Source organism: Paraburkholderia lycopersici (assembly GCF_900096975.1).
In the GTDB taxonomy this organism is placed as follows: Bacteria; Pseudomonadota; Gammaproteobacteria; order Burkholderiales; family Burkholderiaceae; genus Paraburkholderia; species Paraburkholderia lycopersici.
In genome coordinates this window covers 400171-514271 of record NZ_FMYQ01000001.1, presented here as the reverse complement: position 1 = coordinate 514271, position 114101 = coordinate 400171, and the positions used below count along the sequence as shown (strand labels likewise).

At 64.1% G+C, this 114101-nt stretch carries 108 protein-coding genes and 4 pseudogenes (1 of these 112 running past the window's edge); 54 read left to right on the top strand and 58 right to left on the bottom strand.

Annotated elements, in window-relative coordinates; genetic code table 11:
* Together BLU17_RS02255 and BLU17_RS02250 are read right to left on the bottom strand one after the other, a co-directional pair.
* Positions 1-844, bottom strand: partial view of an AGE family epimerase/isomerase gene (locus tag BLU17_RS02255; RefSeq protein WP_091993817.1) — the 5' portion only. Its footprint begins 521 nt before the window's first position; 844 of the gene's 1365 nt are visible here — the first part of the coding sequence; its start codon is at positions 842-844; the stop codon falls past the left edge of the window.
* A gap of 178 nt (positions 845-1022) precedes the next feature.
* Positions 1023-2015: pseudogene (locus BLU17_RS02250) on the bottom strand (LacI family DNA-binding transcriptional regulator); the annotation flags it as partial.
* Positions 2016-2259: 244 nt separating this feature from the next.
* Between BLU17_RS02250 and BLU17_RS02245 the strand changes: the two are divergent.
* On the top strand, positions 2260-2415 hold the full coding sequence (locus BLU17_RS02245; RefSeq protein WP_042265605.1) for a DUF3309 family protein: 156 nt from the start codon (positions 2260-2262) through the stop codon (positions 2413-2415).
* 101 nt (positions 2416-2516) lie between these two features.
* Here the strand turns inward: BLU17_RS02245 and BLU17_RS02240 are convergent, their stop codons facing one another.
* Both BLU17_RS02240 and BLU17_RS02235 read right to left on the bottom strand, forming a co-directional pair.
* Positions 2517-4364, bottom strand: coding sequence for an EAL domain-containing protein (locus BLU17_RS02240; protein WP_091993815.1), 1848 nt, complete (start codon positions 4362-4364; stop codon positions 2517-2519).
* 262 nt (positions 4365-4626) lie between these two features.
* A complete protein-coding gene (locus BLU17_RS02235) occupies positions 4627-5673 on the bottom strand; it encodes a bile acid:sodium symporter family protein (RefSeq protein WP_091993812.1) in 1047 nt (348 codons plus the stop codon).
* A gap of 53 nt (positions 5674-5726) precedes the next feature.
* Here BLU17_RS02235 and BLU17_RS32995 point away from each other — a divergent pair, with 53 nt between their 5' ends.
* The 4 genes from BLU17_RS32995 (at position 5727) to BLU17_RS02220 (ending at position 9570) form a co-directional block, all read left to right on the top strand.
* On the top strand, positions 5727-5927 hold the full coding sequence (locus BLU17_RS32995; RefSeq protein WP_176928888.1) for a hypothetical protein: 201 nt from the start codon (positions 5727-5729) through the stop codon (positions 5925-5927).
* A 324-nt stretch (positions 5928-6251) separates the two neighbouring features.
* On the top strand, positions 6252-6782 hold the full coding sequence (locus tag BLU17_RS02230) for a hypothetical protein (protein ID WP_091993809.1): 531 nt from the start codon (positions 6252-6254) through the stop codon (positions 6780-6782).
* 515 nt (positions 6783-7297) lie between these two features.
* Positions 7298-8392: a porin gene (locus BLU17_RS02225; RefSeq protein ID WP_091993807.1), complete on the top strand. Its 1095-nt coding sequence runs from the start codon at positions 7298-7300 to the stop codon at positions 8390-8392.
* A 185-nt stretch (positions 8393-8577) separates the two neighbouring features.
* The gene (locus tag BLU17_RS02220) at positions 8578-9570 is read left to right on the top strand and encodes a LysR family transcriptional regulator (protein WP_091993805.1); all 993 of its coding nucleotides are present in this window, start codon (positions 8578-8580) and stop codon (positions 9568-9570) included.
* Positions 9571-9586: 16 nt separating this feature from the next.
* Here BLU17_RS02220 and BLU17_RS02215 read toward each other — a convergent pair whose 3' ends face one another.
* Positions 9587-10552: an NAD(P)H-dependent flavin oxidoreductase gene (locus BLU17_RS02215; RefSeq protein WP_091993802.1), complete on the bottom strand. Its 966-nt coding sequence runs from the start codon at positions 10550-10552 to the stop codon at positions 9587-9589.
* A 251-nt stretch (positions 10553-10803) separates the two neighbouring features.
* On the opposite strand from BLU17_RS02215, the gene BLU17_RS02210 reads away from it, so the two are divergent.
* Positions 10804-11697: an alpha/beta fold hydrolase gene (locus BLU17_RS02210; RefSeq protein WP_091993799.1), complete on the top strand. Its 894-nt coding sequence runs from the start codon at positions 10804-10806 to the stop codon at positions 11695-11697.
* A 22-nt stretch (positions 11698-11719) separates the two neighbouring features.
* Here the strand turns inward: BLU17_RS02210 and BLU17_RS02205 are convergent, their stop codons facing one another.
* Positions 11720-12205 carry an Lrp/AsnC family transcriptional regulator gene (locus BLU17_RS02205; protein WP_091993796.1) on the bottom strand — a complete coding sequence of 162 codons (486 nt, stop codon included), beginning with the start codon at positions 12203-12205 and terminating at the stop codon, positions 11720-11722.
* 159 nt (positions 12206-12364) lie between these two features.
* Here BLU17_RS02205 and BLU17_RS02200 point away from each other — a divergent pair, with 159 nt between their 5' ends.
* The gene (locus BLU17_RS02200; protein ID WP_091994197.1) at positions 12365-13270 is read left to right on the top strand and encodes a DMT family transporter; all 906 of its coding nucleotides are present in this window, start codon (positions 12365-12367) and stop codon (positions 13268-13270) included.
* A 98-nt stretch (positions 13271-13368) separates the two neighbouring features.
* Positions 13369-14670 carry a DUF445 domain-containing protein gene (locus BLU17_RS02195; RefSeq protein ID WP_091993793.1) on the top strand — a complete coding sequence of 434 codons (1302 nt, stop codon included), beginning with the start codon at positions 13369-13371 and terminating at the stop codon, positions 14668-14670.
* 215 nt (positions 14671-14885) lie between these two features.
* Here BLU17_RS02195 and BLU17_RS02190 read toward each other — a convergent pair whose 3' ends face one another.
* From BLU17_RS02190 to BLU17_RS02165, 6 genes are read right to left on the bottom strand one after another with little or no spacing between them, the layout of a single operon-like run.
* A complete protein-coding gene (locus BLU17_RS02190; protein WP_091993790.1) occupies positions 14886-15818 on the bottom strand; it encodes an MBL fold metallo-hydrolase in 933 nt (310 codons plus the stop codon).
* A complete protein-coding gene (locus BLU17_RS02185) occupies positions 15815-16264 on the bottom strand; it encodes a MaoC family dehydratase (RefSeq protein WP_091993787.1) in 450 nt (149 codons plus the stop codon). Before BLU17_RS02185 ends, BLU17_RS02190 begins: the two co-directional genes overlap by 4 nt.
* The gene (locus tag BLU17_RS02180; RefSeq protein WP_091994194.1) at positions 16261-16506 is read right to left on the bottom strand and encodes a DUF1289 domain-containing protein; all 246 of its coding nucleotides are present in this window, start codon (positions 16504-16506) and stop codon (positions 16261-16263) included. The genes BLU17_RS02185 and BLU17_RS02180 overlap by 4 nt, the downstream gene beginning before the upstream one ends.
* Positions 16507-16532: 26 nt before the next feature.
* On the bottom strand, positions 16533-17051 hold the full coding sequence (locus BLU17_RS02175; RefSeq protein ID WP_091993784.1) for a YbaK/EbsC family protein: 519 nt from the start codon (positions 17049-17051) through the stop codon (positions 16533-16535).
* Between the two features lie 40 nt (positions 17052-17091).
* Entirely contained in the window at positions 17092-18015 is a 924-nt protein-coding gene (locus BLU17_RS02170; RefSeq protein WP_091993781.1) for a hydroxymethylglutaryl-CoA lyase, read from the bottom strand.
* Positions 18016-18053: 38 nt separating this feature from the next.
* Positions 18054-19001 (bottom strand): 2-hydroxyacid dehydrogenase, encoded by a 948-nt coding sequence (locus tag BLU17_RS02165; RefSeq protein ID WP_091993779.1) that lies wholly within the window; start codon positions 18999-19001, stop codon positions 18054-18056.
* Positions 19002-19360: 359 nt separating this feature from the next.
* Here BLU17_RS02165 and BLU17_RS02160 point away from each other — a divergent pair, with 359 nt between their 5' ends.
* On the top strand, positions 19361-19963 hold the full coding sequence (locus BLU17_RS02160; RefSeq protein WP_091993776.1) for an RBBP9/YdeN family alpha/beta hydrolase: 603 nt from the start codon (positions 19361-19363) through the stop codon (positions 19961-19963).
* 131 nt (positions 19964-20094) lie between these two features.
* On the opposite strand, the gene BLU17_RS02155 is transcribed toward BLU17_RS02160, so the two are convergent.
* Positions 20095-21360, bottom strand: a complete 1266-nt coding sequence (locus BLU17_RS02155) for an acetate/propionate family kinase (RefSeq protein WP_091993773.1) — start codon at positions 21358-21360, stop codon at positions 20095-20097.
* On the bottom strand, positions 21357-22298 hold the full coding sequence (locus tag BLU17_RS02150) for a bifunctional enoyl-CoA hydratase/phosphate acetyltransferase (RefSeq protein WP_245746685.1): 942 nt from the start codon (positions 22296-22298) through the stop codon (positions 21357-21359). The genes BLU17_RS02155 and BLU17_RS02150 overlap by 4 nt, the downstream gene beginning before the upstream one ends.
* Positions 22299-22848: 550 nt before the next feature.
* On the opposite strand from BLU17_RS02150, the gene BLU17_RS02145 reads away from it, so the two are divergent.
* The 3 genes from BLU17_RS02145 (at position 22849) to BLU17_RS02135 (ending at position 27712) form a co-directional block, all read left to right on the top strand.
* On the top strand, positions 22849-25620 hold the full coding sequence (locus tag BLU17_RS02145) for a DUF3141 domain-containing protein (protein WP_342713794.1): 2772 nt from the start codon (positions 22849-22851) through the stop codon (positions 25618-25620).
* Between the two features lie 156 nt (positions 25621-25776).
* Positions 25777-26556, top strand: coding sequence for an enoyl-ACP reductase FabI (gene fabI / locus BLU17_RS02140; RefSeq protein ID WP_091993765.1), 780 nt, complete (start codon positions 25777-25779; stop codon positions 26554-26556).
* Between the two features lie 145 nt (positions 26557-26701).
* The gene (locus BLU17_RS02135) at positions 26702-27712 is read left to right on the top strand and encodes a sulfate ABC transporter substrate-binding protein (RefSeq protein ID WP_091993762.1); all 1011 of its coding nucleotides are present in this window, start codon (positions 26702-26704) and stop codon (positions 27710-27712) included.
* A gap of 97 nt (positions 27713-27809) precedes the next feature.
* Here the strand turns inward: BLU17_RS02135 and BLU17_RS02130 are convergent, their stop codons facing one another.
* From BLU17_RS02130 to argS, 6 genes are all read right to left on the bottom strand, one after another.
* Complete coding sequence (locus BLU17_RS02130) at positions 27810-28094, bottom strand: PXPV repeat protein (protein WP_091993759.1); 285 nt, start codon at positions 28092-28094, stop codon at positions 27810-27812.
* A gap of 241 nt (positions 28095-28335) precedes the next feature.
* The gene (locus BLU17_RS02125; protein ID WP_091993757.1) at positions 28336-29952 is read right to left on the bottom strand and encodes an ABC transporter substrate-binding protein; all 1617 of its coding nucleotides are present in this window, start codon (positions 29950-29952) and stop codon (positions 28336-28338) included.
* 201 nt (positions 29953-30153) lie between these two features.
* Positions 30154-30930, bottom strand: coding sequence for an SDR family oxidoreductase (locus BLU17_RS02120; protein WP_091994192.1), 777 nt, complete (start codon positions 30928-30930; stop codon positions 30154-30156).
* 23 nt (positions 30931-30953) lie between these two features.
* Complete coding sequence (locus tag BLU17_RS02115; RefSeq protein WP_091993754.1) at positions 30954-31607, bottom strand: thiol:disulfide interchange protein DsbA/DsbL; 654 nt, start codon at positions 31605-31607, stop codon at positions 30954-30956.
* Between the two features lie 233 nt (positions 31608-31840).
* The gene (locus BLU17_RS02110) at positions 31841-32689 is read right to left on the bottom strand and encodes an SPOR domain-containing protein (protein ID WP_091993751.1); all 849 of its coding nucleotides are present in this window, start codon (positions 32687-32689) and stop codon (positions 31841-31843) included.
* Between the two features lie 87 nt (positions 32690-32776).
* Positions 32777-34561 (bottom strand): arginine--tRNA ligase, encoded by a 1785-nt coding sequence (gene argS, locus BLU17_RS02105; protein ID WP_091993748.1) that lies wholly within the window; start codon positions 34559-34561, stop codon positions 32777-32779.
* 325 nt (positions 34562-34886) lie between these two features.
* On the opposite strand from argS, the gene BLU17_RS02100 reads away from it, so the two are divergent.
* Positions 34887-35213 (top strand): DUF1840 domain-containing protein, encoded by a 327-nt coding sequence (locus tag BLU17_RS02100; RefSeq protein ID WP_091993746.1) that lies wholly within the window; start codon positions 34887-34889, stop codon positions 35211-35213.
* 164 nt (positions 35214-35377) lie between these two features.
* Here BLU17_RS02100 and BLU17_RS02095 read toward each other — a convergent pair whose 3' ends face one another.
* The 8 genes from BLU17_RS02095 to BLU17_RS02065 form a co-directional block, all read right to left on the bottom strand.
* Positions 35378-35581: an acid-shock protein gene (locus BLU17_RS02095; RefSeq protein ID WP_091993744.1), complete on the bottom strand. Its 204-nt coding sequence runs from the start codon at positions 35579-35581 to the stop codon at positions 35378-35380.
* The gene (locus tag BLU17_RS32160) at positions 35578-35832 is read right to left on the bottom strand and encodes a hypothetical protein (protein ID WP_143189158.1); all 255 of its coding nucleotides are present in this window, start codon (positions 35830-35832) and stop codon (positions 35578-35580) included. Before BLU17_RS32160 ends, BLU17_RS02095 begins: the two co-directional genes overlap by 4 nt.
* 2 nt (positions 35833-35834) lie before the next feature.
* Positions 35835-38567, bottom strand: a complete 2733-nt coding sequence (metH, locus tag BLU17_RS02090) for a methionine synthase (protein WP_281247787.1) — start codon at positions 38565-38567, stop codon at positions 35835-35837.
* 56 nt (positions 38568-38623) lie between these two features.
* Positions 38624-39715, bottom strand: a complete 1092-nt coding sequence (locus BLU17_RS02085) for a homocysteine S-methyltransferase family protein (protein ID WP_091993741.1) — start codon at positions 39713-39715, stop codon at positions 38624-38626.
* A 176-nt stretch (positions 39716-39891) separates the two neighbouring features.
* Positions 39892-40149: a BTH_I0359 family protein gene (locus tag BLU17_RS02080; RefSeq protein WP_091993738.1), complete on the bottom strand. Its 258-nt coding sequence runs from the start codon at positions 40147-40149 to the stop codon at positions 39892-39894.
* Positions 40150-40333: 184 nt separating this feature from the next.
* Positions 40334-41122 (bottom strand): 3-oxoadipate enol-lactonase, encoded by a 789-nt coding sequence (gene pcaD, locus BLU17_RS02075; RefSeq protein ID WP_091993735.1) that lies wholly within the window; start codon positions 41120-41122, stop codon positions 40334-40336.
* Between the two features lie 403 nt (positions 41123-41525).
* On the bottom strand, positions 41526-42968 hold the full coding sequence (locus BLU17_RS02070) for a DUF3108 domain-containing protein (RefSeq protein ID WP_091993732.1): 1443 nt from the start codon (positions 42966-42968) through the stop codon (positions 41526-41528).
* A gap of 162 nt (positions 42969-43130) precedes the next feature.
* Complete coding sequence (locus BLU17_RS02065; protein WP_091993730.1) at positions 43131-44045, bottom strand: IclR family transcriptional regulator; 915 nt, start codon at positions 44043-44045, stop codon at positions 43131-43133.
* A gap of 106 nt (positions 44046-44151) precedes the next feature.
* Here BLU17_RS02065 and BLU17_RS02060 point away from each other — a divergent pair, with 106 nt between their 5' ends.
* The 7 genes from BLU17_RS02060 to rfaE2 all read left to right on the top strand — a co-directional run bounded on the left by BLU17_RS02060 (position 44152) and on the right by rfaE2 (position 51724).
* The gene (locus tag BLU17_RS02060; RefSeq protein WP_091993728.1) at positions 44152-45144 is read left to right on the top strand and encodes a fumarylacetoacetate hydrolase family protein; all 993 of its coding nucleotides are present in this window, start codon (positions 44152-44154) and stop codon (positions 45142-45144) included.
* 224 nt (positions 45145-45368) lie between these two features.
* Entirely contained in the window at positions 45369-46541 is a 1173-nt protein-coding gene (locus BLU17_RS02055) for an ABC transporter substrate-binding protein (protein ID WP_091993726.1), read from the top strand.
* A 59-nt stretch (positions 46542-46600) separates the two neighbouring features.
* Positions 46601-47425, top strand: coding sequence for an enoyl-CoA hydratase/isomerase family protein (locus BLU17_RS02050; protein WP_091993723.1), 825 nt, complete (start codon positions 46601-46603; stop codon positions 47423-47425).
* Positions 47426-47631: 206 nt separating this feature from the next.
* Positions 47632-48414 carry a PhaM family polyhydroxyalkanoate granule multifunctional regulatory protein gene (locus BLU17_RS02045; RefSeq protein ID WP_091993720.1) on the top strand — a complete coding sequence of 261 codons (783 nt, stop codon included), beginning with the start codon at positions 47632-47634 and terminating at the stop codon, positions 48412-48414.
* Between the two features lie 58 nt (positions 48415-48472).
* Positions 48473-49678 carry a patatin-like phospholipase family protein gene (locus tag BLU17_RS02040; RefSeq protein WP_091993717.1) on the top strand — a complete coding sequence of 402 codons (1206 nt, stop codon included), beginning with the start codon at positions 48473-48475 and terminating at the stop codon, positions 49676-49678.
* A gap of 537 nt (positions 49679-50215) precedes the next feature.
* Complete coding sequence (locus BLU17_RS02035; RefSeq protein ID WP_091993714.1) at positions 50216-51085, top strand: ferritin family protein; 870 nt, start codon at positions 50216-50218, stop codon at positions 51083-51085.
* Between the two features lie 147 nt (positions 51086-51232).
* Positions 51233-51724, top strand: a complete 492-nt coding sequence (gene rfaE2 / locus BLU17_RS02030) for a D-glycero-beta-D-manno-heptose 1-phosphate adenylyltransferase (protein ID WP_091993711.1) — start codon at positions 51233-51235, stop codon at positions 51722-51724.
* Between the two features lie 117 nt (positions 51725-51841).
* On the opposite strand, the gene BLU17_RS02025 is transcribed toward rfaE2, so the two are convergent.
* Genes BLU17_RS02025 through BLU17_RS02015 form a run of 3 tightly spaced genes read right to left on the bottom strand, consistent with a single transcriptional unit; the run spans position 51842 to position 53829 of the window.
* Entirely contained in the window at positions 51842-52081 is a 240-nt protein-coding gene (locus tag BLU17_RS02025; protein WP_091993708.1) for a hypothetical protein, read from the bottom strand.
* 51 nt (positions 52082-52132) lie between these two features.
* Positions 52133-52921, bottom strand: coding sequence for a type III pantothenate kinase (locus BLU17_RS02020; RefSeq protein WP_091993706.1), 789 nt, complete (start codon positions 52919-52921; stop codon positions 52133-52135).
* A complete protein-coding gene (locus BLU17_RS02015; RefSeq protein WP_091993703.1) occupies positions 52918-53829 on the bottom strand; it encodes a biotin--[acetyl-CoA-carboxylase] ligase in 912 nt (303 codons plus the stop codon). Before BLU17_RS02015 ends, BLU17_RS02020 begins: the two co-directional genes overlap by 4 nt.
* 355 nt (positions 53830-54184) lie before the next feature.
* On the opposite strand from BLU17_RS02015, the gene BLU17_RS02010 reads away from it, so the two are divergent.
* The 10 genes from BLU17_RS02010 (at position 54185) to BLU17_RS01965 (ending at position 63460) form a co-directional block, all read left to right on the top strand.
* Positions 54185-55318, top strand: a complete 1134-nt coding sequence (locus tag BLU17_RS02010; RefSeq protein WP_091993700.1) for an MlaE family ABC transporter permease — start codon at positions 54185-54187, stop codon at positions 55316-55318.
* A gap of 41 nt (positions 55319-55359) precedes the next feature.
* Positions 55360-56241 carry an ABC transporter ATP-binding protein gene (locus BLU17_RS02005; RefSeq protein ID WP_176928898.1) on the top strand — a complete coding sequence of 294 codons (882 nt, stop codon included), beginning with the start codon at positions 55360-55362 and terminating at the stop codon, positions 56239-56241.
* Positions 56242-56267: 26 nt separating this feature from the next.
* A complete protein-coding gene (locus tag BLU17_RS02000) occupies positions 56268-57233 on the top strand; it encodes an MlaD family protein (protein ID WP_091993695.1) in 966 nt (321 codons plus the stop codon).
* Between the two features lie 121 nt (positions 57234-57354).
* Positions 57355-58008 (top strand): ABC-type transport auxiliary lipoprotein family protein, encoded by a 654-nt coding sequence (locus tag BLU17_RS01995; protein WP_091993692.1) that lies wholly within the window; start codon positions 57355-57357, stop codon positions 58006-58008.
* A gap of 99 nt (positions 58009-58107) precedes the next feature.
* Positions 58108-59409 (top strand): VanZ family protein, encoded by a 1302-nt coding sequence (locus BLU17_RS01990; protein ID WP_091993689.1) that lies wholly within the window; start codon positions 58108-58110, stop codon positions 59407-59409.
* A gap of 234 nt (positions 59410-59643) precedes the next feature.
* Positions 59644-59970 (top strand): (2Fe-2S) ferredoxin domain-containing protein, encoded by a 327-nt coding sequence (locus tag BLU17_RS01985; RefSeq protein WP_091993687.1) that lies wholly within the window; start codon positions 59644-59646, stop codon positions 59968-59970.
* A gap of 46 nt (positions 59971-60016) precedes the next feature.
* Complete coding sequence (locus BLU17_RS01980; RefSeq protein ID WP_091993684.1) at positions 60017-60649, top strand: alpha/beta hydrolase; 633 nt, start codon at positions 60017-60019, stop codon at positions 60647-60649.
* 290 nt (positions 60650-60939) lie between these two features.
* Positions 60940-62154, top strand: coding sequence for a D-alanyl-D-alanine carboxypeptidase family protein (locus BLU17_RS01975; RefSeq protein ID WP_091993682.1), 1215 nt, complete (start codon positions 60940-60942; stop codon positions 62152-62154).
* Complete coding sequence (locus BLU17_RS01970; RefSeq protein ID WP_091993680.1) at positions 62154-63164, top strand: D-amino acid aminotransferase; 1011 nt, start codon at positions 62154-62156, stop codon at positions 63162-63164. Before BLU17_RS01975 ends, BLU17_RS01970 begins: the two co-directional genes overlap by 1 nt.
* Entirely contained in the window at positions 63161-63460 is a 300-nt protein-coding gene (locus BLU17_RS01965; RefSeq protein ID WP_091993677.1) for a DUF493 family protein, read from the top strand. The genes BLU17_RS01970 and BLU17_RS01965 overlap by 4 nt, the downstream gene beginning before the upstream one ends.
* A gap of 81 nt (positions 63461-63541) precedes the next feature.
* On the opposite strand, the gene BLU17_RS01960 is transcribed toward BLU17_RS01965, so the two are convergent.
* Entirely contained in the window at positions 63542-64519 is a 978-nt protein-coding gene (locus tag BLU17_RS01960) for a transcriptional regulator GcvA (protein WP_091993674.1), read from the bottom strand.
* A gap of 101 nt (positions 64520-64620) precedes the next feature.
* Between BLU17_RS01960 and BLU17_RS01955 the strand changes: the two genes are divergently transcribed.
* The 9 genes and pseudogenes from BLU17_RS01955 to BLU17_RS01915 all read left to right on the top strand — a co-directional run bounded on the left by BLU17_RS01955 (position 64621) and on the right by BLU17_RS01915 (position 75044).
* Positions 64621-64947, top strand: coding sequence for a DUF2917 domain-containing protein (locus BLU17_RS01955; RefSeq protein ID WP_091993671.1), 327 nt, complete (start codon positions 64621-64623; stop codon positions 64945-64947).
* Between the two features lie 114 nt (positions 64948-65061).
* Positions 65062-65820, top strand: a pseudogene (gene lipB, locus BLU17_RS01950) (lipoyl(octanoyl) transferase LipB); the annotation flags it as partial.
* 112 nt (positions 65821-65932) lie between these two features.
* Entirely contained in the window at positions 65933-66934 is a 1002-nt protein-coding gene (lipA, locus tag BLU17_RS01945) for a lipoyl synthase (protein ID WP_091993665.1), read from the top strand.
* Between the two features lie 236 nt (positions 66935-67170).
* A complete protein-coding gene (tauA, locus tag BLU17_RS01940; RefSeq protein ID WP_091993662.1) occupies positions 67171-68223 on the top strand; it encodes a taurine ABC transporter substrate-binding protein in 1053 nt (350 codons plus the stop codon).
* 26 nt (positions 68224-68249) lie between these two features.
* Positions 68250-69068 carry a taurine ABC transporter ATP-binding protein gene (locus tag BLU17_RS01935; protein WP_091993659.1) on the top strand — a complete coding sequence of 273 codons (819 nt, stop codon included), beginning with the start codon at positions 68250-68252 and terminating at the stop codon, positions 69066-69068.
* A complete protein-coding gene (locus BLU17_RS01930) occupies positions 69065-69940 on the top strand; it encodes an ABC transporter permease subunit (protein WP_091993656.1) in 876 nt (291 codons plus the stop codon). The genes BLU17_RS01935 and BLU17_RS01930 overlap by 4 nt, the downstream gene beginning before the upstream one ends.
* Positions 69941-70243: 303 nt before the next feature.
* Positions 70244-71530 (top strand): dicarboxylate/amino acid:cation symporter, encoded by a 1287-nt coding sequence (locus BLU17_RS01925; RefSeq protein WP_176928896.1) that lies wholly within the window; start codon positions 70244-70246, stop codon positions 71528-71530.
* 142 nt (positions 71531-71672) lie between these two features.
* Entirely contained in the window at positions 71673-73667 is a 1995-nt protein-coding gene (locus BLU17_RS01920; protein WP_091994187.1) for a sensor histidine kinase, read from the top strand.
* A gap of 6 nt (positions 73668-73673) precedes the next feature.
* A complete protein-coding gene (locus BLU17_RS01915; protein ID WP_176928886.1) occupies positions 73674-75044 on the top strand; it encodes a sigma-54-dependent transcriptional regulator in 1371 nt (456 codons plus the stop codon).
* A gap of 95 nt (positions 75045-75139) precedes the next feature.
* On the opposite strand, the gene BLU17_RS01910 is transcribed toward BLU17_RS01915, so the two are convergent.
* Positions 75140-75586: a TlpA disulfide reductase family protein gene (locus BLU17_RS01910; RefSeq protein ID WP_425434055.1), complete on the bottom strand. Its 447-nt coding sequence runs from the start codon at positions 75584-75586 to the stop codon at positions 75140-75142.
* A gap of 281 nt (positions 75587-75867) precedes the next feature.
* Between BLU17_RS01910 and BLU17_RS01905 the strand changes: the two genes are divergently transcribed.
* Positions 75868-76428: a hypothetical protein gene (locus BLU17_RS01905; protein ID WP_245746682.1), complete on the top strand. Its 561-nt coding sequence runs from the start codon at positions 75868-75870 to the stop codon at positions 76426-76428.
* Positions 76429-76834: 406 nt separating this feature from the next.
* Here BLU17_RS01905 and BLU17_RS01900 read toward each other — a convergent pair.
* Positions 76835-77707 (bottom strand): annotated as a pseudogene (locus BLU17_RS01900) (YifB family Mg chelatase-like AAA ATPase); the annotation flags it as partial.
* A gap of 103 nt (positions 77708-77810) precedes the next feature.
* On the opposite strand from BLU17_RS01900, the gene BLU17_RS01895 reads away from it, so the two are divergent.
* From BLU17_RS01895 to BLU17_RS01885, 3 genes are all read left to right on the top strand, one after another.
* Positions 77811-79646, top strand: a complete 1836-nt coding sequence (locus tag BLU17_RS01895; protein WP_091993647.1) for a recombinase family protein — start codon at positions 77811-77813, stop codon at positions 79644-79646.
* A gap of 128 nt (positions 79647-79774) precedes the next feature.
* The gene (locus BLU17_RS01890; protein ID WP_007583990.1) at positions 79775-80575 is read left to right on the top strand and encodes an IS5 family transposase; all 801 of its coding nucleotides are present in this window, start codon (positions 79775-79777) and stop codon (positions 80573-80575) included.
* Positions 80500-81471, top strand: coding sequence for a DUF4365 domain-containing protein (locus BLU17_RS01885; RefSeq protein WP_218136989.1), 972 nt, complete (start codon positions 80500-80502; stop codon positions 81469-81471). The genes BLU17_RS01890 and BLU17_RS01885 overlap by 76 nt, the downstream gene beginning before the upstream one ends.
* Before the next feature lie 91 nt (positions 81472-81562).
* Here BLU17_RS01885 and BLU17_RS01880 read toward each other — a convergent pair whose 3' ends face one another.
* From BLU17_RS01880 to BLU17_RS01855, 6 genes are all read right to left on the bottom strand, one after another.
* Positions 81563-81784: a hypothetical protein gene (locus tag BLU17_RS01880; RefSeq protein WP_091993641.1), complete on the bottom strand. Its 222-nt coding sequence runs from the start codon at positions 81782-81784 to the stop codon at positions 81563-81565.
* 138 nt (positions 81785-81922) lie between these two features.
* On the bottom strand, positions 81923-84832 hold the full coding sequence (locus tag BLU17_RS01875; RefSeq protein WP_091993639.1) for a plasmid replication protein, CyRepA1 family: 2910 nt from the start codon (positions 84830-84832) through the stop codon (positions 81923-81925).
* Positions 84833-85079: 247 nt separating this feature from the next.
* Positions 85080-86336, bottom strand: a complete 1257-nt coding sequence (locus BLU17_RS01870) for a DUF1444 domain-containing protein (protein WP_091993636.1) — start codon at positions 86334-86336, stop codon at positions 85080-85082.
* 193 nt (positions 86337-86529) lie between these two features.
* Positions 86530-87126, bottom strand: a complete 597-nt coding sequence (locus tag BLU17_RS01865; protein ID WP_143189157.1) for a phage replication initiation protein, NGO0469 family — start codon at positions 87124-87126, stop codon at positions 86530-86532.
* A 125-nt stretch (positions 87127-87251) separates the two neighbouring features.
* Positions 87252-87848: an H-NS histone family protein gene (locus tag BLU17_RS01860; RefSeq protein WP_091993630.1), complete on the bottom strand. Its 597-nt coding sequence runs from the start codon at positions 87846-87848 to the stop codon at positions 87252-87254.
* A gap of 192 nt (positions 87849-88040) precedes the next feature.
* Positions 88041-88856 carry a hypothetical protein gene (locus BLU17_RS01855; protein ID WP_143189156.1) on the bottom strand — a complete coding sequence of 272 codons (816 nt, stop codon included), beginning with the start codon at positions 88854-88856 and terminating at the stop codon, positions 88041-88043.
* Between the two features lie 447 nt (positions 88857-89303).
* On the opposite strand from BLU17_RS01855, the gene BLU17_RS01850 reads away from it, so the two are divergent.
* Entirely contained in the window at positions 89304-89876 is a 573-nt protein-coding gene (locus BLU17_RS01850; RefSeq protein WP_218136988.1) for a tyrosine-type recombinase/integrase, read from the top strand.
* Positions 89877-89974: 98 nt separating this feature from the next.
* A complete protein-coding gene (locus tag BLU17_RS01845) occupies positions 89975-90601 on the top strand; it encodes a hypothetical protein (RefSeq protein ID WP_143189155.1) in 627 nt (208 codons plus the stop codon).
* Between the two features lie 386 nt (positions 90602-90987).
* On the opposite strand, the gene speD is transcribed toward BLU17_RS01845, so the two are convergent.
* The 12 genes from speD to BLU17_RS01790 form a co-directional block, all read right to left on the bottom strand.
* Complete coding sequence (gene speD / locus BLU17_RS01840; protein WP_091993618.1) at positions 90988-91467, bottom strand: adenosylmethionine decarboxylase; 480 nt, start codon at positions 91465-91467, stop codon at positions 90988-90990.
* Entirely contained in the window at positions 91451-92440 is a 990-nt protein-coding gene (locus BLU17_RS32155) for an SAM-dependent methyltransferase (RefSeq protein ID WP_143189154.1), read from the bottom strand. The genes speD and BLU17_RS32155 overlap by 17 nt, the downstream gene beginning before the upstream one ends.
* Positions 92437-92805, bottom strand: a complete 369-nt coding sequence (locus tag BLU17_RS01835; protein ID WP_091994182.1) for a nuclear transport factor 2 family protein — start codon at positions 92803-92805, stop codon at positions 92437-92439. The genes BLU17_RS32155 and BLU17_RS01835 overlap by 4 nt, the downstream gene beginning before the upstream one ends.
* Positions 92792-93901, bottom strand: a complete 1110-nt coding sequence (locus tag BLU17_RS01830; protein WP_176928884.1) for a cytochrome P450 — start codon at positions 93899-93901, stop codon at positions 92792-92794. The genes BLU17_RS01835 and BLU17_RS01830 overlap by 14 nt, the downstream gene beginning before the upstream one ends.
* A 26-nt stretch (positions 93902-93927) precedes the next feature.
* On the bottom strand, positions 93928-95367 hold the full coding sequence (locus BLU17_RS01825) for a coproporphyrinogen-III oxidase family protein (protein ID WP_091993612.1): 1440 nt from the start codon (positions 95365-95367) through the stop codon (positions 93928-93930).
* Positions 95368-95461: 94 nt separating this feature from the next.
* Positions 95462-95806 carry a tetratricopeptide repeat protein gene (locus BLU17_RS01820; RefSeq protein ID WP_091993610.1) on the bottom strand — a complete coding sequence of 115 codons (345 nt, stop codon included), beginning with the start codon at positions 95804-95806 and terminating at the stop codon, positions 95462-95464.
* A gap of 228 nt (positions 95807-96034) precedes the next feature.
* Positions 96035-96853, bottom strand: coding sequence for an SIR2 family NAD-dependent protein deacylase (locus tag BLU17_RS01815; RefSeq protein WP_091993607.1), 819 nt, complete (start codon positions 96851-96853; stop codon positions 96035-96037).
* 11 nt (positions 96854-96864) lie between these two features.
* Positions 96865-97191, bottom strand: a complete 327-nt coding sequence (locus BLU17_RS01810; protein ID WP_091994180.1) for a hypothetical protein — start codon at positions 97189-97191, stop codon at positions 96865-96867.
* 138 nt (positions 97192-97329) lie between these two features.
* Entirely contained in the window at positions 97330-97683 is a 354-nt protein-coding gene (locus BLU17_RS01805; protein ID WP_091993603.1) for a lysozyme inhibitor LprI family protein, read from the bottom strand.
* 314 nt (positions 97684-97997) lie between these two features.
* The gene (locus BLU17_RS01800) at positions 97998-98363 is read right to left on the bottom strand and encodes a hypothetical protein (protein ID WP_091993600.1); all 366 of its coding nucleotides are present in this window, start codon (positions 98361-98363) and stop codon (positions 97998-98000) included.
* Between the two features lie 53 nt (positions 98364-98416).
* Positions 98417-99664, bottom strand: a complete 1248-nt coding sequence (locus tag BLU17_RS01795; protein WP_143189153.1) for an FG-GAP repeat domain-containing protein — start codon at positions 99662-99664, stop codon at positions 98417-98419.
* A 164-nt stretch (positions 99665-99828) separates the two neighbouring features.
* A complete protein-coding gene (locus tag BLU17_RS01790; RefSeq protein WP_091993594.1) occupies positions 99829-100203 on the bottom strand; it encodes a hypothetical protein in 375 nt (124 codons plus the stop codon).
* Between the two features lie 250 nt (positions 100204-100453).
* On the opposite strand from BLU17_RS01790, the gene BLU17_RS01785 reads away from it, so the two are divergent.
* Entirely contained in the window at positions 100454-100801 is a 348-nt protein-coding gene (locus tag BLU17_RS01785) for a helix-turn-helix domain-containing protein (protein ID WP_091993591.1), read from the top strand.
* 242 nt (positions 100802-101043) lie between these two features.
* A complete protein-coding gene (locus tag BLU17_RS32150) occupies positions 101044-101730 on the top strand; it encodes a hypothetical protein (protein WP_143189152.1) in 687 nt (228 codons plus the stop codon).
* Between the two features lie 61 nt (positions 101731-101791).
* Here BLU17_RS32150 and BLU17_RS01780 read toward each other — a convergent pair whose 3' ends face one another.
* Together BLU17_RS01780 and BLU17_RS01775 are read right to left on the bottom strand one after the other, a co-directional pair.
* Positions 101792-102193 carry a very short patch repair endonuclease gene (locus tag BLU17_RS01780; RefSeq protein ID WP_281247779.1) on the bottom strand — a complete coding sequence of 134 codons (402 nt, stop codon included), beginning with the start codon at positions 102191-102193 and terminating at the stop codon, positions 101792-101794.
* An 11-nt stretch (positions 102194-102204) separates the two neighbouring features.
* Complete coding sequence (locus BLU17_RS01775; protein ID WP_091993587.1) at positions 102205-103170, bottom strand: DNA cytosine methyltransferase; 966 nt, start codon at positions 103168-103170, stop codon at positions 102205-102207.
* 312 nt (positions 103171-103482) lie between these two features.
* Between BLU17_RS01775 and BLU17_RS01765 the strand changes: the two genes are divergently transcribed.
* Positions 103483-104292, top strand: a complete 810-nt coding sequence (locus BLU17_RS01765) for a NaeI family type II restriction endonuclease (RefSeq protein ID WP_176928883.1) — start codon at positions 103483-103485, stop codon at positions 104290-104292.
* Positions 104293-104344: 52 nt separating this feature from the next.
* Here BLU17_RS01765 and BLU17_RS01760 read toward each other — a convergent pair whose 3' ends face one another.
* From BLU17_RS01760 to BLU17_RS01745, 4 genes and pseudogenes are all read right to left on the bottom strand, one after another.
* Positions 104345-104971 carry a GTP pyrophosphokinase gene (locus BLU17_RS01760; protein WP_091993579.1) on the bottom strand — a complete coding sequence of 209 codons (627 nt, stop codon included), beginning with the start codon at positions 104969-104971 and terminating at the stop codon, positions 104345-104347.
* The gene (locus tag BLU17_RS01755) at positions 104968-105984 is read right to left on the bottom strand and encodes a hypothetical protein (RefSeq protein WP_143189151.1); all 1017 of its coding nucleotides are present in this window, start codon (positions 105982-105984) and stop codon (positions 104968-104970) included. The genes BLU17_RS01760 and BLU17_RS01755 overlap by 4 nt, the downstream gene beginning before the upstream one ends.
* Positions 105985-106127: 143 nt before the next feature.
* Positions 106128-106934 (bottom strand): annotated as a pseudogene (locus BLU17_RS01750) (magnesium chelatase domain-containing protein); the annotation flags it as partial.
* Positions 106935-107119: 185 nt separating this feature from the next.
* The gene (locus tag BLU17_RS01745) at positions 107120-107377 is read right to left on the bottom strand and encodes an accessory factor UbiK family protein (RefSeq protein ID WP_091993574.1); all 258 of its coding nucleotides are present in this window, start codon (positions 107375-107377) and stop codon (positions 107120-107122) included.
* 524 nt (positions 107378-107901) lie between these two features.
* Here BLU17_RS01745 and BLU17_RS01735 point away from each other — a divergent pair.
* The 6 genes from BLU17_RS01735 to BLU17_RS01710 all read left to right on the top strand — a co-directional run bounded on the left by BLU17_RS01735 (position 107902) and on the right by BLU17_RS01710 (position 113980).
* A complete protein-coding gene (locus tag BLU17_RS01735) occupies positions 107902-108240 on the top strand; it encodes a P-II family nitrogen regulator (protein WP_028209287.1) in 339 nt (112 codons plus the stop codon).
* Positions 108241-108333: 93 nt separating this feature from the next.
* Positions 108334-109812, top strand: coding sequence for an ammonium transporter (locus tag BLU17_RS01730; protein ID WP_091993570.1), 1479 nt, complete (start codon positions 108334-108336; stop codon positions 109810-109812).
* Positions 109813-110311: 499 nt separating this feature from the next.
* Positions 110312-111601 carry a glutamate--cysteine ligase gene (gene gshA, locus BLU17_RS01725; protein WP_091993567.1) on the top strand — a complete coding sequence of 430 codons (1290 nt, stop codon included), beginning with the start codon at positions 110312-110314 and terminating at the stop codon, positions 111599-111601.
* Positions 111602-111687: 86 nt separating this feature from the next.
* On the top strand, positions 111688-112641 hold the full coding sequence (gene gshB / locus BLU17_RS01720) for a glutathione synthase (protein WP_091993564.1): 954 nt from the start codon (positions 111688-111690) through the stop codon (positions 112639-112641).
* 401 nt (positions 112642-113042) lie between these two features.
* Positions 113043-113624 (top strand): PTS sugar transporter subunit IIA, encoded by a 582-nt coding sequence (locus tag BLU17_RS01715; protein ID WP_245746696.1) that lies wholly within the window; start codon positions 113043-113045, stop codon positions 113622-113624.
* A gap of 86 nt (positions 113625-113710) precedes the next feature.
* Positions 113711-113980: an HPr family phosphocarrier protein gene (locus BLU17_RS01710; RefSeq protein ID WP_091993562.1), complete on the top strand. Its 270-nt coding sequence runs from the start codon at positions 113711-113713 to the stop codon at positions 113978-113980.
* The last annotated feature ends 121 nt before the right edge of the window (positions 113981-114101 follow it).

Here is a 114101-nt window from a genome sequence, read left to right as displayed (position 1 = left end):
GCTCAAGGAGCAGGAGCAGCTTCGCCCACTCCGTTTGATGGCCGGGCTGGAAGCCCCACGGACGGAAGATGTTCGAACTGTCTTCCTCGTTGTAATGCCAGTCCACCGACCAGTCCGCGTGAAAGTGCTCCCACACCAGACCTTGCGAAAGCTTCGCCTGGCGCAGCGTGATGTTCGAAGCGACGCGTTCCGCGCGGTCGAGATAGACGAGATGGCCGGTCGCCTCGTAGGCCGCGAGCAGCGCCTCGGTCGTATGCATGTTCGCGTTCTGGCCGCGATAGCCGGAGACGATCCAGTCGGCGCTCGCCTCGTCGGCGTAGAGACCCGCCGCGCCGTCCCAGAAGCGGTGCTCCATCAGCTCGAAGGTCGCGCCGATCATCGGCCGCGCTTCCTCGATGCCGGCCATCGCCGCGTGCGCGTAGGCAAGCAGCACGAAGGCGAGCCCGTAGCAGTGGCGCGTGCCGTCGAGCGTGCGCTTCTTGCCCTCGCGCCAGTCGATCTCCCAGTCGTAACCCTGCAGTTGCGGGTCCCAGTGGCCGTCGCGCAGGAACTGCAGGCCGTGGCGCGCGTATTCGAGGTGTCGCGCGTCGTCGAACTCGCGATACGCCATCGCATAGTTGAAGACGAAACGGCAACTGCTCACGAGATGCCGCGAGTGCGCGTTGTAGACGGAGCCGTCGTCGCGGAAGTAGTGGAAAAAGCCGCCCGTCGGATCGAGCACGTTCGGCGCATAGAAGCGCAGCGTGTCCTGCACATGGCCGAGCAGGAAGCCGCGGTCGCGAAAGCTCGCGACGCTCGGCGCGGCGACGGGGTGTGCGGGTGCGGGGGAGGCGGTCGTCGTCATGGCTTTCTCTTCTGGCTTGGACGTGGCTTCAGCGTGCTTTCAACGTGTCTTCGGCGAGTGCTTTCGACCGGGCGCTTTCGACGCCTTGCGGCGTCGCGATGCATGACCCGGTTGCAGTCGCGGCGAGCGGCGTACTCGCGGTGCGGCGGCCGTCGGGCGCGCCGGTGCCGTTCGCGGGCGCCGCGCCCAGCGTGCTCGCGCGAGCGACCAGTTGCACCGGCAAGCGGAGTTCGGTGTCGGCGGGCGCATCTTCGAGCAGCAGCTCGACGCCGCGCCGCCCGAGCGCTTCCTTGTCGACGGCGATGGTCGAGAGCGGCGGCGTGGCGTGCGTCGCGCCCGCGATGTCGTCGAAGCCGACGATGGCGACGTCCTCGGGCACGCGCAGGCCGTTGGCGAGGCATACGCGCATGGCCGCGAGCGCGGCGGCGTCGTTATAGGCGAAGAGGGCGTCGGGCGTCGGGCGCGACGCGGCGCGCGCGGCGTCGATCAAGCGCTGCATGGCGAGCGACGCGCCCGTGTCGGGATCGAGTCCGCCGTCTATTGTCGTTTCGAGCGACGGGTCGAACAGCAACCCCGCTTCGAAGAACGCGCGCCGGTAGCCGAGCGCGCGCTGCGCGATGCTGTAATGCGCGAGCGACCCGCCGATGAACGCGATGCGCCGCCGCCCGAGCGCGAACAGATGCTGCATGGCGAGCGCGGCGCCCGCGGCGTTGTCGACGTTCACCGAGCGCAGGCCCGGCGCCCACAGGTCGATCAACACGAGCGGCCGTTGCAGCGCGACGAGCGCGGCGAGCATTTCCGGCTCGACGAAGCCCGCCACGGCAATGGCGTCGGGCGCGTGCAGGCGCAACTGCTGGGCGGTGTCGTCGGCGGGGCCGGCCGTGAGCAGCGCGGGCACGATGCCGTGCTCGCGGCAGGCGTCTTCCACGCCGTGCAGCACGTGCGAGAAGAAGGGGCTCGCGGCGAAGTTGTTGTGCTGACGGTGCAGCAGGAAAGTGAGACGGCGAATGCGCGGGCGCAGTTGCGCGCAGTCGTAGCCGAGCGCGCGCGCAACTTCGACGATGCGCCCGCGCGTGGCCTCGGAGAGGCCCGGCTGGTTTTTCAGCGCGCGCGACACCGTGCCGATCGACACGTTGGCCGCCTGCGCGACGTCACGAATGGTTGTCCCCATGGTTTCTGGCTTGCGTTCCTGGCTTGCGGTGATGCGGTGCGCGTTCCGCGAGTGGTCAGGTGTGCGGCGATTGTATAGTAAAAATCTTCAAAAAACCCCCAATACAGCGCTGAAACACCCCGGTAGATACCCGTAAACAAGAGAGATAAACGTAAAATTACATGTTTAGTAAAATTAACTAAACAAGCGCTCGGGCATGAGCGTTGCTGAAAGCCGGGTACAACATTCGACTTACGGAGGCATCATGCTCGGCACCCTGCTTCTGGTCATTCTGATCCTGCTGCTCGTCGGCGCGTTCCCGGCCTGGCCGTATAGCCGCTCATGGGGCTACGCGCCTTCCGGCACGCTTGGCATCGTCGTCGTCGTGGTGGTCGTGCTCGTGCTGATGGGGACGATCTAGCGGCGGCGCTGCATGGAGGCAAGCGAAAGCGCAACGGGCCGGCGTGCGGCCGGCCCGTTCTGTTTCCGGGTGCTTTTAGGGGAAATCGCGGTCCGCGACCGTCAGGCGTCGGCGGCTTCGCCCGGCGTCGCGCCGAGCGTGGGAAGCAGGTCGGCGCTGGTGCTGCCGTCGATCACGACGAGGCCCGTGGCTTCGTGCTTCGCGCGGCGCTTCGCGAGGGCCGCGAGCGATGCGATGGCGTCGCTGCTGTGCCGCGCGCCCTGGCCCGGCGCGATGTGCACGCAGCCGATCGCCATCGTCACAAAAGTGAAGAAGGTGGCGTTGCCATGGCGGTCCTCGCCCTGTATGCCGCCCGCCAGCCGGTCGCCCGGCGCGTAGAAGCGCTGCGCGCCTTCGTTGAACGTCTTGATGGCCTGGCGCGCGCGGGCGTGCCACGTTTCGCTCTGGAACAGGATCAGGAAGTCGTCGCCGCCCACGTGGCCAAGGAAGTCGCGCGTGGGATCGCAGGCGTCGGCGAGCACCGTGGCCGCGAACTTCAGCACTTCGTCGCCCTGCCAGTAGCCGTACTGATCGTTGAAGGGCTTGAACTGGTTCAGGTCAACGTAGCAGGCATGAAAGCCCGCGTCGTGCGAGAGCAGGCGCTCGATGTGCGAGCTGATGGGGATGTTGCCCGGCAAAAAGGTGAGCGGATTCGCGTAGCGCGCGGCCTGGATGCGCACCTCCGTCACGGCGCGCACGAGGCTCTCGCCGGTGCCGAGCCCGGCGTAGCGGCCGTTGTCGGTAATGACGAAGCCATCGGCGAGATAGCGCTGATCGTCGCTCGCGAGCAGAGTGGCCATCTGCTCGACGGTCATCGACTGCTCGATCAACACGGGCTGTGCGTTGGCGAACTGCAGGCAGGCCTTCTTGCCGAACAGTTCGCGGTGGTACGGCAGCGCATAGCGGTCCATGAACGCGCGCCGGTTGATAAGGGCGACGGGCGTTTCGCCTTCCACGACGGCCACGGCGTGCAGATCGGGCAGGCCGTTGAAGAGGTCGAGTACGTCGTTGTTGGTCGCGTGGCGCGGCAGCGCGGGCGCGCGCACCAGCATCTTGCCGGCTGGCGCGCCGCCGCCCGCGGGCTGTGTGGCGGCGTTGCGCGTGGCCTCCGGGAATACGGCGATATGGTCCGCGCGAATCGCCTCGCGCGCCTCGCGCGCGAGCACGCGCAGCGGCTCCCGCTCGGGGTGGCCGAAGAAGAAGCCCTGGCCGCACGCGATGCCCATGTCGCGCAGCACGATCAGGTCGGCGGCGTTCTCGATGCCTTCCGCCACGAGCCGCGCCCCGCTTGCCTGCGCGAAATGCTGCATGGCGCGCACGGCCTTGAACTTGAGCGCGTCGTTGGCGATGTCGTGGATGAAGAAGCGGTCGATCTTCACGACGTCGGGCTGCAATTTCACCCAGAGATTGAGGCTTGCGTTGGCGGTGCCGTAGTCGTCGAGCGCGAACTGCGCACCGGCCGCGCGCAGCGTGTCGACGACGGGCAAGAAGTTGCGCAGGTCGTCGACGGCGCTTTGCTCGGTGAGCTCGATCACGACGCGCGTGGGGGCGATCGGGCCGTCGAAGAGCGCGAGGGCCTCGTCGCCGGCCGCGGTGAGCTGGCGCAGCGCGTCGGCGCTGAAATTGAGGAACAGCTTGCCGGGACAGTCGAGCGAAGCGAAGGTCTCGATGCAGGTGCGGGCGGCCGCGCGTTCGAGCGCGGCGGTGCATTGCTCGTCGCCGGCACGCGCGAACAGCGCGGCGGGCGTTTCTAGCGGCGAGCCGGCCGGCCCGCGGATGAGTCCTTCATAGCCGAGAATCGCGCCGCCCTCGAAATCGACAATGGGCTGGAAAACGGCGCGCAACTGGCGCTGTGCGATCAGTGCCGCAACGCCGGGTGTGGCGTGAAGGAGTGGCGCGCGAGCAGACATGGACAAGCCAGAACGGGCGAAGACGTTGAACTTAACGGCATATGATCGAATGAATTGAATGAAATTTTGGTGACAGCGCCGAGGCCGCGCGGTCTGGGGCGTGCGGCGGATGGGCGCGGGAGGGCGGGAAGGCTGGCGCGGGGGCCGGAAGGGGAAGGGGAAGGGGAATTCGCCGGGCAGCCGGATTGGTCCGGCGCGCGACGCGGCGGGGCGACGGCGGGGCGACGGCGTTGCGCCTCCCGCACGACGTGTCGATTGGCGCTCAGCGGCGCGCGGCCGCCGCTGAATGCTTGTTCGGGCCGGAGCGCGACTCGTCGCCCGCGCTGGCGGCGCGCTCGGCGCTCATGTCGCGAGCGCCCCAGCGCTGGGCGAGCGCCGCGCACACCATCAACTGGATCTGATGGAACAGCATGAGCGGCAGCACGACCGCGCCCACGGCGTTCGACGCGAAGATGACCTTCGCCATCGGCACGCCGGCCGCGAGGCTCTTTTTCGAGCCGCAGAAAATGATGGTGATCTGGTCGGCGCGCGAGAAGCCGAGCTTCTTGCTCGTGAACATCGTGATGCCGAGCGCGAGCGCGAGCAGCACCGCGTTCACGACGAGCAGTCCGCCGAGCGCGGTGAGCGGAATGTGATGCCAGAGCCCTTCGTTGACGGCCTCGGAAAACGCGCCGAACACCACGAGCAGGATCGAGCCCTGGTCGACGAACTTGAGCACGCCCCTGTTGCGCTCGATCCAGCGGCCGATCACCGGGCGCAGCAACTGGCCTGCCACGAACGGCACGAGCAGTTGCAGCACGATGTTCCAGACGGTGTGCCAGGCCGAGCCGCCGCTCGCGCTCTGGTTCGTGACGATGAGGCTCACGAGCGCGGGCGTGACGAAGATGCCGATCAGGCTCGACGCCGAGGCGCTGCAGACGGCGGCGGGCACGTTGCCGCGCGCGATCGACGTGAAGGCGATGGACGATTGCACGGTCGAGGGCAGCGTGCAGAGGAACAGCACGCCCGCGTAGAGCGCCGGCGTGACGAGCGGCGAAAGCACGGGCTTGAGCGCGAGACCGAGCACCGGGAAGAGGATGAAGGTGCTGATCAGCACGACGAGGTGCAGCCGCCAGTGCGTCGCGCCGGCGATGATCGCCTCGCGCGAAAGCTTGGCGCCGTGCAGGAAGAACAGCAGCCCGACAGCGACGTTGGTGAGCCAGTTGAACGCGGCGGCGGCGTGGCCGTGCACCGGGAACAGGCTCGCAAGAATCACCGTGCCGACGAGGCAAAGGGTGAAGTTATCGGGCAGGAATTTCGGACGGGCCATCGGACAATCTCAAGTGCGCGCGGGGGCGCCTGGCTGCGCGCGGATCGGTGTGCGTGCAACGGGTGATCGGGATGTCTATTGTCGGCGCAAGCCGATTGAAAAAGCAAATTCATTTGAGGCATCGATTGATGAAGGATGCGCATGTATTGCGCCTGCCTGCATATCTCGTCAGTCGCATCCTGATCGGCACGCGAAACCCGCTTGCGAGACCGAAAGTGGTGAGGAGTCCGCGCATTCTTCAGACCATCGCATGATCGTTTGCGCACAAGGCGGACCTCGCGGAACGCCTTGCCGGGTGGCCTTCCGAGGCCTGTCCCGCTTCCTGAAAATCCTTCAGTAACATGGTGTTACAACCCTTCGGGCGGCATAACATCTTTTGGCTCGACACCCATTCGGCACGCCCATAAATTACCGTCAAAGGGATGTTCGAACCGTTGTGGCGGCAATCGTTACGCGCTGCGCGATGCGCATCCCGGGACTGGCCCGCCATGGCCCGAGTGGCGGGTTGCCAAGCGCAAACCTCGGGCAGGTGAAACGTCACGATGCACGCAGGGTGGTCAAAACTGGGACAGTGGGTCATGGGGGCCGGGTTGGCGGTCTTCATTGCGTTCGCCCATGCGCAGCCCGGTTTTTCGGGGTATGGCGGGGGCGGATTCGCGCGCGCGTCCGCCGTGCATTCGATGTCCGCGCCGCGCGGCGGTTACCGCAGCGCCGTTTACGGCGAACAGGGGATGCCCAGCCGCAGCCGCGCTCTTGGCTACGCCGCCTCGCCCATGCGCGTAGCCGAACCAGGCGGCCGGCGCGAGCGTGGCGGCGCGCGCGCGCCGAATCAATGGCAAGGGCAGGTCCAGCCGCAGGCGCCCCGTCGCGAGTACGCCTACGGCACGCCTTTTGGCGGCTACGGCGGCGGCTACCGCGGCAACCCTATCACGACGGTCAGCGCGGAAACGCGTCAGGTGCCGCATCCGCCGGCCGACTCGCCGGTGCGTGCGGGCTCGATTCGCGAAGACGTCGCCCGCTACAACGAGGAACGCGCCACGTTCCGGCAGTTCCCGCGTACTGGCGGCGAAGTCCCGCGCCCGCCGATGCCTTCGCCTTACCGGAACTGAGCGCCGCCGCCGGCCGCTATTCCGGTTCATTTCCCTCTTTTCCCTCGATTCGCTCCAGGCGCTTGCCTGTCGGCGTCGTCGGCACGCATCCCAAAGAAGCCGTATTTCTGCGCTCACCGAAAACTGACGCGTGGATACCACACTTTTTTGGAAATCTCTCGTCACACAGAAACCTTTCGTCTCAAATCTCGCTTTCGCTATGGCAGCGCGTCATTCGCAACGCGCGGCAAGCGTGAGCGCCGCGCCTGGCGTGGCCCCGCGAGCTGCGGCGCAGCGCAATGCAATGCGATGCAATGCGTTTTCGGCGGGGGAAAACCGGGGTGAGGCAGGCTTCATCGACGGCAAACTATTCCGCCCCATATACCGGCAATAACACCGTCGATTTTTGACCATGAAAATGGTCCGCAAAGATGGATCCGCCCAGAACGGCCACGCCTGCGAACGACGAAAAAACAAAAACTTGCGCGAGCGCCTCAGCCGCCCGACACCCTTTTTTGACAAAGACAGGAGAACCCATGAATACAACGGTCAGCCGCGCGCTGTGCACCACCCTGAAGGCGAGTGCGCTCGCCGCCGTCCTCGCCGCGTCGTCGGCGGCGTTCGCGCAATCGAGCGTCCAGCTTTATGGTCAGGTCGACGAATGGGTCGGGGCGACGAAATTTCCGGGCGGTCAGACGGCCTGGAACGTCGGCGGCGGGGGCATGTCGACGTCATACTGGGGCATGAAGGGGTCCGAGGACCTGGGCGGCGGCTATAAGGCGATCTTCACGCTGGAGAGCTTCTTCCGCGCGCAAAACGGCCAGTACGGCCGCTTCGCCGGCGACACGTTCTTCGCGCGCAACGCGTACGTCGGCGTCGAATCGCCGTACGGCACCGTCACGGCGGGGCGTCTCACGACGCAACTCTTCGTTTCGACGATTCTGTTCAATCCGTTCATCGATTCGTACACCTTCTCGCCGATGGTGTACCACGTGTACCTCGGCCTCTCGACGTTCCCGACCTACACGACCGACCAGGGCGTGGTGGGCGACTCGGGCTGGAACAACGCGGTCCAGTACTCCACGCCCAACTTCAACGGCCTCTCGGGCTCGGCCATGTACGCGTTCGGCAACCAGGCCGGCCAGAACGGCTCGAAGAAGTGGAGCGTGCAGGGCCTGTACTTCCACGGCCCGTTCGCGGCGACGGCCGTCTATCAGTACGTGAACTTCAACAACACGCCGGGCGACATCGGCAGCATCGTGAGCGGCGACACGACCGTCATCGGCCTGAAGAGCCAGGGCGTGGCGCAAGTCGGCCTTTCGTACGATCTCAAGTACGTGAAGTTCTTCGGCCAGTACATGTATACGGCGAACTGGCAGCAGGTCGGCAGCTGGCACGTGAACACGGCGCAAGGCGGCGTGACGGCGCCGGTCGGACCGGGTACCGTCATGGCCTCCTACGCCTACTCGCGCGACGGCGGCGGCCTGAACCAGACGCGCCAGACGGCGGCCGTCGGCTACGACTACGCGCTCTCCAAGCGCACCGACGTCTACGCTGCCTACATGTACGACCACTTCGACAACATGTCGAGCGGCCAGACATACGGCGTGGGCCTGCGCGCGAAGTTCTGAACGGCGCCGCCTTGCACGCCGCCGTTGGGCGGTTTTCCCGAAAAACCCCGCGTTGCACGCAGCGCGGGGTTTTTTGTTTTCCGGCGCGCCCGGCGCCTGCGAGTTTCAACACCTTTATTTGATAAACCGGGGACAATAACGCCGATTGATTCCTGCCCATTTATTTTCGAGTCGAAGGCCGCGCGATGGATACCCTCGTCAGCATGAAAGTGTTCCGCCAGGTGGTGGAGGCGGGCAGCTTCGTCGCGGCGGCCGAGCGCATGGACATGTCCGCGGCGATGGCGAGCAAGCATGTCATGCATCTGGAGCAGCAGCTCGGCGCGCGTCTGCTGAACCGCACCACGCGGCGCGTCGCGCCCACCGAGGCGGGGCGCGAGTATTACGAACGCGTGGCCCAGGCGCTCACCGAGCTCGACGAAGCCGGCCAGGCCGTGGGCGCGGCGAGCGTCGTGCCGCAAGGGCGGCTGCGCGTGTCGTCGCTCACGGCGTTCGGGCTGCGTCACGTGATGGGGGCGGTCGCCGACTACGCCGCCGGGTTTCCGCAGGTGACCGTCGACATCACGCTTTCCGACCGCGTGGTCGAACTGATCGACGAAGGCTTCGACGTGGCGATCCGTGCGGCGCCTTCGGGGCTCAAGTCGTCGTCGCTGATCGCCCGGCCGCTCGCCACCGCGCATATCGTGCTGTGCGCCTCGCCCGAATACCTGCGCCGCCACGGCGCGCCCAGGACCGTCGCCGATCTCGCGCGCCACAACTTCGTGCAGTACGCAGGCGCTTCGGCGCAGGAACTCGCGCTGTTCGCGGAGGGCGCCGCCGCCGGCGTGAAGCCGAAGCCCGGCGGCAACCTCATCGTCAATCACCTGGAGGCGCTGCGCGTGGTGGTGCTGCAAGGCGGTGGCCTGGCGATGCTCGGCACCGAGGTCGTCGGCGACGACATTGCCGAAGGCCGCCTCGTGCCGCTGCTCGTGGACGCGCTGCCGCCGCGCGAATTGCCGATCTATGCCGTGTATGCGAGCCGCCGCCATCTCTCGGCGAAAGTGCGCTCGTTCGTGGATTTCCTCGCCGCGCGTTTTTCGGAGCACGAACTGTGGCCCGGCGTGGAAGCGATCCGTGCGGCGGCGCTCAACGCCGGCGCCGACGCGGCGTTGCGGGGCGCCTCGCCGCGCACGTCGGCATAGCAGCGTCGGGGACGGCTCAGCGCGCGATGCCCAACCGCGCCTTCGTCTCGTCGTACTCGCGCTTGAGCCGCACGACGAGTTCCGCCACGGAAGGCACGTCGTCCATCAGACCCACGCCCTGGCCCGCGCCCCAGACGTCCTTCCAGGCCTTCGCCTTAGAGGTGCCGGCGCCGAAGTCCATCTTCGACTTGTCCGATTCGGGCAGCGCGTCCGGATCGAGGCCGGCGTTCACAATGCTTTCGCGGATGTAATTGCCATGCACGCCGGTGAACAGGTTCGTGTAGACGATGTCGGCGGCTTTCGCTTCGAGGATGGCGTGCTTGTAGGCGTCCACCGCGTGCGCCTCGCGCGTGGCGATGAAGCGCGTGCCCATGTACGCGAGGTCCGCGCCCATGGCCTGCGCGGCGAGGATCGAGCCGCCGTTGGCGATCGCGCCCGAGAGCACGATCGGGCCGTCGAAGATGCGCCGCACTTCGCCCACCAGCGCGAACGGCGAGGTCGTGCCCGCATGGCCGCCCGCGCCGGCGGCCACGAGAATCAGGCCGTCCACGCCGGCTTCGAGCGCCTTGCCCGCATGGCGCAGGTTGATGACGTCGTGCAGCACGATTCCCCCGTAGCTGTGCACGGCGTCGAGCAGTTCCTTCGGCGGCGCGCGCAGGCTGGTGATGAAGATCGGCACCTGATGCTCGACGCACACGCGCACGTCGTGCTCGAGCCGCGCATTCGACTGATGCACGATCTGGTTGACGGCGATCGGGCCGATCACGGCCTCGGGGTTCGCGGCCTTGTGCGCGGCCAGCCCGGCCTTGATCTGCGTGAGCCATTCGCCGAGCAGCTCGGCGGGGCGTGCGTTGAGCGCCGGAAACGAGCCGACGATGCCCGCCTTGCACTGCGCGAGCACGAGCTCCGGGTAGCTGACGATGAACATCGGCGAGCCCACGACGGGCAGCGAGAGATTCTGCAGGACGGCGGGCAATGCCATGTCGGAGGTCTCCTTGCGGCGCGCGGGCGGGCACGCGATCCAGCTTGATCGACCCGGCGGCGCCGGGAGTCGCGGCGCATGCCGATCGCGCAAACAATCGTTCGATTATAGGTGTGGGGTCGTCCGGGCATCGCGCGCGTGCCATTCGAGGGAGTGTTCGGTTTCTACCGTTACGGTGTCAAAAGCGCGTTTTCGAGCCGCGCTCGCCTCATACAATGACCGCAGACCAACAAGCAAAAGAGGCTTTGCCCATGCCCTTCGATGGATTCCAGCCTTTCACCGTTCGCACTTCGGGCGGCGTCGACATCTGCGGCGTGAAGGGCGGCAACGGACCGCCGTTGCTGCTGCTGCACGGCCATCCGCAGACCCACATGATCTGGCACCGCTGCGCCCCCGCGCTCGCGCAGCATTTCACCGTCATCGCGACCGATCTGCGCGGCTACGGCGCATCGTCCAAGCCTGCCAGCGACGCCACGCACGCGGCCTACTCGAAGCGCGCGATGGCGGCCGACCAGGTGGAGGTCATGCGCCATTTCGGCCACGAACGCTTCCTCGTGTGCGCGCACGATCGCGGCGCGCGCGTGGCGCATCGCATGGCCCTCGACCACGCTAGCGCCGTCGAACGGCTGATGCTGCTCGACATCGCGCCCACGCTCGCCATGTACGAGCAAACCAACCGCGAGTTCGCCACGCTCTACTTCCACTGGTTCTTCCTGATCCAGCCCGAGCCGCTGCCGGAAACGCTCATCGAAGCGAATCCCGACGTCTATGTCGAGCGCGTGATGGGCAGCCGCCACGCGGGTCTCGCGCCGTTCGCACCGGAGGCGCTCGACGCATACCGCGCGGCGTTGCGCCAGCCGGGCGCCGTGCACGCGATGTGCGAGGACTACCGCGCGTGCGCGACTATCGACCTCGACCACGACCGCGCCGATCTCGAGCGCGGCAACAAGGTGGCGTGCCCGCTGCGCGTGCTGTGGGGCGCGGAGGGCGTGATCGAGCGCTGCTTCGACCCGCTCGCGGAATGGCGCAAGGTGGCGCGCGACGTGAGCGGCCGCGCGCTGCCGTGCGGCCACTACATTCCCGAGGAAGCGAGCGAGGCGCTGGTCGAGGAGATGCTGGCGTTCTTCGAGACCACCGAGCGCTGACCGGCGGCCGCGGCGCGCCGCCTTAGGCGAGCGGCGGCAGGCGCCGCGGCACCGGCGTGGACTTGACGATGGCCGTGCTGGTCTCGGCGCGCTCGGTGACTTTGGCGAGGATTTCGTCGAGCTGCTCGATCGAATGCAGGTAGAGCCGGGCGATGAAACAGTCGTCGCCGGTGACCTTGTCGCACTCGACGAACTCGGGAATGCGGCGCAATACGTCTTCCACCAGGTGCAACTGCCCCGGCAGCGGCTTTACGCGCACGATGGCCTGCAGCGTATAGCCCAGCGCGCGCGGATCGATTTGCACCGTGTAGCCGCCGATCACGCCTTGCGCCTCCAGCCGGCGCAGCCGCTCGGAGGTGCTCGGCGACGAAAGCCCGACGAGCTTGGCCAGTTCGGCGACGCTCGCGCGCGCGTCCTCGGCGAGCGCCGAGAGCAGCTTGCGGTCGATCTCGTCGAGCGGGGCCGCGCCGGCCGGCGCGGCTGGTGACCTGTTGGGGCGTCGATTCATGGTTTCGCGGGTGTCTCGCCGGGTTGGCCTTTCGATCGAAGGCAAGATTCGTTGTTCGCCTAAGTCTAGCCATGTATTCCTCGCCTTGCAGCCGATAAACTGGCTTTCAGATGCGAGGGCGCGCGCCCTTCGCCAGCCAGAACGAGGATGCAATCGCTCATGTCTTCCACTCCTGAAATTCGCCGCGGCGCAGCCGAGATGATCGTCGCGATGCTGATGTCGGGCACCATCGGCTGGCTCGTGGTCGCCTCGCACCAGGCCCCGATCAACGTCGCCTTTTTGCGTTGCGTGCTGGGCGGCGCGACGCTCGCGCTCGTGTGCGCCGCGCTCGGTCTGCTGCGCCGCGCGCTGCTGCCGCCGCGCACGCTCGCGCTCGCCGTGCTCGGCGGCGCGGCCATCGTCGCGAACTGGGTGCTGCTGTTCGCGGCCTATTCGCGCGCCTCGATCTCGATGGCCACTGCCGTCTACAATACCCAGCCGTTCATGCTGGTCGGTCTCGGCGCACTCGTCCTGCGCGAGCGCGTGAGCGCTTCGACGGTGGCGTGGCTGGCGGTGGCCTTCGCCGGCCTCGTATGCGTGGTCGAGGTGCAGCCCGCCGTGCTCGCGGTGCCCGGCGAGTACCTGAAAGGCGTGGCCTGCGCGGCCGGCGCGGCGTTTCTCTACGCCATCTCGTCGATCATCACGCGCCATCTCAAGGGCACGCCGCCGCATCTGATCGCGCTCGTGCAACTCGCGTTCGGCGCGCTCGCGCTCGCGCCGTTCATTCGCTACGGCACGCTGCCCGCCACGCCGCTGCACTGGGCGCAGCTCGTCACGCTCGGCATCGTGCACACGGGCGTCATGTACGTGCTGCTCTACGGCGCGATCCAGAAGCTGCCCACGGCGATGACGGGCGCGCTCTCGTTCATCTACCCGGTGGTTGCGATCCTCGTGGACTGGTTCGCGTTCGGCCAGCGCCTCGCGTGGATCCAGGTCGCGGGCGCCGCGCTGATCCTCGTCGCGGCGGCGGGCGTCAATCTCGGCTGGCGGATCGTGCCGCAGCGGCGGCACGCGCGTTCGGCCTGAGCGACACGGGCGCGAGGCGCGCGTCGGTGCGTCGGCGCGCGGCGGCGACCGCTGCGGCTGCATAATGTCGCGGTTCTAGTCCGCGACGTTCTCCCCGCATGACCCAGCCGCACGCCAACCATGACGAAGCCGAACTCGCGCGCGCCAAACGCCGCGCGCTGCTCCTGCTGCAAGGCGCGGCGCTCGTGTTCGTGGGCACCGCGCTTTCCCCGCCCGGGCCCGTGATCGACGGCATCAAGGCCGTGAGCGAAGCCGCCATGGTCGGCGCGCTCGCCGACTGGTTCGCCGTGGTCGCGCTGTTCCGGCGCGTGTCGATTCCGTTCGTTTCGGCGCGCACGGGCGTGATTCCGCGCAACAGGGACCGCATCGCCGACGAGCTTGCCAGCTTCGTGCGCGACAAGTTCCTCGACGTGGGTTCGCTCGTCGGCCTGATCCGCCGCCACGATCCGGTCGAGCGGCTTTCCGCGTGGCTCGCGGCCCCGCACAACGCGCAGCGCCTCGGCGACTACACGGTGCGCATGATGTCGGGCGTGCTCGGTCTCACCGACGACGCGCGCATTCAGGGTTTCATCCGCGACGGTCTTCATGCGGCGCTTGCGCGGGTGGACCTCTCGAAGTCGGCAGGGGCGATCCTCGACACGCTGACCCGGGACGGCCGCCACCAGGAGCTGCTCGACCAGATGCTCGACCAGTTGGGTGCGCTGCTGCGCGAGGACGGTACGCGCGCGTTCGTGGCGGGGCGCATCGTGGATGGCCTCAAGGGCGAATTTCCGAAGACCGAGAAGTTTCTGCCTTCCGAATGGATCGGCGAGAGCGGCGCGCGCGTGCTGGAGAGCGCCGTGAACCGGCTGCTGCTGCAGGTGAGCGAGGACCGCGAGCATCACCTGCGCCAGAAGTTCGATGCGGTCGTGGAAAAGCTGATCGTGCAGTTGAAAAGCGATCCGGCCTTCCTGCGCAAGGGCGAGGAGCTGAAGGCGAGCCTGCGCGAAGGCCGCGCGCTCAACGAGTACACGCGCGCGCTTTGGGACAGCCTGCGCGCGTGGTTGCGCGACGATCTGGAGCGCGAGGACTCGGCGCTGCACGAGAAAGTGGCTGCAACGGGCCGCTGGCTGGGCGAAGCGCTCGCCGCCGACGCCGAGCTGCGCGCCTCGCTCAACGGCCACCTCGAAGACGCCGCGCGTGCGATGGCGCCCGATTTCGCGCGCTACCTCACGCATCACATTCGCGACACGGTGAAGAACTGGGACACGCGCGAGACCGCGCGGCTCATCGAGCTGAAGATCGGCAAGGATCTGCAGGAGATTCGCGTGAACGGCACGGTGATAGGCGGCGCGATCGGGCTCGGCCTCTATCTGTGCTCGCACCTGTTCGAGCTTGTCCGGCTGAAAATCGGCTACTGATTTGATTCGGATTCCGGATCAATCGGCGCTTCCGGCGCTTCCGGCATGATTTGCCCGCCGGAAGCGCCGTGTCCGCGACCGTCGGTCATTTGTAGGGAAATCACCGATGCTTCGCGCATTCTGGCGCGGGTATGATGCCCTCGACAGTTTGATCACGTCAGAGCTAATTCCAACGCTCGTCCGGAAAACGGACGAGCGTTTTTTTTCGCCCTCTGCTAGCCCGCCGTTGGCGGCGCTTCGAGGCGCTCGCCGTTCGCCACGAGCGCGCCGCTTTTCGACAGCTCGCCGGCGAGTTCGCGCAGCAGCGCGGGCCACGCAGCGCGCGGCGCGAGCTGTTGCGCGGCGGCGCGCATGGACGCCGCGCTTTCGAGCATGGCCACGAGGGCCTCGAAGCTCATCGTGCGCACTTCCAGCAGCTTGAAGACGATCAGCACCTTGAGCGCGTTTTTCGCGTTGCGCGCCGGGTCGGCGCGCAGCCAGGCAAGGCGCGAAAACGCGCGCTCCAATGCCGCTTCGACGTTTGCGAACGGCTTGCCGTGGCCCGGAATGACCGCGCGCACGTCGAGTTTGGCGATGGTTTCCAGCACGGCCTGCTGCTCGGCAAATCCGCTTTCGCCGTCCAGCTCCGGAAAAATCACGCCGAAGCCCTGTTCCCAGAGCGCGTCGGCGCTGATGAGCAGGCGCGGCTCGCTCGCGTAGAGCATCACGGAGTCGGGGTCGTGCCCCGGCGCGCCGATCACCTCCCACTCGAAACCGCCCAGCGCGAGCCGCTCGCCCGCCGCGAGCGTCCCCGTGAACCCGAAACGCCCGCAGGTCTGCCCTGTGGCGAGAAAGGTCAGACGCGCCTCGTCCCAGTCGCGCACGATAGCCGCGCTCGCGGCCGGAATCAGCGTGGCGCACGGCCATTGCGCCTGCAGCCGCGCATTGCCGCCGCAATGGTCTGAGTGCAGATGCGTGTTGACGATGAGATCGAGCGGGCGCGCGTCCAGCGCGTGGCGCACGAGCGCGAGCGTCTGACCGGCATGCGTGGCGTAGCCCGTATCGACGAGCGCGGCGCATGCTTCATCGACGAGCAGCACGTTGTTCGAAGAAAGCCAGCCGCGCTCGAATACGCGGACCGAAGCGGGCAGTGCGGGCGCCGTGCTCATGCTTTCGCGTGCCCGGGCTTCGGCATGACGAGAATCGTCGCGCGGCCCACGACGAGCGCTTCGCCTTTCTGGTTCACGGCTTCGCCCGCGAGCTTCACGAGATCGCCGTTCAGGCTCGGCTTCCACCAGGCTTCCTCGACGCGCCATTCGAACGTGAGCGTGTCGCTGGCGTGCGCGGCGCGCTTGAGCTTCATGTCGAATTCGAGCCCGAGCGGCTGCGCATACTGCGAGAAGTGCGTGGCGAGCAGCGCCATGAAGTGCGCGGTGGGTTGCGTGCCCGAGGCGATCAGTCCGCCAAAGCGGCTTCGCGCCGCGTAGGCTTCGTCGTGATGCAGCGGGTTCAGATCGTTCACGAGCAGTCCGAACGATTTCACCGATTCGGGCGTGAGCTGAAGCGTCGAGCGGAACGTCTCGCCGATCGTCACGACGCGGGCGGGCGCGTTCATTGTTTTTCTCCTTGCGGTCGGGCTTGCGGCTCGAAGCGCTGCGCGAGCCACAGTGCGTGGCGCGCCTCGATCGCGTCCCACACGGCGCGTTTCGCCGCGTCGTCGAGCGTGGACCAGGACGCGATCTCGTCGATGTTGCGCAGACAGCCTTCGCACAGGCCGCTGCGCGCGTCCATCCGGCAGATGTTGATGCACGGCGAGGGCGGCGGCGTTCCGGGGTCCGGGTTCGCGGCGGCGTTCATGCGCGTGTTCAGGCCGTTCACGCCGGTCATGCGTCGCGCAGCGCGACGTCCACCACGGGCGCGCCGGTCAGCGCGGCCAGCTCTTGCGGCGAGAGATTGAACACGGCGTGCGGATGACCTGCCGCCGCCCACAGGCTTTCGAGTTCGAACAGGTCGGCGTCGATCAGCGTGACGGGCGTCGTGGCGTGGCCGATCGGGCAGACGCCGCCAATCGCATAGCCGGTTTTCTCGCGCACGAACTTTGCGTCGGCGCGGCCGATCTCGCCTACGTGCGCCGCCACTTTCTTTTCGTCCACGCGGTTCGCGCCGCTCGCGATCACGAGCACGGGCGCGTCGTCTTCGCGGCGGCGAAACAGGATCGACTTGGCGATCTGCGCGACTTCGCAGCCAAGGCCCGCGGCCGCCTCGGCCGAAGTCTTGCCCGTTTCGGGCAGCATTACGACCGGCTTGGCATGACCGCGCTCGCGCAGCATCAGGGCGACACGGCGGGCGGAGTCGGGCAGCGCGTCGAGATTGCCGGATTGAGAAGCGGGGGTTTCCGTCATGAGTGTATTTCCTTCGTACTGCGTTTCAATGAGGCTCGTGTCAAGCACAGGCGGCTTCGGCGCGCGTCTTCGCGAGCAGCGCCTTGCCCGCGCGCGAGACGTTCTGGCGGCCGATGGCGTTCGAGATGAAGTCGCCCGCCGCGACGACCTGGTTCAGGTCGACGCCGGTGTGAATGCCGAGGCCGTTCATGAGATACAGCACGTCTTCGGTCGCGACGTTGCCCGTGGCGCCCTTCGCATACGGACAGCCGCCGAGGCCCGCCACCGAGGCGTGGAAGATCGCGATGCCTTCTTCGAGCGCCGCGTAGATGTTGGCGAGCGCCTGGCCGTAGGTGTCGTGAAAGTGGCCCGAGAGGCGCTCGCGCGGGAACACTTTCGTCACTGCTTCGAACACGTCGCGCACGCGCCTCGCCGTACCCACGCCGATGGTGTCGGCGATGTCGATCTCGTCGCAGCCGAGCGCGGCGAAGCGCTCCACCACGTCGACCACGGAGCCGACGGACACCTCGCCCTGATACGGGCACCCGAGCGAGCACGACACGCTGCCGCGAATGCGCAGGCCGTGCTCTTTCGCTGCCTGCGCGACGGGCGCGAAGCGCTCGATGCTTTCCGCAATCGAGCAGTTGATGTTCTTCTGCGAGAACGCCTCGCTCGCAGCGCCGAAGATGACGATCTCGTCCGCACGCGCGGCGAGCGCGCCTTCGAAGCCGCGCAGATTGGGCGTGAGTACCGAGTAGATCGCGCCCGCGCGGCGCTCGATGCCGGCCATGACATCGGCGCCGTCGGCCATTTGCGGAACCCACCTGGGCGAGACGAACGAGGCGGCTTCGATGTTCGGAAAGCCCGCAGCGGAAAGCCGGTTGACCAGTTCGATTTTCGTTGCGGTGGGGACGAATTCCTTCTCGTTCTGCAGGCCGTCGCGCGGGCCGACTTCGACGATCTTCACTGCGGTGGGCAATGGCATGGCTGTCTCCGGAATATGGTCGGATTGGTTCGTTATACTCAGTAACCGCGTCCGACGTGCACGACGCCGCTCACGGTCTCGCCGCGCGCGAGCGCGCCGATCTTGTCGGCGACCTGTGAAATCGCTTCGTCGCGCAAGGTGAGCGCCGAACTGTGCGGCGTGATCGTGATGCGCGGCTCGCGCCAGAACAGGTGATCGGGCGGCAGCGGCTCGTTGCGGAATACGTCGAGCGTGGCGGCCGCGAGCGTGCCGTTCGCGAGCGCATCGAGCAGATCCTGCTCGGCCAGGTGCGTGCCGCGCGCCACGTTCACGAGATACGCGCCGCGTGAGAGCTTGCCGAAGGTGCGTGTGTTGAGCACGCTTTCGGTGTCGGGCGTAGCGGGCAGCAGGTTCACGAGCACCTTCGACCCGTCGAGAAACGCGTCGAATTGCGGGCCGTGCAGCTCGCCCGAAAACGTCTCGATGCCCGCGATTGTCTTCGCGCTGCGCGAAAAGCCGCGCACCGGCACGCCGAGCGCCGCCACCGCATGGGCGACCTGTGCGCCCAGCACGCCAAGGCCGAGCACGCCGACCGTGAAGGTTTCGCGCGGATGCGGCGCGAGCACGTGCCATTCGCGGCGCGCCTGCGCGAGCGCGTATTCGTCGAAGCGGCGCAGGTAGCGCAGCACGGCGTGCTGCACGTACTCGCTCATCTGCTGGCCCATGCCCGAGTCTTCGAGGCGCACGAGCATGGCGTGTTCGGGCAGCGTGCCGGGCTGCTCGCGTTCGTGGGCGAGGATCGCGTCGACGCCCGCGCCCAGATTGAAGATCGCGCGCAGGCCGGGCACGGCGAAGAGTTCGCGTGGCGGATGCCAGACGACCGCGTAGTCGGCCGGAGCGGTGTCGCCTGGCCGCCATTCGCGCAGTTCGGCGTCGGGCAGGGCGCGCGCGAGGCCGTGAAGCCACGCCGAAGCGTCGGTTTGCGGGAACCAGAAAACGATTTTCATGATTCGCCGACCTGTCCCTCGAAGCGGGCGGACGCCCCGAACGCGCGCGTGCTATCGGGACCCGTGACGGGAACGAAATGAAACGGCTGCAGCAAAGGCTGCCTGATGCTCGTGGCCTGCGACATGGGGATTCCTGTGGCTCCTGCTGTAGTTCCTTTACCGGGGGGGCTGGGTGCACTGGCACCATTCTACGTTTTCAGGCCCGCGCTCGCCGCGCAATTCGTGGCGCGGCGGCCTGCGCGGCGAGGTGCGCCGGGCCGCGCGGAAGGCACCGAAAAGCAAAGCAAAAAAAATTGGTTCGGCGCGGGCCGCTCGCGAGCCACAATCGATCCACGCCGTGTTCCAGCGAGGAAAAAATCATGCTTTCGTGCGCGCAAATGCGTTGGCCGCCCCGCCTCGTCACCGTGCCCGGCCTGCACGGCAGCGACGGCGCCCATTGGCAAAGCTGGCTCGAACGCCAGTTCGCGCGCTCGCTGCGCGCCGAGCAGGACGACTGGGACGCGCCCGATCTCGCGGTCTGGGGCGCGGCGCTTGCGAGGCGGCTAGCCGGCGAGCGCGGACCTTTCCTGCTGGCCGCGCACAGTTTCGGCTGTCTCGTGGCGGCGCATGCGCTGCAAACCGGCATGCTCGGCGCCGATGTCGCGGGCGTGCTGTTCGTCGCGCCCGCGAGCCCCCAGAAGTTCCGCTTTGCCGGGGCCTTCGAGGCGCGCCGGCTTCCCGTGGCGTCGATTCTCATCGGCAGCGAAACCGATCCGTGGATGCCGCTGGAAGGCGCCCGCGCGCTCGCGCAGCAACTGGGCAGCGCGTTCGTGAATCTCGGCGATGCGGGGCATATCAACACGGCGGCCGGTTTCGGTCCGTGGCCGCGCGCGAAGTATTTCGTCGATACGCTCGTGCATGGCGCGGCGCCGGGGCGACTGCGCGATGAGGCGTTCGATGGGGGCGGGGCCGCGCTGGCGTGAACGTTTTGCCCTGCTCGCCGTGCCCTGGCGAGCAGTCCGTCGATTGTGCCAACCGATTTCGCCAACGGATTTCGCCAACGGATTTCGCCAACATCAGTAGACGCAGTACCGCCCGACAAACGCGCGAAACGCTAGCTCCGCAGCGCCGCCCGCAACAGCCTTGCCGTATGCAAGGCGATCATCCCTTCTTCGTCGGTGCGGATCGCGAACACGGGCACGCGGCTTTCGCGCGTGCTCACGCGCTCCTTGCCTTCACTGCTGCCGGCTTCGTTGGCCTCGGCGTCGAGCGCGATGCCGAATACCGGCGCGAGCCGCCCGCATACCTGCGCACGGATCGGCGCGGCATGCTCGCCTATGCCGCCCGTGAACACGAGCCCGTCGAGCCCGCCGAGCACCACCGCGAGCTTGCCCACGTCCTGCGCGATGCGATAGGTATAGAAGTCGATCGCGAGCCTCGCCTGATCGCTGCTGCTCGCGAGCAGTTCGCGCATGTCGCTGCTCAAGCCCGACAGCCCCTTCAAGCCCGACTCGTGATACAGCAGCTTTTCGATCGCGTGGTAATCCATGCCGCGCGCCATCATCCAGAGCACCGCACCCGCGTCGAGCGCGCCGCAGCGCGTGCCCATCGGCAGGCCGTCCAGCGCGGTGAGGCCCATGGTCGTCTCGACGCTCTTGCCGTCCTTCATCGCGCACAGGCTCGCGCCGTTGCCGAGGTGCGCGACGATGACCCGCCCGCGCGCGATGTCCGGCGCGACCTGATGCAGGTGCTTCGCGATGTACTCGTACGAGAGGCCGTGAAACCCGTAGCGGCGCACGCCCTCTCCGTAATAGCTGTACGGCAGCGCGAAGAGTTGCGCCATGATGTCGTTGCACGCGTGGAACGCCGTGTCGAAGCACGCCACCTGGGGCAGCTCGGGCGCGACCTTGCGCACGGCGCGAATGGCCGCGAGATTGTGCGGCTGATGCAAGGGCGCGAGCGGCGTGAGCGCGTCGAGTTCCTCGATTACCTCGTCGTCGATGAGCACGGCGTCGGCGTGGTGCGCGCCGCCGTGCACCACGCGATGGCCGATCGCGGCGGGCGGCGTATCGCGCAGGCCCACGGCGAGGACGAGGCGCAGGAGGCGAAACGCGGCGTCGTGATCGGCGACCTGGGCGACCGGAAACTCCTCGTCGACGATGAGGCGCCCGTCCGCCATGTGCGCGACCACGCGCGGCGCGACGCCGATGCCCTCGATCTGGCCGCCCGCGCCGTGCAGCGCCCGTGCGCCGCCTTCCACGCGATCGTCCTCGATCACGCGATACACCGAACACTTGATGCTCGACGAACCCGCGTTCACGACGAGCACGACATGGCCTTCAGCGGCCGTCTGGGCATGGGCCTGTTGGACCTGGCTCACAGAATCTCCGTTGTTTTGCGCGCGCGCCGCGCATGCGCGACGAGCACGGCGATCGCGCAACTGCCGATGCGCGAGCGCACGCTGTCGGCGCGGCTCGTGAGGATGATCGGCACGCGTGCGCCGAGGACGATGCCGGCCGCTTCTGCGCCGGCGAGGAAGGTGAGCTGCTTGGCGAGCATGTTGCCCGCTTCGAGGTCGGGCACGAGCAGAATGTCGGGGTCGCCGGCCACGGGCGAGCGGATGCCCTTGATGCGCGCGGCTTCGGCGCTGATCGCGTTGTCGAACGCGAGCGGGCCGTCGAGCAGGCCGCCCGTGATCTGGCCGCGGTCGGCCATCTTGCAGAGCGCGGCGGCGTCGATGGTGGACGGCATCTTGTCGGACACCGTTTCCACCGCGCCGAGGATCGCGACCTTCGGCGTGGGGATGCCGAGCGCCTGCAGGAGCTCGATGGCGTTGCGCACGATGTCGGCCTTGTCGGCGAGCTTCGGGAAGATGTTGACGGCCGCGTCGGTGATGAAGAGCGGCTTGTGGTACGAGGGCACGTCCATCGCGAATACGTGCGAGAGGCGCCGTTCGGTGCGCAGGCCGCTCGTGCTGAGCGTGACTTCGTGGAGCAGTTCGTCGCTGTGCAGACTGCCCTTCATGAGCAGCTCGGCCTCTCCCTGGCGCACGGCGAGCACCGCGCGCTCGGCGGCGGCGTGGCTGTGCGGCGCGTCGATGATCGTGACGCCGTCGAGGCGCAGGTCGGCTTCCTCGGCCACGGCGCGGATCTTCGCCTCCGGGCCGACGAGGATCGGCACGATCAAGCCGAGGTTCGCGGCGTCGAGCGCGCCGGTCAGCGAGGACACGTCGCAGGGATGCGCCACGGCGGTGGGCACCGGCGCCAGGCCGCCGCAACGGGCGAGCAAAGCCGAATACTTGTCGGTCGAGGAAGTCACGACGGTCTCTCCTGTCGAGCGGAGTTGGCGCTTTGCCTTGTTCCGGCCCATGCAGGGCATGCCGGGCCAAGGATGCGTGGTGTGGTCATGCTGCGGCGCGCAAAGCCGTATTAGTGTAGACCAGTGCGAAAGCGCCAGTCGGAAAGATGCGCGCCAGGCCGCCGCGGCATCCTGACGCATCGGGCGAAGTCCCGGTCGGCGGGCCTGTCACGCTTCGTTCACAGGGCGTTGCGATCATGGGCCAAGCCTCTGGAACCATGGCGAGCCTTGACTTTCGCGGGGCATCGGCCTAACTTTTTAGATGCCGCAGTGCAGCATGATCTGGCTCTTTTCACGTCGCGGCCGCGAGGCGCAGGAAGCGCGCTGGCGGCCGCGAACCTTATTTGCCGGCCCCGTTGCTGAGGCTCCGCCCGCATGAGGCGGTCGCGGGCGGTGTCGGCTCCCGCGCATGTTCGTCGTCGCGAGAGCGTGCGCCCGCCGCGGTCCGCGCCGGCCTGGCGCATGCTTGCCGCGAGGCGGGTGTGCGCTCCCCTTTAAGGAGATTGGTCTCGTGGCAGTTTCCACATCCTCGCCGACGTCCACGTCGCTTGCGTCGCCTTTGTCGTTCCTGCCCACGCTCCCGCAGGGCGCGTCTTTCTGGCCTTTTGCGCCGTTCTGGCCTTTCGCGGCCTCGTCCGACGAGGCGTCATCGCACGCCGCACCGCTTGCCACGGCGGCCTCGTCGGTGTCTTCGGCGGTGAACCAGGCGGTGAACCAGGCGATCGAATCCGCGCCGCTCGCGACGACGGTCGCGCAGCCGCTCTACGACTACCTCCACGACGCCTGGCAGCGCAGCGTGCTGTTCCTCGACGTGCTGCGCGAGCGCGGCAACCAGACGTACGTGCACGAGCAGGCCGGCATGCCGCCGGTGCTCGCGTTCGACTACGAAGTGATCGTCGACGGCCGCGAGCTCGACGACCCGTGCAACTACGCGCTCCTGCGCATCAAGCCCGAGGCCGGCGCGCCGACCGATCCGCGCATGCGCCCCTTCGTCGTGATCGATCCGCGCGCGGGCCACGGCCCCGGCATCGCCGGGTTCAAGATGGACAGCGAGGTGGGCATCGCGCTGCGCAAGGGGCACCCGTGCTATTTCGTGACCTTCTTCCCGGTGCCCTGCGAAACGCAGACCATCCAGTCCGTCGCGCAGGCCGAGGCCGTGTTCGTGCAACGCGTGCGCGAACTGCACCCCGACTCGGACGGCCTGCCGTTCATCATCGGCAACTGCCAGGGCGGCTGGGCCGCGGCGCTGCTCGCGGCCTCCGCGCCCGCCCTCGTCGGCCCGCTCATGCTCGCGGGCTCGCCGCTTTCGTACTGGGCCGGCGTGCGCGGCAAGAACCCCATGCGCTATTCGGGCGGCATGCTGGGCGGCACGTGGATGTCCTCGCTCGCCGCCGACCTCGGCGACGGCCGTTTCGACGGCGCTTATCTCGTGCAGAACTTCGAGTACCTCAACCCGGCCAACACGTACTGGGGCAAGCTCTACAACCTCTACTCGAAGGTCGATACGGAGCGCGAGCGCTTTCTCGAATTCGAGCGCTGGTGGGGCGGCCATTTCCAGCTAAATCGCGCCGAAATCGACTGGATCGTGCAGAACCTCTTCGTCGGCAATCACCTTACGCGCAACGAGGTGTACCCGAAGAACGCGCGCGCGCCGATGGACCTGCGCAACATCCGCACGCCGATCATCGTGCTCGCCTCCTGGGGCGACAACATCACGCCGCCGCAGCAGGCGCTCAACTGGATTCCCGATCTTTACGCGAGCGTCGACGAGATCGTCGCGAACGAGCAGGTGATCGTGTACTGCCTGCATGACAAGGTCGGGCACCTCGGAATCTTCGTGTCGGCGAGCGTGGCGAATAAGGAGCACACCGAACTGTTTTCGGCGCTCGATCTGATCGACGTGCTGCCGCCTGGCCTCTACGAGGCGAAGATCACCGACTCGACGCCGGAAGCGGGTCGCCTCGAAGCGCTCGAAGGGCGCTACGAGATCCGCTTCGAGCGCCGCACCATCGACGATATCCTCGCGCTCGACGACGGCCGCGCCGACGAGCAGCCCTTCGAAGTGGTGCGCCGTTTCGCGGAGAACAACCAGCGGCTGTATGACCTGTTCGTCTCGCCGTTCGTGCGCGCGTCGACGAATGCGCTCAGCGCGCACGTGCTGCGCGAGGCGCATCCGTCGCGCGTGGAGCGCAGCGTGATGAGCGACGCGAACCCGACGTTGGGCGTGCTGCCCGCCATGGCCGAGGCGGTGCGCGAGCACCGCAAGCCGGTCGCGCCCGACAATCCGTTCGCGCAGGTCGAAAAGCAGGCGTCGGCGAGCATCGAGGCCTCGTGGGACGCGTACCGCGACGCGCGCGACGCCTGGATCGAGAGCACGTTCTACAGCATCTACGGTGCGCCGTGGGTGCAGGCCCTGGTGGGCGTGACGCCCAACCAGCCGCTCGATCCGATCGCGCCGCCGCTCATGGCGCTGCGCAAGGAACTTGCGCAATACCGGTTGCGCGCGGCGCGCGCGCATCTCATGAAGGGCTCGCTCGTCGACGCGTTCATGCGCATTGCCGCGTACATCGTCGACGAAATGCATACGGTGGAGTACCGGCCGTTCCAGCGCATGCGCGAGCTTGCGCGCGAATATCTCGGCGATGGCCAACCGAGCATTGCCGAGCTGAAGGAGGCGGCGCGCCGCCAGGGCGCGGTCGTGCAGCTCGATCCGCAGGCCGCGATCGAGGTCTTGCCCGAAATCGTGCCGGACATGAAGACACGCCGGGCGCTGCTCGCGGCCGTCTACCGCATCGTGACCGTGTCGGGGCCGCTCGAAGGCGAGCGTCGCGAGCGCTATCGCGATGTCCAGCGCGCGCTGGGCATCGAGCCGGGCAGCGAGAAGTCGGGGCCGCCGACGCTCGATAGCGGTCCGTCGTCGGAGGGTGAGCCTTCGGCTGGCGGTGCGGGCGCAGGCGGCAGCATCGCAGGCGACGGCGGTGTGGCCGCGCACGGCGTCAAGGCGGCGGCACAGGCGGCGGAGCCCGAAGCCGCCGCGGCTCCGGTCAAGGCCGCCGGCGCGAAGGCCGATACCGCGAGCGAACCCGCTGCGCCTGCCCGGCCCCTGCGCGCGGCGCGCGCGGGAGCGAAGACGAAGGCTGCCGAACCTGTCGATGCGAAGAAGGCGCCAGCCGCCGCAAAAACGGCCGCGCGCCGCTCGCGCGCTGCGTCCACGCCCACGTCCACGCGCGCGGCGGGCACGACGGCCGCGCGCCGGCGCGCGACGCGCAGCGCGGGGGAGTAAGCACGAAGGGCGCGCGCAGCCCATGCAGTGCGCACGCAGCACGTAGAGCGCGGAGGTTCCCTCCGCGCTTTTCTGTATCGAGCACCCGCTAGCCGCAAAATGATCGGCAACCGCATTCGCGGCCATGAACGGCCGCCATTACCTGCGAGGTCAGCCATGCCTACCCCTCCCGACCAGCCGCTTGCCGGCATGCGCGCGCTCGTGACCGGCGTGGCGAACGCCGAATCGATCGCTTACGGCTGCGCGCGCGCGTTCGCCGATCTCGGCGCGCAGATCGCGCTCACCTATCTCAACGACAAGGCCAGGCCCTACGTCGAACCGCTGGCCGGCGAGCTGGGCGCGCAGTTGCTGCTGCCGCTGAACGTGGAAGACGACGCGCAGCTCGATGCCGTGTTCGACGCCGTGCGCGAAACCTGGGGCGCGCTCGACATCGTGCTCCATTCCATCGCTCATGCGCCGAAGGAAGATCTGCAGGGCGGCCTGCTCGAATCGTCGGCGCAGGGCTTCGCGCATGCGATGGACGTGTCGTGCCACTCGTTCATTCGCATGGCGAAGCGCGCCGCGCCGCTCATGCCGCGCGGCGGCACGCTCTTCGCGATGAGCTACGACGGCGCGAACCGCGTCGTGCCCAATTACAGCCTGATGGGCCCGGTGAAGGCGGCGCTCGAAGCGTCGTGCCGTTACCTCGCCTACGAGCTCGGGCCGCTCGGCATCCGCGTGCACGCCATCTCGCCGGGACCGCTCAAGACACGCGCGGCCTCGGGCCTGCCCGACTTCGACCGCATGCTCGCCGAGTCCGTGGATCGCGCGCCGCTCGGCGAGCTCGTCGACATCATGGACGTGGGCTATGCGACCGCCTATCTGGCCACGCGCTACGCGCGCCGCATGAGCGGCAATACGGTGTACATCGACGGCGGCGCGCACGTCATGGCGTGAGGAAACGCGCTTAGCACGAAAGCCGAAAAGCAAAGCTCGCATCGGTATAAGCAGCGTGCCCCGGCTCGCTAGAATCGTGCGTTCGGCTTGCTTACGAAAGTCATGCAAGCAGGCCGACGCCTTTCAACGACAGACGGGGACCACCATGGCAGGTTTGGGACGCACGGCGCGCTGGCTCGGCGCGGGCATCATCGCATTGAGCGCGGCGGCGGCGCACGCCGAGACCTCGCTGCTCAACGTCTCGTACGACGTGACGCGCGAACTGTACAAGGACATCAACGCGAGCTTCATCGCGGACTATCAGAAGAAGAGCGGCGAGACCGTGTCGATCAGGCAGTCGCACGGCGCGTCGAGCGCACAGGCGCTTTCGGTGCTGCAAGGCCTGCAGGCCGACGTCGTGACGATGAACCAGCCCAACGACATCGACCTGCTCGCGCAGCAAGGTCATCTCGTGCCCGCGAACTGGCGCACGCGTCTGCCCGATGCGAGCGCGCCCTACACCACGACGATGGTGTTCCTCGTGCGCAAGGGCAATCCGAAGCACATCAAGGACTGGGACGATCTGGCGAAGCCGGGCGTGCAGGTCGTGATCGCCAATCCGAAGACTTCGGGCAACGGCCGCTACGCGTACCTGGCCGCCTGGGGCTACCGCAAGCAGCAGGGCGCGAGCGACGCGCAGGCGCTCGACTTCGAGCGCGCGCTGCTCAAGAACGTGCCGGTGCTCGACGCGGGCGGCCGGGGCGCGACGACGACGTTCACGCAACGCGGTATCGGCGACGTGCTCGTGACCTTCGAGAACGAAGTGGCGCTCATCGACACAGGTGTGGGCGCGAAGGACTTCGAAGCCGTTTATCCGTCGGTGAGCCTGCTGGCGGAGCCGCCCGTGACCATCGTCGACAAGGTCGTGGACAAGCGCGGCACGCGCAAGGTCGCGCAGGCGTATCTCGACTATCTGTATTCGCCCGCCGCGCAGGAAATCATCGCGGAGCACCATCTGCGTCCGCGCGATGCGGGCGTGCTTGCGAAGCACGCGAACGAATTCAAGCCGATCAAGACCTTCACGGTCGAGCAGGTGTTCGGCAGCTGGCAGAAGGCGCAGGCTGCGCATTTCGCCGATGGCGGGACGTTCGACCAGATCGTTACCGACCGCAAGTAGCGCGACGACACGATCGCGCAGGAAAAAGCGCCTCGCGAACTGCGAGGCGCTTTGCTTTTTCGGGCATCAAGCCGGAGCCGTTCCGGCGTGCGCGGGCTTAGTACCAGCCGCGGTGGCCGTACCACTCGCGGCGGCCATACCAGCGGTGGCCGTCCCAGTAGCGGTCGCCGTGCCAGCCGATCACCACGGCCGGCGCGTAGGCCACGCGCACGGGCGGCGCCACATACACGGGGCGCGGCGCGACATAGACCGGTGCGGGTGCAACGTACACCGGAGCGGGCACGCCGATATTCAGGCCGACGGCCACGCCGGCCATGGCGGTTTGCGAGGCGGCGAGGACGAGCGCTCCGGCACCCAGCGCGGCAAAGAGTTTGGTTTTCATTTGAGCCCCCTTCGGTGTTGAGGAATGGATGGCTTCAATGTAGCGAAGCGCTCGCCCGCTTGAGTTACCAGACTGCAACAATCTGCTCGCGAATCTTACCGGCAGTAATGTATCGGAATGGCGCTGGCCCGCGTGGGGCGGGCTTCGAGCGCGCCTGGGGCGGGGCGCCGTGTTGCAAATCGAGATGGTCGGCGGGAGATCTGTAATCGATGCATGCCGGGCGCGAACGCCCGGCATGCCGTTACTGCACAGCGACGCTCGCGAAGTTCTGGCGTCCGAACGGGCTCACCTGATAACCGCTCACGTTCGCGCGCGTGATCGCGGCCGCGGTCGGGTAGCCGAGCGGAATCCACAGCGCCTCGTCGTGGATGATCTTCTGCGCGGCTTCATAGAGCTTCACGCGCTTCGCCTGATCGGCGGTGGCCTTGCCGTCGGCGATCAGCTTGTCGAGCTGCGGGGCGCAAAAGCGCGCGAAGTTGATGCCCGACTGCACCGCGTTGCAGCTGAAGAGCGGCGAGAGGTAGTTGTCGGGGTCGCCGTTGTCGCCGGCCCAGCCCATGAAGAGCGTGTCGTGCTGGCCCTGCTTCGCTTCCTTGATGAGTTCGCCCCATTCGACCACCTTGATCTCGGCCTTCACGCCGATCTTCGCGAAGTCGGCCTGCAGCAACTCGGCGCCCGCGCGCGGGTTCGGATTGAGCACGCTGCCGTTCGGGCGCACCCAGATCGTCGTCGAAAAGCCGTTGGCGTAGCCCGCGTCGGCGAGCAGTTGCTTTGCCTTCGCCGGGTCATACGGATACGGCTGGATCGACTTGTCGTAGCCCCAGGTGATGGGCGGCCAGGGGTTCGTCGCGGGCGTCGCCGTGTTGTCGAAAATCGCCTTGAGGTAGGTCGTGCGGTCGAACGCCATGTTCAGCGCCTGGCGTACCTTCTGGTTGTCGAGCGGCTTCTTCTGCGTGTTGAGCGCGACGAACGCCGTCATGAACGCGGGCGTTTCCACGACCTTGAGCGACTTGTCCTCTTTCGCGGCGGCTACGTCCTGGGGCTTCGGCGAAAGCGCGATCTGGCATTCGCCGGCCTTCACCTTCTGCGCGCGCACGGCCGCGTCGGGCGTGATCGCGTAGATCAGGCGGTCCGCCTCCGGCTTCGGCCCCCAGTAGGTGGGGTTCGCGTCGTAGCGGATCAGCGCGTCCTTCGTGTAGCTCTTCAGCACGAACGGGCCCGTGCCCACCGGCTTCGCGTTGAGGTCGACCTGTTTGCCGGCCTTGAGCAACTGGTCGGCGTATTCGGACGAGTAGATGGACGCGAAGCCCATCGTGAGGATCGACAGGAAGGTGGCGTTCGGCTCGTTGAGCTCGAACTTCACCGTGTCCGGATCGACCTTCGTCACCGACTTCACGAGCTTCACGAGACCCATCGACTGCGCGTGCGGAAAGCCGCCCGGCCCCGCCACCTTGTGCCACGGGTTGTTCGCGTCGAGCATGCGCTCGAACGTGAAGACCACGTCGTCGGCGGTGAGCGTGCGCGTGGGCTTGAACCACCCGGTCGTCTGGAACGGCACGTTGCGCCGCAGATGGAACGTGTACGCGAGGCCGTCGGCGCTTACCTCCCATTTGTCCGCGAGCGCGGGCACGACTTTCTTTTGCGCTTCGTCGTAGGCCACGAGCGAATTGAAGATGACGTCGGCGGACGCGTTGGTCGTGACGAGCGAGTTGAACTGCACGACGTCGAAGCCGTCGGGGCTCGACTCGGTGCAGACCGTCAGCGGTTTCGCGAGCGCGGGCGTGGCCGCGAATGCGCACGCGGCGCCAAGTGCGGTGGCGAGCACGAGGGCGGGCGCGGTGGGCGAGGTGAAGCGCATGGAATCTCCGTGGTTCTTCGGTGGCGGGCGGCGCCCCGTTTTGTTCGATTCGGGAGAGGCGGGAAGGCCAGGAAGGGCGCCCGGACGAGCCAAGCTTATCGAAGGGAAATTGCCGAGACAACAACTTAATCCACATACCCATATGGCATGCGGGCGCCGCGCGCAGGCTCGGAGACGGCCGGCGCGCAACCCTCGGCCGCCTCAGCGGCTCGCCGTGCGTGGCTTGCGCGGCGCCTTCTCGAACACGCGGTCGTAGACCCAGCGCGGCAGCGCGCGCAGCAGCGCGGCGGCCACGCGCATCGGCCAGGGGAATACCGCAAACGACGTGCCGCGCGCAATGGCGTCGGCCGCCTTCGCGGCGAAGCGGTCGGCGTTCATCAGGAAGGGCATGCGGTAGGGGTTCTTCGCCGTCATCGGCGTGCGGATGTAGCCCGGCGCGATGGTGACCACGGGCACGCTGAACGCGCGCATCTCCACGCGCAGCGCTTCGAGATAGGCGAGCGCGGCGGCCTTCGAGGCGCTGTACGCGCCCGAGCCCGGCAGTCCGCGCACGCCGGCCACGCTCGCGATGCCCACGAGCGTGCCGTGCCGCGCCTGCGCCATCGCCGAGGCGAACGGCTCGAAGGTGGCGACCATGCCGAAGTAGTTGGTGTCCATCACGTCGCGGAACGTGGCGAGGTCGCCTTCGCCCGTGAGCACGCCGCGGCTCACGCCCGCGTTGGCGATCACGATGTCGGGCAGGCCATGCTGCGCGATGAAATCGCGCGCGGCGGCGGCCAGCGCATCGGCGTCGCGCACGTCGGCCGGGTAGATGGAGATGGCGCTGTCGGGATGGGACTGCCGGAAGGCGGCGAGGGCCTCGCCGCGGCGCGCGACGAGCCCGAGGACAGCGCCGCGCCGCGCGTACTCGGCGGCGAGCGCGGCGCCGATGCCGCTCGACGCGCCGGTGACGAAGACCTTCAGCGGCGCGCCTCGCATGGCATTGCGCTTCGCGTCGGACATTACATTTTCTTCGCGCGGATCTGCGAGATGATGAAGTCCATCACCTGGGTCGTGCCCGGCAGCGCCGTGTTCTCGGGGCCCTGGACCATGGCCGGGCCGGTTTCGTACTTGCCCTGGATGGCGATGGTCGGCACGCCGTCGATCTTGTAGGCGTCGAGCAGGGCCTTGTCACGCTGCAACGCGCTCTGCGTCGAGAACGAGTTGTACGCTTCCATGTACTTCTTCGGATCGACGCCTTGGCTTGCGAGGAACTTCGTCTGATCTTCCGGCGTGAGCAGATAGTTCTTGTTCACGTGGATTTCGTGGAAGACGACCGGCGTGAGCTTCTGCGCGAGGCCCAGTGCGTCGAGCGCGTAGTACATCTTCGAGTGCGGGATGAAATCGTCGCGGAAGGCCACGGGCACGCGCCTGAACACGACGTCCGGGCCCTGCTTCTTGACCCACGCTTCGAGGTACGGGTCGAACGCGTTGCAGTGCGGGCAGCCGTACCAGAAGAACTCGATCACTTCGATCTTGCCCGCGGGCACGTCTAGCGCCTGCGGCGTCTTCAGGACCGTGTAGTCCTTGCCGGCCACGGGCGCGGCGGCCGAGGCGTGGGCCACGCCGGCGATCAGTGAGAGCGAGAGCAAAAGCGTACTGAGAAGTCGTTTCATGGCGTTGGAATCCACAGTTCCTGGGCCGGCCGCGGCCGGTTGTTTGCCGCACTGCGAGCACGCGGCGCGCATCGTGGCGCGTTGCCGGCGCTGGCCGGAGCCTGGCGCGCGCGGGTGCTGCATATTGCGTATTGATGGGCTCGCGCCGCGTGTTCCGGCCCGGCCTCACGCAAAGTCGCCTGGCAGCGGCGGCTTCGGCGGGCGGGGCGCGGTGTGCGCGGCGCGGACGGCGATTACTGCTTCGTGAAACGGATGACGGCCGTATCGATACCGGCGTCGGACAGGCGCTGACGCGTCGAGTTCATGTCGTCGAACTTCGTGAACGGACCGATGCGGACTCGATAGTACGTGACGCCGCCGGCGTCGCGCTGCGTCACCTTCGATTCGAACCCCTGGAACGCGAGGCGCGCGCGCTGCTGCTCAGCGTCGGACGAGGTCTTGTACGCGCCCACCTGCAGGAAGTAGCCGGTGTTGGCGTCGCCCGGCGCGGGCGCGGCGTTGCCCGGCGCGGGCTTCGCGGCCGGCGGCGTGGGCACGGCGTTGGCGGGCTTCTGCGGCTGGTTGTTCGCGAGGATCTGCGCCGGATTGCTGGTTGACTGCGGCTTTTTCGCGATGGCCGTGCCGCCCGTGACGGTGTCGCCCGTCGACGGTTGCGGAGCGACGGCCACGCCGTTGCCGTTGCCGCTATTTGCGGCATTGTTGTTCGAGCCCGAAGGCGGCACTTCCACGATCTGCGGTTCTTCGAGCATGCCCGAGGATTGCGACTGGTTCGTGGTCTGGCCCGGCGCCGTGTTCGGCGGCGTGCTTTGCGCGGCCTGCGGCACCGGCTGGCCCGGCGACTTGCCCTGCAGCACGCGGTTCGGGTCGACCTGCTCGTTGTTCTGGCCGACGTCGGAAGCGGCCGGCGGCGCGACCTTCGAGACGAACGGCGTGGGCGCGCGCGTGATGTAGAGCGCCACCACCACCGCGATCGCAAGGCCGACGATCAGGCCCAGCACGATGCCGAGAAAGGTTCCCCCGGACTGCTTCGACTGCTGTTTTGTAGTGCGGCGCGGTTTTGCCATCGTCTGAATCACCTGCAAACAAGAGAATCCGGAATGGCCGTCCGCGCGTGGCGGCGGCCCCAAACATGTTGCTTCGTGCGCTGCGCGCGTGCCTCGTGTGGCTCGTTACATGCGCTCGGGCGCGGACACGCCGATCACGGCCAGCCCGTTGGCGAGCACCTGGCGCGTGGCCGCGAGCAGGGCGACGCGGGCGTCGCGCTCGGCGGCGTCGTCGACGAGAACGCGTTCGGCATTGTAGAACGAGTGAAACTCAGCGGCGAGTTCGCGCAGGTAGAACGCTACGGCGTGCGGCGCCAGCTCGCTCGCCGCATGCGTGAGCATGTCGGGGAATTCGCCGAGCTTCGCGATGAGCGCGAGCGCGCGCTCGCTCGAAAGCGGCGCGAGATCGACCTTGGGCAGCGCGGCCAGGTTGCCGCCGAACTTGCCTTGCCAGTCGCCGAGGATCGACGAGATGCGCGCGTGCGCGTACTGCACGTAGTACACCGGGTTTTCGTCGTTTTCCTTCAGCGCGAGGTCGATGTCGAACACGAATTCGGTGTCGGCCTTGCGCGAGATGAGGAAAAAGCGCACGGCGTCGCGGCCGCGGCGGATGGTGGCCTCGTCGAGCAGATCGGGCGAGACTTCATTGCCGGGGTTCGCGCCGCCCGACCATTCGATCAGGTCGCGCACCGTCACGTAGCTGCCCGCGCGCTTGGAGATCTTCACTTCCTGACCGTCGCGCATTACGGTGACCATCTTGTGCAGCACGTAGTCGGGATAGCCCTTCGGAATGCCGATGCCGAGCGCCTGCAGGCCCGCGCGCACGCGCGCGATGGTGCCGTGGTGGTCGGAGCCCTGCACGTTGATGACCTTCGTGAAACCGCGTTCCCACTTGGTGACGTGGTAGGCGACGTCGGGCAGGAAGTAAGTGTAGGTGCCGTCGGACTTGCGCATCACGCGGTCCTTGTCGTCGCCGTAGTCGGTGGTCCTGAGCCACAGCGCGCCGTCCTGCTCGTAGGTCTCGCCCGAGGCGACGAGCGCCTCGACGGTCTTCTCCACGCGCCCTTCCGTGTACAGCGACGATTCGAGGTAATAACGGTCGAACTTCACGCCGAACGCCTGCAAGTCGAGATCCTGCTCGTGGCGCAGATAGGCCACGGCGAAGCGGCGGATCGCCTCCAGGTTCTCCGGGTCCTGCGCGCCCTTCACGGGCTCGCCGTCCTTGGCCGCCACCGTCGCGCCCGCGAGATAGTCGCGGGCGATGTCGGCGATGTACTCGCCGTTGTACGCGGCCTCGGGCCATTCGGCGTCGCCGGGCTTGAAGCCGCGCGCGCGCGCCTGGGTGGAGACGGCGAGGTTGTGGATCTGCACGCCCGCGTCGTTGTAGTAGAACTCGCGGTGCACGTCGTACCCCTGCGAGGCGAGGACGTTCGAGATGGCGTCGCCGAGGGCGGCCTGGCGGCCGTGGCCCACGTGCAGCGGCCCCGTGGGATTCGCCGAGACGAATTCCACGAGCACGCGCTTGCCGGCTTCGCGCGCCGAGCGGCCGAATGCCTCGCCCTGCTCGAACACGGCGCCGATCACGGCGCGCTTGGCGTTCGCGGAAAGTCGAATATTGATGAAGCCCGGGCCGGCCACTTCGGCCGCTTCGACGAGGCCTGCGGCCTCGGGGTGCGCGAGCGCGGCGTCGACGATCTGCTGCGCGAGCTGGCGCGGGTTCGCGCGCATGGGCTTGGCGAGCTGCATCGCGACGTTGCAGGCGACGTCGCCGTGAGCCGCGACTTTCGGGCGCTCGAGCGCGATCGCGGGCACGACGAATGCGGCTTCGCTCGCGCCTTCGGTGGTCTTCGCCACCTGGGCGACAGCTTGCGCGAGCAGGGTCTCCAGGGTGTGTTTCTGTGCGGGCAGCATGCTGGTTGCAGGTCCTGTGCGGGTAATGGGATGCGGGGCCGGCTGGCTGCGGGGCTTGTCCGGGCCCTGGCTTGCCGGCGCTTGCCGCCGAATACGGGTGAGGGCGCGCTCATCGCGGCGGACCGCCCGATGCGGGCGGCCTCGTTGCGGCAGGCGGCGTGGGGGGACGCCCGGGCGCCGCGCCCTGCGGGTAATTCCGTCCTGACGGATTTTAGCAGGTGCTAATATGTGAAATGAGGTCGCGCGACATGGGCCGCCTTGGCCCGCCTGGCTTCGCAGGCCGGAGCCTCAAGCGCAGATCCGAAAAATCATAAAGGGAACAGACATGCTGGTTACTTTTAAATGTCATGCGTCGCCCGACGTCACGATGCTCGAAAATCTCGCACAGTACCTGCTCGGCATCATCGGCAAGCGGCTCGGCCCGCGCGGCGTGATTACTCACGACGAACTCGACGCCGCCATCACCAAGCTTGAAGCGGCTATCGCCACGGACAAAAAAGAGCGCTCCGAGCACGAAGGTCACTTCCATGAAGGCGAGGAAGGCCGCGATCACCACGAACTGCCGGTCGGTCTCGCACAACGCGCGTTTCCTTTCCTCGATATGCTGCGTGCCGCGAAGAAGGAACAGAACGACATCGTATGGGGCATTTGAGGTCCCTTCGGCGGCGAATCGCCCCGGTGGGAGGCGTTGCTGTGCTGCGGCCAATTGGCGCACCGGCAAGCCCATGATACCAACCGGTTCGACATTCCTTAAGCAAAGAGCCCGCATGTGCGGGCTCTTTGCTTTTGAGCAGCGCGGCTCGCGCCCGGCTCACCTCATTCGCTGGCGGCCGCCGGCTCGGCCGCCGACGCAGCCGACTTCTTCACCTTCTTTTTCTTCGGCTTCTTCACGTGTTGCTCGGTGGGGGACGAGTACGACGATACCGGGCTCGCCTGCTGCGGTGCGGCCGGCTGGGCGAACGACGGCTGCGCGAGCGCGGCGACGCCGAAGGCGGTCAACATCAACATCAGCTTTTTCATACGATTTTCTCCGTCGAGTTGCTTTTAAGGATTTGCTGATGATCGAGCCCGCGCGGCGGCGCAGCCTGGGTGTCGCCGCGTGTGGCCAGTGTCATGCGGGTCTTGCGGAGCCATCTTACAAAGCCGAAAAATTGCGCGCGCGTAATCTTCACCTTGCTGGACGCCATATGTCGGCCGGCGACAACAGGGGGCCTGCGGGAAGAAAGCGCGGCTGGCGCGCGCACGCGTTCAGCGTGCGCGGCCTCGAGCACGTTTAGAGCTGCGGCGCGAGCGCGCGGCGGGCATCCTCTTCGGAGAGCGCCATCCGGCGCGCGTAGTCGGCGAGCTGGTCCTGGCCGATCTTGCCCACCGAGAAGTACGTGCTGTCCGGATGCGCGAGGTAGAAGCCCGAAACGCTCGCGGCCGGCAGCATGGCCAGCGATTCCGTCACGCTCATGCCGATCTCGTCCGCCTGCAGGTACTCGAACATGTCGCGCTTCACGAGGTGATCGGGGCACGCCGGATAGCCCGGCGCCGGACGGATGCCCACGTACTTCTCGGCGATCAGCGCGTCGTTGCCGAGCGTCTCGTCGGCCGCGTAGCCCCACAGGTCGCGGCGCACGCGCGCGTGCATCGCCTCGGCGAACGCTTCTGCGAAGCGGTCGGCGAGCGCCTTGAGCATGATCGCGCTGTAGTCGTCGTGGTCCTTCTCGAACTGCGCCTCCTTCACGTCCACGCCGATGCCGGCCGTGACCGCGAACATGCCGATGTAGTCGGCCACGCCCGAGTCCTTCGGCGCGATGAAGTCGGCCAGCGACCGGTTCGGGCGCATCACGCCGTCCACCACGGGGCGCACCGACTGCTGGCGCAGGTTGCGCCACGTGAGCGCGATTTCGCTGCGCGATTCGTCGGTGTAGATCTCGATGTCGTCGTCGTTCACGGTGTTCGCGGGCAAGAGTGCGATCACGCCGTTCGCCGTGAGCCAGCGGCCCTGGATCAGCCGCGCGAGCATCGACTTCGCGTCGGAGAACACCTTGCGCGCCGATTCGCCCACGATTTCGTCGTTGAGAATCTGCGGATACGGGCCGGCGAGATCCCACGTCTGAAAGAACGGACCCCAGTCGATGTAGTTCGCGAGCTCGTTGAGATCGAAGTTCCTGAACACGCGGCGGCCGATGAACTTCGGTTTCGCGGGCCTGAAATTCGCCCAGTCGATCTTCGTCTTGTTGGCGCGCGCCTCGGCGAGCGTGACGAGGGGCGTCGCCTTCCTGTTCGCGTGCTGGTCGCGGATGCGCTCGTAGTCACCCTTGAGTTCGTCGATGTACTTCGCCGCGCCTTCGTCCGAAAGCAGGCTCGACGCCACGGAAACCGAGCGCGACGCATCGGGCACGTACACGACCGGTCCTTCGTAGTGCGGCGCGATCTTCACGGCCGTGTGCACGCGCGAGGTCGTGGCGCCGCCGATCAGCAGCGGAATCTTCTTCACGCGGAAGTAGTCGTCGCGCTGCATTTCGCTCGCGACGTAAGCCATCTCTTCGAGCGACGGCGTAATGAGTCCCGAAAGGCCCACGATGTCCGCGCCCTCGATCTTCGCCTTCGCGAGAATCTCGTTGCACGGGACCATCACGCCCATGTTGACCACTTCGAAGTTGTTGCACTGGAGCACCACCGACACGATGTTCTTGCCGATGTCGTGCACGTCGCCCTTCACGGTCGCGATGACGATCTTGCCCTTCGCGCGCACGTCGCCGCCCGCTTCGGCGAGCCTGCGCTTTTCTTCCTCGATGAACGGAATGAGGTGCGCCACGGCCTGCTTCATCACGCGCGCCGACTTCACCACCTGCGGCAGGAACATCTTGCCCTGGCCGAACAGGTCGCCGACGACGTTCATGCCGTCCATGAGCGGGCCTTCGATCACGTTGATCGGGCGGCCGCCGCCGCCCATGATCTTCACGCGCGCTTCTTCGGTGTCCTCGACGATGAAGTTCGTGATGCCGTGCACGAGCGCATGGGCAAGACGCTTTTCGACGTCCTGGTTGCGCCATTCGAGGTTCTCTTCCTTCTTCGCGGCGCCGGTCTTGAACTTGTCGGCGATTTCGAGCAGGCGGTCGGTCGCGTCGGGGCGGCGGTTGAGCACCACGTCCTCCACGCGCTCGCGCAGTTCGGGGTCGAGCTCGGCATACACGCCGAGCTGGCCCGCGTTCACGATGCCCATGTCCATGCCCGCCTGGATGGCGTGGTAGAGGAACACGGTGTGGATCGCCTCGCGCACCGGGTCGTTGCCGCGGAACGAGAACGACACGTTCGACACGCCGCCGCTCACCTTCGCGTAGGGCAGGTGCTGCTTGATCCAGCGCGTGGCCTCGATGAAGTCCACGGCGTAGTTGTTGTGCTCCTCGATGCCCGTCGCGACCGCGAAGATGTTCGGGTCGAAGATGATGTCCTCGGGCGCGAAGCCCACTTCGTTCACGAGGATGTCGTAGGAGCGCTGGCAGATCGTGGTCTTGCGCTCGAAGGTGTCGGCCTGGCCCTGCTCGTCGAAGGCCATCACCACGCTGGCCGCGCCGTAGCGGCGAATCAGCTTCGCGTGATGGACGAACGCGTCCTTGCCCTCCTTGAGCGAGATCGAGTTGACGATGGCCTTGCCCTGCACGCACTGCAGGCCCGCCTCGATCACATCCCACTTCGACGAGTCGATCATGACCGGCACGCGCGCGATGTCGGGCTCGGAGGCGATCAGGTTCATGAAGCGCACCATCGCCGCCTTCGAGTCGAGCATGGCCTCGTCCATGTTGACGTCGATGACCTGCGCGCCGTTCTCGACCTGCTGGCGCGCGACCGCGAGCGCCTCGTCGAACTGGCCGTTGAGGATCATCCGCGCGAAGGCCTTCGAGCCGGTCACGTTGGTGCGCTCGCCCACGTTGATGAACAGCGTGCCTTCGGTCACGTTGAAGGGCTCGAGGCCGGAAAGGCGCAGGGTATGGTCAGTCATGGCGGGGGACCGGATCGTAGGTTGTCGGTGGGCGCGGCGCGCGATGCGGCGTCCGGGCGAGTGTCGGGCTGTCAGGCCGCGTCGCGGTACTGGCCGGGCCAGCGGCGCGGCTTCACTTCGGCCAGCGCCTTCGCGATCGCGGCGATGTGCTCGGGCGTCGTGCCGCAGCAGCCGCCCGCGACGTTCACGAGACCGGCGCTCGCAAATTCCTTGAGCAGTCCCGAGGTGTCGGCGGGCGTTTCGTCGAAACCGGTGTCGCTCATCGGGTTCGGCAGGCCCGCGTTCGGATAGCACGAGACATACGTATCGCAGAGCTTCGCCAGCTCGGCGATGTACGGACGCATGAGCGCCGCGCCGAGCGCGCAGTTCAGGCCGAACGTGAGCGGCTTCGCGTGGCGCAGCGAATTCCAGAACGCCTCGACGGTCTGGCCCGAGAGAATGCGGCCCGAGGCGTCGGTGACGGTGCCCGAGATCATGATCGGCAGATTCTCGCCGGTGTCCTCGAACAATTGGTCGAGCGCGAACAGCGCGGCTTTCGCGTTGAGCGTGTCGAAGATCGTCTCGACGAGGAACAGGTCGCAGCCGCCGTCCATGAGCGCTTTGGCCTGCTCGTAGTACGCGCGGCGCAGCTCTTCGAACGTGACGTTGCGCGCGCCCGGATCGTTCACGTCGGGCGAGATGCTGGCCGTTTTCGGCGTCGGCCCGATCGCGCCCGCGACGAAGCGCGGCTTGTCCGGCGTCGAATATTTGTCGCACGCGGCGCGCGCGAGTTTCGCCGATTCGAGGTTCATCTCGACGACGAGATCTTCCATGCCGTAGTCGGCCTGGGCGACGGTCGTGGCGCCGAACGTGTTGGTCTCGATGATGTCCGCGCCGGCCGCGAGGTACTGCTCGTGAATCTCGCTGATGATCTGCGGCTGCGTGATCGAGAGCAGCTCGTTGTTGCCCTTGACGTCGCGCGGGAAGTCCTTGAAGCGCTCGCCGTTGCCTTTGCCGCGATAGGCCGCTTCGTCGAGCTTGTAGCGCTGGATCATCGTGCCCATCGCACCGTCGAGGATCAGGATGCGCGAGGCGAGCAGCGCGGGCAGGGCGGCGCCGCGCGTGTAGTTGGCGTCCCCGGCGGGGCGCGTGGCATGCGAGGCTTGTGCGGCAGGCTGGTTCATGGATCGCGGGCGGGCTTGGCGCCGGTCGAACTGGGAAACCCAATATTGTAGCCGCAGCCGGGGCGGCCCGCTGGCGGCGGGCGCGGCGAGGGCCCAAAAGAAAACCCCGCCCGGCAAGCCGGACGGGGTTTCGTGTGAAGGGCGCCGCGCGTTGAGTGCCGCTGGGTGCGCTAGCGTCAGTGAAGCACGACGGGTTGCTGCATGAGGCTGTCGAACTGTCCGAGGAATTCGTCGACTTCATCGAGCGACTGGTCTTCTTCCATCAGCTTTTGCACGTCTTCGCGAAAACGTGCCGCCATCGCGCCGTCGATGAAAATCTCGCGGCGCGCGTTCTTGTCGACGATTTCATAGCCGCCCGCGCGCATGGCGCTGTGGCCGTCCTGCGGAGGAAACTCGACGACGCAATAGTTGGGACTGTTGTAGATCATTTGCATGGCGACACTCCTTTTTCCTGTGCTCCCTGACCTTCTGGGTCAATACTTGGAGCGTTCGTTCTGGAATTCAAGGGGTGGGTCCCGCATCACCTCTTATGTGGACTGCTCTCCCTTTTCGCTTCTACCGCAACTGCTACGCCAACCGCGTCTACTGCCGCTGTCATACCGCCTTGGTTCGAACAGGTTAGACCAACTGCTTGAGAAACGTTTCGAGCAGCGCCGTGAAACGGTGCGACTCCTCTACCGGGGCCAGATGCGCTGCATCCAGCACTACGAAATGAGACCCTTCGATGGACTTCGCCAGTGCCTGCGTCGCCGTGGGGGGCGTACCGTTGTCGTAGCGGCCCGCCACCGCGAGCGCGGGCACGCGTAGCTGCGCGAGCCGCGCTTGCACGTCGAAATCGCGCAGCGCTTCGCAGGCCATCGCATAGCCTTCCGAAGGGGTCCGTAATAAAACGTCACGAATCTGCGAAACGGTTTGCGCGTGCGCGTGACGGAAATCGCCGGAGAACCAGCGCGCCATCGTTGCGTCCGCGAGGGCCGCGAGACCGTCGCGGCGTACGGTGGCGGCGCGCTCGTTCCAGATCGCACGCGCCTCGGGCGGCGTATGGCTCGCCGTGTCGCAAAGCGCGAGCGTGACGACGCGCTGCGGATAATCGAGCGCGAACTGCTGCGCAATCATGCCGCCCATCGACATGCCGACGAGATGCACATGCTCGATGTCGTTTGCGTCGAGGAGTGCGGCGAGGTCGGCGGCGAGCTGCGCGAAGCCGAAGGGTTCGCCCGCTACCGCGCTTGCGCCGTGGCCGCGCACGTCATAGCGCAACACGCTGTGGCGATGACGGAAATGCCCGGCGAGCGTGTCCCACACCGAATGATCGCCGCCCAGTTGATGAATGAACGCGAGCGCGGGTCCGCCGCTCCTGTCGTCGAAGACATAGTGCGTATCGATGCCGTTGACAGTCACTTGCATGGGTTCCTCCTTCGCCTTCCAGGCTGGGAGTCAAGCCGTTTGCGAAGTACTGCGTGCACGCGATGCCGGTGCAGCAAGCCGCGCGCCCGGAGCGCGCGGATCGCGGATGATGCGCGTTGCGATATTCGTTGTGTTGTGCGGTCGCGTCCCTGTTTGCTGCGTTGTCTGTTGCGTACGCGCTGCTTTTATAGGTCTTTTGCAGCGTTGCATGTGTTCGTTTGCGATCGCGCGCGGAAGTCGTGCTCCCCTTTCGTCTGCTTGTTTTCGTGGCCTTCATGGCGCGCGACGCGTTGCGATTCCGGTCCGATTCCAGTCGCAAAGCTCGATTTCAGTATGCGCCATTTCATGATTTTCTGCCGGGGAGCGGGCCGGCGCCGATCATGCGGTGTGTGCGCTCGCGCGCTTAGGGATGCTCGGGCACCGGGCCGGGCGACGAGGGCGAGGGCCGCGCGTTATCCGCAGGCGTCGGCGGCGGGAGTTCTGTCTGCGTGTTCGCGGGCGTCGCTGGACGCTGCGGTTGTGGCTGGGGTTGCGGCACAGCGGGCGTTGCGGATGGCGCCGATGTTGTGTCGGACGTCGCGTCGGGCGCTGCGGCGGGTAGCGCGCCGGGCGTCTCGCTGGTCGTTTCGCTCGCAGCTTCGTCTGGCGTTGGCGCAGACTCGCTCGTCGCTGGCGCGGTGGGCACGGCGAGCGCGCCGCGCCACACCAGCTCGAACTGATTGCCGTTCGGCTCGGTCTGCACGAGACGCACCGGCAACCAGCCGAGCGAGGGTGCGAGCCACACGTCGATGCGCCGCTTGTCGCCCTCGCGGCGCGGCAGGCGCATGAAGTGGCGCGCGGCGACGAAACCGCGGTCCGTGTTCACGGCTTCGTCGCCGATCGTGGTGATGGGCCACGTTTCGCCGCTGTCGTTGTCCGCGACGTAGAACTCCCGCGTGACGCCTGGCTTGTACGCGTCGGGGTCGCCGCGCACGAGGCTCGCGAGCTGCATCACCATGCTGAAGCGGTCCTGCGCGCCGTCGGGCAGCGCGAGCGAGTTGGGCGTGCGCGTGAACACGATCTGCTTGTCGGTGCGATTGAAGACCGTCACGTCGGAAGGACGATGGCCGCGCTTTTCGATGTACTGATCGGGCGCGAGGCCGAAGGCGTCCACGCGGCCCTTGCTCGTCCAGCTGAAATTGCCGACGAAGGGCAGGGGCACGGAAACGACCATCTCGTAGCGCTGCCCGTCGCTCGACCAGTGGATCGTGCCGGGTTGATTGCGCACGCCGTTGTAGAACGTGTCGTACTGCAGATCGCCCGATGGCGGGACCGAGAACTTCAGGCCATGCGAAGCCTGCGCGGCTTGCGCCGACGGCTGCTTGCCGTTGCCGGGCGCCGTACTCGCCGCGGCGCTTGCGCCGCCGCTCGCGCTTTCTGCCGAAGCTGCAGATGATGCGGTTTCGGGCGCGGAAGCCGCCTGCGTGTCAGGCTGCGCCGCCGGGGGCGCGGCAGCCTGCTTCGGATGCGGTCTGGGCGGCGTCAATGCGTGCAGCGTGTGCGGTTGCGCAGGCTTCGGCGCGGGTTTGGGCGCGGCACGCGAGGGCGCGGGGCTCGCGGGCCGGGCTTCGCGCTCGATGCGCTCGGGCTTGAGCAGCGCGACCTGCACCGGCACGCGCACGTGCGTGACGGGCGGCGGCGCGCCGTGATGCCGCTCGAACCATTCGGCCGCGAGCCAGTGGAGCGCCGTCACGGCGACGAACACGCCGACCCAGCGCCACGCGCGCATGCGACGCGGCGCACGTGAGTCGCGGTCAACGCGGCGGTCGAGGCGGCGTGCCTCGCGCGAGGTGGCGGGAGTGGACATCGGGCGGTTCGTCGTGCTTGCGAGGGGCGTTAGCGGGTACGTTAATGTGACACAACGCGCCGGGCGTGCGCGAAAAGCGGCGCGCTCGCTAACCGGCGCCGCATGTGCCCATGCGCGTCAGGGCAACGCGCATGCCCGCTGGCTCGCATGCCGCCTTCGCCTTCAACGCGGTGCCGGACTGTACCCCAATTCGTACGACAGCTTTTGCGCGCAGGCGCGCAGCGCGGTATCGACGGCGCCGTTCCACTCGATGTCGAACGCGCCTTCGTGACCGAGCGCGATGAGTCCGAGCGCGAGTTCGCCGCTCGCGTCGAACACAGGTGTGCAGAATGCGTGGATGGTCGGCAGCAGCATGCCCTCGACGCGCGCCGCGCCGTGCTCGCGGACCTGCTCGAGCGCGCGTTCGAGCGCTTCGGCCGTGCGCGGCGTCTCGCCGTACGAGTAGTGCTGCGCGCCCGCGAGCTCGCGCTCGATCATCGTGCCGGTCTTGCTGCGCGGCAGATAGGCGGCGAACAGCAGGCCCGTAGCGGAACTGAGCATCGGCATCACGTCGCCGAGCTTGAGCGCCGCCTTGGCGGGATGGCTCGACTCCAGCCAGTGGACGACGGTCGGCCCCTGGTTGCCCCACACGGCGATGCCCACGGTGATGTCGAGCGCGTCGCGCAATTCGGCGAGCGCGATGCGCGCGAGCTTCACGCCATCCACGCGCGCCAGACGCGCGAGACCGAGCTGAAGCGCGAAGCCGCCCAGTTCGTAGCGCCCCGAAAGCGGGTCCTGCGCAACCATGCCGAGGCGCAGGAAGCTCACGAGATAGCGGTGCGCCTTCGCCGGGCTCATGCCCGCGCGCTGCGCGAGGTCGCGCAGCATCATCGCGCGCGGCTCGCTCGCCAGCACGTCGAGCAGGCGAAAGCCGACCTCGATCGACTGGATGCCGGAGCGCAGCTTTTCTTCGCCGGCTTCGGCCGTTTCGGCGGATTCCGCGGCGCCGGTGTCGGCGTCGGCCTCGGCGAAGCTGGCGAGGTCATTGGCGTTCGTGGCGTTCGTGCGCGGCGAGGCGAGGCGGGCGGTAGGCGGCATGGATGCGTCGTGGTGTAGGGAATGCGGCGAGCGGCGCGCCTGCTTGGGTCGCGCCGATTCACCATCGTAGAATACATTTCCCTTATCGTCACTCACGTCTCATTCCATGAAACTTGCCACGCTGAAGGACGGCACTCGCGACGGGCAGTTGATCGTCGTTTCCCGCGACCTGCGCAGCGCCGCCATTGCCGATGCGATCGCGCCCACGCTGCAGCGCGTGCTCGACGACTGGCGCTTCTACGCGCCGCAGCTCGCCGAACTCTACGACGCGCTCAACCACGGCCGCGCGCGCAACGCGTTCAGTTTCGACGCGCGCGACTGCATGGCGCCGCTGCCGCGTGCGTACCAGTGGGCCGACGGTTCGTCCTACGTGAACCACGTCGAACTCGTGCGCCGCGCGCGAGGCGCCGAGATGCCCGCCGAATTCTGGACCGACCCGCTCATGTACCAGGGCGGCAGCGACGACTTCATCGGTCCGTGCGATGACATCGTGTGCGCGTCCGAGGCGTTCGGCATCGACTTCGAGGCCGAGGTGGCCGTCGTGACCGGCGACGTGGCGATGGGCGCGAGCCCCGACGAAGCGCTCAAGGCCGTGCGGCTCGTCACGCTCGTCAACGACGTGTCGTTGCGCAATCTGATTCCTGCCGAGCTCGCGAAGGGCTTCGGCTTTTTCCAGAGCAAGCCGGCCAGCGCGTTCACGCCCGTTGCGGTCACGCCCGACGAGCTCGGCGAGCATTGGCGCGAAGGGCGCGTGCATCTGCCGCTCGTCGTGCACTGGAACGGCAGGAAGGTCGGCCAGCCCGACGCGGGCACCGACATGGTGTTCCACTTCGGCCAGCTGATCGCCCATGCCGCGAAGACGCGCAATCTGCGCGCGGGCGCGATCGTCGGTTCGGGCACGGTCTCGAACAAGGACGCGAAGCGAGGCTACTGCTGCATCGCCGAGAAGCGCTGCCTCGAGATGATCGAGCACGGGCAGGCGAGCACGGCGTTCATGAAGTTCGGCGACAGCGTGAAGATCGAAATGCTCGACGAAGCGGGCAAGTCGATCTTCGGCGCAATCGACCAGGCCGTGGCGCCGCTCGCGGGCGCGCAGTGAGCGCAGCCAGGCCGGAGCCTGAAGGGTTTCGCCGGATGCCGCGCGCCGCGCGTGCGGCTACACTGGCGAACACCCTTTTTCTTCGAGGCAGCCGAAGAGATCGGCAGAAGCACCATCCGTAGAAGCAAGCCGCATCCGAAGCCGTACAAAAAAACGCTCGCAAGAGCTTCGCATGGGACCGGGGCAAGGCGCCAGCGCGCCAACTCCGGCCGACAGGAGACCTCATGAACGCTTCTCGCCCCAGCCGTCTTGCCGCACGTTTCGCCTTGTTTTCCAGCCTCGTCACGCTCGCGCCCGCGCTTGCCCTCGCGCAGGTCAAGGTCGGCCTCGTGCTGTCGCTCACGGGCCCGGCCGCCTCGCTCGGCATTCCCGCGCGCGACACCGCCGCGATGTTCCCCGCAGAGATCGCCGGCCAGAAAGTCCAGTACATCGTGCTCGACGACGCCTCGGACACGACCCAGGCCGTGCAGGACACGAAGAAGCTGATCGACGAGCAGCACGTCGACGCGATCATCGGCTCGTCGATCACGCCCAACTCGCTCGCGATGCTCGACGTGATCGCGCAGGGCGAAACGCCCACGATCTCGCTCGCGTCGTCGGCGAAGATCATTGAGCCCGTCGACGACAAGCGGCACTGGATGTTCAAGACGCCGCAAACCGACGCGATGATGGCCGGCGCGATCATGGAGCACGCGGCCGCGCACAACGTGAAGACGCTCGCCTATATCGGCCAGGCCGACGCGCTCGGCGAAACGTTCTACGCCGAGGTCGCGAAGGCCGCTCAGCAGCGCGGCATCAGGATCGTCGAGAACGAGCGTTTCAACCGCACCGATCCGGGCGTGACGGGCCAGGTGCTCAAGATCGTGGCGGCGCATCCCGACGCCGTCGTGGTGGGCGCGGCCGGCACGCCCGCCGCGCTGCCGCCGCGGACGCTCAAGGAGCGCGGCTACAAAGGGCTCATCTATCACAATCACGGCGTGGGCAACCGGGACTTCCTGCGCGTATGCGGCGCGGACTGCAACGGCACGTTCCTGCCGGCGAGCCAGGTGCTCGTGGCCGCGCAGCTGCCGGAAGACCGGGCCGGCCGGCGCCTCGCGCTCGACTATATTTCGCGCTACGAAGGACGGAACGGCGCGGGCACGGTCTCGGCGTTCGGGGCGTACACGTGGGACGCGGGCCTCTTGCTCCAGAGCGCGATTCCCGTCGCGCTCAAGTCGGCCGCGCCCGGCACGCCCGCGTTTCGCCATGCGCTGCGCGACGCGCTCGAAGCGACGCGCGGGCTGCAGGACACCAATGGCGTCGTCAACATGAGCGCCACCGACCACCTCGGCCTCGATGCGCACGCGCGCATGATGGTCGAGATCCGCGACGGCAAGTGGGTTTATCAGCCGCATTGAACGGCCGCACCGCGGCCGCATTCACATATTCAGCGATCCGAAACAAAGGAGGCCTGCCCATGAACGATCCTTTTTACGCCGCCTATCACGCGCTGCGCGTGCAGCGGCACGAGCACGGCATCGTCGAGATCGTGATGAGCGGCGAGGGCGCGAACAAGAGCGGCCTCGCGACCGCCGACGCCAACATGCACCGCGAACTCGCCGAAATCTGGCGCGACGTGGACCGCGATCCCGGCGCGCGCGTCGCCGTGATTCGCGGCGAAGGCAAGGGCTTTTCGGCGGGCGGCGATCTGCAGCTCGTCGAGGACATGGCCACGCATTTCGACGTGCGCGCGCGCGTGTGGCGAGAGGCGCGCGACCTCGTCTACAACGTCATTAACTGCGGCAAGCCCATCGTGTCCGCCATGCATGGTCCCGCCGTGGGCGCGGGACTCGTGGCGGGCCTGCTCGCCGACATTTCGATCGCCGCGAAAACGGCGCGCATCATCGACGGCCATACGCGCCTCGGCGTCGCGGCGGGCGACCATGCGGCGATCGTGTGGCCGCTTCTGTGCGGCATGGCCAAGGCGAAGTACTACCTGCTGCTGTGCGAGCCGGTGAGCGGCGAGGAGGCGGAGCGCATCGGCCTCGTCTCGCTCGCCGTGGACGAAAACGACTTGGTGCCGAAGGCGTTCGAAGTGGCGAAGCGCCTTGCGAACGGCTCGCAAACCGCCGTGCGCTGGACCAAGTATGCGCTCAACAACTGGCTGCGCATGGCGGGGCCGACCTTCGACACGTCGCTCGCGCTCGAATTCATGGGCTTCGCCGGGCCCGACGTGCGCGAGGGCGTGCAGTCGCTGCGCGAGCGGCGCCCGCCGCAGTTCCCGGGCGGCGATTCGTTCTGAGCCGCGCTTTTGTCCGTTCCGCGCGCATGGCTGCGGCGCACGACGTTCATACGCTGCGCGCCCTGCGGCCCCAAGCGCGCGCTATCATCGAAGAGATCGACTGCACCGATTGCGCGAGAAACGCGCGTGCCGCTCATTGGCCGGAAATCCAGTGAAACCGCACGCAGACGCGCACCGACCACCTGATCTTTGCGAGGGAGATCCGCATGACCGACCCAGCAGGCTCCATGCCGCCGTTCCCGGGCTTTCCCGGCTTTCCGCCCGCCGAAATGCTCGACCGCATGTGGGGGATGATGCGCCTCACGCCTTTCGGCAGCGCATTTCCGGGTAGCGAACCGGGCATCGCGCAGGGCTTCGGGCCGTCGCTGTCGATGATGTCCGACATGATGACGCCGCTCACCAACATCGAAGAGCTCGACAAGCGCATTACCGATCTGCGCGCCGTCGAACAATGGCTCAAACTCAATCTCGGCATGCTGCAGTCCGCCACCCAGGCGCTCGAAGTGCAGCGCGCCACGCTTTCCACGCTGCGAGCGTTCGGCGCGTTCGCGCAGGCGCAGATGAGCCCGTCTTCGGCCGACACCGGATCGGCGGCAGCGGGCGCCGCGCGCGAGCGGGCCGCCGAACCGGGGGCCGCGGACGCGGGCGAAGCCCCCGAAGCTCCCGCTGCCGCGCCGCCCGGCTTCGACGCGGCTTCGTGGTGGAATCTCGTGCAAGCGCAGTTCAACCAGCTCGCGCAGTTCGCGATGGCGCAGCCCGCCGCCGCCGCGCAGGCAGCCGCCAACGCGATGAGCGAGGCGCAAACCCAAACCGGGGCCGCCACGGCAAAGCGCAGCAGCGCCAAACGCAGCGGCGGCGGCAACGCCAATAATGCCAACAGCGGTGGCAACAGCGGCGGCAGCGGCGGTGGCAACAGCGGCAGCGGCAGCAGCGGCGCGGGCCGCAGCGCGCCGCGCGGCGCGAAGAAGGCGCCGGCGCAGTCGGAATAAGGCGCGCCGCGTTACGAAGAACCGTCCTGCGGGACGCAACACGGGGAGCGTCGGCATCATGCGGCTTGCGCTCGTGATGATGGGCGGCGGCGCGCGTGCGGCCTACCAGGCCGGCGCCTTGCGCGCGCTCGCGGAACTGGCCGCGCAGGCCGACCCCGCGCGTCGCGCCATGCCCTTCACGGTGATCTGCGGCACCTCGGCGGGCGCGATCAACGCGACCTCGATCGCGAGCCACGCTGACCAGTTCGCGCACGGTGCGGCACGCCTCGTCGATGTCTGGTCGAACATGCGCGCGAGCCAGGTCTATCGCACCGACTGGCCCGGCGTCGCTGCGGCGGGCGCGCGCTGGCTGGCCGCGCTCGCATTCGGCTGGGCGGCCTCCAGCGTGGGCGTACCCACCTCGCCGCGCACGCTGTTCGACAGCACGCCGCTCGCGCAGATGCTCCCGCATGCGCTCAATTTCCACCGCATCGAACAGATGCTCGACGAGCGGCGGCTCCATGCGCTCGCTGTCACGGCGCTCAGCTACTCGTCGGGGCGGCACGTCACGTTCTACCAGGCCGGAGAGCCGATCACCGCATGGCGGCGCGCGCAGCGCACCGCCCGCATGGTCGCGCTCACGCCTGCGCATCTGCTCGCTTCGGCGGCGATTCCGTTCGTGTTCCCGGCCGTGCGTCTCGAACTCGACGGCCGCCACGAGTATTTCGGCGACGGCTCGATCCGGCAGATCGCGCCGCTCTCGCCCGCCATCCACTTCGGCGCGCAGCGCATCGTCGTGCTCGGCGCGGCGGCGCCCACGCCTGAAGTGCCGGCGGCGCGCCCCGACATCGACACCTATCCGACGCTCGCGCAAATCGGCCAGCAGGTGCTTGCCAGCGTATTCCTCGACTCGCTCGGCGCCGATATCGAGCGCATCGAGCACGTGAACCGCATGGTGCTGCAGCTGCCGCACACGGTCGAGCCGGAAAGCGGCTGGCGGCATGTGGAGGTGCTCGCGATCGCGCCGAGCGAGCGCATCGAGCTGATCGCGGCGCGCCATCTGCGGCAATTGCCGCGCTCGGTGCGCATGCTGCTCGGCGCGCTGGGCGGCAATCGGGCGTCTGGCGCGGCGTTTGCGAGCTATTTGCTGTTCGAGCGCGAATTTACCTGCGAGCTGCTTGATCTGGGTTACCGGGATACGCTAGCTCGGCGCGAAGTGCTTTTGACCTGGCTCAAAACTCCGGCAGACGCCGCAACGGCGGAATGGGGGGCGCGCCGGAAGTGAAAGACCGGCATGCTATTATTGTGTAAGGTTTTTCTGGCAGTTTTTGGGAGATGCGGCGGCGTCGCGAGGCTTCGCCGCACAGGCTCCACAGCCTTTACAGGCGCGGTGTTTGCGCACTGGGAATCAGTGGGCAAGGTGCGGCGTAAAGGCAACGGGCGTATGGCGAGCAGGTGCGGCATTGTGTCGCACAGTCTTCGCGAGGGCCCGCAGGCTTTGCCGGGTTTCGCCGGTCGCGCTGCGCGAGACGCGCGGCAGAGGGCTGGCAAGAGACGCGGTTATCGGCAGTGATCAGCGGTATCAGGCGGCCGGATTCGAGGCACGGAGCAGCTACCCAGAATCCACGACGGCGCCTTTCATTCCGGTTGGCTGGATTGTCGTGGGGCAACCTGAAGCGTTGCCCGGTCGCGCGACTGCGTCCAGGGGGCCGGATACCGCGTAAAATTAAATGCTTTTGCCTGCGCGCCGCGTCATACGCGCCGCACGCGGCACGCTATAAATTCGTCATGCGCTCGTTTTGCGCAGATCAGGGGCGGGACTATGAATACGATGCTTTATCCGGAACTTTACAAATCGCTCGAATCGGTCCGTTGGGACATGGAAAAGGACATTCCCTGGGACAAGTTCGACGCGTCGCTCCTCACCGACGAGCAGGCCGCGACCATCAAGATGAACGCGATCACCGAATGGTCGGCGCTGCCGGCCACGGAAATGTTCCTGCGCGACAACCACCACGACAGCGACTTCTCGGCGTTCATGAGCGTGTGGTTCTTCGAGGAGCAGAAGCATTCGCTCGTGCTCATGGAATACCTGCGCCGCTTCAAGCCGGAACTCGTGCCGACCGAAGAAGAACTGCACGCCGTGCGCTTCGAATTCGATCCGGCGCCGCCGCTCGAAACGCTCATGCTGCACTTCTGCGGCGAAATCCGCCTGAACCACTGGTATCGCCGCGCCGCCGAATGGCACACGGAGCCGGTCATCAAGGCGATCTACGAGACCATCTCGCGCGATGAAGCGCGCCACGGCGGCGCGTATCTGCGCTACATGAAGAAGGCGCTCAACAACTGCGGCGACGTCGCGCGCGCGGCGTTCGCGAAGATCGGCGTGCTGATGGCTTCGGCGCGCCGCACCGAAAAGCCGCTGCACCCCACCAACCTGCACGTGAACCAGTCGCTGTTCCCGCGCGACACCGTGCAGTCGCGCCTGCCCGATCCGGAATGGCTCGAGCGCTGGCTGGACGAGCAGATCCGCTTCGACGACGGCTGGGAGAAGAAGGTGATCGAGCGCATCCTGCACAACCTTTCGATCCTGTTCGAGCGCACGTTCACCACGGCCCAGGAACTGAACCGCTATCGCAAGGAAGTGGTGCAGCGCCTGCAGGCCGAGCAGGGCACGCAACAGCCGGCCTGACGCGCCGGAACATTTCCGGTGCGCCGCCCTCGTGGCGCGCCGCGATCGGAACGGCCCGAAGCGCTTCTCGCGTGACGGGCCGTTTTCATTGGCGTGCTGCCTTGCCGCGATTCAGCGCCCTTTTTTTCTTCTGCGAGTCTCAATCCCATGCCCGCTTCCTTCGAACGCAAGATCACGACCCGCGAGGCGCTCGCCCAACTGCGTGCCTCGCTGCCCGGCCCCGTGGTGTTCACCAACGGCGTCTTCGACATCCTGCACCGCGGGCACGTCACCTATCTCGCCGATGCAAAGGCGCTCGGCGCCACGTTGATCGTCGGCGTGAACAGCGACGCGTCGGTGAAGATGCTCGACAAGGGCGACGACCGCCCCATCAACAACGAAAACGACCGCATGGCGCTGCTGGCGGCGCTGGAGAGCGTGGACTGGGTGGTGCAGTTCGGCGAGCGCACGCCGGTCGAGCTGATCGAGGCCGTGCGTCCCGACATTCTCGTGAAGGGCGGCGACTACGACATGGATACGCTGCCCGAGTCGGCGCTCGTGCGCGGTTGGGGCGGCCGCGCGCTCGCGATTGCCTTCGAGCACGACCGCTCCACCACGAAGCTGCTGCAGAAGGTGCGCGCGCAGGAAGGCCCGAAGTAAGGCCCGGAGTAAGGTTCGGCACGCATTCGCAGGACAAGCCGGCCGGAGGCCGGGCCGCCCGAGGCAAGGGCGAGCCCGGCCTCCGGCCGGTTGCATTTGAAGCGCATCGTGCGCCGCTTATTGCGTGAGCGCGGACGCCTGCACGGCCGGTTCGGCCACCGGGCCGCCAACGCGAGGCATGTCCGCCGATTCGGAAGGGCGGATCGGTTTCACCACGAGCCTTTCGGGGTGAATCTGCCGGCTCAGGTGCTGGGTTTCGCGCGAGCCCGACGAGGGCGTCGGGCCGAACACGCCGCCAATGGCCGCAAAGGCCAGCCCGTTGGCGAGAATCAGGATGGCGATCAGCCAGCGCAGCATCGTGTGAAGCTCCTTCGATATCGTTCGTTCGGGCCAAAGACGGCGCGCCTGTCAGGACTGCGCCGCGATGAGCGCCAGGCCCGACAGCACCAGCGCGTCGTGGCGAGTATGCGGCACCTTGAGCGCCGCTGTCACTTCGGCCGCCGCGCCGCCGCTCACCACGAGCCGCACCGGTACTTTCCAGGCATCCTGCAAATCGAACCACGCGCGCTCGACGAGCGCCGCCTGCGCGAGCGCGCAGCCCGCTGAAATCGAGCGCCGCGTGTCGGTGGCGAAGGCGATGCCCGGGCGCGGCGCATCGGCCATGCCGCCTTCGACCACGGGCAGTTGCGCCGTGTGCTCGCCGAGCGAGCGCGTCATGAGCGCGAAGCCCGGCGCAATCATGCCGCCGACGAAGGTGCCGTCCGCGCACAGCGCTTCGAGCGTGGTGGCCGTGCCGAAGGTCGCGATCAACAGCGGCTCATCCGGATATGCGGCGTGCGCGCCGATCATGCCGGCCCAGCGGTCGCTGCCGAGCGCATCGGGCGTGGCATAGCTGTTCGTCACGCCGCACTGCTGCGCGCAGGCTCGCACCACGATGCGCGACAGGCCGGACCAGTGCGCTTCGACGAGCGCGTCGAGCCGCTCGCCGACCGCCCTGCCTGCGACGTTCGAGATCCACGCGCCGCGCGGTCGCGGCAGCGTGGCCCATTCGGCGAGGCCGGCGGGGGCCGGTTGCCCGCCTTCGTCGCGCAGGTGATCCATCGCCCCTGCGTGCAGGCGCGACCCGTCGGGCGCCACGAGCGCCCATTTGATCCGGCTGTTGCCTGCGTCGATCAGGAGGCAGGGGCCGCGGCTCATGCGCCGCCGTCCGCGAGCCGCAGCGACACGTCGCCGGCCGTGACGGTCTCGCGTCCGTTCGGCGTATCGACGAGCAACTGGCCGCGCTCGTCCACGCCCGCCGCCGTGCCGCGCAACAGTTCCTTGCCCTGCTCGTAAATGGAGACAACGCGGCCCGCGTAGGCGTGGCAGGCGTTCCAGCGTGCCCGGAAGGGCGCGAAGCCCGCCGTGCCGAAGCGCTGCAGCGCGGTTTCGAGCGCGTTGAGCTCGGCGGCGAGCGTGTCGGTGAGGTTGGCGTTCGGCCAGGCCCGCGACAGTGCGGTAGGCGTCGTGCCCGGCACGACCGCCGCGCTCCCGCCGGCGGCGTTGAGGGCTTCGACCTTCGCGGCGAGCGCGTCCTCGCCGCGCACGTTCGTGCCGATGCCGATCACGACCGCCGTGGCGTCCGCCGTGCTCCAGGCTGTTTCCACGAGGATGCCCACCAGCTTGTCGCCTTCGAGCAGCACGTCGTTGGGCCACTTGAGCGCGATCTGGCCGGGCGCGGTCACCGGGAGCGTGCGCAGGCCGTCCACGAGTGCCGAACCGATGGCGAGGCTCAGGCCGGCGAGCCCTTCGATGGGCCGCGGCAGCACGCAGCCGATCGAGAACAGCAGCGCGTCGCCGGGCTGCGCGACCCACGTGCGGCCGCGCCGGCCGCGGCCCGCCGTTTGCAGATAGGCCACGCGCACGATCGGGCGCGCGAGCGCATCGCGCTTTTGCGGCAGCGCCTTCAGACGCGCCATCAGGTCGGCATTGGTGGAGCCGGTTTCCTCGACGATCTCGATGGGCCAGTCGTGCGCGGCCGGGCCGAACAGCGTGATCGCGCGGTTGCGGTCGATGCGCCAGTCGCCGGCGCTCGGGGTATCGGGGGGAGGGGGCGTCGCATTCATGTCTCATATTGTAGTGGCAGGGGCGCGGGCAGCAGCGCGCAGCCACGCGCGGTGGACCCAGCTTTTCGTCCGCCCTCGGTCCGCAATGCGGGCAATTCACAGGCCACCCACAGGCGGCCCACAGGTTATCCACGGAATCATCCACAGGCTTCGCCAGATCCGGCACAGCGCCGTTTTCCTCGCGATCTGCTCAAAATCTGGGCAATTCACAGGCCGCCCACAGGCGGTCCACATGTTATCCAGAATGTTGTCCACAGGCGCGCCTTCGGCCCGCGCGCCTCTTGCGCGCCCGGACCGCCGAAACGGGGCGCGTTCGCTACAATGTCCGCTCACCTTGCCCGTCGAGTGCTTACCCTTGAATCAAGACACGTCGCCCGGCCTTGAAGTCACGGCCGGCAGCCGCGGAAAGACCGTTCGCCTGTCTGGCCAGTGGACCGCGCTCGCCCTCGCGCGCGACCGCGACCAGGGCGGCGCGGCGCGGCGTCTGCGTGCGCTCGCCGAAGAGCGCATCGGCGAATGGGACCTCTCGCGCGTGGAGCGCATGGATCACGTAGGCGGCCAGGCGCTCTGGCGCGTCTGGGGCCACAGGCTGCCGGCCGATCTCGTCGACCTCACGCAAACGCAGCGCGACATCTTCGAGCGCATCGCGCTGCTCGATTCCGTGCGCGAGGCGCCCGAGCGCGTCGTGCGCGTCGATCCGGTCACGCAACTCGGCCTCGCGATCTTCTCGTTCCTCGACCACCTGTACGGCGGCATCTCCATGCTCGGCCGCGTGATCCTCGATCTGCTGCTCGTGCTGCGCAAGCCGAAGGTCACGCCCTGGATCGAGATCTCGTCGAACATTTACAACGCCGGCGCGCGCGCGCTGCCCATTACGGCGCTCGTCGCGTTTCTGATCGGCATCGTGTTGTCATACCTCTCCGCGCAGCAATTGCGGCTCTTCGGCGCGAACCAGTACATCGTCAACATCCTCGGGCTCGCGGTGATCCGCGAGCTCGGGCCCGTGCTCTCGGCCATTCTCGTGGCGGGGCGCTCGGGCTCGGCCATCACCGCGCAGATCGGCGTGATGCGCGTGACCGAGGAACTCGACGCCATGAGCGTGATGGGCATCTCGCACGGGCTGCGCCTGATCTTTCCGCGCGTGGTCGCGCTCGGCGTCGCCATGCCGCTGCTCGTGATCTGGACCGACATCATTGCGTTGCTAGGCGGCGCAATCGCGGCGAAGATCGTGCTGGGCATCGACATTTCGTGGTTCGTCCGCTCGCTGCCCAGCGTCGTGCCGATCGCCAACCTGTGGATCGGTCTCGGCAAGGGGGTGGCGTTCGGCATGCTGGTGGCGATCGTGGGCTGTCACTTCGGCTTTCGCATCAAGGCGAACTCGCAGAGCCTCGGCGAAGGCACGACCACTTCGGTCGTCACGTCGATCACGATCGTGATCCTCGCCGACGCCGTGTTCGCGATCCTGTTCCAGAACGTGGGGTTGTCATGAGCACGACGGGAACGATTACCGAGACGAAGACGACCGGCACGCTGACCACGCCGCTCAAGGAAGTCGTGCAGGATCTGCCGCTGCCCGCCATCGGCGAACCGGTGATCGAGGTGCGCAACCTCACGAAGCGCTACGGGCGCAACCTCGTCCATCAGCATCTGAATCTGGAGGTTCGCCGCGGCGAGATCGTCACGCTCGTGGGAGGCTCCGGTTCGGGCAAGACCACGCTGGTGCGCCAGATTCTCGGGCTCGAGCGGCCGACCTCGGGCACCATCGAGATGTTCGGCGAAGACATCTCGACCATCGACGCCGAGCGCGCGCGCCTGATGCGCACGCGCACCGGCATGCTGTTTCAGCACGGCGCGCTCTTTTCGTCGCTCACGGTCTACGACAACATCGCCCAGCCTGTGCGCGAGCTCGGCAAGGTGCCGCCCGACCTGCTGCGCGACATCGTGATGCTCAAGCTCGAAATGGTCGGCCTGCCGTGCAAGCACGCCTCGAAGATGCCGGCCGCGCTCTCCGGCGGCATGGTCAAGCGCGTGGGCCTCGCGCGCGCGATCGTGCTGGAGCCGGAACTGCTCTTTCTCGACGAACCCACAGCCGGGCTCGACCCGCGCTCCTCCGACGAAGTGGTCGAACTCATCAGCACGCTGCACCGCGCGCTCGGGCTCACCGTCGTGCTGGTCACGCACGATCTCGACGCGATGGTCGCGCTTTCCACGCGCGTGGCCGTGCTCGCCGAGCGCAAGGTGCTCGTGGCGGCGCCCGTGGAGGAGGCGGCGAGCGTCGATCATCCGTTCATCCGCGAGTACTTCCTCGGCATGCGCGGGCGCCGCGCGCTGCAGGCGCTGCCGCCCGAGCGGCGCGCGAAGCTGCCGGCGGCGGCGCTCGCGTCGGCATCGGTGGGGCTCAAGCCGTGCTAACACCCGCCAACGAAGGAATCTGACCGATGGAAAACAAACCGCATGCGTTCTGGGCGGGCTTGTTCACGATAGGCCTGCTGATCGTGATCGCGCTCGTCGTCGCCTTTTTCAGCGCCGACCGCGCTGTGCGCGTGCCTTACGACCTCATCTCGCGCTCGAGCGTGACGGGTCTCTATCCCGACGCGGCAGTGCGCTTTCGCGGTCTCGACGTCGGGAAGGTGCAGTCGATCAAGTTCGATCCCCATACGCCGGGCGAGATCCGCATTCGCATCCTCGTCGACGAGAGGGCGCCGATGACGCGTTCCACCTTCGGCACGCTCGCGCTGCAAGGCGTGACGGGCATCGCGTTCGTGCAGCTCGACGACAATGGCGGCGATCTCTCGCCGCTGCATTCGTCGGATTCGCACGTGGCCGAGCTGCCCCTGCGGCCGGGCCTGCTCGACCAGCTTCAGCGCCGCGGCGACGCGCTCTTGCGCAAGCTCGACCGTATCGCGGGCGACGTCGACGACATGCTCTCCGAAGACAACCGCAAGCAGTTGATGGCGACCGTGAACAGCCTGCAACAGGCCGCGAGCAGCGTGAACGTGCTCGCCCGGCAGCTCGAACCGACCACCAGCCGCCTGCCCGGCGCGGTGACCGAGTTGCAGCGCACGCTGCAGTCGACCAACACGCTCATCACGAGCATGAACCGCCCGGACGGCCCGTTCCAGATCAACCTGAACAAGGCCGGCACGGCCGCGGCGCAAGCGGGCGCGGCGCTCACGTCGATCGACGCCTCGATCCAGGACCTTTCGGCGCGCGTGGGCTACGACACGCTGCCGCGCGTCGATTCCCTGACCGACGACGTGCGCTCGGCCATGCGCGCCGTGGATCGCGCGGCCGGCACGTTCAGCACGAGCCCGCACAGCCTGCTGTTCGGCGGCGCGCCGCAGCCTGCGCCGGGGCCCGGCGAGCCGGGCTTCGCCTGGCCGGCCGCGGCGGGGTCGAAGTAAGCCGCGCGAACCGGCTTGCCTGGCCGGCCGCAGTACGTCCGATGTATCCCGCGCGGCGCGGATCGCCGCGCGCAAAAAAGAAGGAACCGCAATGTCACGCACATCCCGCCTGCCACGATCGATGCAACGCGCCGCGGCGACTGGCTTCGCCGGGCCATGCCGCGCCTTGCTGGCGGCGCTCGCGCTCGGCGCGCTCCTTGCCGCGTGCGCGGGCAATCCGACCTCGGTCGTCGACATTCGCTACGACCTCGGTCTGCAGTCGGCGCAGGGTGCAGAAGCTGTGCAGGGCGCGCCCGAAACGTCGCGCGCCAAGCCGCCGCTGAAAGTGCTGGGCGTGGTCGCGCCGCCGCCGCTCGATAACGACGGTATTCTTTACCGCACTGACTTCGACTCGCAGCGCACGGCGCGCTACGCAAACAGCCGCTGGACGATGTCGCCCGCTCGCCTGCTCACGGAACGTCTGCGCACGTCTCTCGGCGCGCAGGCGACCGTGCTTTCGGGCGCCGATGCCGTGCAGGCGCCGATGCTCAAGATCGAGCTGTACGAGTTCGAGCAGGTGTTCGAGAGCTCGACCCGGAGTTCGGGCGTGCTGTCCGCGCGTGCAACGCTGCTCCAGGGCGGCAAGGTGCTGGCGCAGCGCTCCTTCGTCGCGCGCGCGCCGGCGGGCACGCCCGATGCCGCAGGCGGCGTGCGCGCGCTGCAGGCGGCCAGCGACGATTTCGCGAATCAGCTGGGCGCGTGGCTGAGCGCCCAGTCCTTCGCCGGCACGCCTTGATGGCGGTGCGCGGCGCGGTATCGGAGGTTAGAGCGGGATAGCGGCATGATCGAAGCGGGACGGCTCCGGCTGCGCGCCCCGCACGGCGGACGGCGCGGTATGGATGACGGCGAGAGCGGCGGCGACGGCGGCGCGCCTCGCGGCGAGGCTGGCGTGCCTGCCGATGCGTCGGCCGCCGCGCCGGCGGGGCCGGACGTCACGTCGGCTGTATCGTCGGCCGCCGCACGCGAGCCGCTGCCGCACCAGGCCTCGACACTCGCGCGCCAGGCGCTCGCGCTCTATACGGCGCTGATCGTCTACGGCTCGTGGTATCCGTTCTCCGGCTGGCGCTCGCTCGGCCTCAGTCCCTTCGCGTATCTCGGCGATCCCTGGCCGCGCTACTGGACCGTCTTCGACATCGTCACCAACGTGCTCGGCTACATGCCGTTCGGCGTGCTCGTCGTGCTCGCGGCGTGGCCGCGCCGGCGCGGGTTGCCCGCGGTACTGCTCGCGGCTCTCGCGGGCACGCTGTTCTCGGGCCTGATGGAAGCCGTGCAGACCTGGCTGCCCACTCGCGTTGCTTCCAATCTCGATCTCGCCTCGAATGTGCTCGGCGCGCTGCTCGGTGCGGCCCTCGTGGCGCCCGCCACCGGCGCGCTGCTCGAACGCGGCTTCCTGCGCCGCCTGCGCTTTCGCTGGTTCGAGCGCGACGCAGCCGTGCTGATGGTGCTCGCCGCGCTCTGGCCGTTCGCCACGATGTATCCCGCGCCGCGTCTCTTCGGCATGGGCGAGTGGCCGCGCGCGCTGTGGCAGCGTCTGGACGCCTCGATGCAGGACGCCGTGCTCGCATGGACGCCCGCCGCCTGGCATCTGCGCTCGCTGCCCGACATGCTCGCCGCGCGCCTGCCCGACAGCGGCTGGGAGGCGATCGTCGCCACGCTCAACCTGTTCGGCGCGGCGGCGTTCGCGACGCTCCCCCTGCGCACGCGCGCGCCGCGCGCGCGGCTCGTGCTGCTGCTCATCGCGACCACGCTCGCCGTCAAGGTCGGCGCGACCTTCCTGCAGTCGCAAAGCGGACTCATCTTCGACTGGGCGACGCCCGGCGCGCTCGCGGGGCTGGTATGGGGCACGCTCGCGGCGCTTCTCGCGCTGCGCCTGCCGCGCGCCGCGCGAGCGGCGGCGGCGACGCTCGCGCTCGCGGTGGCCCTCGTGCTCGTGAACGTGCTGCCCGTGAATCCCTATTTCGATGTCGTGCTCGCGGACTGGCGCCAGGGCCGCTATCTGCACTTCAACGGGCTCGCGCGCTGGCTCGCGTGGACGTGGCCGTGGGCCGCGCTCGCGTGGACCGCGTTCTCGCTCGAACGCGCCTGGCTCGCGCGGCGCGCGCGTCTTGCCGCGGCGCGCACAGACAAGGGTGCGTGAAGCGTGAAGGGCGCGGGGGGCGCAAAGGCTCGCACGAGCGCAAGCGCCGCAACACGAGCGCCGCACGTGCGTGCGCGTGGCGTGCCTGAGCGTTCGCGCCGCGCTCGTTATAATCGACCGCATCGCGACGTGGCTGCGCGCCCGCGCAACGCCGCGCCTCACGCGCCTCGAGACGTGCCGCGCGCTCAGTGAAGCTCACCCCCCATCGCACGATATTCACCGGTATTCCACGCCATGACCGACTCGTTCTACAAGTACCACGTCTTTTTCTGCCTGAACCAGCGCGAGCCCGGCGCAGACCGCCCGAGCTGCGCGAACTGCAACGCGCAGGCCATGCAGGAGTACGCGAAAAAGCGCGTGAAGCAGCTCGGCCTCGCGGGCCCGGGCCAGGTGCGCATCAACAAGGCGGGCTGCCTCGACCGCTGCGAGGAAGGCCCGACCATCGTCGTGTATCCAGAGGGCACCTGGTACACGTACGTCGACGAGAGCGACATCGACGAGATCGTTGTCTCGCACCTGCAGAATGGCCAGGTGGTCGAACGCCTCAAGATCGACCGCTAAACAGACCGGATGAATGTCCAGAACGTCCAATAAGGACTGCCGCACGATGAACGCCCAGACACAAAAATTCCAGATCGACGGCCCCGCCGGCAAGATCGAATGCGCGCTCGACGTGCCCGACGCCGGCACGACGCAGCGCGGCATCGCGCTCGTCGCGCATCCGCACCCGCTCTTCGGCGGCACGATGGACAACAAGGTTGCGCAAACGCTCGCGCGCACGCTCGTGCAGCTCGGCTACGCGACTTATCGCTCGAACTTTCGCGGCGTGGGCGCGACCGGCGGTACGCACGACAACGGCATCGGCGAGCAGGATGATCTGCTCGAACTGATCGCGCATATGCGCGCGCAACCGGGCCAGGCCGACGTGCCGCTCGTGCTCGCGGGCTTCTCGTTCGGCACCTTCGTGCTCTCGCACGTCGCGAAGCGCTATCTCGAAGCGGGCGGCGCAATCGAACGCATGGTGTTCGTCGGCACCGCGGCGAGCCGCTGGGAAGTCGCCCCCGTGCGCGACGATACGCTCGTGATCCACGGCGAGCTCGACGAAACGGTGCCCATTCTCTCGGTGTACGAATGGGCGCGGCCGCAGGAATTGCCTATCGTCGTGATTCCGGGGGCAGAACACTTCCTGCACCGCAAGCTGCATATCCTCAAGCGCATCATCGTCGACGCATGGCGCTGACACGCGCACAGTTGCCGGTGTCGCGTCGGCTGGATGTTTCGGGGCCCGATGCAGGCGATTCGTCATCCGGCGCAGGGCGGACGAAATGCGTGAAGAAATGCGCGACAGGTATGCGCAAACGTGTGACATCGCGAAAAATCGCCGCGACGCGACGCGTATAATGGTCGCCATTTTTGTGCGTTCCGCGCTGCGATCGACGCAGGCGCGGCGCGAGCATTCCGGTTCTCACAGACCGTGCGCCGCATGGCGCGCTACGTTCATCCCGTCCCCATTCAGCCCGACCTGAACCTATGCGTTTTCTCTCCTCCGGCCAGCCGTCTTCCTTCGTTCCTTCCTCCCTCGTCCGCAATGCCACGCTCGCAGCCCTGCTGCCCGCCTCGCTTCTTGCGAGTGCGGGCGCGTTTGCGCAGGTGCCGCCGCCCGCGGTGAACGCGCGCTCATGGGTGCTCGTCGACGCCACCGCGAACCAGGTGCTCGCCTCCGGCAACCCCGACGAGCGCGTCGAGCCCGCATCGCTCACGAAGCTCATGACCGCGTACCTCGTGTTCGAGGCGCTGCAGACGAAGAAGATTTCGATGGAGCAGGTCGTCACGCCGAGCGAAGCCGTGCGCCGCGTGAAGAACGACGAATCGCGCATGTTCATCGAGGCGAACAAGCCGGTGTCGGTGCACGACCTCGTGTACGGCATGATCGTGCAGTCGGGCAACGACGCGGCTATCGCGCTCGCCGAGCTCGTGGGCGGCAGCGAGTCGAACTTCGTCAACATGATGAACGCCGAGGCGCAGAAGCTCGGCATGGCGCACACGCACTTCGCCGACGTGAACGGCATGCCCGACCCGCAGCACTACACGACGGCCGGCGACCTCGCCACGCTCTCCGCACGCCTGATCCGCGATTATCCCGAGTACTACAGCATCTTCTCGGAGAAGGAGTTCAAGTACAACAACATCCGGCAGCCTAACCGCAACCGCCTGCTGTGGATCGACCCGACCGTCGACGGTCTGAAGACCGGTCACACGCAGGCCGCCGGCTACTGTCTGATCGCGTCGGCCAAGCGTCCGCTCGCGGGCGGCGGCAACCGCCGTCTCGTCTCGGTGATGATGGGCGAGCAGAAGGAGCACGACCGCGTGCAGGACAGCCTGAAGATGCTGAACTACGGCTATAGCGCGTACGACACCACGCGCATCTACCAGGCGAATCAGGCTGTGGCGACGCCGCGCGTCTACAAGGGCACGCTCGACGCCGTGAAGGTCGGCGTGCAGAAGGACCAGTACGTGACGCTGCCCAAGGGCGCCGCCGACAAGGCCAAGCCGCAGATCGAACTCACGAGCCCGCTGATCGCGCCGCTCACGGTCGGCCAGCAGGTCGGTTCGGCGAAGTTCGTGGGCGCGGACGGCAAGGTGCTCGCGCAGTTCCCGGTCGTCGCGCTCGAAGCGGTGCCGCAAGCCGGTATCGTCGGCCGCGTGTGGGACTCGCTCATGCTCATGGTCAACAAGAAGAAGTGATGGCGGGCGCTCCTTCGGCCAGTCGACCGGCTGCGGCGGCGCAGGCCGCCGAGCCGCTCGTCTGGCTCAACGGCGAACTCACGCCGCTTTCCGAAGCGCGCATTCCCGTGCTCGATCGCGGTTTCATCTTCGGCGACGGCATTTACGAAGTCGTGCCCGTGTACGCGCTCGTCGTGGGCGAGGGCGAGGAAGCCGCGCGCATGCGTGTGCCGTTTCGCATCGCGCAGCATCTTGCGCGTCTCGAACGCTCGCTCGGGAAGGTCGGCATTGCGAATCCGTTCGACGAAGCGGGCTGGCGCGCGCTCGTCGCGCGTCTGATCGGGGCGAACGAAGCGGCGGGCGCGCTCGCCCGCGACGGTCACGCCAACGTCTACGTGCAGGTCACGCGCGGCGTTGCGCCGCGCGGCCATGCGTTTCCCGCGGCGGCGACGCCCACCGTGTTCGCCATGGTCAATCCGCTCAAGCTGCCCGGCGACGCGCAGCGCGAGCACGGCGTGCGTTGCGTGACGGCGCAAGACGAGCGCTGGCTCCATTGCGACATCAAGTCGACCTCGCTGCTCGGCAACGTGCTGATGGCGCAGTACGCGGCGGAGCACGACGCGTTCGAGACGATCCAGCTGCGCGACGGCTGGCTGACCGAGGCGTCTTCGGCGAACGTGTGGGTCGTGAAGCATGGCGCGCTCTTCGCGCCGCCGCGCAGCAACCGGATTCTCGAAGGCATTCGCTACGGTCTTGTCGAGGAGCTGGCCGGGGAATGCGGCGTGCGCTTCGAGGCGCGCGAGATCGCCGAGGCCGAACTGCGCGAAGCCGACGAGATCCTCGTGACCTCGGCGACGAAGGAAGTGCTGGCTGTCGTCGCACTCGACGGCAAGCCGGTGGGCGGCGGCTCGCCGGGCCCGGTCCATGCCGCGCTTTACGCGGCTTACCAGCGCGCCAAGCAACGTGAAGCGCAGGTGCAGGCGCAGGCATTGCGCGCGGCGGCTGCCGACCTGCAGGAAGTGGAGAAATGAACGTGACCCAGAACGCCAATCCGGCCAACCCCGAAGCGAAAGCATCGCTGATCGAATTCCCCTGCGATTTCCCCATCAAGGTGATGGGCAAGACGCATCCGGAATTCCAGGACACCATCGTCACGGTGCTGCGTGAATTCGACGGCGGCTTCGACGCCACGACCATCGAGTCGCGTCCGTCTAGCGGCGGCAACTACACGGGCCTCACCGTCACCGTGCGCGCTACGAGCCAGATGCATCTCGACGACATCTACCGCGCGCTCACCGGCCATCCGATGGTGAAGATCGTGCTGTAAGCGTTAGCGTTTCGCCGACGGCGATTCGAACGGCAAGGGCCGCAACGAGCGGCCCTTGCCGCATCCGCGATCGGCGGCCTTTCAGGGCATGTCGCCCACGCGCGCCCGTTGCGCCGCGGCGGCGGCCGTCATCAGCGGGCCCGCCTCGCAGGCGTCCTCGTAAAGCCGCCGAAAGCGCGCGACCTCGTCGAATACCCAGTCGCGGAACGCCTGCACGCGCTCGGTCTGCATGCGCTGCGGCGGGCAGATGAAGTAGTAGCGCCACGGGCTCGGCCCATCGACGTCCTTGAAAAGGCGCACGAGTCGGCCGAGCGTGATCTCGTGCATGGCGAGCGAGCGGCGCACGAGCGCGATGCCCTGGCCGTCCATGGCCGCCTGCAGCAGGTTCGACGAGTCCTGGTAGAGCACGCCGCGCTTCGGTTCGGGCAGATCCTGAAGACTGGCCGCGTCGAACCAGGGGCGCCAGAGCTCGTCGTCGGAGCGCAGGAGCGGTAGCTTCGCGAGTTCGCGCGGGTCGGTGGGCAGCACGCCGCCGTTGAAATCGGGCGAGCAGGCGGGGAAGAAGATTTCGTCGAGCAGCAACTCGGCGTGCAGGCCGGGATAGTGCCCGTAGCCGAAGCGGATGGCCACGTCGACATCGTCGCGTGCGAAATCGGTGAGCGAATTCGTGGATTGCAGCTCGACGTCCCACTGCGGATGCGCCTCGATAAAGCGGCCGATGCGCGGCGTGACCCAGCGCGCGGCAAACGACGACAGCATCGAGACGACGAGGCGCCGGTCGCGGTCGCCAGCACGGATTTCCTGGGTGGCGTGCGCAAGCTGGTTGAGCGCGTCGCGCACCTGGGCGGCGTAGCGGCGCCCGGTGTCGGTCACGCGCACGCGCTTGCCGTCGCGCGCGAAAAGCGCCACGCCGAGCTCGGCTTCGAGCGCGCGGATCTGGTGGCTCACGGCGCCGTGCGTGACGAAGAGCTCGTCGGCTGCGCGCGAGAAGCTTTCGTGGCGGGCGGCGGCCTCGAAGGCCTTGAGCGCATTCAGCGCGGGTAGCTGACGCAAGTCCATATCGTATTTTTTCTCACATAGCCGTGAAAATTGATCGTTTTGCCCGATCCCTTATGGTGTCTACGATTGTAGCCATCAGAGCAGGTCGTTCGGAGGCAAAAATGAGAGAAATTTCTTCGGATATCACGTTTGAAGTGGCAGTCAATCAGACCGCATCGGTGCGCGTGGCGCGCAGCACGCGGCTGACCGTCCGGTGCGGCACCGTCTGGGTCACGCGCAGCGACGACACCGCCGATTACTGGCTGGAGCCCGGGCACACGCTGCGCCTGCGGCGCGGCGAGCGGCTATGGATCGGCGCGGAAGGTGGGGCGCCGGCCTGGGTGGCGTTCGCGGCGCCGTCGCGGCTCGGCGAGCGCGTGGTCGATTGGGGCGCGCGCGTGGCGCAGCGCGCGGGCGTCCACATCGGCGACGGCTGGCGGACCGTTTGACGGCGCAAGCCGGCGTTCGATAACGGCGCATAACGGCGGCGGGAGGCACACCCGCCGCCATTATGCGCAGCGTGCCCGGCGCGCTCGTCCCGAATTCGGTAAACTCCCGAAATCATGTGCGCCACCCCGGTTTCATCCCAGCAAATCCCTTCCGACCCCGGCGTAGTCGAGGTCGCATCCCAGGAGGCAACTGCCGTCGTCGTGCGCTGGCGCGGTAACGAGGCGTATCAAACGAGCTTCGACGCCATGCGCGAGTTCACGGCCGCCCGCGACGCCAATACCCCCGACGAAATCTGGCTCGTCGAGCATCCGCCCGTGTTCACGCTCGGCCAGGCCGGCAAACCGGAGCATCTGCTCGTGGCCGACAGCGGCATTCCGCTTGTGCAGATCGATCGCGGGGGGCAGATCACCTATCACGGGCCGGGGCAGGTGGTGGCGTATCTGCTGCTCGACTTGCGGCGCAGGAAGCTGATGGTGCGCGAGCTCGTCACGCTCATCGAGAGCGCCGTGATCGAAACGCTGGCGGCGTATAATCTCGCCGGCGAGCGCAAGGCCGGCGCGCCCGGTATCTACGTGCCGCAAGAGGCGACCGGCGCGAGCGCGCCGCACGCGGGCGCGAAAGTCGCCGCCCTCGGCCTGAAGATCCGCAACGGCTGCAGCTATCACGGCGTGAGTCTGAACGTGTCGATGGATCTGAGCCCGTTTCTCGCGATCAACCCGTGCGGCTACGCGGGCCTCGAAACCGTCGACATGGCGACGCTCGGCGCAGAGGCGGGCTGGCGCGACGTGGCCGCCACGCTGGCAGCGCGGCTCGAGGCGAATCTCGCCGCGCACGCCGCAACAATTCTTTCGGTGGCCGAAGCGGCTGCCACAGACCCTTCAGCCGAAGCGGCTGCAGTGGACCCGGCTGCACACGCAGCCCCAGGCGGGCAACCGCCGCAACCGCAGGCTGGCGTTGCACCGGCGGCCTGACTGGATCGAAAGCATGACTGACGCAACTGCGAACCCCGCCGCGAATCCGGCCACCAGCGCCGTCGACGGCGTTCCCTACGACGCCACCGCAAAACAGAAGGCGCAGGCCAAGACCTCGCGCATTCCGATCAAGGTCATTCCCATCGAGAAGCTCAAGAAGCCCGAATGGATCCGCGTGAAGGCGGCCACGGGCAATTCGCGCTTCTACGAAATCAAGAACATCCTGCGCGAGCACAACCTGCACACGGTCTGCGAGGAAGCGAGCTGCCCGAACATCGGCGAATGCTTCGGCAAGGGCACCGCGACGTTCATGATCATGGGCGACAAATGCACGCGCCGCTGCCCGTTCTGCGACGTCGGCCACGGCCGTCCCGATCCGCTCGACGCGGACGAGCCGGCAAATCTCGCGCGCACCATCGGCGCGCTCAAGCTCAAGTACGTCGTGATTACGAGCGTGGACCGCGACGACCTGCGCGACGGCGGCGCCGGGCACTTCGTGGAGTGCATCCGCCAGGTGCGCGAGCAGTCGCCGCAAACCCGCATCGAGATCCTCACGCCCGATTTCCGCGGGCGCCTCGATCGCGCGCTGCAGATCCTCAACGCCGCGCCGCCCGACGTCATGAACCACAACCTCGAAACGGTGCCGCGTCTCTACAAGGAAGCGCGCCCGGGTTCGGACTACGCGCACTCGCTCAAGCTGCTCAAGGACTTCAAGGCGCTGCATCCCGAAGTCGCGACGAAGTCGGGGCTGATGGTGGGCCTTGGCGAAACCGAAGAGGAAATCCTTCAGGTGATGCGCGACCTGCGCGCGCACGACGTCGACATGCTGACGATCGGCCAGTACCTCCAGCCTTCGGAGCACCATCTGCCGGTGCGCGCCTACGTGCATCCCGACACCTTCAAGATGTACGAGGAAGAGGCGTACAAGATGGGCTTCACGCACGCGGCCGTCGGCGCGATGGTGCGTTCGAGCTATCACGCCGATCTGCAGGCGCATGGGGCCGGGGTGGTTTGAGCCTCGCGCTTCCCGCATGCACGCAACGAAAAGCCCGCTGAAAAGCGGGCTTTTCGTTTTGCGCCGCCCTCGAGCGGCGTGAGCCGCCGATCCATCGCTCGCCATCCGGTCCTGCATGAAAAGCAATGCTTCAGCGGCGTCATTAGCTATCGCGGATAAATTAGAACCGCCCGCCGCCAGACTCCCTATAGTCGGAACCTTCATTCACTCGAACGTCGTTCCGCCGGAGTCTCTCGATGAACCCACGCGCTCTTCCCGCTTTCGCCCGCCGCCCGCGCATCGCCGCCGTCGCATTCGCCGCCGCCTGCCTTGCCGCCGCGTTCGGCGCGCCGCGCGCGCATGCCGAAACGCGTGAGGTCGTGATCGCGTATCAAGACATGGTGGTGCCGTGGCGTTATGCGCAGGCGACCGGCGAAGTCGAGAAGGAGACCGGCTACAAGGTCACCTACCGCAAGCTCGCGAGCGGCGCCGACGTGATCCGCGCGCTGGCCTCGGGCTCGGTGCAGCTCGGCGAGGCCGGTTCGAGCCCGATCGCCGCGGGCCTCTCGCAGGGCGTGGACCTCTCGCTCTTCTGGATCCTCGACAACATCAACGACGCCGAGGCGCTCGTCGCGCGCGACGGTTCGGGCGTGACGAGCGTCGCGGGCCTCAAGGGCAAGACGATCGGCGTGCCGTACGTCTCGACCTCGCACTTTCACGCGCTCGTCGCGCTGCAGAACGCGGGCGTGAATCCCGCCGACGTGAAGATCGTCAATCTGCGTCCGCCCGAGGTCGCGGCGGCCTGGCAGCGCGGCAACATCGACGCGACCTACATCTGGGACCCGGTGCTCGCGCAGGTGAAGAAGAACGGCAAGGTGCTGATTACCTCGGGCCAGGTGGCGAAGGCCACGGGCAAGGCGACCTTCGACGGCTTCGTGGTCGACAAGCGCTTCGCGAAGGACAACGGCGAGTTCGTCGCGAAGTTCGTGAAGGTGCTCGCCGCCGCCGACGCCGATTACAGCGCGCATCGAAGCGCGTGGAACGCGGCCTCGGCGCAGGTTCAGGCCGTGGCGAAGGAGTCGGGCGCGAATGCCGACGAGGTACCCGCGAGTCTCGCGCTCTATGCGTTCCCGACGCCCGCCGAGCAGGCTTCGAAACAGTGGCTGGGCGGCGGCGCGCAGTCGGGCGCAGCGCAGTCGCTGCTCGCGACGGCGACCTTCCTCAAGCAGCAGGGCACGATCCAGAACGTGCTGCCCGATTACTCGGTGGGCGTCGATCCGCAGTACGTGCAGCGCGCCGCTTCGCATTGAGCCGCACCGGGCATGAGGAGTCTCGCATGAGCGCGCTCTCGATCCGCGATCTCACCGTCATTTACGAAGGCGCACAACGCGGTGCGCCGCCGAACGTGGCGCTCGCGAACGTGAACCTCGACGTGGCGAGCGGCGAGTTCGTCGTGGCGCTTGGCGCATCGGGCTGCGGCAAAACCACGTTGCTCAACTGCATCGCGGGCTTCATCGAGCCTGCGCAGGGCGAGGTGCGCGTGAACGGCGCGCGCGTCGAAGGGCCGGGCGCCGAGCGCGGCGTCGTGTTCCAGAAGCATGCGCTGCTGCTGTGGCTCGACGTGCTGGAGAACGTCGCGCTCGGCCTGCGCTTTCGGCGGGTGCCGAAAGCCGAGCGCGAGCGCATTGCGCGCGAGCAGCTCGCGCTCGTGGGGCTGGAGGCGCAGGCGCGCGAGCGCGTCTATGCGCTTTCGGGCGGCATGCAGCAGCGCGTGGGCATTGCACGCGCGCTCGCGAGCGATCCGCGGATCCTCCTGATGGACGAGCCGATGGGCGCGCTCGACGCCATGACGCGCGAACAGGTGCAGACGCTCGTGCTCGACGTCTGGGCGCGCACGAAGAAGACGGTGTTCTTCATCACGCACAGCGTGGAGGAGGCGCTTTTTCTCGCGACGCGCATCGTGGTCATGACGCCGGGGCCTGGCCGCATCGAGCGCGAATACGAGGTGCCGTTCGCGCGGCAGTATCTCGCCACGCGCGATGCGCGTGCGGTGAAGTCGTCGGCGGAGTTCATCGCGTGGCGCGAGCAGCTCGTCGATTTGCTGCACGCGGACGCCGGCGAGCGCGCACTCGCCGCACATGAGGGGCTGGCATGAGCGTGCCGCAAGAGTCGTTGGGAGAGGTTGCGTTGAAGGCGCATCGTGCGATACCGGCCGGCCACGCGCAAACGAAGCGCTCGGCGGTCTGGCGCATGCCCGGCGAAGGGCCGACGGCGGCGCTGAGCGCGGTCTCCGTGGCGGCGCTCGCGCTGCTCTGGTGGCTTGCCACGCATCTGCACTGGCTGCCGCCGCTCTTTCTGCCGACGCCCGAGGCCGTCTGGCAAGCCTTCGCCGACGCCTGGCACGGCCGCATCCAGGGCGGGCTGCCGCTTTCCGAACATCTGTTGTGGAGCGCGCTGCGCGTGTTCGGCGCATTCCTGCTCGCGGTGGTGACGGCGGTTCCCGTCGGCATCCTGATGGGCGTGTCGCGCATCGCGCGGGGCCTGCTCGATCCGCCGCTGGAGTTCTACCGCCCGCTGCCGCCGCTCGCCTATCTGCCGCTCGTGGTGATCTGGTTCGGCATCGACGAGACGGCCAAGATCGTCGTCATCTGGCTCGCCTGCTTCGCGCCCATCGCCATGGCCGCGCGCGCCGGCGCGAAGAGCGCGAGCGTCGAACAGATTCGCGCGGCGGCGTCGCTCGGCGGCAGCTTCGCGCAGATCGTGCGCTTCGTCGTGCTGCCTGCCGCGCTGCCGGAGATACTCACGGGGCTGCGCATCGCCATCGGTTTCGGCTGGACGACGCTCGTGGCCGCGGAGATGGTCGCCGCCACGGCGGGCCTCGGTCAGATGGTGCTCAACGCGTCGAGCTTCCTGCGCACCGACGTCGTGGTGATGGGCATCGTGCTGATCGGGCTGATCGCCTGGGGCTTCGATCTGGGCATGCGCGCGCTGGAGCGGCGGCTCGTGCCGTGGAAAGGGCGGGGCTGACCGGCGGGCGCGCCGCCGTTTCTGGAAATCCGAACACCCATGAGGCGCGATTCTGGAAAACCAGATTCGCGCCTGCGCTCGCCTGATAAAAATCCTTATAAATCAATCGTGTGAGCGTCCCGGCGCGCTGGCATCGACCTTGCAAACAGAAAACGCGCGGCCGCCCCCCGGCCGCGACATAAAAAAGCAAGGAGACAGCCGATGTCCGATCCCATCTTCCGGTTTCGCTGATCCCCAGTTTCGTCCTGTCGCGGCCCGAACCCGCTTCGTTCCGGCCATTGGCTTAACTCATTCGCAGGAACCATCGTGAAGAAACCTCTCCACAAAGTCCTTTACTTCCAGGTGATCGTGGCGATCGTCGTCGGCGTGGTGCTCGGCCATTACTGGCCCGCCATCGGCATCGACATGAAGCCGCTCGGCGACGCCTTCATCAAGCTCATCAAGATGGTGATCGGGCCGATCATCTTCTGTACCGTCGTGACCGGCATCGCCGGCATGGAGGACATGAAGAAGGTGGGCCGCGTGGGCGGCAAGGCGCTGCTCTATTTCGAGATCGTCTCGACCTTCGCGCTCGTGCTCGGTCTCATCGCCACGCACGTGCTGAAACCCGGCGCGGGCTTCAACGTCGACGTGCACACGCTCGACGCCAAGGCCGTGGCGAGCTACGCAGAGAAGGCGCACGGCCAGAGCAGCGTCGACTTCCTGATGCACATCATTCCCGACACGATCACGTCGGCCTTCGCGCAGGGCGAAATCCTGCAGATCCTGCTCGTCGCGCTGCTGTTCGGCTCGGTGCTCGCGCAGATCGGCGAGCGCGGCCGCGTGGTGACCGACTTCATCGAGAGCGTGTCGAGCGTGCTGTTCGGCGTCGTCAAGATCGTCACGAAGCTCGCGCCCATCGGCGCGTTCGGCGCGATGGCGTTCACCATCGGCAAGTACGGCGTGGGCTCGCTCATTCCGATGCTCAAGCTCATCGGCACGTTCTACCTCACGTCGATCGTGTTCGTGCTCGTCGTGCTCGGCGCGATCGCGCGCTTCACGGGCTTCTCGATCATCCGCTTCGTTTCCTACATCAAGGAAGAGCTGCTGATCGTGCTCGGCACGAGCTCGTCGGAATCGGCGCTGCCGCAACTGATGCAGAAGCTCGAACGCCTCGGCTGTTCGCGCTCGGTGGTGGGCCTCGTGGTGCCGACCGGCTATTCGTTCAACCTCGACGGCACCAACATTTATATGACGATGGCGGTGCTCTTCATCGCCCAGGCGACCAACACCGACCTCACGTGGACGCAGCAGCTCACGCTGCTCGCGGTGACGATGCTCACCTCGAAGGGCGCGAGCGGCGTGACCGGCGCAGGCTTCATCACGCTCGCGGCGACGCTCGCGGTGGTGCCGACCATCCCGCTCTCGGGCATGGTGCTGATCCTCGGCATCGACCGCTTCATGAGCGAGTGCCGCGCGCTCACGAACATCGTCGGCAACGGCGTGGCGACGGTCGTGGTCTCGGCGTGGGAGAAAGAGCTCGACCGCAACAAGCTGCGCGCCGTGCTCTCGGGCGAGGTCGAAGAGGTGAAGGAAGGCGCGCGCGTGTAAGCCGCGCGGCGGGCGGCGGGCGCAGATGCCCCCGCCTGGATCCCGATATCAGTTTCGTCGTTTTGCGGCTCCGGCCGTGGGCGGCGCGCCGTTTCCCCTGCGTCCGCGCCGCCCGTTTTTGCTTGTCCAGACGCTGCCGCCGATGTCGCCAGGGTGCCGTCCAGGCGCACCCGATGCCCCGCGTTCACCCCGGACGCGACCCGCTGCGCGTGTGCCACAATCTCCTTCATTTCCCATCGACTGCCTGGAAGCCGCTCACGTGACGCGCCGCCTCATCATCCTCTTCGCGCTCGCCGCCGGGCTCGTCGCGGTCTGCGCGCTCACGTGGGCGCTCACATGGCAGACCGGCATCGACGCGCTGCGCCGCAACGCCGCCGTGCGCGGCGATCGCACGGCGGCCTCGCTCAAGAGCACGCTGGAGCGTTACGACTCGCTGCCTTACATCGTCGGCGAGCATCCGCTCGTGCAAGACGTGCTGGTCGATCCGAGACCCGAATGGGTGGCCGCCGCGAACCGTTATCTCGAAGACGTGAACCGCCACGCGCGCGCCACGACGACCTACATCATCCGCGCCGACGGCATGAGCGTCGCGGCCAGCAACTGGCGCGATCCCGACAGCTTCGTCGGCGTGGACTACCGCTTCCGGCCGTATTTCATCGATGCGGTGAAGGGCGGCGTCGGCCGCTTCTTCGGCATCGGCACGATCTCGCACGACCCCGGCTACTACGTGTCGCAGCCCGTGCGGCGCAACGGCAGGATCGTCGGCGTGGCCGTGGTCAAGCTCAATCTCGAATGGTTTCCGGGCACCGATGCGTCCGAGCCGCTGCTCGTCACCGACGACCACGGCGTGATCTTTCTTTCCTCGGTGCCCGCGTGGAAGTACCGCACGGTGCGCCCGCTGCCGCCGGCCGTGATCGCCTCGATCGACGCGACGCGCCAGTACGCGAGCGAGCCGATCGCGCCTTTGCCGGCCAGCGTCGAGCGCGTGCTGCAGGGCGACGCCGACATCGTGCGCATGGGCGCCGGCATCCGCGCGCCGCGCTACCTGGAAACGCGCCGCTCGCTGGGCGAGCCCGACTGGCGTCTCGTCACGATGTCGTCGATCGATCCTGTGCTGGTGGCCTCGCGCAACGCGACCATCATGACGGGCTTCGGCTACGTTTCGCTCTGCCTGTTCGGCTTCTACTGGCGCATGCGGCGCGCGCGCGTGAGGGAGGTGATGCGTAGCCGCGCGATGCTGCAAAAGGCCTACGCGATGCTCAACGAGCGCGTGGCCGAGCGCACCGCCGACCTCTCGCAGGCGAACGAGCGCCTGCAGCGCGAGGTGGCGGAGCGCACGCGCGCGGAAAGCGTGCTGCGCGCGACCCAGGACGAACTGATCCAGGCGAGCAAGCTCGCCGCGCTCGGACAGATGGCGGCCGGCATCACGCATGAGCTGAACCAGCCGCTCGCGGCGCTGCGCAGCTTCTCGGACAACACGCGCGTCTTTCTCGAGCGCGGCCAGTACGCGGCGGCGACCGACAACCTGGAGGCGATCGCCTCGCTCACCGAGCGCATGGGCAAGATCGTCAACCAGCTCAAGCTGTTCGTCGGGCGCGCGCGGCCGAAGAGCGCGCGCGCCCCGGTTGCGCGGGCGCTGCGCAACTCGCTGGCGTTGCTCGGCAAGCGGCTCGACGGCGTGCGCGTGACTCTCACGCTCGCCGAGGACGGCGTGCCGCCCGTGCCGCTCGACATCCACGCTGAGCATCCCGATCTCGTTGCGCAGAGCGACGACCTGCGGCTCGAACAGGTGCTCATCAATCTGTTCGGCAATGCGCTCGACGCCGTGGCGGGCGCGCCGTCGCCATGCATCGCGATCGACGTGCAGGCGAGCGCCGCGACGCTTGCCATCGCCGTGCGCGACAATGGTCCCGGCATTCCCGAGGACGTGCTGCCGCGTCTCTTCGAGCCGTTCTTCACGACGAAGGAGATGGGGCAGGGGCTCGGCCTCGGCCTTGCGATTTCCTCGTCGATCGCCCGCGACTGCGGCGGCGCGCTCACTGCGGGCAACGAACCGGAGGGCGGCGCGCGCTTCGTGCTGACGTTGCGCCGCGCTCGCGCGGACGCCGCGAGCGCGGCGCAGGTTGCCGGGTCGTGATCGCACATGAATCAGGATGACGAACGAATGGTGAACACCACGCCCGGCCGGGTGCTTTATGTAGAGGATGACGAACTGGTGCGCCGCGCCGGCGTGCAGAGCCTCCAGCTCGCCGGCTTCGACGCCGTGGGCTTCGCGAACGCCGAAGCGGCGCTGCCGCTAATCGACGCCGAATTCGCGGGCGTCGTGGTGAGCGACATCCGCCTGCCTGGCATCAGCGGCCTCGATCTGCTCGCGCAGTGTCACGAGCGCGCGCCCGACGTGCCCATCATCCTCGTGACGGGCCACGGCGACATCTCGATGGCGGTGCAGGCCATGCGCGACGGCGCTTACGATTTCATCGAAAAGCCGTTCGCCTCCGAGCGCCTCATCGAAACGGTGCGGCGCGCGCTGGAGCGGCGCCTGCTGATGCTCGAAAACCTTGCGCTGCGCCGCGAGCTGGCGGGGCAGAGCGCGCTCGCGCCGCGCATCATCGGCAAGAGCCCGGCGATCGAGCAGGTGCGCCGTCTCATTGCGAACGTCGCGCCGACGGATGCCTCGGTGCTGATCAACGGCGACACCGGCGCCGGCAAGGAACTGATCGCGCGCAGCCTGCACGAGCTTTCTGCCCGGCATGACAAGCCGTTCGTCGCCGTGAACTGCGGTGCGCTGCCCGAGCCGATGTTCGAGTCGGAGATGTTCGGCTACGAGGCCGGCGCGTTCACGGGCGCGGCCAAACGCCGGATCGGCAGGCTCGAGCACGCGAGCGGCGGCACGCTCTTTCTCGACGAGGTCGAGAGCATGCCGCTTTCCTTGCAGGTGAAGTTGCTGCGCGTGCTGCAGGACGGCGTGCTGGAGCGGCTAGGCTCGAACCAGCCGGTGCGGGCCGATCTGCGCGTGGTTGCGGCGGCCAAGGGCGACATGAGCGAGCTCGTCGCAGCGGGGACCTTCCGGCGCGACCTGCTCTACCGGCTGAACGTCGTGACGATCGCGCTGCCGCCGCTGGCGGAGCGCCGCGAGGACATCGTGCCGCTCTTCGAGCATTTCCTGCTCGATGCGGCGGTGCGCTACCAGCGGCCCGCGCCGCTCCTCACCGAGCGCGACCGCATGCGCCTCGCGCAACGTGACTGGCCGGGCAACGTGCGCGAGTTGCGCAATGCGGCGGACCGCCGGGTGCTCGGGATTCCCGACGATCTTTCGGCGAGCGCGACGGGCGGTGCCGACGACGCGCTGCCGCTCAAGGAGCGCGTGGAGCAGTACGAACGCGCGCTGATCGCCGACGCCTTGCAGCAGAGCAATGGCACCGTCGCCCAGGCCGCCGAGCGGCTGCAGATGGCGAAGGCTACGCTGTACGAGAAGATTCGCCGTTACGGGCTCGTGGCGCGCGGCGAAGCTTAGAGGCGGCGGCGCGCCAAGGTACAAGCCGGCGCAAGCAGGCGCAAAAAAAAGCAGCGGGGTTTCCGCTGCTTTTTTTGTTGGCTACGAGCCGCGCGTCAGGTCGCAAGCGCCTTTTGCAGCAACTGGTCGAGTTCCGCGAACTGCGGCTCGCCCACGTAGCGCTTGAGGATCTTGCCGTCGCGGCCGATCACGAACGTGGTCGGCGTAAGCTGGACGTTGCCGAACTGCCTCGCCGCCGAGCCGTCGTCCATCGCTACCTTGAACGGCAACTGACGCGTTTGCGCATAGTTGGCGACATACATCGGCGCGTCGTAGTTCATCGCCACGGCCACGAACTCGAGACCTTCGCCCTTGAAGCGATTATAGGTCTGGATCATCTGCGGCATTTCCTGCATGCAGGTGGAGCAGCTCGTGGCCCAGAAGTTGACGAGATAGACCTTGCCCTTGAGATCGCTCGTGGAGACCTTCTGGCCGGACAGCAGCGTGAAGGTCGCGTCGGGCACGCGCTGCTGGCTGCCGAAGAATGCGAAGTAGCCGGCCATGGCGATCGCGACCACGACGACCGCCGCGCCGATGCGGCGGATCGCGCCGGAACGTGCGTTTGAAGAGTTCGGGGATGCTGCGGTCATGAGCCTCGCCTCGTGCGCCGAAGGGCGCGGGTATGGAGCCGGATAATTGTAGCGCCGAATTTCCCGGCATAGCGGTTGCGGCACGACATCCGGGCGCACGCCGACGGATAATGACGCGCACCTTTCACTCTCGTGACGATCCGCGTCTCATGGTCTTAGCCAAGCTTCGCCGTTTCCGCCTTCCGTTGAGCGGGTTGAACGCTTCTGTGCGCGCCTTCGTTCGTGTTCGCGCGCCGACGCTGGGTGTGCTCGCAACGGCGTTCGCGCTGGCCGCCTGTTCGCCTGCTTACGACTGGCGCACGATCTCGAACGATGACGGTGGCTATACCGTCGATCTGCCCGCCAAGCCCGACAAGGACGAGCGCAGCATCGACGTGAACGGCGCGCCGATGCGCATGCGCGTGCAAACGGCCGAAGTCGCCGGCGACGTGTTCGTGGTCGGCACGCTCGAACTGCCGGACGCGCAGCCCGCGACGCAGCAAAAAGCGCTCGACTTCCTGCGCGCGGGCCTCGCGCGCAACGTGAGCGCGGCTCCGGAGGCGCACCCCGTGGCGGTGCCGCTTGTCGCGGGCGGCTCGGTCGAGGGCGTGGAGATGCGCATGGCGGGCAAGGCCGGCGCCAATGGCGAGACGCGCACGATCCACGCACGCCTCGTCGCGAAGGGCGCGCGCGTCTACCAGGTGGCGATCGTCGGGCGCGCCGAGCCGCCAGCCGAGCAGGTCGACCAGTTCTTCGGATCTTTCAGGCTTTACTGAACACCTGGACTGCGCGGAACGCATGGCGCAGCGGCCGGCATTTGAACCCCGAAACGAAGATTGCGCTGGAGGTTTATGCGCTAATTGCCGGATTTGATTGAGGGTTTACGGGTTACCCACAAGTGCTGTGGGTAACTTTGTGGAAAAACACGATGCATGAGCCGCAAACGTCCGTCCTGTGGGCTTTCTGTTAGTTTTTAATGTTTTTCCACAAATCCAGAAAACCAGAAGAATCAATGGGTTACGGAAGAAGCCAAAACGTAATGCGAACCATGCACGAAACAGGGCCCAAAAAGACAATATGTGCATAAGTCAAGTCTTGACTTCGATTTATTGACGCTATCCACATTCCCGGCTTGTAGAAACGCGGCCAGGTTCTTCCCTGCAGATTCGCTGGAGATACGGGCTAACGCCCGGCAAATACGCGACGATACTGCACGGCCTCGGCCACATGCGCGGCATCCGGCATGCGCGCGCCCGCGAGATCGGCAATCGTGCGCGCGACCTTGAGGACGCGATAGTGCGCGCGCGCAGACCAGCCGAAGCGCTCGCCCGCCTCGCGCAGCAGCGTTTCTGCGGCGGCGTCCGGCTGGCAGACCGCGTCGGTCTCGCGCCCGCTCAATTCACGATTCGTTTTGCCCTGGCGCGCCAGTTGGCGCTCGCGCGCGGTCTGCACGCGTTCGGCGATCGCGGCGCTCGGCTCGGCGTGCATGCTGGAGCGCGCTGCCAGTTCGGCGGGCGGCAGCGCCGGAATCTCGATCTGGATGTCGATGCGGTCCAGCAGCGGTCCCGAGAGCTTGCGCAGGTAGCGCGCGGCGCTTTCCGGCGTGCAGCGGCAACGCCCGGCGGGATCGCCGCGCCAGCCGCACGGGCACGGGTTCATGGCGGCAACGAGTTGGCACGCGGCGGGGAAGTCGGTTTGCCAGGCGGCGCGCGAGATCGTGATCGAGCCCACTTCGAGCGGCTCGCGCAGCGTTTCGAGCACGTGCCGATCGAATTCGGTCAACTCGTCGAGGAACAGGACCCCTAAGTGCGCCAGCGTGATCTCGCCCGGTTGCGGCGGATTGCGCCCGCCGATCAGCGCGGCGGCGCTCGACGAGTGATGCGGCGCACGAAACGGCCGCTGCCTCCACTGCTGCGGCGTGAAGCCGATCGCGCTGGCCGAGAGCAGCGCCGCGGAAGCCAGCGCCTCGTCGTCGGTCATGGGCGGCAGCAAGCCTGGCAGGCGCGCGGCAAGCATCGACTTGCCGGCGCCCGGCGGTCCCACCATCAGGATATAAGGCCAAATAAACCCACCCTCGAGCCAATTGAACCCAGCCGGGCGGCTATAGCATTTGGCCTTGTGATAGATTAGCCCGGTCCCTACTTTTGCCGCCCGTCCCGTGCCTGCCACCCCCACGCCAAAGGCGTATTCATACATCCGCTTTTCGACACCCGAACAACAGAAGGGCGATTCGGATCGGCGGCAGACCGAACTTTCACGAAAGTACGCCGAAGCCAACGGGCTGACTCTTGATGAAAACCTGACGTATCGAGATCTTGGCGTATCGGCATTCGACAAGTCGAACATCAGGAACGGCGAACTCGGTGCTTTTCTTCGCGCCATCGACTCCGGTGCTGTCGAGCCGGGATCGTATCTGCTCGTAGAGTCGCTCGACCGGCTTTCGCGGGCGAAGGTTACAGATGCACTCGAAGTCTTCATGTCGATCATCAATCGCGGCATTCGTCTGGTGACACTGGCTGATGGCCGGGAATACAGCAAGGAAAAGATCAATGAGCAATTCACCGAACTGATCATTTCGATTGTCGTTATGTCTCGCGCCCACGAAGAGTCGCTAACGAAAAGTCGGCGCTTGAAGGAGGCTTGGAAAGCGAAGCGCGGAAGAATTGGCGACGCGAAGCTAACCGAAATTGCCCCTGCATGGCTAAAGCTGAACGAAGATAGAACGGCCTATGATCTCGTTCCGGATCGTGTGGAGCTTGTTCAACGCATGTTTGAATGGTCGAAAGATGGGATCGGTTCAGAGACCATCGCCCGCCGATTGAACCAGCAGGACGTGCCGAATTGGGGAACACGTTCTGCCGACCAATGGCACGCGTCGTACATCAAAAAGATTCTCGATAACCGCGCGGTGCTCGGTGAGTTCCAACCGCATACGATTGTTGACGGCAAGCGCGTTCCCGAGGGCGATCCTGCTCCAGACTATTTTCCACGAATCGTATCAGACGAGGACTTCGTTCTTGCGAAGGCGGCGCGATTGTCGCGCCGCACGAACAGCGCAGGTCGGAAAGGGGAGACTTTCTCGAATCTGTTCTCTGGCATTCTCCGTTGCGGGTACTGCAATGGGACGATGATTTACGTGAACAAGGGCCATGATGGGCCGCGAGGAAGGTTGTTGGTATGTACACGAGCAAAAGCTGGGAAGGGATGCCACTATGTGCCGTGGGAGTATCCACAGTTCGAACGTAGCGTCCTTACATACTGCAAGGGGCTAGACTTCGATGCTTTCCTCCAGACTCGCGATACCGTCAAATCGGAACTTTCTGCACTGAGTGCGCATATTGCGCTGCTTGAATCGTCTCTTGCAGGCAACAAGCAAAAGCAGACCAACATTCTCGACGCCATCGAATCGGGTGCGAAATTCCAGCAGTTTGAAGCTCGCATGGTTCAGTTGGAGCGTGAGCGAACGTCGGTCGAAGCCGAACTGGATGACGCGCGGCAGAAATATGATCTTCGCGCGAATGCGACGGTTGACGTATCGGCTGTTCGCGCATCGATTGACGGATTGTTTCAACGCATGAGCGAACTCGAAGGCAATGACTTGTACGCTTTGCGAGCGCGATTGAGCCAACAAATAAAACGACTCATTGTTCGAATCGCCCTATACCCCGGTGGCTACATGGACAAGCCGTTTCTCATCGAGAAGTTCCGCGCGCGCTTGATTGCCGATGGTGCGTCTGAGGACGAGGCGAACGCACGCATTGCGGCGAACCTACGTGTGACCCCGAACGTTAGCGAGCGTTTCCTCACGATGGTTTCGCGAAGTGACGCCATCCGGATGATTCGCCCTGACCTCGAAAATCCAGAGCTGTTGCATCTCCAACCGATTGAAGGCGGGCAAGGTATGGCCGCTCATGCTGAAACCATAGGCGCGATGCTGGAGAAACTGAGAGAGGTTGCAAAAAGGCCTCCCGAGCAAACAATGGACCGTACCTAACGATCAGATGAGTTCCAGATGAAAGCACAGACTGACAGGCTAGGGGTCGCAGCGCTCGATTATTTTTTCTCTAGACGGTGTTATGAACTTTTTGTAGAACCTGGTATCCTGGGCGCATGACAAAAGAAATGCGCAAGCCTTACCCAACAGACGTGTCCGACGAAGAGTGGAGTTTCGTGGCGCCGTATCTGACATTGATGGATGAAGCGGCCCCGCAGCGCAAATACGAACTGCGCGAAATGTTCAACGCGTTACGCTGGATCGTGCGTGCCGGTGCGCCGTGGAGAATGATGCCCAACAACTTTCCTGCGTGGGAGATGGTGTACCAGCAGACCCAGCGGTGGCTGCAGGCAGGTTGTTTTGAGAACATGGTCTGCGATTTACGCTCGATCATCCGTGTTGCGCAAGGTCGGCAGGGCCAGCCCAGCGCCGTGATTCTGGATGGGCGGACGATGCAATCCACTTGCGAGAGTGGTCCACGCGCGGGCTATGACGGCTACAAACGCAAGCGTGGCAGCAAAGTCCATATCGCGGTCGATACGCTGGGACATTTGCTTGCGGTACATGTGACACCGGCGAATGAACAGGAGCGCGCGCAGGTAGGCGAACTCGCGCGTCAGGTGCAGGACATTACGGGAGAGACGGTCAAGGTGGCCTTCGCAGATCAGGGCTACACAGGTGAAGATGCCGCTCAGGCTGCACGCAATGAGGGCATTGAGCTGCAGGTCATCAAACTGCAGGAAGCGAAAAAAGGCTTCGTGCTGCTGCCCCGGCGCTGGGTGGTCGAGCGCAGCTTTGGCTGGCTCAACCGTTTTCGCCGCCTCGCGCGCGACTATGAGCGATTACCTGAAACATTGGCTGGGCTTCATTTCGTTGTTTTTGCCATGCTTATGCTCGTGCATGCAGTGCCAGTACTTCGAAGTTCATAACACGGTCTAGCCACGGCTGGCTATTTAGAGAGCAAACGACGCACGACTATGGCATAGACGCCCACGTCGAAATTGTGGAGAAGAGTGGGCCGACCGGGAAGCTAATCGCACTTCAGATAAAGTCGGGAAAGAGTTTCTTTGACGAAGAAACGGAACAAGACTACGTTTTCAGAACGGATGACAAACATGTCGTGTATTGGACGGGACACTCGATGCCCGTCTTGATCGTTCTTTACGATCCCGGTTCAAAACTGATGTATTGGCAACACATCTCGGAGACCACAGTAGAGTGTACGGGGAAAAACTGGAAGATTCTCGTCCCAAAGTCAAACGTCTTCTCCGATGTTGAGCGAACGTTACGTGCGTTTGGAGCGTTGACTCAACCCGAACCGTATGTCCGAAAGCTGAATGCGTTGCGTCTCGACCGTCGATGGATTGAGTTGGCTGATGAGGGATACGAAGTCCGCGTCAGTTTTGACGATTGGGTTAACAAGTCGTTACCGCGATTTCAGCTTACGATTTCCTGCGAAGAAAAATCCGAAACATGGCCTATGGTGTTCGGGCCGGGCATGGGTATCCAAGATGTTTTGGCTTACCTCTTACCGTGGGCCGAATGTCTCCTTGATCGTGAGGTGCATCGGCAGGAAGCCGTGAACGAATGGATGAACCAGTGCTATCTGTGTCGTGACCCTGATGGCGACGCGCTATACACGCTGCCATTCGACCAATGGTATCAATCACCGGATGAAGAGATCGTGCCGATATCATCCGATGGCGAGGTTGAGAGCTATTGTCTGCTCTTAAAACTCAACGAGTTGGGAAGCGCGTTCCTCGTGCTTGACGACTACCTGAGCGAGCCGACCGATTTCGACCAAAGGGCGTTCACGCTGGATTAGGCAGGCACAAAGGGCGGTTTGATACGAGAAAGCCTTGATTTGGCAGCGGCACACGCGCCGCTGCCATCTCGATCAGTTTCCTGTCGAACGTCTAGTGCGGAATCTCGTCGCGGATCGCATCCCACACTGCTTGGGAGTCTTGAAAGCGCCTCAGTAGGAAGGCTTCACGCCATTCATGGTATGCCGCCTCTAGCTCCCAAAATTTTTTTGTGATTGGATGCTCAGGATCAGGCGGCGGCACGAATCCATACTGTGCCATCCATCGTTCATGGTATGCCTCGTCGGCTTTCTGCTGTTGTTCGTCTTCGGTCATGGTACCTCCAGTAAGCGCTCGGGAAACGTTGTTCGAGCTTTATTGATATTTATTGGTGGGCACTTTCTGCGGCAGGAACAACACGTTCAACACATCTCTATACTGCTGTAGATCACGTGTTGTTCCGCGTAGGAAGGCTCACTTGGTGCATACCGCGCGACGCTGGATGATGTCTTTGACCAACTCCAAGGACTCGCTATCGACCTGATATTCGCGCACGCGCTGTTTTTCGCCGACCTTGTAGTTCGCGGACATTTTCTTCTTCAGCCCGATCAGGCCGAGGATTGCCGAAAGGCTGCTCACGGCCTTTCCGTTCAAGTCGCCGCGTGCCGAAAGCTTGAACAGCGTTTCGATTTCTCCGGCGTTGCGCTGCCACGCTGCTATGAATTTCGTCAAATTCGCCTGCGTGAAGCTGACGTCGCAACGAATGGCGTGAGCGTCATCGGCCAGTCCAGCCGAGGCCAACAGTTCGCGCAGCAGTTCGCGCTTCAGGGGTAGTTGGTTGGCGTCAGGAGCCAGAGCACTGTCGTCATCGAAACGACGGCTGCGGTCGATGGTCTCGGACAGCGGAGCGAAATACACCTCGGCCAGACGAATGCAATCGCGAAATTTCTTGTTGTTGTCCAGCTTTATCAAGGCAGGATCGACCGGGCAACGGTAAAACGAAGCCAGCTCGTAGTGCCGCATCGAATGGTCGTCCGACCGAGTAAGGGGCTTGGTCTTCTTGATCTCATCAAGTGCACGATACTCTTCCTCTCCCAAAGGTTGAGCGTGACACACCGCGTCGGAATAATTCGCGTCTACCTTAGCCTTTGCCTCCTTGAGCAGCGCCGCACCCATCTTCGACTCACTGACCGATCGCTCGACCAGATTTGTGCGCCAGCCGTTTTGTTCGCGCAGTTGTACGAAGTTGCGACGAAGGGCATTTTTCGAGGCTCGATCCCTGCCGATAACCTGCGTGTAGACCTTGAGGAACGCCTGATCGAGAATAGGCAGACGATCCTTCGTCCAGCCACGAATCATGTCGTTCAGGTTCCGGCAGAGAATCAGTTCAGCTTCGATTGCATCAGGATCGGTTTCGAAATTGAAGCGCTCGGGCGTGACCCATACCTTCACGGCCTTCGGGTTACGGACACGCGAAAGCTGTTGGTCCATATCGAAGTGCGTGTTGACGCGGGAGACAAAGAAGCCGAACACCGTGTCGATTTCCTGTGCGTCGTTCTCAAACGTGATATCGATTCCGGTTCCGAGCGTCGGCGAAGCAATTACGACGTCATAGTTCAGGATTTCCGTCCTGATGTTGTCGATGAATCGCTGTGTAACGGGATCACTCGTTTCAAGGGAGGTGACAAGAATCACCTTCTTTTCAGGATGATCATTTTTGATCGATTCGTACAGGTGAGTGGCTTTTCGCTGCGAGTTTGTTGCGACGTAATGCCGTCCACCATTACCAATGACTGCATTCATATTAGCGACAAGGTGCTTCTCATCGGCGTAGAAATCATACTGTTTCGCCTCGGGCCGATAGTCGTTCAGGTAGAAGCGATACGGCACATCGCCATCGACGATCTGCATGATGGTCTCGACGCTTACAGAGTCAAGATCGGCGTCACACAAAATGATCGACTTCGCATCTGCGAGATATGCGCAAAGCAGTTGAAAGCAGTGGCTGCGATTTTCCTTCAGCGTAGACGCCGATGTGATGTGGCCGAATACCTGTTCAGCCTCGTCAATGATCACGACATCGTATGTGTGCAGGTGCGGCTTGAGCAACTTCCACATGCTGTCGGCGCAGATGGCATAGCGGTTCGCCGGACTATTGTTCCGCTGCTTTCCGCCTTCCTCATAGAGATAGGGGACCAGATCAAGGTCATTCGACATCCCACGCAACAGCGTTTGCCTGTGGCCGATAAGCAGGACGGAAAGCCCTTCTGCTTTGCACTGGTCGCAGATGTTCTTGAGTTGGGTTGATTTTCCGGAGCCCTTGCGGCTTCTCACGAATGTCACACCCGGTGCAAGTGGCCTCTTCGGCATGAATTTATCGTACATGACGATATTGGATCGCGCGGCAAGCGTGCGTTGCCAGTCCGCGATTTCCTCTTCAGTGGGAGGAATCAGGTTTTCGTCATCATCGATGTTGTAGAGGTCATCGTGATGATACGGAAACTCATCGTGTGCTAGCTGACGGACAGCGTTAGCGACGCGATTAAAGTCATACGGCGCGTGCTGACTCTGGCGCACTTCGTCGTGCCAGTACGTACATGCACACTTGCTGCAATAGACGCCGCGCTTTCCGTGTTCGTTCACCACGACCATCGCACTTGCGTTGAAATCGGGACTATGAACAGGGCAGTGAATCGGAGTACGAGCATTCAGGCTATCCAGTTTCGCACTGCCGCCCTTTGCGAGTCGAACCGTGAGATTATTCTCCAGCGAAGCCCGCGAACGATTGCCAGTCGGAGCATACTTGGCCGTGCCATCGGAGTCGCCACTCGAATCGCTGACGCGCACATCACTTCCAATGGCGATCAGTTGATCCAGTTCGACAGACGGCAGAATGTTACCGAGAACGATAGGGTTGCAGCCCTTGCTGCCATAAAACAGGCGGCAAGCGTCGCTGCATGATCCGTCGCCACCAAACTTTCGGATTACACCCACATACGCATGGCGCATTTCCTGCGGATCGATGATGGTTCGATCAAGCTGGAAGACGATCCGAAAGCGATGCTTGTCAGGTGTATGTGATGGCGTGGTGTAGACGATTGACGCGTACTGCTGCACAAACTGATCCTGCATAGCATCGTCCAGTGTCAGGCCATGATCGATATCGACTGACAGCACACCCGAGCAGAGAAAGTGCTCTTTCTTTCGCGAGCCCTGATGCTGCGCACAGAAGGGATTGCCTTCGTTGATGAACGACGCCAGCTCTTGCGGCGTCAGTTCCATGTTTTCGAAGTCGTTGGTAAGTATTCGCTTCTGTTCGTTATTTTGTCTGTCGATCTTGTTGATGATGCGCCTGTTTACGGCGACTTTCTGCTTTTGTGACATGGGATTCCTTATTTCGTATATGCGGAATCTCTGCGTGGATTCCGCTTCGCCATTTGAGTCGTGTTACCAGTACGACTGAAGCGAGGAAACGACCCGTTGCACCGGTTGAGGCAGTCTGGTAACGACGCGAAGCGGCGATGTCAGACAGGTTGTTCCTGCTTCGCTGGTATTTATCGGAGCTGCGGGAACAACACGATCACTACTATCTCTATACTGTTGTGAATCGCCAGTTGTTCCCGCCCCCGAATTACGCAGCCATTGCCGTCGCCTCTTGATGGTTCGCGAAGGGTGCAGCGCGGTAGAGGTTCGGGAAGCCCTCCATTTTCTGAAGAAGATGGCCGTACTTCTCGATGACATCGCACCACATCAGAACGGGGTCGCTGTGAACATGGAACGTGCCTTCATCAGCGCTGGTGACATGCGTAACGGTAACAATGTCGGCTTCAGGAAAAATACACTCCATGTCATTCGACCAGCAGCAAACAGTAGCGATGGAGTCTTTCTCTTTGGCGCGGACGACCATGGGTGACATAAAGTAAGCCCAATTTCCAGTCTCGATAAGATAGTCTTCGACGATCTTCTTTTGCTGCTGCGCATAACTCTGAAAGAGCGGCTTGTTGATCTCGGCGAGCTTGAACTCCAACTGATTGTCTTCAGGTTTGTACTCAGTCGGCTTCCCATCAACGAAGTGATACATCTGCGTCGAAACGATCTTCAGCGTGGTGTTCACATGCTTTTGCAACGCATTGAGCATGTGGAGCTGTGCCGCCTTGTCAGCTTTGTTCGTGATGTAGATCACCCCACTTTCGGGAATCACGATCACGGGATCATCGAAGTGACCGTATCGCGAGAACAGATCGGGCAGGAGCAGTCGAGACGAGTCGTAATAGTCCAACCATCCACCGCGAAAGACTCCCTCCCGGCTACCCTCAAAGTGAATCGGCGATACCGCCTCCAGATTGTTCATCGCGATATCGAGTGCATCATCGAAGGAAATTCCCCACGATTCGAGGTGTTTTTGGCGTACCTCCATGAGGGTGTGGTGCGAGTCGACTCCCAGAACAATGTTCGCATCGCTGCTGAACAATTTCCGAGGGGTGGGCCGAAATTCACTGGGATCATCACCCTTGAATTCATAGCGTTCGTTGTCGGTCAAAATCCGGTTGCGGAGCAAAGGGCGCAGGCGGTGGCGAATCTTGTTGAACGGCGCGCCCAGCACTACATCACTCGAAAGTGCTTCTTTGACGCCACGGAGATAGTTCCTCAGAATGGCATCTCGCGCTTTCCCGTAGGCCGCTCGATATTCTGCGTACACGTTATTAAGATTGCAGTTTTGCTTCATGTGCGTTCCATCGACGCGGATAGAGAAGTTGTCCTTGTCGTAAGTCATCGTATAAAAAATGCCGTGCTGTTTCGCCATCTTCATAAATTTGTCTGCAAACGCATCGCGTTGATCATTATTTTTTACGCTAGTATCGTTAGTGATGCTATCAATGTTATTCATACTTTTCTCCATGAAATGTAAAGCGTTTGTGGTAGGTAGTACGTGGCGTGGTGGATATGTGGCCACGGGAACAACACCCTCACTACATCTCTATACTGTTGTAGCGTGGCAGTTGTTCCCGCGCCCCAAGGACCCTCTTTCCAGTAGGGCGTCAAGGCAGACGCGATTGGCAGGGCGCAGCCCTGCCGCTGAATCAGGCGGCAACACTGTCCGCAGTCAGATCGTTCGCAGGTTGGCCCTGTTTGATTTCTTGCCACTCAGGGCTTGCAGAAATCATGGTTCGGATGGCCTGCGGCAGACTGTCAAACATTTCCATGTTGGGGCTGTCCAGGCTGAAGTACGAGGGATCGTTCATCGCGTCGGGCAGAGTCACGTTTGCCGGTACGGGAAGAATCTGCTCGACGGTTGCGCGAGGATTTACCGTATTGGGCGCGTGTCCGATAACAAGCTGGCACGGCTTCCCAAGCAGCGACGGGAGTTCGAACGACTCAAGATGCTGCTCTTCGAGGTTGCAATCGAGCCAGCCTTCGATGTGTCGCCGCAGGCGCGATTTGCCATGCAACGACGCCGTGTACCGCCACCAGATGCCAAGCGGGGTTCCCCAGCGGGAATGGAATTGATCGGCTACCTCAAAGGACAGAATGAGACGGCGGGCCACGGTATGGCCCCCTTCGAAGAACCCCTTCTGCGTGCCGATATCCCACATGCCGGTGCATCGGGCGAGGTGTACGCCAGCCGAAGGCACTTCTCGGCGAACGCTGCAAGCGAATTGAGGCATCGAAAGTTTCATAGACGTTCTCCTAAGTCATAGAATCCGGTCGCCTTAGCCTGTATGGAGCATGCGCAACCGGTGATACTGGGAAAGAGCCAGTCAGTTGGCTCGGCTTATGTAGAGATGAAAGTGCGCCGCTTTTCTCAAACGTAGCGATTCGAACCGAAGGCAGGCGAGTGCTCATAGAACGTCGCCAGGCGATACTCGCCGCCGTCTTCGCTGGCAGAATCCGGCGACGGCGCTTGATCGTGAGGATGGGAAACGGCGTGTGCCGAAGCGCGCATCGACGCAATATCGTTCGATTCGACGGCATTCGCTTCCGCTACAGGATTGGACGCGGTTGCGCTGGCGACGGGTTGGTCGGTGGAGCGCTTTTCGCCATTGGTCTTGTTCGGGCCGTTTTTTTTGGTCGTCGTGGCACTCGTCTTCGGTCCGTCGATCAGATAAGCGTCGAGATTCTTGATACCCTTGAAGCACGCCGGGCGCTTGCCAAAACCGTGCCACGTCTTGCCGGTCTCGGGGTCGCGATACTTCGGCTTGAGAGTGCGCTTTGCCTTGAACGTCACCTCATCGGGCGCGATGTCGAACGCATCGAGCAGTGCTTGAGCTTGTGCAACAGCTTCTGCATGCAGGTTCGCCTTCGACGCTGCTTCCTTCTGTTCCAACTCCGTCAGTTCGGCTTTGAGTGCCGCACGCTTTTGGGTAAATTCGTTCAGCATCGAGTTGATTTCATTCAACATTTGTCTCTCCTTGTGTGGGTTAGTGGACGAGACGAATGATGAACTGAGGCGAGGTCGCTGTTTGCGAAAAGCAGGAATTCCTGCTGTTCGCAAGATTGCGGATGGCTCTGAACGCGCCGTCGTCGGGCAAATAAAAAGCCCGAAGACCTTCCGATCTTCGGGCTTGCGAGTCACTTCAAACCTTGGCCGATCCTAGATGCTCCTCGTGACGGGGAAGACACCCAGAATCGTATTGTCGATGCAGGCTTGGTAGGACTTTCGTAGGTTGTCGATGGTCTTCGTGTAGCTCTTTAGTTCCTCAGAGGGCAGCTTGCCCGCGTCGAACAATTTTTGATTCACTTCTCCGTTAATGAACCAGTCGAAGCCGAAGAGGCGATTGGCTTCCGGACTCTTTACGACAGAACCAGCTGCTCTGCTCGAGAACGATTTGCTGGTGCTCGGATCGACGTACTGAACTGCTTGCATCAGATACACGGTGCGCGCTCGATAGATCCGCTTCAACGTGTCGGGCAGGCTTTCTCCCTTCACGCGCTGGATTTCATACTTCGGACCGTCGCCCAAGATGTCGGGATGGTTGGAGACGAAGTGCGTCAGGACTTGCAGTAGTTGTTCTTTTCTGAGGCCATTGGGTATTGCAATGAGCGTCGTACCGTCAGGCTCCGCCATCCACTCAATGGGATCTGCGATTTCGACATCAGGTAAGACGAACAGATGCTGTCTCGGTTCGAACCAGTTCCACCAATTGTTGCTCTCATTCATTGGCGGCAAGATGTGAATGTTGCCCCAGTCGTGGTACAGCTCTGCGATTCGAATGTGAACTTGTTCCAGTGCAGCACAAGTCTCGTCGTCGCCGTTTCGCTTTGCGTCGCAGTACGATTTGAAATCGGCGTTTTGCTGAAAGCATTTCAACCATTCCAGAACGAGGAGCATATGTAGCGCTGGCTCTGGCAGCGTGGCAACTTCGAAGGGAATTTCCGATTCGGGCGACTTTGCGGCGCGTATTGTCATGATGTCTGCGGGCTTGGGAGCTCGATGTAGAGCTGGAACTTGTCGCGTCCCGGCATTCTATCGGTTTTCGTTTGGAGGCTCGGACTGGCCAGGGCGGGCGTGCGGGTCGGGGAACAACTCGTGATCTACAACAGTATAGAGATGTGTGGGGGTGTTGTTCGCGGCCACGCCGCCGGGGCGGCAACCGGCCTTGGCCATAGCTATCTATCAGCCAGTTGGAGGGAATGGCCCTCGCGGCGACCTGGGCGGCTGGCGTTCGATCCGTCCATGCCTGACCGATCGACCCCGAGGAATGTTTAGGAAATACAAAAGGTAAACATTCCGAACGCCTGAGCCATCCTGCCAGTGTACGAGGCTCCGAGGGCTGGATAGAATGTTTATAAAGGTCGGTAATCGAACACTTTATAAACATTTTCGGGGTGATCTGTGCGAGAAGGTCAGGCAAAGGTGTTGACCGAATCGGAGTTCCGTCGCGTCGTCAACGCAGCGAAGAAAGAAGCCCACGCGAAACGAAACATTGCTCTCCTGTACTGCTCATTCGGACTCGGGCTGCGTGCGAAAGAGATGGCGGCACTTCGAATCCGCCATGTTCTCGATCTTGATGGTGAAATGCTGGACGAAATCAACCTTGATGGCTCGATGACGAAGGGCAGCAAACAACGCCACGCCTACCTCGCGAACCAGAAAGTCGCGGACGCGATTCGCGATTACCTCGATGAGCGCCGTACGGCCGATGGCATCGCGTTCAACTACGACGCGCCTCTGTTCCGTTCGCAGAAGGGCGGACAGTTCAGTCCAAACACGTTGCAACAGTTGTTTCATCGCATGTACGCAAAGGCTCGTATGCATGGCGCATCGAGTCATTCGGGCCGTCGCACGTTTGCGACGACCTTGATTGAGAAAGGCGTAGACATCAAAGCGGTATCTACGCTCATGGGCCACGCGTCGATTGCGATGACGGCACGCTACGTCGAAGACAATCCGGTACGATTGAAGCAAATCAGCGCCGACGTCCTGTAGTGGGTTGCAGTAGATTCGGCTATTTCTCCACCTCGGAAACTGAGCAGTACCATGCAGCTTTCACGTTGACGAAAAAATATATGGTCTCGAAACTAGATATGAAGAACGTAAAGTGGAATCCCGACAATCCTTTCATTCCATTGCTCGCAACAGCGCAAGAGGTCAAAGACTTTGTCGCTGCTGGAGGCTACGCCTGTATCGAAAGCAAGATCGAAAACGTCTTTGGGCAGCGGCTTGGTGCGCTGAAGGAGAAAATCCGCCGACTCAGGGCGATAAAGGTTGGCGATGAGTTCACGGGGAATCTCTTGGTGGATTCCATTTTGGTGGATTGCCGGGCTCTGTTCCTGGAGAACGAAAGGCATAGAAGAAATTCAACGCTCCAGAACGTATATCGAGCTAGACAAATGAAGGAGAAGGCAGATAGGGTTGACGAGCTTCTCGCCACGAAGGTTTCTTTTGAAAAGACGGTTCGTGATGTTATCAAAGCATGGGTCGATCAACGGGTTGTACACATCGATTGGTTGTGGGACGAGGAAGAGGATCGAATCTTCGAAGACGTGAAGACTTTCCTCTTCAACAGCGAGACTGGCGGCCTGCTAAGCCTGCTCGATACTCTGATAGAAGACTACGAGTTCGTGAAGTCAACCTTCGGAGCAAACGCGCGAGAGCAGACCGACTTGGTTTTTGAAGCGTTGACTGGCGGGCGGGAAAGCGTCGGCGAATAACCAAAACTACTGCAAATGCGGATCACATGCGCCCGTTGCTATGACGATGCTATGCCGAAACAATCCAATGCGACTAAGCTCGATCAACGCTGATGCTCGGTAGGGGCTAGCCTGTCTTTTTGTGACGACGATTGCATATGAATGCTGCAAAACGAATAAAGCGGGCCAGTGAGGCAAGGAGGCGTCGCTTTCGGCGACTGCTCGACCGAATCGCAGCGACGAACGATACCGGCCTTTCCGACGAAACCGTGCTTGCAATCCTCAACGCAGATCATGGCCCATGGTCCGGTCCGATGACGGTGGAGGAGTTATTTGCAGACTTGGGAATAGACGTCGATCCGGCGACGTAGCTAGTTATAGCAGAGTGCACTCTTCGGCAGTTGGTCTCAAAAGAAACAATCCGGCAGAGTTCGGCTTAGGTCGCGTTCAGTATCAAGCCGCCCGCATGACCGAAAAGTGATAAGAGAACCAAACTCTGACGATGATCCGCGCATCACTGTAATGGCCTTCATTTCACGAGCCTGAAGGCCATCCCGAAGACACCGTAGCCCCCGCTGCGGTCGTCCACTTCCGCATGTGAAGAAATCGACGGCTGCATAACGATGCTCGGGCCATGTATGTATCGACAGGTGAGACTCGGCAAGCACTAACACTCCGGTTACACCACCTCCCTCAAATCTATAGAAGTAGGACTGCAGGACGTGCACACTCGCAAGTGAGGCTGCCTCACGAAGGATCCCCTCGAGACTATCGGAACTGGTCAATATATCCCGCCCACATCGATAGAACTCGAGTAGGAGGTGAAATCCGCGCGGCGACTCGGGAGCCGTCGGTACTGGCGTGGGCTGATCACCAATAAAGGACATTTGTCACCGGCTCACAGTCAGCAAGGATGCGGAACGCATACGTGTATGGTGCATCACACGCAACTAGCTGCAATTGTATGTGCGCTGTTGTTTCTATGGGTTGGGTAAATTCGATGTAGTAGGGATACCAGCTTGTAACGAGGGGATCTAAGTTCGTAAACTGTTCATCCGGCGCCCTCGCAGCGAGTTGGACGTCCCAGAACAGAACAATGCCAACAGTTCCTCCCGGCGCGGGCGCCAGATTAACACCGTCTAACATGATTGGCGGATTTCGCCCGAAGTCAAATGATGCTAGTTCTGCAGCCTGAAGAGTCCCATTCGCCAACGCGAGCGCTACTTCTGCTTTATCGTAAATATTTCCAGCGCTTCGGAACGTTCGTTCAAACAGGTCTACCGTCAACCCGGCACTTTTGAGTATCGATAACCCATCCGAATCTGGACCGCGAGTCGCCATCCGCCTGGAGGTCGGCGCCACCAGTAAGCGTCCCCGACTTGGAATCACATTGCGCGGATCGCGCAGACGGTCAACAAGAGTCGACATGAAGTCCCATGATCCGAATCCAAATATCACTGAGGATAGTGTTTCGGAAATTACCATGTCAATTGACGTCGGGAGCAGGCGGAAGTCTACGTCCTCCAATCGCGCCGTAACTATAGTCACTCGGTCCGAAAGCCCGTTCAGTGCCGCCAGATGTCGTGCATATGCGCTCATCTTTCGGGATGGCTCGATGAGGATTGCGTGTTGAAAGCCTCCAATTAGCGATAAAAGACCCAGCACGCCAGTTCCTGCGCCAACATCAATGACAACATCGCCTGCAGGGACGGTATCGATTGCTGAGCGAAACCGTTCAATTCGTCCAGCGTCCTCAAGAAGCACGAGATGCTGCTGGAAACGTCCGTATTCCTCCAGCGAGGGTTTCGTTGACGAGTCCAAGCGGAAGTCGGGGGCGAAATCCGACGGATTGTCCGTCATAGTCGCTCCGCCCAGTCGTTGCGCCAGGCAGGCACTTCAAATGGCTCCGGCCAGTACTCGCGAATCTCGACAACTCTTCCGGAATCGACGCGAAATAGCGATACTCCGGTATCAATGCGATCCCGGAATGACACGGTGACCTCGGTCACAACCCACGTTTCACAGCCGATAAGGCTTTGAACGTTCACATGCCACTCACCTGGATACTCGCGATTCAGCCTCACAAAGCCGTCTCGGCTATATCTTTCACCGCTTTGTGGCAGAGTGTAAATACACCGCTCATCGCAAAGCGACCGCAGCACATCCCAATCTCTGCGTTCGATTGCAGACCAGACCTCGCGGACAACGTCGCTATTGGTCAGCATTTTTGTCCACCTGAGTCAGGACCAAATCTCGCATCGGCACGATCCTCCCCGGAAGGACTGCAAAACCTCTTCCGGATATGCCAATGGTGCGGGGTGTGCTGCCGTTGATAGCTATCCATTCATTACGTGACTTTAAGGCATTCAAAAAGGCTTGCGCCGATCTCATCGCCAGCCCCCTTCCCAAGCACTGACCGTCTCCGAGTCCAAAGGACAGCGGCTTAGCTCCGATGCGATAGGGCAAAAACTCGTCGGCGTCGTTGAACACCGATCGATCTCTGTTCGCCGCGCCAACATGGAGAAATATTCGCTCACCTGCCGGAAGCCACGTATCTCCAATGCGAATCTCTCGTGCGGTAATGCGGCCTATAATCTGAACTGGGCTATCGAATCGGATACTCTCGGCGGCTAATTTGGCAACCGGCACCGGCGCGACGCTTACCCCTTGAAGAAAAATCGTAGCCAACAAATATGCCGTGCTCTCGTGAGCGGCAACAAGGGTGAACTGTAAATTGGCGAGCCATTGAGGATCGGGGCTAGCAGCCACTTCTTTCTTGAATAACATTCCAAGTCGATCGTATAAGGAAACGATGGCAAACATCGACGACTCGAAATCTGATTCGCTTCTTAGCTTGCCGTCAAAGAATCGAACGCACCCACTAATGAGGGGGTAAAGGTCGACGCGATCGGTCTCAGTTAGTCCAATGCATTCGGCTGCGACTTTCGATGCGAATGGCTGCAGAACACTGCTATACAAATCCGCCGGATTTCCGCAAGAGAGAACGCTTTCCGCGATGTTGTGGAGTTGCTCCTCGCTGAGACCTGTCGCTCGCGCGTACCAATAGCTCCGCGTCGAGCGAGAACCAGCATTAAAGATAAGCTGCCGATTGAGGATATTCTCTGCGCAGGTCACCAAATCTGCATTTTTTGTGCGAGGGAGCTTAACGCTTTTGCGGCAAAGATCTTCTGACAGCAGTAATCGAGAGCACACCTCGTATCCCGAAACGATCCAAGCTCCTACTGTCTCATCCCACACTACGCCGTTCGGGCCAACGAATTCGCGAATGGCTGCATAGTATGCCGACGGGTCGTCGATCAATCGTGGTGTGATTGAAGCGAGTGACATTATTGTGGATGTATTGGTATCTGTTTGCCAAAGTTAAATCCAGAGAGACCGCTTTCTTCAATTCTCCTTCTTTTGTCACCGAGTGCTTGCTGTATTATCTTTGCTAGCGCAAAACGCTCCATTTCCGGACTGAGATAGAACATCATATTTACATACCACGCGAGTCCATCCTCAGTTAAGGCATATGCATCGGAAGTTTCTCTCACAAGGCCATGATCTCGCAATTGCACGAGTCGCTCCATGATCTCATGAGGCACAAAGTTTGTGTCAATCCAGCTCCTGGGTATTTCTCCGTGGTATGGCAACGCAAGTGCTAAGGGTCTGCAAGCATCGGTTTCACGGGAATGTTCCCTAACGACTATGGGGAGTTGACCATCAGATATGGCTTCGTCATAAATTTTTCTAGATTCTGTATTAGAAACAACAAAGCCAGAAAATGAGGAAATAGCATTCACACCAAAACCGAGCACGTCGTGGCTAGGGTAGCCAAGCGTATGCTCATGGTAAACGAACGAATACTCCGGTGTTATTAGCGGTCTATCGTGAGACTTTGCGAGTTGCGTGCGAACGAATCCGTGGCCATTGTGCGGTAAATAACCGCGAGTTCGGAGCGCCTCTCGTACGTATAAGCTCATGTAGTGCTTCGTTAGCCCAGATGTTGGCTTCGAATTGGAGTTGGCGAAGCTCGTGGACAGGACCGGCTGAGTAACTAAGTTGTTTAGTGGATAGAAGTCTAGATTAGCAAGCCCGAGGTTGGAAGCTTGCTCGATGTCAAATTCTAAATCCTCTTCAGTTTGCCCATGCATACCGTAGAGAATGTCGCAGGAAGAATGAGGGAAAGCGTTCTGAAGTAGCTGCGCTGCCCTATTTAATACCTCGACTGAGGCACTTAACCTGAAATGCTTTCGAAAAGAAGGAACAAAGGTTTGCGCACCGAAGCGAGCGTGAGTGACACCGATATCGAGGGCGGCCGCCACACGCGCCTCAGTTGCGGACTTCACTTCGAATTCGAATGAAAATTCACGGCATTTTCCGAGATCAAAATTTTCTCTGAGAGCGTTGCCAATCGTTCTGATTTGATGCGGCGACAGGACCGAAGGCGTCCCCCCTCCGAAGAATACTGCTCCGATGGGCGTGCTCGTGAGTGTTGGGATCCGCGCCTTCAGTTCAATTTCTCGTACGAGCGTCTGGACGTATTTCCCAATCTCCTGGGAGTCGTATCCCGCCGTACGAACAAACGGACAAAACGAACAAATCGTGTCGCAAAACGGAATGTGGATATAGAGGGCTCGACTGAGGGACGGTTGAATATGATGGAAGACGTCTGCAGCATCTTTCCCGATAAAGCGTTTTGAGGCTGAGCCGCCGATTGGATAGATCCAATTGTAGAGGGGCAGGAACGAGTCAAACTTTATGACAGAATGTCCAGTCAGCCGCATTCCATCGGCCTCCAAGTTGGGTGGCTACGCCGATCCGTCAGACATATAGTCTGCGATCTGTCATCGTCGCTATCTTGATTTGAATTTGTTACTCTCACCAAGCGACAAGCGCAGCGGCCAGCTTTCCACTCTTTTCGAAATTATCAACATCCGTGAGGACAGAGCTAAGTTGACTTGTCCAAAGATCAGGCTTGTCCTGATTACCGACAAGCGTGCGCCCAAGAGCTGCATACTTCGCAGCGACATGAGCTGCCGCCGCCTCATCTGTCCGACCAAGGCGCTGAAGCGCAAATGCACGAGAAGCTGATAGATGTGGGTCGCCAGGGTATTTCGCAAGAAGATCATCGAAGACATGAAGCGCTTCCTCGTCTTTCCCCTGCTCTTGCTCGATTCTCGCCTTCAAGAAAACCTTCCAGTCCTGCATCGAAAGCTCGCTCATCGATATTCTCCTTTTTTGCGTGGGCGGATCGGCGGCAAAATTATTATAGATACGCGTTAAACTTGTACAAGGATAATTATTTTAGTAAGTGCCTCAGGAATATTAAGCGATGTGCAGGAGGCAAATTGAGCGCCTGCTGGTACTCGAAAGATGACGTGCGGATCTGGAGGCGCCTACAAGCGGAAGTATTCAAACCTGAACATGGTGACGATCTGGACTTCTGGTCGATCAGAGGAGGCTGCCCTCAAGCAACCGTAGTACATTGAAGGCGCGACCAGGTAGACCGATGCCTTTCTGCGGGTCAATCGCGTAATCGGATGGATTGATCCGAATGACTGGCGAACCGGTTCTCTCATCAACGTTGCGGACGATCGGAATGGTTCGGCCCGCGCCGATTTCCACAACGACCATTCGTTTGACGCTCAGTAACCACGCTTCGGATCGCATGCGCCGGACTCGTACACGGTAGTCGTTCCAGTACGAATCGTCGAACATGAAAATATTCGGACGCGCCACGCCGCCACACTTCGGACAACGCGGAAGCGACGATGTCAGGATACAGCGATCTTCGTCTACCTCTGGGTAGAAATCATTTGCCGACCACACTTCGTTCGAGCAGTCTTTCGAACATTGCAGACGGTGAATCGAACCGTGGCATTCGAGGATTCGATTTTCCGGAAAGCCAGCCTTCTGGAATTGTCCATCGACGTTGCTGGTGAACACGAATGCGCCGTGCTCTTTCATGGACGCCCATCGACGCAGAATGTTGAACCCTTTGTGCGGAACGGTACCCCGATAGAGGTTGAGCCGATGGCCGTAGAATCCCCATGCGCGGACCGGATCGCGTTTCAATGCTTCGCTGTTCGCGATGTCCTGAAAGCCGATGCGATCGGCACGCAACGCGGGATACGCGCGCCAGAAACCATCTTCGCCGCGAAAGTCAGGCAGGCCGGAATCGACGCCCATACCTGCGCCTGCCGCTATGAGGATTCCATTCGCGTTTCGGATCAGTTCGGCAGCGGCTTCGATTTGTTGGGTTGCGTCCATTCGTCTTCGCTTTAGTATTCGCTCGGGAATAGTACACAGGTCGAGGATTGATCTCCTTCCGTGATGATCCATACGCGCTTGCCCGCGACCTCGTATGCCGAGAATGTGCGTCCGCCGTGGATAGCTCCCAACAGGTTTGCCTCGGCATCTTTCGGCGTAACGTTGCCCCAATCGCCATGTTCGTGACGACGTAGGTACCGATAGATGTCGGCGGCCTCTCGTTCAAGGTGTTCGAGGACGGCGCGAGTTACAACGACTCGACCGAGTTCGATCAGAGGGACGGCGAAGCCTGCGAACGGATTGTTTTCAGAAGCGGTTCGACTGTTGTTGTCGGACATTGTTATGCTCCGGTGCGTTGTCATTCAGATTCGATGGGCGAAAAAAAACCAGGGCGGGGTGCCCTGGTTCGTTGGCCGGATCTTTGATCCGCTTTGTATGCTGGCGGTCGTGTCGCCACCTTGTTGTGATCGGCGATGTCAATGGCCGGTCGATCCGTCGAGGTTGACCGCACCGCTATTCACGAGGCGTTCGTGTTGAAACTGGTTGTAACGTGTGTCATATGCTTTCGAGATGCAATCGGCGGTCTGACAAGCATTTCTCATCTTTAGCCACTGGCGCTGTTCCTGCTTGACGCGGTTTTGGTTATCAGTCGTTTGCAGCGCTTCCTTGTACATGTCGGCGTTCACCGAATCGGCAGAAGAAAGCGTCGAATCGGCGCAGATCATCTTTTCGACCTTGGACGATGCTTTCGCACAGTTGAACGCGGGACCATCCGAGAAGGCGGCGGTGGATACCGCGAACAGCAGGGCAGCAATGGTGATGTTTTTCATATCGTTTAAAGTTCTTCGAAATAATCTACGAACCGCTTTGCATAGAATGGAAGGGCGAGCCACATGGTTCCCATCATGAAGAAGCACATGAGGAAATGAGCGAGCGCAGCTCGGTGCCATCCCTTGTATTTCAGGTAGAAGAACCCGAAGAGAAGCAGGTATAGGCCGGACACGTCGCGCTCGTTCGGATCGAGGTTTTCCCTGCGGGCGTTTGCTCTGGCTCCGCGTTGCTTAGTGCCACATACCGGGCATTGTTTCGTCGTGTTCCAGATCGAATTGCCGCAACTACGGCAGCTAGCCATCTTCATAGGTCGTTACAGTCCGCAACTGGATATCGTGTTGGAATCGAGCGCAACGACTTCGCTGCTCGCGGTGCGAAGCGTGTCCGCGAAGTACGCTTTGGCGTTCGGGTTCTGCATGCCGCCCATTCCATTGACGACTTTCAGTGCGGTATTGAGTTCAGCTTCGACTTTCTGTCCAAGTTCGAACTGTTGCTTGAGTGCGGATGCACAGGTTGGCGGCGCGTTCCCGCTGCCGTATACCTTGCGGCCAGCGAGAAATACATTGTTTGCTTCGTTGGCGGCATGTTTCCACTGCTTCGCCGGATTATCGGCTTGAGCGGAAGCACAAGTCGATCCGGCGAGCAACACGACGCCGATCAGGAAATTGGCTGTTTTCATGAATGAGTGATCGTTGATGCGACGCCGCCGATCCAGCGGCGTCGTTTTTGCGTTTACTGCGAGACCGAGACGTTGTACGTCGAGTTCATCGCGTCGATCTTTCCCTGATACGGAATGATCCAGTTAATCCACGTCATCGAATTCGCGAACGGGGCCGTTTCATTCCAGAGCGTTGCGTTCGTCTGGAAGTTGGTGCCGCTGTTCTTCTCGATGTCGCTGTAGCCATAAATCGATGCAGAGCCGTTCGGCATGCTTTGTACGTTCGTCAGATAGATGGAGTTGTTCGTGTAGACGATATCGAGCGCCGTTTGATACGTCGTGCTGTACGGCAGCGTGGTCACGTTGCTTTGCGAATACGTGTTGTTCCCTTGGTTGTGGAAGATCGTCGGAATCCAGTTGCCGATGCCCTCGGGATCGAGAGAGCGTCCACCAAGGAACAGATCGAACTTGCCGGTGCCGCTGAAATCGATCAATTCGGCGGTGTCAATTTCGGCGGAGCAGCCAGCCGAGATGCAGTTGTCCTGAGCCGCACCCGTCGTCGGATCATACGGAAGCATGGTGGCCGGTAGTCGAACCGATTTGTCGGCGGTGAACGTGCCGTCGCCGTTATTCACGAGAAAGTACGGCGATTTGTTGACGCTCGGATCGGCCACCACGATGTCGGCGTATCCCTTGCCGTTGAAATCGGCAGCAGAAGCGCTGTGGAAATAGCCGGTGAACGGGAGCAACGTGTTCGTGTACTTGCCGTTTGCTTGCGGCAGCAGAATGCGAGGTTGTTCGCCTGCAAACGGTGCCGAATCCACGCCGTGGCACGCGAAGAATACGCCGGGTTTGCCGGAGCCGTTGAAGTCGGCGACGATTGCTTTTCGCGGGTGATCACAGCCGGTATTGTCGGACAGGATATCGGACGTGTGATCGACCCATTGTCCGCTGATCAGCTTGTAAAAGTGAATCGTTCCGTTTCCACCGGGACCGCCGCAATTCGTGTCGGCGCAAGTGGCCGTGACCATCGAATACGTGCCGTCCTGAAAGAAATCCCCGAACGCAACGGCATTGCCTTGGGTGACTTCGGAAGGAAGCGGTTGAGGTCCAAGTGCTGCGGCAGCATCCATCTTGTTCAGATACGACGATGCCTGAACCGGAATGGGTGTTGCTGCGGTGGGTGCCGAAGCAGTCGTCGGTGCCGACGCCGTGGTAGGAGCGGAAGCCGTCGATGCTGAACCACCACCACCGCCTCCGCACGCCGAAATCAGGACTGCGCTTACCCCGATAGCGATTGTTGTTGCAACGTTCAACGTCATTTATTGACCTTGTTATCTGTTGGTATTGCTGCTGCTATTTCGTTGCGTTCCCGACCATGTGAGCGAACGCAACGCCCCGGTGCGTCATGTCAGGGATGACATGACGCGAATTCGATATGCGGACGCATCGCAATGCGCCCGGTTGTTCATCAGCACGGCGGCGTTCAGATTTCGATGATCTGGTGGACGATGGCCTGAACTGCCGGATTGTTCTTCCGAAGCAGCGAGGCGAATCGCGACACGATCAGGCGATTCTTCTTCGTCTCGATCTTGTTGATCTGGCGGACCACGACGGGATCGAACGGACGACCGGGTTTCAATTGCTCGATGGCCGATTTCGCGAGAGCCGTGCGTTGCTCATCGAGTTCCGCCAGCGTCGCCTTGAACTTCTCGGGCGTCTCGGTTGCCTCCGTCTTCCGTGCCGGGTTCTCCCTTTTCTGGACCTCCGTCGTATTGTTTTTTGCGTCGTCCGCACCGCCCACCTGCGCTGCGACCGCTTCGCCCGCGTTCAAACCCTTCACTTCCGCCTTCGCGCTCATAGTTTTCTCCGAATGAGTTCGTCAAATCGACAGTTCTATACTATCTAGCGTTTTTGGCCTCGTACACTGATTTTTATAGAAAAATCAAAGAGATAAACGTTCAGCGTGAGTGCCCGGTCATGGGTGAATCGCCGACGATCAAGCAGCTAATTCTCTAATTGTAACGTTTAACATCACAGTGTGATCTCACACTTCATGTGATTTCTGTCGCCCTAGCCTGACCATTACGGCCGTGCGTAAAAGGTCACACATGGACGAGCAAAGAAAGGCCACTTTGGTGAAAGCAGTGGGGCGAGCGATAGCGGCGAGGCGCGCCGAGGCGGGTCTGTCGCAGGAAGCCGTTGCCGAGGCGTTGGGTATCAGCCGGGAAGCGGTCTCTCGTATGGAGACCGGCGCCGCGGTTCCGTCCGTAGTGCGATTGGCCGAACTAGCCGAGATATTTGAATGTGAACTTGAAGCCTTGATTGCCGAAGCATCTAACCGGAAGCTCGATCAGGCGCAACGCATTGCAGAAATGCTGGACGGATTGACGCTCGAAAAACGCGAAATACTCATGGGTGTCATCAGGCAGGTCGTCAGCGGTTTTTCGAAGGACTGACTTGTTGGCCCCTGCTTCGCCGCGTTCCACGGGCAACCACAGGCCGTTTGCAGAGAGGCTCACGAGTTTCGATGAACTCGATCCTTTAGAATCCACGTCGTCTTTCGACACAGGAGCAGGAATTGACGAGATCGCAAGAAGTCATCGTGAGATTTTCGAGGTCAAAATCAGCTGCAACGCGCCTAGCCCGTTGGAAAACGGACCAAAGGAAGCGACTGGTGGTTCCGCGAGTAATTAATCACGTGACTGGTACAGTCGACAATATCCGACCGAAGGATGTCTTACAGCTTTGCGAGCAGATTGCAGCGGACCAGTCCAAACATGCGCTCAGAAATATCAAAAATAGTGTGGTTAGCAAAGTCCCAACCATTCGGGACTGGCACCCAGACTTCGCGTTTACGCATCTATTTCATTTCGTGACCGAAAAAGTTGGCGGACTTCTTCTATTCGACGACTTCATCCGACATCCGATATTCAAGGACGCTTTGTACGATGATATTAGAGAGAAAGTTCGAGTGGCGGCATCGCTTTGCGGTCAAGAGCAATTAGCAAAGGATGCTGTACGGTGGCGGATCGGGAATGCCTACTATTCATTTCTAAAGGAGCAATATGTCATCTCGCTGCTGCGGAGTGAAGGAGTCGACGTAAAGCAGCACCCCCTTGCAGACGCTTTGTTTAGAGTCGATTGTTGGATTGGCGACACAAATATCGATCTATACGTGACGAACCCAAAATTCCGTTCGAGAGGCGGTAACGAAGGCAGGAAGATCAAGTCTGCGGACCTCCTCGCCGATGCGATTCCGTCATTCAAGAATGTCATTCTTGAATGTGACACGAAGCACAGTTTCGGAGACGTCCATTTGCCAAGCGAAGATGATGTCCGACGGGCTTGCCAAGAACTGCTATCTAGCCAAAGCGAATCTTGCTAACGCATGTCCATTGCCCGCGCCGATCTGATCGCCGGTTCCGGCATGCTAGTTTGGGGGGAAGTTATTGCAGGAAGATCTTTAGTTTGCGTTCTAGCGCGTCTAGATCCTTGGTTTCACATTCCCATACAATCAATACCTTCCAGCCGAGCTTCTCGAGGGAAGAATAACTCTGCTGGTCCCGCGCCCGATTCCGTTCGAGCTTGGGGTTCCAATAGCCGACATTGGATTTTGGAACGCGGACCGAAGGGCAGCCGTGCATGTGCCAGAAGCAGCCATGGACGAAGATAACTGATTTTCGACCGGGAAAGACCAAGTCGGGCTTCCCTGGCAGATCCTTGCGATGAAGCCGGAAGCGGTAGCCGCAGTGGTGGACGAGCCGTCGGACGAGGAGCTCAGGCTTGGTGTCCGAGCTCCGTATCGCACGCATGTTGGCGCTTCGGCGGGACGGTGAAATCTTGTCCACCACTTCAGGCCTCACGCGACCTTTAACATCCTGCGGCTCGTGATGGCGCGGCGGATTTGCTGCGCCACGGCGCGCGCGACAGGTGGCGGGAAGGCATTGCCGATTTGGCGGTATGCCGCAGTCTTCTTACCCGAGAACTGCCACTCATCGGGGAAGCCCTGAATGCGAGCAGCCATGCGAGTTGTTAAGCGGGGCATGCCTACGAAGTCGCGATCTGGCGCCGCATCCCAAATGCCCATGCCATCGACGCCAAGAGATGCCCAAGCCCGCTTGGCACGCGTTGGGCCTAAGTCTGGACCGCCGTGTTTCTTTGAGCCGCCGACGAGCGTGGGGGCAATTGTGTTGGCTACCTCTCTCCAGCGCTCAGCACCGAGCCATCCGCGTTCGGCCATTAGATCGTGCAGTAATTCGCCCACCGTTGGAGGCTCATCTTCGAGACGCTCGGGCCAAGAGAACTTTCCAGCGATATCCTTGTGGATACCGACGAAGATGACTCGCGGACGGAGTTGTGAGACGCCGAAGTCGGATGCGTTGAGCAGACGCCATCCGGAAACATATCCCAACTTCTTGAGCTGCGTCTCTACCTTGTTCCGGTAGTCGTCGAAGACCGCATCGAGCAGACCTCGGACGTTCTCCAGCATTACCGCGCGCGGCCGACACTCATCGACTAACCGTATTGCCTCGGGGAACAAGTCGCGCTCATCGTCGGCACCGAGTTGCTTTCCTGCCTTCGAGAACGGGGGGCACGGAACGCCCCCAGCGAGAAGGTCGATACCCTTGTAATGCAGGGCGCTGAAAGCCCGAAGATCCTGTTCGAAAACTTGCCATTCAGGCCTGTTTGCACGCAGCGTCGCGCACGCAGGGGGTTCAATCTCAACGAGCGCTTCGTGGCCGAAGCCTGCCATTTCGAGCCCAAGCGCTTGGCCGCCAGCACCACTGCAAATCTCTATGGATGTTGGTCCGGTCGTTCGTTTCATTGGTTGTAGTTGCTATTGACGTTAAAGGGGAGCGGAAGCTGGCCCCCTTGGGTATTCGTTTGCGAGGTGTACCAGCGCATAAACTCTCGTAGTATCTCGGACGCAGCCACGTCTTGGGACCGGCACGCCTCCACAAAAGCGTCCCTAAGGTCCCTATCGACACGGATACGGAGGCCAACATCTTTTCTCAACATGCCTGGTACTCTATCACGTGGATACACAGATGTGTATCCAAAAATGTGTATCCATACTTGTGTATCCATGCAGAGGAGCGGATACTTCAATACACCTATTGGACAGAAGAAGAATATTGTGAGCACCATCCAGAACCCCGTTGTACCGGTTCCCTATGACCACGCGCTGATTGAGGTGCGAAATTTCCTGCTTGCGAGGCCAGACCTCCTCGGGGTCGTGGGCAGTGCTATCCGCAAGTCTTTCGACGAGGTCATCGACGGCCCGCGCACCGGGCGTTATCGCGTAGAGCAACTCGAGAAAACGGAAAAGACATACATCGGCACGAAGGTCGAGATTGTTCTGCGTACCGAACTGGGGCTCGGACGCGGCGAAGTTCTCGACAATCTGATCGTGGGGCACGAGGTAGACACCAAGTTCACCGTTGGGAACACGTGGATGATTCCGCGCGAGGCGATGAACCAACTCTGTCTCTTAGTCACAGGCGACGACAATACGGGACGGTGCGGCATGGGGATACTTCGGATGGTGCCGGAGGTCCTTACAAACGGCGCAAACCAGGATGGCAAGAAGAGCGTGTCTGCTTTCGGCAAGTCCCAGATAACTTGGCTTGCGCAAGGCGCGATGCCTCGGAACTTCATGCTCGACCTCCCGGAGGCCGCGAGAAATGCAATCATGACGGCATCAAGCGGCAGACAGGCGATTTGGGCGTTATTTAGAAACGCGACCGGTAGACTCATTCCCCGCTCTGTCATCGACCAAGTCGCTCAACAGACAGACTCGGCCAAGCGCGCGAGAGAGTCGAAAGCGATACTTGCGACGGAGGGCATTCAGGTCCTCTGTGCCAAGTACATGGAAGACAGGGCCGAGTTTGTTCGGCATGGCTTCACTCAATTCAACGACGACGACTGGTTGAGCATGCGGTTTTGAACATAGTTGGCCGCTGTCAATTATTGCGCCTGCCGGGCCTGATCGACGGGGCTTATTGATTCGGCGGAGCTAGTAGTTCACGCGACAGCGCATCGAATATCTGGTCAGCTCCCCATGCTTGGGCGGCAGTGAATGCCAATTGACGCTTCTGCAAGCTTGATAGGGGCGTGGCTGGCTTGTAGGCTAGGTCGTGCCCGGCTTCACTCCATGCATGCTGAAACAGCGTCTTCACTTGGAGTTCAAAAAACTTTGGCATGCGCCGAACGCTCTCTTCATCTTCCGGATAAACATCCTCAGGTACTGCCAGAATATAGTGCTTACCGACGTAACCAAACTCACTCTCGGAGTCGGGAATGACGGCGCGAGCTTCTATTGGGCGAAAATATTCTTCCACTCTTGCGGACGCGGCTGCTACGTCGTCCAAGTAAAACGTAATCACGCGTGCGCCCACTTGGTCCTGTATTTGTGTAAGCGGCCGTGTGTACTTTCGAACCCCATCTATCTCCTTCATTGCTTTCGCCATGAATCGATCAGGGCTCTTCGCGCGTGCGGAAACCCGGTCTACGCGGGGCAGACCTTTCACTGTGTTAGCCAGGAAATCACCTATGCGAGACGCCAATGGGGCTAGGATCTCGTCATACCGTGACGCGTACTCCGCTTTCAGCTCGTCATCGCTCACTTGACCTTCCTCAAACGTTCGTCAACGATCCTTCCTGACGTCGAGTATGTGATCAATTCCGGATCTACTTCTGAAACGGCTTCGTCGAAGCACTCTTCGAATCTTGCAATTTCCGCCGACAGCATCGCGCCGTTGTCTAGCTCAATCGAGCGGTAAGAGATGTGTCGCGTAAATTCGCCGATATCAAAGCGGAAGCGACTTTGCAACGTCCGTGGCGGAGAGACCGCCGCGACGACCGTACGCTTCGATTCCTCGCTCAAATGAAGATCATCGCAGAACTCGGCGATGGTCATGACTTGTCGACGATTCAGATTTCTGGCCAACTGCGCTGCCATAGCAATCTCATGCCTTACATTTGCGTTTGGGGCATTGGCAATTGCGGTGCGCAAAGCAACCGCAAGGCGTTTGGTGCCTTGCTGCGAAGTACTACGATAATCTGATTGAAGGAAGTCTACGATCCAATAGTCAGCAACTGATTTCGCCCCGTGGTTTACCTGGCGGTCCACAGCGTGCCCGCTCCAAAAGTCGTCACCATCGTCTCCGCCCTTGTACATGACAGCCTTGTACGCGAGGGCGCTTTTCAAAAACACCTGTTCTACGAACTGAACGGTGAGCTGATCTTCGGCTTTCTCTGCAACGATTCCTTCGTCAGCGGGAAACCGAGCGATCACAATCTTTTCGGCGTTCGGCGTGCCAAGGCAAACGAAGAACAAGCCCATACCAGACTGGCCGCCGGTCGCATTTTGTAAGCGGTTGGCTAATGCCTTTGCCGCGTCTATTCGACGTGTGCTTACGATTCGCATAATTTCCGTTCGCACAGGGTTGTTCTGCTGGCCGTCGGTGACGAACATGATCGGAATATTGCACTCCCGGTCTGCTTGGCAGTAGATGTCGTTTAGCATGCGACACAGCTTTTCGTCTCGTACAGGAATTTCAGTACCGGAGACTTCTGGAACGTTGTCCCGATTCTTCGCGGGATAGGTTAGGAAGCTGAAAACACGTGCGATCTCCATGTCGGCCCCGTTTGTTAGATGAATCGATAATCGGGCCAAAAGCCGATTTTGGCAACAGTTGGACTAACAAGCGCCGTGGTAAACGGAATTTACCTAGCCGACCAGGAACGGGAGAACCGAAGCGACTGAGTGTGGGGTTTAATTGGCCACAAGGTAAGCAGATGATGGCCGCCGGCCGCCGCGACTTCGAGCGCCCTGCGTGCGCCGCGCTGGCCGATCACGTCGGCCATGTCCGGTGGGGCTGCGCCCTGGGCGGCCTCGAAAGCGCTTGCACGCACGGGCGCGAGGCGCGCGTCGGGGTCCTCGCACGCGAGGTGCGCGCACAACGAGCGCAGGTCCGCCGCGCCGTACACCGCGACGCCGGGCACGAGGGCCGCTTCGGCGGCGTTTTGCGCGGGCAGATAAAGCTCCGGAACGCTGAGCCGTCCGCACAGCGCGAGCGCGTTGTCAGCCGTTGCTTCGTCAGCATCAGGATTCCGAATGATTGCGCCGCCGGTCGCCGCGTTGCGAACGGACGCTTCCATCCCGCCGTCGCGCGCTTCGCGATCCGCATGCGCGCGCGCCGTGCCGCATGCCATCGCGAACGCACCGCGCATCGGCCGCACGGCGCCGGTTAGCGAAAGCTCGCCCGCGAATTCGCGGTGCGCGAGCGCCGCGGCCGGGATCTGGCCGCTCGCCGCGAGAATGCCGAGCGCAATGGGCAGATCGAAGCGGCCCGATTCTTTGGGTAAATCGGCCGGCGCGAGGTTGACGGTAATGCGCCTTACGGGGAAATCGAAGCCGCAATTCGAAAGCGCGGCGCGCACGCGCTCGCGGCTTTCCCGCACTTCGAGGTCGGGCAGTCCGACGATCGAGAACGACGGCAGCCCGTTGGCGAGATGAACTTCTACGGTGACTTCGGGCGCGCGGCCGGCAGCCGGCGCGCGGCTGCGCACCACGGCAAGCGACATGGCGTTCTCCGGGAAGGGCGCATGCGGGAAAAAGCGCGCGTTACACGTTACGCATGCGCCAGACAGGTGAGGCGTATGCCCCTTTACGGTTCCATTGCGATCACGCTACGGATCGCTTGCGGCGATGTGCAGTTGCTGCACTCGACTGCGCACGTTATTGAACATGAAGGTGCGCAGCGAAATGATCAGGATGACTGGCTAGTCACCGGCAGCTTCTGTTCGAGCTCGGCCACGCGGCGCTCCAGTTCCTCAAGGCGCTGGCGCGTGCGCACGAGCACCTGCGTTTGCGCGTCGAACTCCTCGCGCGTGACGAGATCCAGCTTCGAGAAGCCTTGCGACAACATGGCGCGTACGTTGCGCTCGACATCGCGCGCCGGAGAGTTCTTGAGCAGGTCGCTCATGCGTGCCTGCAGATCATTGAAAACGTCGTTTGGTTGTTTCATTCGATTCCCCTTCGTTGCACAAAAAATGTGCAAATTTCGTTTCGCCTGTGCCCCGCTTCGCGCCGTGATCGATCTTGGTGCGAATTCGCAGGCCGCCGGCATGCGTGCGCGCAACTGGTGCGCAAGACCGGGCCGCGCGCTTCGCGCCGTCGCGCGGCGGGCGCTTCAGGCGCTGCGCGGCTGCCTGTGCGGGAGCGAGGCCTGAGGACACTCTAGCAACGTTCCCCCCGCCATGCCACCGCGCGCGCGCCACGCTGGCCGTTCGGCCAAGGCCTTGCGCGCCGCGCCCGTCAAGGCGCGGACCGCATTGTCCACGGCTTTGGCTACCCTTGCATCGAAGTCCGTCGCACTTATGTCGCAGGCAAGGCACCGCGAATTGGCACGGGTGTTGCTAATACTGCCCCGCGCACCGAACGACGGTTGGCTCGCGGTGCGCCGGCGACGCGGCGAGATCACATGCGCTGCACGCAAGGCGCCCGTTGCAGAAGCAAACAAAGGGATGAAGCAACCACAGCGAGGACTACATGAAACTCATTACAGCAATCATCAAGCCGTTCAAGCTCGATGAGGCGCGCGAAGCCCTCTCGGCGATCGGCGTTTCGGGGATCACCGTGACGGAGGTGAAGGGCTTCGGGCGCCAGAAGGGGCACACGGAGCTCTACCGCGGCGCGGAGTACGTCGTCGACTTCCTGCCGAAGGTGAAGATCGAGGCCGCCGTGGCCGACGACATCGTCGAGCAGGCCATCGAGGCGCTCGAACGCGCGGCCCGCACGGGCAAGATCGGCGACGGCAAGATTTTCGTCACGCCGATCGAGCAGGTGATCCGCATCCGCACCGGCGAGACCGGCGCCGACGCCCTGTAACAAGCGACCTGAAACAAGCGACCTGAACGGGTCCCGGGCGCGGCGCTGGAGCCGCCAACCCCGGTCGACATAGAGAGACAAGAGGAAACCGAGATGCGCAAACTTTTGATGTCCTTGCTGATGGCCGGCTCGCTGCTGGCCGGCGGCGTCGGCGCCGCGCTGGCGGACGACGCCTCCGCACCGGCCGCGGCCTCCGCGCCGGCCACCACCGCTTCGGCACCCGACGCCTCCGCGGCCGCGCCCGCTTCGGCGCCCGCGGCCGACGCCGCGTCCGCTCCGGCCGCCGCCGAGGCATCGGCTGCCGCCGCGGCCGCGCCCGCCGCACCGACCGCGCCGTTCTCGGTCGATTCGTCGAAGATCAACTCGGGCGACACCGCCTGGATGCTGACCTCCACCGCGCTCGTCCTCTTCATGACGATTCCGGGCCTCGCGCTGTTCTACGGCGGCATGGTCCGCAAGAAGAACGTGCTCGCCACGCTCATGCAGAGCTTCGCGATCACCTGCGTCGTCACGGTGATCTGGACGGTGGTGGGCTACTCGCTCGCGTTCACGCCGGGCGGCTCGTTCATCGGCGGCTTCTCGCGCGTGTTCCTCGAAGGCATGAACTACATCAAGGGCGACAAGGCCACGACGCTCACCGTGAGCCACCTCGCGCCGACCATCCCCGAGACGGTGTACTTCGTCTATCAGATGACCTTCGCGATCATCACGCCCGCGCTCATTACCGGCGCGTTCGCTGACCGCATGAAGTTCTCGGCGATGCTCGTGTTCATGTCGCTGTGGTCGATCATCGTCTACTCGCCGATCGCGCACATGGTGTGGGAGCCGACCGGCTGGCTCGCCAGCGCCGGCATCCTCGACTTCGCGGGCGGCACGGTGGTGCACATCAACGCCGGTATCGCCGGTCTCGTGTGCTGCCTCGTGCTCGGCAAGCGCGTCGGCTATGGCCGCGAAGTGATGGCGCCGCACAACCTCGTACTCACGCTGGTGGGCGCGGCCATGCTGTGGGTGGGCTGGTTCGGCTTCAACGCGGGTTCGGCGGTCGCGGCTGACGGCCGTGCCGGCTTCGCGATGCTCACGACGCAAGTCGCCACGGCCTGCGCGGCGCTCGGCTGGATGTTCGCGGAGTGGATCGCCAAGGGCAAGCCGTCGGTGCTCGGCATCGCATCGGGCGCCGTGGCGGGCCTCGTGGCGGTGACGCCGGCATCGGGCTTCGTCGGCGTGCTGGGCGCGATCGTGATCGGCGTGGTGGCGGGCGTGGTCTGCTTCTGGTCGGCCACCTGGCTCAAGGGCAAGCTCGGCTACGACGACTCGCTCGACGCGTTCGGCGTGCACGGCATCGGCGGCATCATCGGCGCCATCCTGACCGGCGTGTTCGCGGTCAAGGACATCGGCGGCGCGGACGGCAGCGTCGTCCTGCAAATCAAGGGCGTGCTCACGACTCTCATCTACAGCGGCGTGGTGAGCTTCGTCTTGCTGAAGGTCATCGACATGGTGATGGGCCTGCGCGTGACCGAAGAAGAGGAACGCGAAGGTCTGGACGTGATCCTGCATGGCGAGCGCGTGGAGTAAGCGAGCGGTTCGTCATCGAATCTGAAACTCGTTTGACGCTGGTTTGAGGCAGCAAGCAGCAAGGCAGCAAGCAGCAGCGACCTGGGCCCGCCTGTTCGGCGGGCCCTTTTCTTTGGCGCGCCGGATTCCGTGGCGCGCGAGTCAGGTGCGGGGTTTGCGCCGCCCAGGGGCGGTTTGGGGGGAATAAGGGCAGCGCTCGCGCGTTCGTATAGTGCCCCTTCAATCCGTGTGCCCAATTGCGCCGGGCTGTGCGCGCGGTCCAGAATGGATATCCGGCGTGAATTGCCGCGCGGGCGGGCTCGGCCGGCCAGGTCTGGCTGGAGGCGATTGGGGCCGATCGAGGCCGATTTGACAGGTTGGGGGCCGATCGGGGGCCCGGTTGACCCTTCCGCGCGTGGGGATTCATGCACGCAGGCCCGTCTTGCAACTGGCGCGATCGCCCCCAGATGAAGGGCCGGTTTCCCTACAATCACAGCATTTCGTCCGCGAGTCACCCCTTATGGTCCCGCATCTGGTTACGGCGTTGAACGGCCCGCTCCTCGAACTGGAGCAGCGCATCCTCGACGCGACGCCGGCCATCGAGCGCTGGTTCCGCCTCGAATGGCAGGAGCACACGCCGCCGTTCTACTGTTCGGTCGACCTGCGCAACGCGGGCTTCAAGCTCGCGCCCGTCGACACCAATCTCTTTCCCGGCGCCTTCCACTGCCTGCCGCAGGAAGTACTGCCGCTCGCCGTGCAGGCGGCCATGGCCGCGATCGAGAAGATCTGCCCCGACGCCAAGAATCTGCTCGTGATCCCCGAGATGCACACGCGCAACGCGTTCTATCTGGAGAATGTCGCGCGGCTCGCCACGATCATGCGCCAGGCCGGTCTGAACGTGCGCTTCGGCACGCTCGACGAGAGCATCGCCGGGCCGGTCACGATCTCGCTCGCAGACGGCCAGAAGATCGTCCTCGAGCCGCTCGAGCGTTCGCAGCGCCGCCTCGGACTGAAGAACTTCGATCCCTGCTCGATCCTGCTGAACAACGATCTTTCCGGCGGCATTCCGCCGGTGCTCGAAAACCTGCACGAGCAGTACGTGCTGCCGCCGCTGCACGCCGGCTGGGCCGTGCGCCGCAAATCCACGCACTTCTCCTGCTACGACGACGTGGCGAAGAAGTTCGCGAAGATGGTGGGCGTCGACCCCTGGATGATCAATCCGTACTTCGCGCACGTGGAAGGCGTGGACTTCGAGGCGCGCATCGGCGAAGAGCAGCTCGCCACCGCCATCGACGCCGTGCTCAAGAAGATTGCGAAGAAGTACCGCGAGTACGGCATCACCGAAAAGCCCTACGTCGTCATCAAGTCCGATGCCGGCACCGACGGCCGCGGCGTGATGACGGTGCACGACGCCTCCGAGGTCGCCGCGCTCACCAAGCGCGAACGTGCGAAGATGTCGGCCACGAAGGACGGGCTCGAAGTGCATGACGTGATCGTGCAGGAAGGCGTCTATACGTTCGAGCACATCGGCGACGAAGTGGCGGAGCCGGTCGTCTACATGATCGACCGTTACGTGGTGGGCGGTTTCTACCGTGCGCACGGCAGCCGCGAGCGCGATCAGAACCTGAACGCGCCGGGCATGCATTTCGTGCCGCTCGGCTTCGAGCACACGGCGTTGCCCGACACGCGCGCGAAGGCGGGCGCGGCGCCGCCGAACCGCTTCTACATGTATGGCGTGGTGGCGCGGCTCGGTCTGCTCGCGGCGTCGGTCGAGCTGGAGAAGACCGATCCGGAGGCGATCCACGTTTAGGCCGCGCATTTCGCCGTCATCATTCGGACAATTCAACGCAGCGCCCGCCACCGTGCGGGCGTTGCCGTCATGACACCAGGGACGATATGGACATTCTCTTCATCGCCGATCCGCTCGAGCGGTTCAAGATCTACAAGGACTCGACCTACGCGATGATGGCCGAGGCCGCGAAGCGCGGCCACACGCTCTTTGCGTGCGAGCCGCAGCATCTTGCATGGGTGAACGGCCGGGTGGAGGCCGACGTGCGGCGCTTTGCGATCGTCGGCGATACGGCGGACCTGCATCGCGAAACGTGGTTCGGGGACTCGGCCGATTCGCGCGCGCTGACCGGCTTCGACGCCGTCATCATGCGCAAGGACCCGCCCTTCGACATGGAGTACGTGACGTCCACGTGGCTGCTCGAAATCGCCGAGCGCGCAGGCGCGAAGATCTTCAACAAGCCCCAGTCGATTCGCGATCACTCGGAAAAGCTCGCTATCGGCGAATTCGCGCAGTTCGTCGCGCCCACCCTCGTCACGAGGAGCGCCGCGCGCCTGCGCAAGTTCCACGAGGAGCACCGGGACGTGATCTTGAAGCCGCTCGACGGCATGGGCGGCATGGGCGTGTTCCGCGTGAAGGCGGACGGCATGAACCTCGGCTCGATCATCGAGATGCTGAGCCACGACGGCGCGCGCAGCGTGATGGCGCAGAAGTTCATCCCCGAGATCAAGGACGGCGACAAGCGCATTCTGCTGATCGGCGGCGAGCCGGTGCCGTACTCGCTCGCGCGTATTCCTCAGGGTAATGAGGTGCGCGGCAACCTGGCCGCCGGCGGCCTGGGCCGCGCGCAGCCGCTCACCGCGCGCGACATGGAGATCGCCAGGGCGCTCGGCCCGACGCTCGCGGCACGCGGCCTGCTGCTCGTGGGGCTCGATGCCATCGGCGACTGGCTCACCGAAGTCAATGTCACGAGCCCGACGTGCTTCCGCGAAATCATGGAGCAGACGGGCTTCGACGTGGCCGCGATGTTCATCGACGCGCTGGAGCGCGCGGCGGCCTGAAGAGCGACGGGCCGGTTGCCTGCATTTTCGAGGCGCGCGCCTGGCCTGGGCCCTTGAATCCGGCCTGGCGCGGCGGCATCTGCGGGACGTGGGGAAGCGCCTTGCAGGGCGGGCGCACCGGCACTGCCGAGGGTGGTTGCGCGGTCCCTTGTGAACGGCGCGCGACATCTGCCGCGCGGCGAGCAAAAGCGCCTCGCGTGCGCGAAAATGACCCTGCTACAATGCCGCGAGCCCACGCTCCGGGCAGGCAAGCCGGCGTCGCCAATGAGGCGCCGGGACTGCCGGGCGGCGCGTGTTCCGACCCTGCGAGCTTACGGCTGGCCGCGGGTTCGGCGCTGCCGGACGCGATCGAGGAGATCGCGCCGGGCATCAACCGAGCCGTTTATTGCAGTCAGGCTGACATGGCAGGGATTCTGATCATTGCGCACGCACCGCTCGCCACCGCGTTACGCGAGTGCATCGCGCATATCTATGGCGGTTGTCCGGCGCGCATCGGCGCGCTCGACGTGCTACCCGACAGCGACCCCGCGGAAGTGGTCGCCCAGGCGAATGCGGAGATCGAGCGCCTGCGTGAGGAAAACGGCGCGCTCGTGCTGACCGACATGTTCGGCGCGACGCCTTCGAACATCGCGGCGCGCCTTGCCACCGTGCCCGAGGTGCGCGTGCTGGCCGGCGTGAACTTGCCGATGCTCGTGCGTGCCGTTTGCTATCGTGCCACGCCGCTCGATACGCTCGTCGAAAAGGCGCTGGCCGGCGCGAGCAAGGGTGTCCAGATCATCGGATCGAGCACGCCGTCCGCGGCGACCGCGACCGATTGCGGTTGCCCGCCCACACCATGCGCCGAGGCCGTAGCCGGCGCGACAGACCAGGCAGCCAGGCAATCCGCAAATCAGGCCTCGAACCCGCCGGCCTGCACCGCGCGCAGCACGGCCTGCGCAGACAGCGCACCGGCCGGCGCGCTCAGGCCGACCGGCACCCCCTGAGTCCGGCGCGCGCCAGCGAAAGCCAGAACACAACGCACACCGAAAGAACACAGTCACACTTCCACACACTGCGTCCGGATCGACCTATGTTGCAACAAGAAACGACCATCGTGAACAAACTCGGCCTGCACGCTCGTGCGTCGGCAAAGCTGACGCAACTCGCAGGCAACTATCAGGCCGAAATCTGGATGAGCCGCAACGGCCGCCGCATCAACGCCAAGAGCATCATGGGGGTCATGATGCTGGCGGCGGGCATCGGCAGTACGGTGCTGATCGAAACCGAAGGCCCGGACGAGGCCGACGCCATGAGCGCACTGCTCAAGCTGATCGCCGACAAGTTCGGCGAAGGCCAGTGAAACGCACCTCGTCGTCGCGCCCATTCGGAACGCCGCGGCCCGCCGCGGCGTTTTCGTTTGCGCGGTTCGTGCGCCGCGTTCGTTCGCAGCGCCCCGGAGCCTGCTGCACAACCTGCTGCAC

Coding starts and splice junctions, on each gene's coding strand:
- BLU17_RS02245 (WP_042265605.1), top strand. CDS start 2,260: ATGCTCGGCACCCTGCTTCTGGTCATTCTGATCCTGCTGCTCGTCGGC.
- BLU17_RS02240 (WP_091993815.1), bottom strand. CDS start 4,364: ATGTCTGCTCGCGCGCCACTCCTTCACGCCACACCCGGCGTTGCGGCA.
- BLU17_RS02235 (WP_091993812.1), bottom strand. CDS start 5,673: ATGGCCCGTCCGAAATTCCTGCCCGATAACTTCACCCTTTGCCTCGTC.
- BLU17_RS02230 (WP_091993809.1), top strand. CDS start 6,252: ATGGGGGCCGGGTTGGCGGTCTTCATTGCGTTCGCCCATGCGCAGCCC.
- BLU17_RS02225 (WP_091993807.1), top strand. CDS start 7,298: ATGAATACAACGGTCAGCCGCGCGCTGTGCACCACCCTGAAGGCGAGT.
- BLU17_RS02220 (WP_091993805.1), top strand. CDS start 8,578: ATGGATACCCTCGTCAGCATGAAAGTGTTCCGCCAGGTGGTGGAGGCG.
- BLU17_RS02215 (WP_091993802.1), bottom strand. CDS start 10,552: ATGGCATTGCCCGCCGTCCTGCAGAATCTCTCGCTGCCCGTCGTGGGC.
- BLU17_RS02210 (WP_091993799.1), top strand. CDS start 10,804: ATGCCCTTCGATGGATTCCAGCCTTTCACCGTTCGCACTTCGGGCGGC.
- BLU17_RS02205 (WP_091993796.1), bottom strand. CDS start 12,205: ATGAATCGACGCCCCAACAGGTCACCAGCCGCGCCGGCCGGCGCGGCC.
- BLU17_RS02200 (WP_091994197.1), top strand. CDS start 12,365: ATGTCTTCCACTCCTGAAATTCGCCGCGGCGCAGCCGAGATGATCGTC.
- BLU17_RS02195 (WP_091993793.1), top strand. CDS start 13,369: ATGACCCAGCCGCACGCCAACCATGACGAAGCCGAACTCGCGCGCGCC.
- BLU17_RS02190 (WP_091993790.1), bottom strand. CDS start 15,818: ATGAGCACGGCGCCCGCACTGCCCGCTTCGGTCCGCGTATTCGAGCGC.
- BLU17_RS02185 (WP_091993787.1), bottom strand. CDS start 16,264: ATGAACGCGCCCGCCCGCGTCGTGACGATCGGCGAGACGTTCCGCTCG.
- BLU17_RS02180 (WP_091994194.1), bottom strand. CDS start 16,506: ATGAACGCCGCCGCGAACCCGGACCCCGGAACGCCGCCGCCCTCGCCG.
- BLU17_RS02175 (WP_091993784.1), bottom strand. CDS start 17,051: ATGACGGAAACCCCCGCTTCTCAATCCGGCAATCTCGACGCGCTGCCC.
- BLU17_RS02170 (WP_091993781.1), bottom strand. CDS start 18,015: ATGCCATTGCCCACCGCAGTGAAGATCGTCGAAGTCGGCCCGCGCGAC.
- BLU17_RS02165 (WP_091993779.1), bottom strand. CDS start 19,001: ATGAAAATCGTTTTCTGGTTCCCGCAAACCGACGCTTCGGCGTGGCTT.
- BLU17_RS02160 (WP_091993776.1), top strand. CDS start 19,361: ATGCTTTCGTGCGCGCAAATGCGTTGGCCGCCCCGCCTCGTCACCGTG.
- fabI (WP_091993765.1), top strand. CDS start 25,777: ATGCCTACCCCTCCCGACCAGCCGCTTGCCGGCATGCGCGCGCTCGTG.
- BLU17_RS02135 (WP_091993762.1), top strand. CDS start 26,702: ATGGCAGGTTTGGGACGCACGGCGCGCTGGCTCGGCGCGGGCATCATC.
- BLU17_RS02130 (WP_091993759.1), bottom strand. CDS start 28,094: ATGAAAACCAAACTCTTTGCCGCGCTGGGTGCCGGAGCGCTCGTCCTC.
- BLU17_RS02125 (WP_091993757.1), bottom strand. CDS start 29,952: ATGCGCTTCACCTCGCCCACCGCGCCCGCCCTCGTGCTCGCCACCGCA.
- BLU17_RS02120 (WP_091994192.1), bottom strand. CDS start 30,930: ATGCGAGGCGCGCCGCTGAAGGTCTTCGTCACCGGCGCGTCGAGCGGC.
- BLU17_RS02115 (WP_091993754.1), bottom strand. CDS start 31,607: ATGAAACGACTTCTCAGTACGCTTTTGCTCTCGCTCTCACTGATCGCC.
- argS (WP_091993748.1), bottom strand. CDS start 34,561: ATGCTGCCCGCACAGAAACACACCCTGGAGACCCTGCTCGCGCAAGCT.
- BLU17_RS02100 (WP_091993746.1), top strand. CDS start 34,887: ATGCTGGTTACTTTTAAATGTCATGCGTCGCCCGACGTCACGATGCTC.
- BLU17_RS02095 (WP_091993744.1), bottom strand. CDS start 35,581: ATGAAAAAGCTGATGTTGATGTTGACCGCCTTCGGCGTCGCCGCGCTC.
- BLU17_RS02085 (WP_091993741.1), bottom strand. CDS start 39,715: ATGAACCAGCCTGCCGCACAAGCCTCGCATGCCACGCGCCCCGCCGGG.
- BLU17_RS02080 (WP_091993738.1), bottom strand. CDS start 40,149: ATGCAAATGATCTACAACAGTCCCAACTATTGCGTCGTCGAGTTTCCT.
- pcaD (WP_091993735.1), bottom strand. CDS start 41,122: ATGCAAGTGACTGTCAACGGCATCGATACGCACTATGTCTTCGACGAC.
- BLU17_RS02070 (WP_091993732.1), bottom strand. CDS start 42,968: ATGTCCACTCCCGCCACCTCGCGCGAGGCACGCCGCCTCGACCGCCGC.
- BLU17_RS02065 (WP_091993730.1), bottom strand. CDS start 44,045: ATGCCGCCTACCGCCCGCCTCGCCTCGCCGCGCACGAACGCCACGAAC.
- BLU17_RS02060 (WP_091993728.1), top strand. CDS start 44,152: ATGAAACTTGCCACGCTGAAGGACGGCACTCGCGACGGGCAGTTGATC.
- BLU17_RS02055 (WP_091993726.1), top strand. CDS start 45,369: ATGAACGCTTCTCGCCCCAGCCGTCTTGCCGCACGTTTCGCCTTGTTT.
- BLU17_RS02050 (WP_091993723.1), top strand. CDS start 46,601: ATGAACGATCCTTTTTACGCCGCCTATCACGCGCTGCGCGTGCAGCGG.
- BLU17_RS02045 (WP_091993720.1), top strand. CDS start 47,632: ATGACCGACCCAGCAGGCTCCATGCCGCCGTTCCCGGGCTTTCCCGGC.
- BLU17_RS02040 (WP_091993717.1), top strand. CDS start 48,473: ATGCGGCTTGCGCTCGTGATGATGGGCGGCGGCGCGCGTGCGGCCTAC.
- BLU17_RS02035 (WP_091993714.1), top strand. CDS start 50,216: ATGAATACGATGCTTTATCCGGAACTTTACAAATCGCTCGAATCGGTC.
- rfaE2 (WP_091993711.1), top strand. CDS start 51,233: ATGCCCGCTTCCTTCGAACGCAAGATCACGACCCGCGAGGCGCTCGCC.
- BLU17_RS02025 (WP_091993708.1), bottom strand. CDS start 52,081: ATGCTGCGCTGGCTGATCGCCATCCTGATTCTCGCCAACGGGCTGGCC.
- BLU17_RS02020 (WP_091993706.1), bottom strand. CDS start 52,921: ATGAGCCGCGGCCCCTGCCTCCTGATCGACGCAGGCAACAGCCGGATC.
- BLU17_RS02015 (WP_091993703.1), bottom strand. CDS start 53,829: ATGAATGCGACGCCCCCTCCCCCCGATACCCCGAGCGCCGGCGACTGG.
- BLU17_RS02000 (WP_091993695.1), top strand. CDS start 56,268: ATGGAAAACAAACCGCATGCGTTCTGGGCGGGCTTGTTCACGATAGGC.
- BLU17_RS01995 (WP_091993692.1), top strand. CDS start 57,355: ATGCAACGCGCCGCGGCGACTGGCTTCGCCGGGCCATGCCGCGCCTTG.
- BLU17_RS01990 (WP_091993689.1), top strand. CDS start 58,108: ATGGATGACGGCGAGAGCGGCGGCGACGGCGGCGCGCCTCGCGGCGAG.
- BLU17_RS01985 (WP_091993687.1), top strand. CDS start 59,644: ATGACCGACTCGTTCTACAAGTACCACGTCTTTTTCTGCCTGAACCAG.
- BLU17_RS01980 (WP_091993684.1), top strand. CDS start 60,017: ATGAACGCCCAGACACAAAAATTCCAGATCGACGGCCCCGCCGGCAAG.
- BLU17_RS01975 (WP_091993682.1), top strand. CDS start 60,940: ATGCGTTTTCTCTCCTCCGGCCAGCCGTCTTCCTTCGTTCCTTCCTCC.
- BLU17_RS01970 (WP_091993680.1), top strand. CDS start 62,154: ATGGCGGGCGCTCCTTCGGCCAGTCGACCGGCTGCGGCGGCGCAGGCC.
- BLU17_RS01965 (WP_091993677.1), top strand. CDS start 63,161: ATGAACGTGACCCAGAACGCCAATCCGGCCAACCCCGAAGCGAAAGCA.
- BLU17_RS01960 (WP_091993674.1), bottom strand. CDS start 64,519: ATGGACTTGCGTCAGCTACCCGCGCTGAATGCGCTCAAGGCCTTCGAG.
- BLU17_RS01955 (WP_091993671.1), top strand. CDS start 64,621: ATGAGAGAAATTTCTTCGGATATCACGTTTGAAGTGGCAGTCAATCAG.
- lipA (WP_091993665.1), top strand. CDS start 65,933: ATGACTGACGCAACTGCGAACCCCGCCGCGAATCCGGCCACCAGCGCC.
- tauA (WP_091993662.1), top strand. CDS start 67,171: ATGAACCCACGCGCTCTTCCCGCTTTCGCCCGCCGCCCGCGCATCGCC.
- BLU17_RS01935 (WP_091993659.1), top strand. CDS start 68,250: ATGAGCGCGCTCTCGATCCGCGATCTCACCGTCATTTACGAAGGCGCA.
- BLU17_RS01930 (WP_091993656.1), top strand. CDS start 69,065: ATGAGCGTGCCGCAAGAGTCGTTGGGAGAGGTTGCGTTGAAGGCGCAT.
- BLU17_RS01920 (WP_091994187.1), top strand. CDS start 71,673: ATGTCGCCAGGGTGCCGTCCAGGCGCACCCGATGCCCCGCGTTCACCC.
- BLU17_RS01915 (WP_176928886.1), top strand. CDS start 73,674: ATGAATCAGGATGACGAACGAATGGTGAACACCACGCCCGGCCGGGTG.
- BLU17_RS01910 (WP_425434055.1), bottom strand. CDS start 75,586: ATGGCCGGCTACTTCGCATTCTTCGGCAGCCAGCAGCGCGTGCCCGAC.
- BLU17_RS01890 (WP_007583990.1), top strand. CDS start 79,775: ATGCGCAAGCCTTACCCAACAGACGTGTCCGACGAAGAGTGGAGTTTC.
- BLU17_RS01880 (WP_091993641.1), bottom strand. CDS start 81,784: ATGACCGAAGACGAACAACAGCAGAAAGCCGACGAGGCATACCATGAA.
- BLU17_RS01875 (WP_091993639.1), bottom strand. CDS start 84,832: ATGTCACAAAAGCAGAAAGTCGCCGTAAACAGGCGCATCATCAACAAG.
- BLU17_RS01870 (WP_091993636.1), bottom strand. CDS start 86,336: ATGAATAACATTGATAGCATCACTAACGATACTAGCGTAAAAAATAAT.
- BLU17_RS01865 (WP_143189157.1), bottom strand. CDS start 87,126: ATGAAACTTTCGATGCCTCAATTCGCTTGCAGCGTTCGCCGAGAAGTG.
- BLU17_RS01860 (WP_091993630.1), bottom strand. CDS start 87,848: ATGTTGAATGAAATCAACTCGATGCTGAACGAATTTACCCAAAAGCGT.
- BLU17_RS01855 (WP_143189156.1), bottom strand. CDS start 88,856: ATGACAATACGCGCCGCAAAGTCGCCCGAATCGGAAATTCCCTTCGAA.
- BLU17_RS01845 (WP_143189155.1), top strand. CDS start 89,975: ATGAAGAACGTAAAGTGGAATCCCGACAATCCTTTCATTCCATTGCTC.
- speD (WP_091993618.1), bottom strand. CDS start 91,467: ATGTCCTTTATTGGTGATCAGCCCACGCCAGTACCGACGGCTCCCGAG.
- BLU17_RS32155 (WP_143189154.1), bottom strand. CDS start 92,440: ATGACGGACAATCCGTCGGATTTCGCCCCCGACTTCCGCTTGGACTCG.
- BLU17_RS01835 (WP_091994182.1), bottom strand. CDS start 92,805: ATGCTGACCAATAGCGACGTTGTCCGCGAGGTCTGGTCTGCAATCGAA.
- BLU17_RS01825 (WP_091993612.1), bottom strand. CDS start 95,367: ATGCGGCTGACTGGACATTCTGTCATAAAGTTTGACTCGTTCCTGCCC.
- BLU17_RS01820 (WP_091993610.1), bottom strand. CDS start 95,806: ATGAGCGAGCTTTCGATGCAGGACTGGAAGGTTTTCTTGAAGGCGAGA.
- BLU17_RS01815 (WP_091993607.1), bottom strand. CDS start 96,853: ATGGACGCAACCCAACAAATCGAAGCCGCTGCCGAACTGATCCGAAAC.
- BLU17_RS01810 (WP_091994180.1), bottom strand. CDS start 97,191: ATGTCCGACAACAACAGTCGAACCGCTTCTGAAAACAATCCGTTCGCA.
- BLU17_RS01805 (WP_091993603.1), bottom strand. CDS start 97,683: ATGAAAAACATCACCATTGCTGCCCTGCTGTTCGCGGTATCCACCGCC.
- BLU17_RS01800 (WP_091993600.1), bottom strand. CDS start 98,363: ATGAAAACAGCCAATTTCCTGATCGGCGTCGTGTTGCTCGCCGGATCG.
- BLU17_RS01795 (WP_143189153.1), bottom strand. CDS start 99,664: ATGACGTTGAACGTTGCAACAACAATCGCTATCGGGGTAAGCGCAGTC.
- BLU17_RS01790 (WP_091993594.1), bottom strand. CDS start 100,203: ATGAGCGCGAAGGCGGAAGTGAAGGGTTTGAACGCGGGCGAAGCGGTC.
- BLU17_RS01785 (WP_091993591.1), top strand. CDS start 100,454: ATGGACGAGCAAAGAAAGGCCACTTTGGTGAAAGCAGTGGGGCGAGCG.
- BLU17_RS01775 (WP_091993587.1), bottom strand. CDS start 103,170: ATGAAACGAACGACCGGACCAACATCCATAGAGATTTGCAGTGGTGCT.
- BLU17_RS01755 (WP_143189151.1), bottom strand. CDS start 105,984: ATGGAGATCGCACGTGTTTTCAGCTTCCTAACCTATCCCGCGAAGAAT.
- BLU17_RS01745 (WP_091993574.1), bottom strand. CDS start 107,377: ATGAAACAACCAAACGACGTTTTCAATGATCTGCAGGCACGCATGAGC.
- BLU17_RS01735 (WP_028209287.1), top strand. CDS start 107,902: ATGAAACTCATTACAGCAATCATCAAGCCGTTCAAGCTCGATGAGGCG.
- BLU17_RS01730 (WP_091993570.1), top strand. CDS start 108,334: ATGCGCAAACTTTTGATGTCCTTGCTGATGGCCGGCTCGCTGCTGGCC.
- gshA (WP_091993567.1), top strand. CDS start 110,312: ATGGTCCCGCATCTGGTTACGGCGTTGAACGGCCCGCTCCTCGAACTG.
- gshB (WP_091993564.1), top strand. CDS start 111,688: ATGGACATTCTCTTCATCGCCGATCCGCTCGAGCGGTTCAAGATCTAC.
- BLU17_RS01715 (WP_245746696.1), top strand. CDS start 113,043: ATGGCAGGGATTCTGATCATTGCGCACGCACCGCTCGCCACCGCGTTA.
- BLU17_RS01710 (WP_091993562.1), top strand. CDS start 113,711: ATGTTGCAACAAGAAACGACCATCGTGAACAAACTCGGCCTGCACGCT.